Source organism: Pseudoalteromonas distincta, from assembly GCF_000814675.1.
GTDB lineage: Bacteria > Pseudomonadota > Gammaproteobacteria > Enterobacterales > Alteromonadaceae > Pseudoalteromonas > Pseudoalteromonas distincta.
Genome location: NZ_JWIG01000013.1, coordinates 1 through 84,805 on the forward strand (window position 1 = coordinate 1; position 84,805 = coordinate 84,805).

Below are 84,805 nucleotides of genomic sequence, written 5' to 3' on the forward strand. Positions count from 1 at the left end.
TTAGGATGCTTTTTCATCCAATGTTTACTAAACGTAGTTTTTGTATAACTACGCTTAGGCTTAACCAATAAATGTTCATTTTTCAGGTAACTAAAGAAAGCGTCTCGACCTAAACTTATGCCTTGCTCTATGAATTTGGGTTTAAGTAGAAAGTATAATTTTCTTCCGCCTAAACGCGGCATAAAACGCCGTATTTCCAATACCATCGCTTTAACTGGTGCGAGTTCAATCGCACGCAATTTAGCTCTGCTCTCTCGTTGATATATCGCTTGTCTCGTTATACCAAGCAGCTTGCAAGCACGTTCTAAGCTAACTATTTTTTGCTTTTGAAGGCTTCTTGCTCCTTGGCAATATACTTTTTTCGAAGGCTTGTCCCATGCTCAGCGTCAAGAATATTAACCACTTCATTGAGTAACAGGTTACTTAAATGCTCATCTTCAAGCTCTCGTTCGAGGCGTTTTATTTTTTGAGCGGGACTTTCTTTGGCTTTAGGTGATGTAGGCATAGTTATCTTAGGTGATTGAGTCCAATCCATCTTACCGTGTTTTCTTAACCAAGTAAGCACGGTAGAACGACCTTGTATGCCATAAATTTTTTGGGCTTGTTTATAAGTCATATCGCCTTTTTCTACAGCGTCGACAACTTGTAATTTAAAGCCTAATGAATAATCTCGTTGTGTTCGTTTGATCGGTGTATTATTTGACTTGGTCATAATAAATCCTAAATGTGTAAACACATTTCAGGACGAGACATAAGCTAAAAATAAAAAGCTCGGCATAATATGCCGAGCTTTTTTGGTTGGGATATTACTTAATTTAGCTATTTGTAGGCGCTGGTTGGGCATCTACTAGTGGTGGCTTGCCACGCATTTTACGAACTAATCGTTTAGCATCTTCTAGTGCAACATACTGGCACGGTATAAGTATCAGTGTAATTACTGTGGCAAATAACACACCAAAAGCAAGTGATACAGCCATTGGGATAACAATTTTAGCTTGTAAACTCGTTTCAAAAATAATTGGCATTACACCAATAAAGGTAGTGATTGAGGTGAGTAGTATTGCTCTAAAGCGACGAGCACCGGCTTGTACTACAGCATCTTTAATTGCAACACCTTCGGCGCGGGCTTTGTTTACAAAATCAACCATAACGAGGGAGTCATTTACGACCACACCCGCTACAGCAATAATGCCAAACATAGATAAGCTGCTCATAGTCATACCTAAAATCATATGGCCAAACATCGCGCCAACTACACCAAACGGAATAACCGACATTATAATAAGTGGCTGCGTGTAAGAGCGAAGCGGAATGGCTAACAAGGCAAATATAATCATCATTGATATACCAAAATCACGAAGCTGCTCTGAAGCGCTATCCATTTCTTCTTGAATGCGCCCAGCTACATCACTTGTAACGCCAGGGTAGCTTTTAAGTAATGTTGGTAAGTATTCATCACGAATTTCCTCAGCAATCGCAAATGGTTCGGCTTTGTCGGTATTTACCGCAGCCCATACGTTTACAGTACGTTTAGAGTTTTCGCGGCGAATACGGTTTACACCGTCAACCAGCTTAACTTCGGCTATTTCGCTAAGTGGTACTTCAGCGCCTGTAGGCGTAATAATACGCACACTTGCTATGTCACTTATTGAATTACGTTCGTCTTCTGGATAGCGGATCATGACTTTAATTTCTTCGCCTTCACGCAATATTCGCTGCGCTTCTAAGCCGTAGTAACTAAAGCTAACTTGCGACGCTACATCAGCAAGCGTTAAACCCATGCTGTAAGCGAGTGGTTTTAAATCAAGTTGCACTTCGTCGGTAGCGCTTTGCATTGAATCGTTTACGTCGCCAACGCCTTCCATTGTTTGTAATTTGGCTTTTAATTTACCTGCTACTTCTTTTAGCTCGTCAGCATTTTTGCCTTCAAGTTTAAAACTAACGTCGCCATCATCTCGACCGCCATTCATTATACTGTCTTGAATGGTCATGGTTTTAATGCCTGGTAGGGCGGGCATTTGCTCACGCCATAACGCACTTAGGGCAAAGGTATCGATAGGGCGTAAATCAGGCTCTACCAAAATGGCCATAATATTTGCTTGCGTTCGTCCGCGCAGACTTACCGATAAATCGCGGATCATCGGTTTACCGTATTGCTCTTGTAGTTGCTGATCGACCTTTAACAACACGCTTTCTATTTTTCGTGCGGTTTCAAGCGTTGCTTGCTCAGATGAAGCAAGGTTCATTTCTATATCAATACGCGGAAAGTCGTGCGGTATTTTAGGGTTTGGTACAAACTTAACTAAACCACCTGCAAACATACCTGCGCTTACAATAAGCAAACACATAAAGCCGACAATCACTGTATAGCGATAATGAATACAGCGGCTAACAAAAGGAAGGTAGTAGTTATTCACAAAGCCTTTTAAGCTGCTATCAATCACCATTCGTAAGCGATGTAATAGGTTTTTAGGATTTGGTTTACGCGGGTTCATTGCTGCAATATGCGCAGGTAAAATTAGTTTTGATTCAATGAGTGAAAAAATCAAACATAAAATAATAACGCCACCAATTGCCTTAGAAAAAGCAGCGCCAGGGCCGGTAGCGAGTGTTTGTGGTAAAAATGCCGCAATGGTAGTTAATACACCAAAGGTTGCTGGCATCGCAACGCGTTTAACACCGCGTACTACGTTATCAAGTGTGTGGCCGTATTTTTCTATTTCGGCACTGGCTGACTCGCCCACAACTATGGCGTCATCAACAACAATTCCGAGCACAAGTATAAAGGCAAAAAGAGAGGCTAGGTTAATTGTTACATCTAAAAAGCCAATGGGCATAAACAAAAAGGCACCTAGAAAAGACACCGGTAAGCCCATCATTACCCAAAATGCCAAGCGCAGCGGTAAAAATAGTGCCAGCACTATCATTACTAACAAGCCACCCCAAATCATGTTATCGACCATCATATCGAGTCGACCTTCAAGGTAGTAAGTTAAATCAACAATAGGAGATAGCTTAACGCCTGCAGGTAAAAGTGGCTCTTTAGCCGCCATGTAGCTTTTAAGAACTTTTGCTACATCGGTAATATCTTGATCTTTTGATGCGTTTACTTCAAACGAGAGTGAATTTTTACCATTGTATTTTGAATATTGTAGACCTTCTTCAAAGCCGTCGTTAATGGTTGCTACATCGCCTAAATAAATTTGTGCGCCATCAGCAAGGGTAATAAGGGGGAGTTTTTCAAACTCAAAGCCACGGTAGGCTTGTTTTTCAACACGCATCGAAATATAACCATTTTCAGAGCGTATTTGCCCCGCCGACATATTTGCCGAAAAGTTTTGCACCGCGCCTGCAATATCTCTAAATGTTAATCCGTACTCGCGTAATTTATCAGGGCTGACTTCTATACCAATTTCGTATTCTAAGCCGCCGTTAAAATTAACAAGGTTAACGTGAGGCAGTGCTTGTAACTCGTCTTTTATATCGTTGCCAAGCTCTTTTAACTGGTAATTACTCATGTCGCCGTAAAGCGCGAGTATCATTACCTCTTGCTCAAACTTATCGCGGCGCACAACAGGGCGCTCCATCCCCGCAGGAAAGGTGTTTATTGAATCAACTTGTACTTTAATTTCATCAAGTACTTCTTGTGGATTGTATTGCTCTTCTATTTCAATCCACGCTTGTGAAAAACCACGGTTAGAGTACGTAATTAGGCGTTTAATGCCTTCAATACCTTCGAGGTTTTCTTCAACTTTTATGGTTATGCCTTCTTCAACCTCTTGCGGGGCTGCACCTGGGTAAACTGCTTGTACGCTTATCCAGTTGCTTTCAAACTGTGGGAACATTTGTTTGCGAATGGTCATCGCCATTAAAATACCGCCCACTAATATAAATATCATTAGTAGGTTGGCTGCAACGGGATTTCGGGCAAACCATGCTATTAACCCTGTTTCACGAGTGTTCATGATTATTCCTCTTTCAGCGCAAGTTGAGTTACATCAGTTTTATCAGGCGCAATATCTTCAATTTTTACTGCCATACCTTCAGTTGGGTATTCAAGCGCTGAGGTAACAATTTGCTCGCCATTGTTTAACCCTTGGCTGGCTATAATCATGCCGTTTTGTTCGCGTATAATATTGAGGGTTTTAAACGACAATGTTAAGTCGTCATTTAAAATTACAATTTTATTATCTTTAACTAAGTGGTGCGCAACAATAATTGCGTTATCAAGCGGGCGACCTTCAATGGTAGCGTTAATGTACGAACCAAAACGAAGAGGACGTGTTTTATCGCCATAAGGTGTTGCAAGTTGTGCTACCAAATAGCTCATGCGGCTTGTTTGATCAACCACACCTTCGGTGCGAATTATTTTGGCTTGCCACATTGTTTGTTTACCTGCGTATTCTGCGTTAAATGTAACATTTGAACCTACGCCGCCATTTTTTAAATATTGCAGTTCTTGATCGGCAACCGGTAAACGTACCTCTGCAACTGAGGTTGCGCTTAGTGCGCCAAAACTATTACCTGGGTTTACTACTGAACCCAAGCTAATTGTGCGCTCATTAATAATGGCATCATAAGGGGCTTTAATATAAGTACGCTCAAGATTGCGGCTAGCACGTTTAACACTTGCTTGAGCAGAGCGGTAACGCGCTAATTTTTCGGCCAGCTGTGGTTTTCGTAAATAAAGTTCTGATGCAATAGCGTCGCTTGAGTCTGACTTAATGCGCTCCCACTCAGCTTGAGCGACATGTGCTTGCGCGCGTTCTATTTCAAGTGCTGAGCTTGCTTGTGCTAAACCCGCTTGCGCTTCAATAAAGTCTGCTTCGTAATCATTTGCATCAATTCGTGCTAAAATATCGCCTTGCTTTACAAACGCGCCTTCTACAAACTGATCTGATACCGAAATAACTTGCCCGCTAACTTGTGCTATTAGCTCGGTACGATACTTTGGTTTAACAATGCCGTACGATTTAACATCGAGCGTTATAGAATCTAAAAGTACGCTTTGTGTTGCTACTAAAGGACGTAAATCTTGCTCTGGCTTTTCTTCGGGTGGTTTTTTCATTGCCATAAAGGCGAAAGCTAAAGCAATACCGCCTGCTAAAACAGCGATTGGGAGTATTATTTGTTTTGTAGTAGCCACAAGGCATTCCTTCATAATTGGTGGTGACAGAGCAATAATACGCAATAAAGTGTTTACAAGCTGTTTTAAGATGTAACAAAGCATTACATGTGTGTGTTACAACTCACTATGCGACTAATTAAGTGCCTAAAAAGAAATTAAAGTAAGTGTTTTTTATACCGAGGAAATTATGAAAACCGAATCGATGAATTGCAGGCTAGGCTGCGGCGCATGTTGTATTGCGCCAAGTATTAGTTCGCCTATTCCAGGTATGCCAAACGGTAAAAAAGCCGGAGAGCGTTGTATTCAGCTAGACGAACGTAATTTATGTAAGTTATTTGGTGATGAAAGTCGCCCAAAAGTATGTAGCGATTTTAGCGCCACGCTTGATGTGTGCGGATCAACAAATGCACAAGCTCTAGCGCTTATTACAGAGCTCGAAGAGCTCACTTAGTGAGCTATTAAAATACACATCTATTTACACTTATCTATTAGTGAGTATTTATTTTAAGTAATTAAAAGCTGCGCTTTTCACGCGAGCAAGCTCTGCGTCTACCGCCAAAGTGTAGGTTTGTGTCTGTTTTTGCAGACGTGAAGCTTGCTTACGTTACTAGTTACCAGCTATACGTTGCGCTTAACGTATATTGCTCACCGCGTCCTGGTGTACCTGGTATTTCTTCAAACGACTCATCCCATAAGTTATCTGCTGCTAAGGTGATAAATAAATTACTCAACTGTGGCGGCGTTATTTTAAGGGTTAGCTGGGTAAATAACGCGTTGTCATTGCCGTTTCTAAGTGCATTTTTGTGTTGTGTACGCCACTCGTTATCTATTCTAAATTCTAAAATATCAGTTGGGTTGTACACGGCGCCAAGTGTTAAACGGTGATCAGGAAAGTTTAACGCGTAAAAGCTGGCATCAATATCGGCTGCGCCGTAGTTTTCTGATTTATGTAAATAAGTGTAGCTTGCTATAAGTTTTGTTGTATCAAAGTGCTTAGTCGCTAAAAATTCAACCCCTGCAGTATCAATATCAACTGGGTTTGCAAAGCGCGCAGAGCTTGAATCAAAATTAAACGTCCAATCGGTTAAGTTGTCATCTTTGCGATAAAAAATAGCCGAATTAAGTTGCCAAGTTTGCTCGTCAACTAATAAACCCAGCTCTAGGCTTTTAGTCGTTTCGCGCTCAAGGGTGTAATTACTTCTAAATAACCCGCCTGAATCACTTCCGCCAATGGCGGTATAGCCTGCCACTTGGCTCGCCTCTGCGTACGATAAATAAAACGTGCGCTCAAAACCTTTGCTGTTTTGTGTATTAAGCGTTATATCACCAATAAGTGACAGTTCAGAGTCGTCTCTGTTTGTATCGTCAAACGCAGCACCTAAACGAAATGTAAGTTGTTTATTATCCTCAAGCGCCATTTTGTATTCAGGCAATACGCTTAATTTATAATACTTACGAGAGGTAAAGTTGTTTTCAAGTGTGGTTGATTCAATCGAGTCATCGATAAATTGTGCAGAGTAATTTACAGCAAATACATCGCTTTGAGCATGATGCCCCGATAGCGCTAACGACTTAACTTCACTTTTATGAAAAGCTTCAAATGCACTAGGATTTTCGCGAGAGTAAATATAGTGATCGTCGTGTGTGCGGTAATAAGCCGACACTTCAAAGTTACTATCCTGCGCATAATTTTGCTTATGGTTTAGCATTAATAAGCGGGTTTCTAGCTCTTCTGTTTCGTTAACGCCAAATGGTGTGTACAAATTTGGCCAGCCAAAAAACTTATCTTGTGAGCCAAAAAACAAATCGGTTTGAGAATCAGCGCCAGCTAATTGAACGCGACCCGATGCACGCGTAAAGTCGTGATCGCCGTTATCAATAGTGCCATCGCTTTGTGAGTGAGAAATCTCGCCTTCAAAACCAAGCTTCCAATCCTTTGCGCCTTCTAGGGGCATACTTACACCCGCATGTAAGCTTTGTAAGTTAAAATCATTTGTGCCAGTACCTACCGATACACTGCCGCCCGTGCTAATTGGTTTCCAGCCAAACGATACAGTGCCTACAGAGCTATTAGCACCATTAAGTGCATTGTCTGCGCCTGTTAAAATATAAGGGCCGGTTAGCATTTGCGGTGCAATGGGTATTTCAGCAAAATAATGCCCAGATTGCGGGTCAAGCAGGGTAACGCTTCCTACTCTAAAACCGGTGTTTTCAAAAATACCACCGCGTATAGTTACATCGGCCTGCGCCTCAGCCATATTACGCGATTGAAGGTCAACACGAGGGTCATATTCTAAATTAGAAATAGGCGAGTCGAATGTACCGACTGGCAACTTATTTGCAGTGGGTGAGGCCTCAACCGTTATTTTCTCGATTGCCGACTCATCAGATAGCGTATTAGCATTAGCAAATGCAGTAACGCTGCATAATATTGCAGGTATTATAATGTGTGGTGTGCGATTCATGTGTTTCTCATCATTTTTTATTTGTAGCTGCGGTTACAATTAATTTCAAAGCTTATATTTGAGCATGATAAAATAACTAAATGTAACAGCAGTCATTTTGTGCGCGATTGTACATCAATTTGTTAATAACTGCATTTGATAACCATTTACGTAATACCGGCTTTATTAAAAGCATGGTCATTCTATCGTATTAAATAGCGCACTCACTGCGTTAAAAATTATTTATATAGAACAACTATATGTCATAATTTTCGCCTTGTTATTGCGCTATTTTCTTGGCGCTATAATAGAACACTATTTTAATGCAATCGGTATAATTACTTATTAGGTAACATTTATAATGGATACTAAAGAATATAATACTATTTACTTTGCTGGTGGCTGCCTGTGGGGCGTACAAGAGTTTTTAAAGCACTTACCTGGTGTAATAAGTACTGAAGCAGGTCGCGCTAATGGTACAAGCAAAACCACTGAAGGCGAATACGATGGTTATGCCGAATGCGTAAAAGTCATTTTTGATTTAAAAGTCGTTAGCCTAAATAAGCTGTATGACTACTTTTTTGAAATTATTGACCCATACAGTATTAATAAACAAGGGGATGACGTAGGCCCTAAATACCGCACTGCCATTTATAGCAAAAACCAAAGCCATTTAGACGCAGCAAGCAATTATATAAACAAGCGCAGTGATGCCGATAAAATTGTGGTAGGGGTAGAGCTGTTAACTAACTACGTGCCAAGCGATCCTGAGCATCAAGACCGACTAACTAATCACCCTGATGATTACTGCCATATACCGCTTGAGTTACTGCATAAGTATAAATCGTAAATTTAACGCGGTGTTTTTTTGTAGACGTGCAGCTTGCTGACGTGATGAGCGCAGCTCGTGATTTAAGGTTGAATATAGCGCTATAAAAAGTAAGTAATTAGAAGCTATCGCTTCTCGCGCAAGCAAGCTTAGCGCCAACAGGTAAGTTTAATATAGTGTTTTTGTAGACGTGCAGTTTGCTGCCGTGACGAGCGCAGCTCGTAATTTAGGGTGGAATATAGCGCTATAAAGTAATTAGAAGCTATTGCTTCTCGCGCAAGCAAGCTTAGCGCCTACGGGTAAGTTTAATATAGTGTTTTTGTAGACGTGCAGTTTGCTGACGTGACGAGCGCTTCTCGCGCAAGCAAGCTTAGCTCCTACGGGTAAAGTTAGACGCGGTGTTTTTTGTAGACGTGCAGCTTGCTGACGTGATGAGCGAAGCTCATAATTACTTTATTTCAAAAGTTCCAAAAATACACACCCACAAAAAAGCTCACGTACTGTGAGCTTTTTTAAAACTTACTTATAGCTAATTTTAACTTACTGCTGTTTTTGTGGCGGGAAGTTACTTAAAATTTCGCTCACTGTTTTATTAATTGATGCTTCACGTTGTTCTGGCGATTGATTTTTCTTTAATCGACCTTCTTTCGCGCCGCGCCATACTAGCTGGTTAGATTCACGATCCACAATATCAATAATCAGTGTGCCCACTTCGTATTCACGCGCGGTTGTATCACGTTGAAAACCAGTACCCCAATAACCCCAATGCGGGCGGTAGTTTACATTAAATGTATCTACTTCAAGCTCTTTGTCTACCGATGCATGATAGTTAACAAGTACATCAGCATTTGCTGCATCAACTAAGCTCATACCTAGTGTTTGGCTCAGTTCTGCGTTAACGGCAGTGCGAACACGTTTTTCCATTAGGCCATTAATTTGGTAGTTATTTGTGTCTTTAGTTAGGCTGGCGTTTTCTACCCAAGCAAATGTTTTAAAATTACTAAAGTTGGCTGATTTATCGTAATCCCAATCAGGGGTTTGTGTACAGGCTGTAAGTAGTGCTAGCGCTGCAACAATAAGTATATTTTTCATTACGTTTGCTCCAATAAAATGCATTAATTTAAAATAACACACATAGTTTAAATGTGTATTATTTAAACGTCCTATATTTTAGTTTAGTTGGTTTGCCTTAACGGCCAATTAATTGTGTTCAACTTCAATCCAATCTTTTTCATCTACCCAGTTTTGTGCACCGTCTTTTACCGAGCGAATCGGCACAATGTAGTCACAACTTATTTGTGGCTTAACTGAGGCAAATATAGGCACAAAACCAAAGCTTAGTGCGGTTTCTATAATCGCTTTTTGATTTTGTGGGTCAATGTCGGCCGCTTCATCTATATAAATTGGTATACGGTATAGGTTTTGTTCCTGATCGCTTAATAGGTAACGAATAAACAACATGCCACACAATAACTTAATCGTAATACGTGTGCCGTTTGAACCCGCCGAATCTATTTTTTCAAAGTGCTCTGTTTCACCTGCGCGGTTAACCACTTCAAATCGAATATCAAATAAATCGGTAAGTGTTAAACCCGCTTTATCTGAGGCGAGTTTAATTAAATGATCTTTCGCTTCGTTTACCGCACTTTCGCTGTACGGTTCTTGGCTAAGTAAATCAAGTGTGTCACCTTGCTCAAACTGATGCGACGTGCTGATAATGGTATCTATACTATCAACCAGCATTTTGCGCGGTATGACGTTAATTTTAAACGCTTGCAGATTTGAAATACGGTGCTGGCTTATGCCTTTATTAAAGCTGTTCATTTCGCGGCGAAGTCGGTCTAAATCTTCTCGCAAGCCTTTAATGGTCGCAGCCACTTCGGTAAGCGCAACACGCGCTTGGCGCTCAACAGCATCGCGTTCGTTATCAATATTATGAAAGGCGCTTATTAGCTTTTGGTATTTAGTGTATTCGTCGTTTTCGTTGTCGAATTTAGTAATACCCGCGTTATATACATGCAAATAGGTGTTGCGCACGTTTATATCAAAATTACGCAGCTCTTGGCAGTCTTTATTAAAATGATGAACCAGGTCGCTTAAGTTATCAAAGTCGACCGTAATATCAATCATGTACGGGGTTACTTTACCGCTGTATAAATCAAGCGTGTGGTCAATTCGCTCGCTTTTAACTTGGCGTAAGCGCTCAGTTTGGCGATTAATTTGCTCTTGTTTCGATTTAATTAACGAGCGACGATCGGCAATTGAGCCACTATTTTTTTGAATATCTTGCAGGTAGTCGTCAACTTGTTCGCGCTCAGCTAATAACTGCTCTTTTAACATAGCTTGCGCTTCAACCGATTGCTGCATTACATCAAACTGCTCTAAGCGTTTTAGGGCGCTCTCAGCGCTCATAAGCTCATCGTATAACGCGTCTTTTTCTTTTTGCTTGTCGGCAACGTTTGCTGCAACATCGCGCTGTTGCTTAAACTCTTTAAGTGAATGCTCAAGTGCATTTAACTGAGCGGTTAATTGCTCTTTGTTTTCGCCGCTTTGCATTTGCACAGGCGAGAGCTTTTTAAGCTTAATGCTCGCACCTGGTAGCGTTAATACGCCGCCTTTAACGTTTTCGCTAAGTAGCGATAAAAATTCACCAAATGCATCTTCATCATCAATGGTTATATCGCCATTAGTGGTGGTTGCAAACGAGAGAATATCTGGGTTTAAAATCCGCGATATTTCTTCTACTTCTTTTAACGAGAGGTCTTCGCGCATGCGGGTAAACAAATTAAATTCAAGATTTTTAAGTTGCAGCTTTAGGCTCTTAATTTGTTTTTGTGTTTCGCTGATGCGGTAGTCAAGCGTGTGTAGGCTTTGCCCTTGTGCGCTGGTTATAGAGTGCGAAAGCGACTCGTAATCTTGCTTTAACTGAGTCAGGCTGGTTTTGAGCGTGGCTTTATTTACTAGTTCAAACTCGCTTTTAAGCGCATCGTAATCTAAGAACCACTGCTCAATTTGAGTTTGTCTGCGCTCTATATCACGCGATTGCTGTACGTATAGGCTTTGTTTTTGCTCAAACTCGTGTTTTTCGTGCTCTATATCTTCAAGGGCAATGCCCAACTCATTAAGTTGCGATTCTTGATAGGTATCAAAATCAATCAGTGCTTGGTCAATTTTAGGCGCATACGCCGCTAATTTACCTTTAAGCACGGTTTGGTTTTCAAGCATTGATTCAAGCGCGGCTATTGGCTCTTGCATTGACTCAAGGGCTTTTAATTCGCGTTTTGAGCGATTTACTTTATCAAACGAGCGACGCCATACTTCATAAAAGTCGACCTTAGAGTTCGACATATGGCGTTCAAACACGCGTAACATAAAGCGTTTTACGTCGCTTGCGCCTAATTTGTGTAAGTTAAGAATACGTCTAAATATTTCTTTATAAATAGAGGAGTCTTGGACATTATTAAGCGGGATCATTTTTAGGTTAATGTCGCCGTCAAAAGGCGTTGCGCCGCCAGTAAGTAGCGCGTTTAACTCTTGTGCTTTAAGCTCAATAGGGTTGTAGTTAAGCGATTTTAAATGGTTGAACAGCTTGGTAAATTTAATAATAGTTTTACCTTGCGTGTACTGTTCTAAATCAAGCTTACCTTGATAACAAAAGTACTGATGCGCGTAACCGGCAATTTTACCAAGTCCTGCAACTCCAATTACTACCGAGCCATGAGGCAAGTTAGCTTCTAGTAAAATGTACGACTGATCGGATGAAAAATAAAACTTACGGGTTTCATCTAAATCGTGTCCGTCCCATTCTGTTAAGCGTAAATCGTTAATAAGCGGGAACTGCAGGGCGTTAATAACCGAGCTTTTACCTGTGTTATTAGGCGCGCAAATAGAGCTGCTTTTATCAAGCGGGATCACACATTTTGCATAGCCTGCGGTGTTAAGTAGGGCGAGTTTGCTTAGTCCGTATAGATTTTTCATTCCTCGTCCTCTGTTAAATAGGTTTCTTCGTTTACTTCCATGAGTGCATCTATGTAGCGGTGAATTGGCGCTTGTAGCATAAAGCCGCCTTCTACTTCACGGGCTAAACCTAAGCGCACCATGCGCAGGTAAACGTCTTTACGTAGGTCCGATCCCGAAAATATCTCAAGCTGATCAAACAAATGTTTGTTAATTTGCACCAGCGTTTGCATAAGCTCTAAATCGTTTATGTCGTCAAACAATGCGCGCATTGGGTCTTTACCCGTATTGGCGTAGTGCTCAATTAAAATGTAAATGGTGAGTGCGATAGCGCGAGATATTTTGCCCATATTTGGCGTGCTTTCATCGCTACCAAAATAATAAAAGCCACGGCTGTCGTGTTTTAAATCGTTACCTAGGGCGGTAAATAGGGCGGTGTAGTCTTCTATGTGTTGGTCAAGCTCTTGCCACATTACGTTGTCTTGCTCGCAAATGTGATAACCCGCTACTAATTTTTTATTAATGGCTTGTAGATGGGTTAGCTCGTCTAAGTTTATGTGTGTCATGGTTTATTTACCTGCCTTTAAATCTGGCTGAGGCTCTGAATTAAATGGATATAAAGAAAAGTGCTGACCGGCAATTTTTACGCGGGCTTTTTCATCGCTTTGAATTATTTTAATATCGCTGTCGCTGACCAATTTTTGATACAAAAATAGCATTTCGTCGGCATCGAGATCTGGATAGCTTTCGTCTAAAAATTGCAGCAAGGGCTGCGGCTTTTTGCGTTTTTTATTAAAGCGCTTAGCAAAGCTGGTTTTAACATCGTTGTAGTCAGGAATATTAGGTGTAACAAATGCAGGCACGTCTTGCTGGTCAGGCAATTGGTATTCTTCGTGTTCAAATTCAACCAAGCTTGCCATGTAAGCCACAATATGGCGTTGCTGACCAAGCGAATATCGCTGTGCGTCGCTCACAAAGTGTGGCTGTACAGCACTTAGCATATTGTCTACGCCATTTTTACGTACAAGCCCAAGTACTTTGGCTGCTTGGCGAGTAATTAAGTTATTACGGCGTAGCTCCTCGCGCAGTGGCATAAGCATATCGGCACTTTTACGTAAGCTTTCTCGGCCCATTAAATGCATTTCGAGTATACGGGTACGTAATTGCTCCAGCATACGTTTATCGTTATACGCTTTACCTGAGCGCTCAATGTGCAGTATTTGCTTACTTATTTGCTCTTCAATGAGGGTAAAACATGCATGAAACTCACCACGAATATCAACCATTTCAAGCATTGGCTCTATGTATTCATCAAAGGCTTCTATTACCGCTTTATAACGCTTTTGCAGCGATTGCACTGCATTATTTGATTTGGCTTGTTCAACAATATTTAAAATAGCGTTTTCGTTGTGCGTATAGAGCTTCATTATTTTACGCACCCGATCATCCATAATGCGGCTGTAGCGGCGTAAATCGTCAAAGTCTTCTATTTCGCCAGCGTTATCTAGGCGGTTACCTAAACGAGCTAGGTCCTCTACTAATACGCTAATTTCTTGCGCTAAACCTAAATGCTCTTCTTGCAGTAAAAAAGTAGCAAAATCAGCAATAGCACGATTTATTTCAAGCTGAGAGGATTTAGCCAGCGGAATTAAAATATCTTGGTTTAACAAACGATTTGTTTCTTTATAAATGCGTTCGTTTGACCACGTAGGCTGCTTTTGCTTAATCGCGTTTTGTACGTCTTTTAGGCTAAAGTCAGCCATTTTAAAACGTTTAAATAATAGCTCTAATACACCCCAATGTTCGGTTATGGTGTTTAGCAGCTTTTTAGCTGGGATCATAAGGGGTTACAACATCCTAGTATTTTATTATTGAGTTCTTTTAGAAGACTCATTATTACGTATTTTTAATTAACCTTGTCTGTATATAGTATTCGTTTTTAAGACCATTTAATAATAGTTTTTGCATAGAGGCAGTGCTAAAATTCGCGCCGAAAATAGGCACATGAAATGGAATGTTATTTGTGTGTTCTTTAAAACTATATCAAAGGTTGTTTAACTACCATGGTTTCCTCGATTATTCTAACCCTGATAGCGATTGCATTTTTACTGATCGTTATAGAAGATATAATCCACGTAAATAAAGCTAAAACCACGCTGTTTTTTGGTACACTTTGCTGGATTCTTCTTTTTATATACCCCCTACACGGGCAAAGCCCCGATACTATTCAACATCTTTTAAATGAAAATATTTTAGAAATTGCCTCATTATGGCTATTTTTAATGGCTGCAATGACCTTTGTAGCGTATTTAAATTCAAAGGGGTTTATAGAAAATATTGTGCACCGTGTTATGCCAAAAAGTATTAGCGAAAAAAAGCTCATGTTTTTGGTGGGTGGTTTTGCATTTTTGTTTTCGTCGATTTCAGATAACGTAACAGCTACGCTTATATCGCTTGCGGTTGTTATGTCGTTAAAACTTGAACCTAAAAAGCTCATTAAATACGCCACGCTTATTGTGTTTGGGGTTAACTCAGGTGGGGTATCGCTAATAACAGGTGACGTAACCACACTGATGATATTTTTAGATGGCAAAGTAACCATAGCTCATTTATTACTACTTATAGCGCCAGCACTTGCAAGCGTTATGCTGCTTGCCGCGTTACTGTCTATCGGTATGAAAGGGCGTGTTGAGTTTGCTAGTGCAGGTAAAACCCGCATTGAAAAAACCGACATAACCATTGCTGTTATATTTTTATCTACCGTAGTGAGCACACTTACGCTGAGTGTAATTTACAGCGTACCGCCTCTATTAACCTTTTTGTTTGGCTTATCAGTGATGTTTTTAGTGGCGCAATTTTTAATGCGCAAAAAAGACATAAACAAAGACATAATCGATTTTGTTCGCGATATAGAATACGACACATTATTGTTTTTTGTAGGCGTACTTTTACTTGTAGGCGCACTTAAAGAAATTGGTATGCTAAGTAAATTTACCGACCTATACACGGTAATGGCACCTGAGTACGCAAACTACTTAATGGGCATATTATCAGCAGGGGTCGATAACGTACCGCTTACCGCTGCATTATTAAAAGCCGATATAGTAATGAGCCAACAACACTGGTTGTCGTTTACGTATGCAACGGGGGTGGGCGGTTCAATGCTTATTATTGGTTCGGCTGCGGGCATTATTGCCATGAGTAAAGTTAAAGCGCTTACCTTTATGAGCTACTTGCGTTTATCGCTACATTTATTAATTTGTTACACGGTTGGATATGCGGGCTCGTATTACATGGGCAGTTTTATTTAACCCATAAATTATTAAATGCTTGACAGCTAGACGTCTAAACGATAACTTTCAAAGCCCCGCTACTTAGTGGGGTTTTGTTTTATTAGCCACTGGTTAATAAAGCATTCAGAAGAGGTGCGATACTTAGGTACTTAATGTTAGGCGACGAAAGCCGATGATCATTAAGGAGGGAAGTACTCGCCGAGGAAAATAATGATACGTCGTCATTGTTTTTCGGTTTATGGGGCTGAATCCTCAAAACTGTCACCAATATAGGTGGAGAGCTTCTGGCAGCGGACTTATCTTCAAGCATTCCTTTGCCAAGTTCTTCTTGTTTTATTGCGGTTTGGATACCGCGAAAGGAGACTAAATGACTACCCAATCAGTGCCACAAACTGTATCAGGCGCAAAATCAGATTACATCGTTGCCAAATTTGGCGGAACCAGTGTTGCAAATTTTGAAGCGATGAGTCGCTGTAGCGAAATTATTGTTGCAGATAAAAGCGTACGTATTGTTGCCGTGAGCGCCAGTGCCGGCGTAACTAATCACTTAGTTGCACTGTGTAAATCAAGCATTACCTCAAGTGAGCGCCAAGAACACATAAACGGCGTTCTTGCTATTCAACAAACTATTTTAGATGAATTATCGCTAGATGCCGATTTAGCGGTTGGCTTTAACGAAACCTTAAAAGCGTTTCAAACATTGGCTCAAGAGCCACTAACAACCGATCAGCAACACGACGAGCTACTTAGCTTTGGTGAGCGTTTATCGTCGTTTTTATTTGCTCAGGTGCTGCGTTTACAAGGTTTAAATGCCGATCGCTTTGATGTGCGCAAGGTGCTTAAAACCGACAGCCAATTTGGTAAAGCAACGCCCAATGTTGCAGCCACAGCGCAAGCCGCTAAAGAACATTTAATTCCGTTATTAGACGCTCAAGTAATTGTGACTCAGGGATTTATTGGTAGTGACGAATACGGTCACACCACAACGCTAGGACGTGGTGGTTCAGACTACAGCGCTGCATTACTAGCTGAAGCAATTAACGCTAAAAGCGTGCATATTTGGACCGACGTAGTGGGCATTTTTAGCACCGACCCGCGTTTGTGCGCAAAAGCGACGCCTATTGCACGCTTAAGTTTTGACGAAGCCGCTGAAATGGCAACCTTTGGCGCAAAAGTATTGCACCCCGCGACTATTTTACCAGCAAGCCGTAGCCACATTAACGTGTTTGTAGGTTCTAGCCGAGAGCCTGAGCGTGGCGGTACGTGGATTGAGCGCGAAAAATCGCAGCAACCAGGTATACGCGCAGTAACGCAACGTAAAAACCAAATATTGCTTACCCTTAAAAGCCCAGAAATGCTACTAGCAAGCGGCTTTTTAGCACGCGTATTTACATTATTAAGTGAATACAATATATCGGTAGATTTGGTAACTACATCAGAAATCAGCGTAGCCATAACCCTTGATAACGCGCAAAACGCCTCGCGCCCAGAGCTTGATCAAGAATGCCTAGATAAGCTTGCAGAGTTTTGCCATGTTTCGGTAGAAAACAACCTAACATTGGTGGCACTTATTGGCTCTGAGATTCAATTACGCCAACACGAAATGAACTTAATGAGTGTACTAAAAGACTTTAACATTCGATTAATTTGCCACGGTGCTAGTAAGCACAACCTGTGCTTTTTAGTAGAGCAAACTGAGTCAGATAACGTAGTGCAGTCTATTCATAGCCGTTTATTAGAAAACGATTTTGCTGCGTAAATAACTGTTATTCAGGAAAGCGATTTATTAAAGTTAACTAGTAAAATCACTTAACAAAATTGATTAATAAAGTCAGTTAATAAAAAGCATCGCCAGTCGGTGCTTTTTTTATGCACCACACTCACATCAAAACAAGCATTACTGTCACTGCTATCAACTACAGTAACGCGATTACTGCAAGCACTCAGCTTTGCACTATTTAATTCGTCAAACACATTAGGGCTAAGTAATTTTGCAATAGGGCGGCTGGTGGCTTTAGCAAGTGACTCTTTTAATGTCCAAATTCTAAAAAACGTATCTGCTTGGGCTTGGGTATTAGTAGGCTCGGTAATAAGTGTAATTTCATCATTATGATAAAAATGCTTAGCGAGCTTTTCAAACGGGCGCTTTAGGCTTACTTTTTCAATATCAAACCCAAACTCACTTTTATCAAAATTTAGCGCGACCCCAACTAAACCATGCGAGTGCGAAATACAGGTATTAATAACATCACCATTTACGTGTATTTGCAGCTTTGAGCTTGCCTCGTCAAATTCGGTACTTATTTTATTAAGGGCTACACGCGCATGTTGCGGCTGCGCTACTTTAATAAGGTGTTTTAACAATAACCGCGTCGCTAAATACTCTTGCTTAGCTTGTGGGCTTTTACGGCGGTTTATAATGTTTAACTCAAATGGGCTTAAGCAATCGGGCAAATTAAAGTCACTAAGCTCAAGTGTTTTAGCATTAAATAATAAAATACTGTTACTCGCTAAAGACAAATTTGCCAATTGAGTTGAAGTAATACTCAAGGCGTTTTTAAAATAGTGTTCAGTCATAAAAGCCCTAAAGCAAAAGAAGTCGCTGATATTGTGAGCGGTTAGTGCCACTAATAAAGGCTGGGTACAATTTTATTACTCAGCTGGCATGAAATATGGTTTAATTCACAATAATCAAAATAATAACAGATTTGTAGATGTATGGCACAAGTGCGTGATGGGTTTCAAAGCCGACTTGGTTTTGTTTTAGCCGCTGCTGGCGCAGCAGTGGGTTTGGGTAATATTTGGGGTTTTCCTACGCAAGCGGCCAACCATGGCGGCGGTGCTTTTTTACTGGTTTATTTTATTGTTATATTTTTACTTGCGCTTCCTGCGCTATATACCGAACTTTATTTAGGTCACAAAGCACAAGCTAACCCGGTAAAAGCATTGGGCGACGCATGGCAAAACACTAGCCGTAAAGTAGGTGCAGCAGCCGGTTACATAGGCCTTGCAGGCGCAGTTGTTATGCTAAGTTTTTATTCAATAGTGGCAGGGTGGATGCTTTCGTACGCTATTGAACCTATAACAACCTTTTTAGGTTTCACAGGCGCAAGCGAATTTTTACATAGCGACTCAGTGCTGCGTAATTTTGTATTTACGCCGCTTATGCTTATTTTAACTGCCAGTATTATTTTAAAAGGGGTTAAATCAGGAATCGAAACTTGGTCGCGCCGTTTGATGCCACTTCTGCTTGTGCTGCTTGTTGGTTTAATTGCCTACATTGCAACACTTGATGGCGCAAGCGAAGGCTTTGCCGCGTATTTAATCCCTGATTTTAGCCAAATACTCGACCCTAATTTAATTATTGCCGCAATGGGGCAAGCGTTCTTTTCGCTCTCATTAGGTGTGGGCTGTATGATGATTTACGGCTCGTATTTACAGCCAGATGCTAATTTACCAAAGCTTACCGCAGGTGTTGCACTACTTGATACTGGCGTTGCTTTTTTAGCGGGGTTACTTATTATTCCTGCTATTTATGTGGCGCAGCACAACGGTGTTGAAGTATTTAGTGGTGGTAAACTGATTGGCGAAGGGCAGCTAATTTTTGCTATTTTACCTGAGCTATTTAGCACCATGGGCGAAATTGGCTTATTAGTTGGTTTATTATTTTTTGTATTAATGTCTATCGCATCGGTTACGTCAACAATATCGACGACTGAAATTCCGGTAGCGTTTTTAGTCGAAAACCATAACGTTAGTCGCAGCAAAGCAACGTGGGCAGTAAGCGCCGTTGTTCTTGTGTGTGCAAGCGCCATTATATTAAATTTTGATTGGTTATTTGGTTTGGTAATTATGCTATTTACTCAATACCAATTACCGCTTATGGGTTTATTTTACTTTATTACGGTAGGTTGGATGTGGCAGCGTGGTAATAAATTACATCAAGCAACAACAGGCGTACATTACTGGTTTGCTCAGTATATTCGTTTTGTTTGCCCAATATTAATGACCTTAGTATTTGCAAACGTTGCCTTTGGATAATTTTATCTAAACCCTAAAAATAGATTAATAAAGCGAAGTGAGTTTAAAACGCACTTCGCTTTTTTATACCTGTAATTTAGGTATAGCTTATGTCTTTATAAAACCTCATTAGTTAAAGGTTTACCTTCACTTACTTCAAGCGCGTTAAGTAGGGTTGTGTTTGCTATTTCGGTTAGTGCTTCTTGGGTAAAAAAGCCCTGATGCCCCGTTACCAATACATTTTTAAAGCTCACTAAACGCGAAAATATATCGTCTTGGTTTATTTCGTCACTGTGGTTTTTAAAAAATAGCTCCGACTCTTGCTCGTAAACGTCGAGCCCTAAATACCCTAATTTTTTAGTTTTAAGCGCATTTATGCATGCTTTGCTATCAAGCAGTGCACCTCGTGAGGTGTTAATAAGCATAACGCCGGTTTTCATTTTACTAAACGCCTCATCATTTATTAAATGATGAGTTTGCTCCGTTAAAGGGCAATGCAAAGAAATCACATCGCTTTGGCTAAGTAAGGTGTCTATATCGGTAATTGTATAATTGCCAAGTTGTGCGTATGGGTCGCACACTAATACATTAGCGCCAAAGCCATTTAAAATATTGCACAGCGCAAGGCCAATTTTACCGCAACCTACAATACCCACTGTTTTATTGTGCAAGTTAAAGCCTAGTAATCCGTTTAAATCAAAATTGTCTTCGCGTACGCGGTTATACGCTTTATGGGTTTTACGGCTAAGCGTTAGCATAAGTGCTATACAATGCTCGGCTACGGCCTCAGGGCTGTAAGCCGGGACGCGCAATACCTTTAAGTTATGTGCTTTTGCTGCAGGTAAATCAACGTTATTAAATCCTGCACAACGCAGCAAAATAGTATTTATGCCTTGGCTTGCCAGTTGTTCAATAACAGTGGCGTTTACGGTGTCGTTTACAAATACGCATATGGCATCAAACCCGTTTGCTAAAATAGCCGTTTGTTCGCTCAGGGATTGCTCAAAATACGTTATTTTTATATCACGGTGATCGCGTGTACTTTGTTCAAAAAAAGGCAGTTCGTACTTTTGAGTACTAAAAAAAGCAATATTCATGGTAATAGCCTCAACGCTTAATAAGTATCAATACAATAAACTACTTTATAAACCTGTGCTTTAGTAACGCGCATTTTATTGATTTAAATTAAGCCCTAATTTATGCCTTAGCCGACGTAAACAAAGGTATTTTTGATGCTACCTTTTTACCACCTCTTGCAGCGCTTAACTTTGCGGCTTGCAGTAAGTTATTTTCTATTACTTGTATAAGTGTTTCGGGCTTAGTACGTGGTGCATAGCGTGCAACAAGTTGCCCTTGTGAATTAATTAAAAACTTAGTGAAATTCCACTTAATTGCACGGTTTTGCGAAATACCCCGCGTATGCGACTTTAAATAATTAAACAACGGATGTGTTTCTGGTCCGTTTACCATTACCTTACCAAATACCTCAAACGAGATATTAAATTGATCTTGGTAAAAGTCTTTTATGGCTAAATTATCAAGCGGCTCATTTTGGCCAAACTGGTTACAAGGAAACGCAAGCACAGTAAAACCATTGCTTTTGTATTGCTGGTAGATCTTTTCGAGTGCGTTTAATTGCACCGAAAAATTACACTTACTCGCTGTATTAACAATAAGGACGGTTTTGCCCTGTAACTGGCTAAGAGGAAAATTTTCGCTGTTATAAAGTGGTGCATTAAATTGATAAATACTGTCCATAGGTTACCTACTTACCTTTCCCGTTAAGGAAATTTTATAAAGACTTTCATTCGCTTTTTTATCGACCGGTTGACATAATCGAGGTCTAGTTTCTAAGTTATCAGTTAAATAGGTCATTTTTATGTCAATGAAAGTCGCATTTATAGGTTTAGGCGTAATGGGTTACCCAATGGCGGGGCATTTAGCAAAAGCAGGGCACAGCGTATGCGTTTATAACCGTACTCAAGCTAAAGCACAAACGTGGACTGCAGAACATTCAGGAAGCCTTGCATCAACCCCGCGCGAAGCTGCCAGTAATGCCGACATTGTATTTATGTGTGTTGGTAACGATGACGATTTACGCTCAGTAGTGTATGGCGACGACGGCGTGTTAGCGAGCATGTTACCGCACACTGTTTTGGTTGATCACACCACAACCTCAGCTGAAGTAGCACGTGAAGTGGCTGCAAAAGCGGCTCTGCAAAATATCGACTTTATAGATGCGCCTGTATCGGGCGGACAAGCTGGCGCCGAAAACGGCGTATTAACGGTTATGGCGGGTGGCAATGAAGCCGTATTTGCTAAAGTGCAGCCAGTAATGGCGGCGTTTAGTCGTTTTAGCCAACTGTTAGGCGGCGTTGGCTCGGGACAACTTTGTAAAATGGTTAATCAAATTTGTATTGCTGGTGTAGTGCAAGGTTTAGCCGAAGGCTTACATTTTGCCAAGCAAGCTGGGCTTGATGGTGAAAAAGTAATAGAAACAATATCTAAAGGTGCAGCCGGTTCGTGGCAAATGGAAAACCGCTACAAAACAATGTGGGCGGGTGAATATGAATTTGGTTTTGCCGTAGATTGGATGCGTAAAGATTTAGGCATTGCACTCGATGAAGCTAAAAATAACGGCGCTACTTTACCAATGACCGCAACGGTCGATCAATACTACGCCGATGTACAAGCACTCGGCGGCGGCAGATACGATACCTCAAGCTTACTAGCACGCATTGAAGCGCTACATAAAAAGTAACGCTGTAGACGCGAAGCTTGCTTGCGTGACGGGAAAGCCCGTAAAGTGACTTATTCACAAAGAGGTTATGAGGCGCTGCGCTTTTAGAGGAAGTAATAGATCTAAAAAGTTATTGTTTTTATGTCTTCTCATTTACTCCTCATGCGCTTCTTTTGTGAATAGTGTTTTATTTAAGTAATCAAAAGCGGTGCTTTTCACGTGAGCAAGCTCAACGTCTACCGCCAAAGTTTAACTGTGGGTTTAATTTGTAGACGCGAAGCTTGCTTGCGTGACGGGCAAAGCCCGTAAAGTGATTTATTCACAAAGAGGTTATGAGGCGCTGCGCTTTTAGAGGAAGTAATAGATCTAAAAAATTATTGTTTTTATGTCTTCTCATTTACTCCTCATTCGCTTCTCTTTGTGAATAGTGCCCTATTTAAGTAATTAAAAGCTACGCTTTTCACGTGAGCAAGCTCGACTCTTACCGCCAAAGTGTAACTGTGGGTTTAATTTGTAGACGCGAAGCTTGCTTGCGTGACGGGCAAAGCCCGTAAAGTAATTTATTCACAAAGAGGTTATGAGGCGCTGCGCTTTTAGAGGCAGTGATAGATAAAAAAATTATTGTTTTTATGTCTTCTCATTTACTCCTCATTCGCTTCTCTTTGTGAATAGAGTTTTATTTAAGTAATTAAAAGCAGTGCTTTTCACGTGAGCAAGCTCGACTCTTACCGGCAAAGTATAGCGGTGTGTTTAACTTGTAAACGCGAAGCTTGCTTGCGTGACGGGCAAAGCCCGTAAAGTAATTTATTCACAAAGAGGTTATGAGGCGCTGCGCTTTTAGAGGCAGTAATAAGTCTAAAACGGTTGTTGTTTTTATGTCTTCTCATTTACTCCTCATTCGCTTCTCTTTGTGAATAGAGTTTTATTTAAGTAATTAAAAGCTGTGCTTTTCACGTGAGCAAGCTCACCATCTACCGTCAAAGTGTTGATATGAGTTTTACTTGTAGACGCGAAGCTTGCTTGCGTGACGGGCAAAGCCCGTAAAGTGATTTATTCACAAAGAGGTTTAGAGGCGCTGCGCTTTTAGAGGCAGTGATAGATAAAAAAGATTGTTGTTTTATGTTTTCTCATTTACTCCTCATTCGCTTCTCTTTGTGAAATAGATTTTGCTTTGTTTGAAGTGGTACAGATATTTATAAACAAAAACGCGACGCTTTATTGCTAAAGCGTCGCGTTTTTAATGCGTTATACAAACAAAATTACATGCTTTGTGCGTAGTTATACAGCGCCTTTAAAATTGTAAGATTTTTTTCGCTGTCGTCATGTTCATGCGCTAGGTTTTCAAGGGTGATCATAAAATCTTGCGCATTAATCGATGGTTGATCTTCCCCGTGCATTAACTTGTTTTGGCAGTACTGGCGCCATTGGTCAAGCTCTTGTTGGTTTAGTGTTTCTGGCCAGTTACGAGCGCGGTATCTAAACAACAACGTATTGAATTTTTTATCTTCAAAGTCTAAATTCAAACCGGCTAATTCATCTGGTTTAGCATCACGAATAATCGCAAACTTAGCTTTATCGGCATGGCTTGTAAAACCATCGTAAAGTAAGTAGTCAACGTTAGTGGTTGCGCTGTAATCGCCTTGCTCGTTAAACACTTCGGTTACTTTATCGCGAAGCTCGGTATTGGCTTTTAAAATAGCTAAGTTAGCTAAGCACTGCTCGCGGTTAATCCCTAGGCGGGCGGCGTTTTCAGGCAATAACGTTTTAGCTGGGGCTAAAATAGGGCACTTGTTTAAATGCACTAGTTTTAAGCCAACAGGTAATTCACCCTCGGCTAAATCTACACGTTTAGTGTATAAACGTTTGCGTAACTCTTCTACGTTTAAATCAATGAGTACTTGCGGGTTTTGAGTTAAATCAAAACAAATAACCGCGTTTTTATTTACCGGATGAAAGCTCATTGGTGCAACCCAGCTTGTACAGCCTTGTGTTGCAGGTATGCGCGACGTGGTATGCACCAGCGGCGTCATGTTAAATACATCAACCAATTCAGCAAGGGCTTTTTTATTACGCAGCCCAAAAAAGAAGTTATATAGCTTTGGCTGTTTTTCTTTTATTAGTTTAGCCAGTGCAATAGTGGCGGTTACATCGCTTAGTGCATCGTGCGCTGCGGCGTGTTCAATACCATTGGCTACCGTTAAATGCTCTAACTTAAAGCTTGGGCTGCCGTCTTCTTTTAACGGCCATTCAATGCCTTCAGGGCGCAGCGCATAACAAGCACGTACTAAATCAATAATATCCCATCGGCTATTGTTATTTTTGTATTCACGCTCGTATGGGTCGTAAAAGTTACGGTAAAAGCTATAACGGCTTACTTCGTCATCAAACCGAATACTGTTATAACCGGCAACACAGGTGTTTGGCACGCTAAATTCGGCATGAATTTTTGCTATAAACTCAGCTTCAACTAAGCCTTTTTTCATCGCCACTTGTGGCGTAATACCCGTAATTAAACACGCCTCAGGGTGAGGTAAGTAATCCGCTTGCGGCTTACAATATTCAATAAGCGGCTCGCCAATTATATTTAAATCAAGATCGGTACGAATACCCGCAAATTGGCTCGGCTTATCCTTTTGAGGGCTCGCCCCCCAAGTCTCGTAGTCGTGCCAATAGATTGTTGCTTGATTTTGCTCTTGATATGCCATGCTGAAAACCCTGAGTAGTTAACTTAAAAGCGCCTAAATACGCGCCAAGTTACTAAAATAATGAATTATTTAGATTATGGCATATGGGCGAGGGAGTTTATAGGTTTGGGTGATAAATGATGTGTTAGTAGAATTTGCTTTAGCGAGTGAAATTAAGGCTTGAGCGAATATTAAGATAAATCAGAATTATTAATTAAAATACAAGTTAAATATAAATGGATTAAAACGCCAGTAAGAACTACTGAAGGGTTAAAAGCTATTCCTAGTAAAAGTGGCATACCCATATATTTGATAAAACTTGTAAGAGAACAAATAAAAGAAAGCCTGCGGAAGCGGGCTTTCTTTGACTGAATTTATTTACTCTTAAGCGAACTAAGTAATTTACCTATTTGGTCCATACCATCAAAGGTACTAGGTAGGTTTTCTGCATCGCTGATAATACCACTGAATATAAGGTTCTCGAATTTTTCAAGGGGGTTCGATTCTTTATCGCCTTTAACGTCTTTTGAATAATCAGTATAACTTTCAATAAACTGGCAAAGCGTTCGTCTTAACTCAATTTGTAATATTTGAGCTTTGACTGATTTATAATTTTGTAAAATCACTCTAAAAAAATAAATAAGTATGACTTCTAATGAAATAAACGGGACGAGTTTGAGCATATGATTCAGTGCGTTTTTTTCTTGTAATATTGTTTCTGGGAGCAAACTAAAAATTGTGCATATGAGTGGAGCTATCATCACTAATCCCATGACAATCAAACCTACAAAAAGTGAGTATGCCTCTTTTTCTTTCTGCTTTAAAAGATTGTGGAAGCCTTCTGAAAGACCTGCAAAATTTAGGTGCGATTGTTGGTTTTTTAGGGTGTCCTCTAATCTTTCAACTTTTGTTTGTCTAATTTCTAATTTTTTATCTAATTTGGATATCTGTTCATTTAAGTTATCAGAGTATTCTTTAATTTCCTCTAAAGTTTGACTTGCGGCTTTCTTTTTTTCATCAAATTCAGAGAATAACTTTATCTCTTCGGAGTTGTATAGATCCTTTAAAATATCATAAGGTACAGAAAATATTATTTTATTTAGCTTCTTTCTAAAATTAGAGCTATAAGATTCATTCTTTGAATTATTAGCAATATTGGTTTTTATTTGATCTAATAAATGTTCATTGAAAAGGGTACTATGTGCAGGTTCATCATTTATTCTAAAATCGACTTCATAAAATAATCTTAAAGAATATAAATACATTGTTTCTATTGGGTTCTGTAACCCTCTTTCAGTACTACCTTCTAGATCATTAAAATATTTGCACATACCCAAGAGCTCTGTCGAGTTCTGCGCTTGTAATAAAGATAATGAATCCCATGTTTTAGGATGGTTATAAATTTCTCTAATTATCGATAATGAATCAATAAAGAGAATAAAATTATCGTCGCTAATTCCAAAGTCAATTTTAAATTTACACCTTTCATCAGCACCCCAATATTTATTTAAAATACCTTCTAGCACCTTGAGGTTATTTTCTGCTTCAAAAAACATAATTAATCCTTTAATTTTATTGTTGTTAGTCTTACATCTCATTACCCGCAAAATGATCTCACAACAAGCGAATAAGTTACTACTTTTGTATTAATTCAACTGAGCAGTTAGAATTCACTGCTTTTAGGTATTTTTTGCCTTTTCGATAATGAGCTGTTCATGCATTGGTTTTTGGAACTCATGCTCGAACTCATAATATAGATGCTAGAACACTGCAACTTCCTGTAATAAATATAGCTTTTTAGGTCTATAAGTTGAATTACAATCGTACCTAGTATTTCTAGAAACTATACATAAAAGTGCTTAATATTGTAAGATAATTCCAATAATGAGATTCTTTTATAATAATGAAATCATTAATAAAAGTTACTTTAACGCACTAAATAAGGTGTTGGTTTGTTTGCTGATTGTATAAATACCAATTACCGCAAATTAGTAATTTGGCATTAGACTAAAGTCTATAGGTTAGATTTATTCACTTATTAGGTTTGTTTTAATCGTTTGTCGGTTTTGTGTTAATTCTCTAAAGTTTAGTTGTCGGCAACAAGTACGACTTAACTAACAGGATTACGACCATGAAACTTACTCTTATCAAAACTATCGCTCTTAGCTCACTACTTACATGTTCAGCTGCTGCAATGGCTGAGCAAAGTGATTACAAATTAATGGTTATTGAAGCTGCAACAGCACCACAGCCACTTGAGCAATCATTTAATAGCTGTGCACTGAATGTTAAGTCAAAAAATTATGCTCAAGCCGAAGCAATTTGTACTAAAGCAATCGCGCTTTTAAAAGACGCAGATGGCCCTAAATTTAAAGTACGCCAACTTACATCGTTTGCATTAAGCAACCGTGGTGTTGCACGTTTAAAAGCGAACAACGACACTGCTGGCCTTGCTGATTTATACGAAGCAAACCAAATGTCTACAAGTACAATGGTATCGCACAACTTAACTCGCGCTAAAGAAGAGCTTTCTTTATAAACACTTTATAAACGCTTTTATAAAGTGCTTACCAAAAGCATATTATAAAATAGCGAGAGTAAAAAAGCCCATGTTAGGTTAATTCCTAACATGGGCTTTTTTGTTTTATTTAACGCGTGAGTTAATACTTTAAATACGTTAATTGAGTAGGGTGTGTATTTATAATTAATATTTTGGGTATGCTTGTTTAGGCTACGCGAATATAATGCGAGATAACCGTATAAAAAATAATAACCCTTCTGCTTTGCTTATTTTGAGCAAGGCATCATTAAATAAATATTGAGATTTAAACCATGGCACCAGGAACCAGCCTAAGCGTACTTGAAATAAGTGCGATATTTTTATCAATTACCGCGTTACTCACCTATGTAAACCATCGCTTTATTGGCTTGCCAACAACCATTGGCGTTATGGTTATTTCGATGCTTTTATCTATCGGCGCTATATTTTTGGGCTTTTTAGGGTTTGATGATCTTATAGATTACGAAGTGAGCTTGCTCGATCAGTTAGATTTTACTGAAGTTTTGCTCGATGGCATGCTCTCTATGCTGCTGTTTGCTGGGGCGCTGCATGTAAATGTTAGCGATTTAAGGCGCTATAAATTGCCAATAGGTATTTTGGCCTGTGTTGGTACGTTGTTATCTACGGTTATTATTGCTGCTGCGCTTTATTTAGTACTTCCTTTGCTTGGTTTTGATTTAGCGTTTATTTGGTGTTTATTGTTTGGCGCATTAATTTCGCCAACTGATCCTATTGCGGTAATGGGAATTTTACAATCTGCGGGGGCGCCTAAAAGTATTGAAACCGTGATTGCGGGTGAATCGTTGTTTAACGATGGTATTGGCGTGGTTATTTTTGTGCTTTTATTGGGTGTTTTATCAAGTGGTGATATTCCTACAACCTATTATGTAGCGCACACGCTGGCGGTAGAAGCCGGTGGCGGTATTGTTTTTGGTTTGGTATTAGGTGGTATTTTATATTACTTACTTAAAAGTATTGATAGTTACCAAGAAGAAGTACTCCTTACTTTAGCGGGCGTTATTGGTGGTTATGCACTGGCTAGCCATTGGCATTTGTCGGGCCCTCTTGCAATGGTAATGATGGGGTTAATGGTGGGCAATCATGGTCGTAGTATGGCTATGAGCGACAAAACACGGCATTACGTTGATTTATTTTGGGAGCTGATTGACGAAATTTTAAATGCCATTTTATTTGTACTCATAGGGCTTGAGGTCGTCATGATTGCATTTTCGAGTAATTTGTTTATTGCTGGTGGTTTAACAATTTTAATAGCGTTACTCGCACGTTTAATTGTTGTGGGTATAACAACCACTACATTTAATAAGCAATTAGAGTTGCCATCTGGTGCGTGGAAAGTTTTAACCTGGGGTGGCTTGCGTGGTGGTATTTCGGTTGCATTGGTATTGCAACTACCTGATGGGAACGAGCGCGATATTTTATTGGCTCTCACTTATGCGGTTGTGGTGTTTTCTATTTTAATTCAGGGTTTGAGTATTGGTAAAGTAGCCAAAACTATCCGTTAAATATAATTTATTATAAAGCGTGTGAAATAGCTGTATCTCACACGCTTTTTATTTTTCTTATAAAAAATGGGTAATTAAAACGTAAAACTGAGCTGCACACCGCTGTAAATATGTTCTTGTGCTTCCCAGTAGTCGCCATCTATTTGGCGTGCTCGGGTAAATACTTCTATTTTAAATGGCTTAAAGTGATAACCCGCACCTATACCTGCGTAGCCGTCTATGTCGTTGTTCGATTTTTCTATTTGGTAGGTGTTGTCGCCCCTATCGTTTTTAAAGGCGAGTTCGAATAGATCTAAGCCAAGCTCGGCGTATATAAAAAAGTCATTAAAATAACCAAGCTTCATGCCATTGTCCCACGTTATAAATTCTTCTTGCTCGCCTTGTTTATTATCGATTACTGCCGCGCCAATTGCGCTTGTAAAAACAACACCAAAGTTACTGTAATTTTGCTTAACCATCATTTCTACACCTGCAGATGTAATGCTGCTATCGCCATTAAATTCTGATTTTATAAACATACCGGTGTTAGGCATGTCATTACCGAGCAAAAGCCTTGCGTTAGCATTTTGGCTAAATGATAAAAGCGTGCTTAATAAAACAAAAAGAGGAAGTATGTGTTTCAAAAAAGTTAACCCATTAATGATGAAAAGTTACCAGAGCTGTAATTATAAATACATGACTTAGTATTGCATGTAATTAAATGTATAAATTTGTTTGATTGTTATTCAGCTACGCCAAAGTAAGGTGTTTAAAATAAAACCAACTAAAAAAAGCATAAATAATTATATACATTTTAAAACGTAAAGTAGCGATTTTAGGCACGATTGTTGGTTCGTAAGTTATTTAAATATATAGAAAAAGTTTAAACGTATTAGACTAAGGTCTATAGGTTAATTTTCTTCACTTATTAGGTTTGTTTTAATCGTTTGTCGGGGTTGTGTTAATTCTCTAAAGTTCAGTTGTCGGCAACAAGTACGACTTAACTTACAGGAAATTAATCATGAAATTTACACTTATCAAAACTATCGCTCTTAGCTCACTATTAACATGTTCAGCTGCTGCAATGGCTGATCAAAGTGATTACAAATTAATGGTTATTGAAACTGCAACAGCGCCACAGCCACTTGAGCAATCATTTAATAGCTGCGCACTAAATGTTAAGTCAAAAAATTACGCTGAGGCTGAAGCAATTTGTACTAAAGCAATCGCACTTTTAAAAGACGCAGATGGCCCTAAATTTAAAGTACGCCAACTTACGTCATTCGCATTAAGCAACCGTGGTGTTGCACGTTTAAAAGCGCATAACGATACAGCTGCACTTGCTGATTTATACGAAGCATCAAAATTGTCTAACAGCTCAATGGTATCGCACAACTTAACTCGCGCTAAAGAAGAGTTATCGTTATAAAAAACCTTTATAACGCGTTTTATAAAGTACTTACTAAAGCATGATATAAAATAGCGAGAGTAAAAAAGCCGATGTTGGGTTAAACCCCAACATCGGCTTTTTCGTGTTTATAGCATTGATAAAATGCATTACATACATCATCACAATATAAAAGTAACACTCCTCATATAACGCCCAGCATCCCTTGTGTTTTAAATCTGTGCACTTATAGCCTCGCTTAGAATTAATTGATGATTAATTCTCATGGTGACCTATCAAAAAAGTAGTTTGTTTGTTGCTGAAATGTTAAGCAGAATTTGAGAGCTAATTTTAATAAATAATAAATGTGGTTAATAATTATTAGCCATATTTAATATACCGAAAAACATCTGTTTTTATTAGCATTATTGCTTTTACGCGGTTGGTTTTAACGTGTGATTAGGCTTACTTTTTAATGGAATTATTGTTTTTTTTGTAATTGTATTATTGCCTGTTTACGTGAATACAAAGCTAAAAGTAATAAAAAAACGAGTAATGCTACACATAATAAAACATCAACACGGCACACAAGGACACACAATGAGAGCTTTTAAACTATCGGCTTTAGCCGTTGCTATGGGGGTTGTTACCTGTAGTGCTAATGCAAGCGATGATCTAGACACAGTTAAACAGCAATTAAGCGAATTACAGCAACAGGTTGAAAATTTACAGCTTAAGCTTGCAAACGCCAATAAAAATGAAATAAATGCCATAAAACGCAATACTGAAAAACTATCAAATAGTGGCGAAGCGCAAGATGTTGTAGCTGAGCAAAAAGCAGGAGGAATAAAAGTAGGTGGGGCTGTTCGTACTAACTACAGTTATACGTCGTACGAGGATGGCAGTAAAAACAGAGGTGGGGATTTTGATTTTGATATTTTTAGGATAAATTTTACAGGCGATGTAGGTGGTGTAAAACTAAATGCCGAGATCCGTTTTTTTGATTATATGACCGCAGTTAAATATGCTTATGCAGCATATGATTTTGCTGACATTTGGCAAGTACAAGCCGGTATTACAAAGGTACCATTTGGTAATTGGCCTTATAATTCGCACAGCTATTTTTTTAGTACTAATTACTACATTGGGCTCGAGGATGACCACGATTTAGGGGTGATATTTAAACGTAAAATAGCAGATAATTGGCAGCTTGATTTAGGCTTTTTTAAAAATGATGAGCTAGGTGGCATAGATGGCTATGTTGATAACCGTAGTGATCGTTATTCATATGATGTTGTGGGTTTTAGGGGCGCACAGGAGGGGACATACGCAGAGCTTGATAATCCACTTGCTGAATATAATACATTTTCCGCGCGTTATGGCTATCATATTGAACACGATAAAGGGAAGACTGAGGTTGGCTTTTCTGCTTTAAGTGGTGGATTACATGATGGTGTAGACAGAGCGGGTGATTATTATGCGTGGGCAGTGCATGTGAATAGTAATTTAGGGCCGTGGAATTTACAGTTTCAACATGGCGAATACAATTACGATATAGAAAACGCAAACACCATGGCTGTAGGTGCGTACTCGTTTTATGACAGTATTGCTGCTGAGGCCACTACAACCAATGCAAATATTGCTTACAACTTACCTGTAAAATGGGGGCCTGTAACCGCTTTGCAGTTTTATAATGATTACGGAGTAATTTACGATAAATCTGATAGCAGTGCAGATACTTGGATGAACGTAACAGGGTTTTCAGTTGCTGCCGGTGGATTGTTCACCTATTTTGACTTAGTACACGCTAAAAACCAGCCGTTTGTTGGTGGCTCAATTGCTGGTGACAGCGATGAAACTGAGCGCCGTTTTAATATTAATATTGGTTATTATTTTTAAAAAAGAAGAGCATAAGCTTTGCTTGAAATAAGTTTATGCTCTTATATTACTTTTTATAATCGGTTACAGTGAATTAGTCTATTTGAGATGATAGGTTGCTGGCAATCGACTTGGTAGAAAAACTCAAGCGAACAATGAGTTGACCACAACAATTACCTGCAAATTACTCACCTTAATTTATACCTTATAAACGTGTATGTATTCTCAAATTGGTTGGTCAGTCTTTTCTATTGAGTAGAGACAAAGTAGGAAGCTATATGAAAATTAATCCGTTACCGCCGTTAAATAGTTTAGTGGCATTTGAAGCGTCTGCACGACATTCAAGCTTCACTATTGCTGCAAAAGAGTTAAATGTGACGCAAGGGGCAATTAGCCGTCAAATTCGACAATTAGAAGAGTACTTAGGTAAGGCTATTTTTATTAGAGCAAGCCGAAGTATTCATTTAACACCAACGGGGCTTCAATATTATCAGGCAATCAGCCGCTCTTTAGTTGATATTTCAGATATAACTGGGCAAGTTAAAAAATGGCAAGGTGATAAAAAAATAACTGTAGCAACAACAAATGCCATGGCTTCGTTATGGTTGTTACCTAAAGTCGCCGAGTTTCAAAATTTACACGATGATATTGATTTGCGTATTTTAGCCTCCGATAACGAGGTCGATTTAAACCGCTTGGAGTGTGATCTCGCTTTATTTTACTGCAGAACCCAACCTGCCAATATGAATATAACAACGTTGTTTTGCGAAGAAGTTTTTCCGGTGTGTAGCCCTTCTTATTTAGAAAAAATAGGCAGTCCAACTAAACCGGAAGATATTTTTACTAAAACAATTTTACACCTAGATGAAACACAAATGGGCTGGGTTAACTGGGAAGAGTGGTTTGCGGGTGTTGGACTTGAGCAACTTGAGCCAAGAAACCGTATAAACATTAATAACTACCCAATGCTTTTACAAGCTTCAATTAACGGTCAAGGCATTGCATTAGCGTGGGGGTCACTAGTTGATGAATACTTACAAAGTGGAGTATTGATCCGGCCAACAGAACATGTACTTACTACAGGTTCTAAGTTTTCTATGATAGAACCTAATAATCGTGGTCGTATGCCAACAAGCGTTAAGCACTTTAGAGAATGGTTGTTACAGCAAATTCCAGATGAGGTAGGTGAACGAGGACTCGTTTAATTACCCTCGGTTTTGAGGTTAGAATTTGGCGTGTAGATTCTGATATTTAATAGTATGAATGCGCTGCCTAAGGAGCAAACCTAAGAGCAGCGCGTATTTAGTGCTTATTTAGTAGCTTAGTTGATTGTATTAGTATGCTTTATTGGTTCGTCGAGTTGATCTTTACCTGGGCGAACATGTTGTGGAAGCATTGCCCAAGGTTTTGGCTCGCGTCGAATACTATAAAATAGCGTTACACCCATCATTAAAATAAAAATCGAGATAGGAAAACCAATAATAATGGAGGCAAATTTAATTGCTTGTAATCCGCCTGCATAAATTAATACCCATGAAATCACCGCAATTGCAACTCCCCATAAGACACGTATAGATTTAGGTGGTTCAGTATCGCCTGCGGCATCAAGTATGCACAGGACTAACGTTCCTGAATCTGCAGAGGTGATAAAGTAAGTTGCGAGCAATATACACGCTAGAATACTGAGTATCGTCCCTAATAAACCTTCATCTAAGTTATTAAATAATGTAAACAGTGCGCGCGTGCTGTCTTCTTTTGTGGCCTCAAGGACTGTTCCACCTATAAATGCATCTTGCTTAATTACTTGCTCTGAATTGCTTACTTGAGCTGCAACGTTATTTTTTTCAAAGGCGTTTCGCTCGTCTTGCTCTATTTTTAATGCACTGCCACCAAACACAGATAACCAAATAAATGCAATGGCTGTCGGTGCTATCAGTGCACCGCCTATAAGTTCACGAATTGTGCGACCTTTAGATATACGGGCAATAAACATGCCTACAAAAGGCGCCCAGGTCATCCACCATGGCCAGTAAAAGCTAGTCCACGAACTTTGCCAATTGGTGTCTTTTTGTGTGTCGGTCCATAATCCCATTTGCACAATATTTTGAAGGTAGTTACCAGTGCTTTCGAAAAAAATATTAAAGATGTATCGAGTAGGTCCAATTGCTAAAACAATTAATACTAATAATAGAGAAAGCAGCATATTCCATTGAGATAATAAACGAATACCTCGGCCAACCCCTGAAAGCACTGATCCAACAGCGATGGTACATAAAGTAACAATTAAAATAGTTTGTGTTGTTAGGCTTATATCAATACCAAAAGTTTGTTGTAATCCGGAGTTTATTTGTATAACACCGAGGCTTAAAGTTTGGGCTATACCAAAGGCAGTTACAGCAACGGTAATGATATCGGCAATATGACCAATTGGGCCGTAAATACGTTCCCCTACGATAGGATATAAAATAGATCTAAAAGTGAATGGTAGGCCTTTACGATAAGAAAAATAAGAGAGGGCTAGTGCGACAATAACAAAAAGTGACCATGGATGAAGACCCCAGTGATAAAAAGTTAGCTGCATCGACATTGAGGCTGATTCGTCGGTCAACCCTTCGGTAAATGGATTATCTGCGTAATGCCACATAGGCTCTGCTACTGACCAAAAAACTAAACCTATTCCCATCCCGCCTGAAAACAACATTGAAATCCAAGCCCAAAAGCTAAATTCGGGCTTGTCGTTGTCGTTTTCGCTTAATCTAATATGGCCATAACGGCTAACCATAAGATAAATCAAAAAGGCGACCACGAGCGAAACTAAGCCAATAGAAAACCACTTCATATTATAAAGTAAGAAAGTAGCGAGAGTTTCAAAGTAGTGACCTGCTTTATTAGCGAGTATCACAATAAATAAAATAAAGGCGATTAAAATTACTTTGGAAGCAATGGTAACCGTGGGGTTGAGTCCTTTAAAAATTCCGGACTTAGCTCTTATTGTGGAGTGTGTCATGTGTTGTCCTGTGTGTGTGTATTTTTTATTGCTTTTTGTTAAACAGTGTTTCAAAACTAGAAAAATTACTTCCTCATTACAAATTATAAATTCTCATCAATCCATGAGCTTTAGTTATGCCTGTAATTTAGTGCTATTACTCTAAAGCTTTGTCGAAAGTTAAGTTTAATAATTATGCATGATAAAAACTCATCGATAGGTGGCGCAAAAATCGTTTGTTTAGTGCACTGTTGTTAATCAAAATCAAGTCAGTTGATAACAAAATGTAGTTATGGCCTGAGAGTTTAATTTAAATAAAAACGCTTAATTTGTTTTTCTTAAATTAAAAGTTAGGACTTATCTTTCATCACACACACCGTTTGGAGAAATAGCATGAGCAATGTAAAACAAAAAATAATCCCTATTCAGCAGATTGATCGTGTACTTAATCCTATTCATGAGGCTACAGGGATGCCTAATGAGGCTTATACCAATCCAGAGTATTTTAAATTTGAACGCGATCAGGTTTTTGGCAGCACATGGGTCTGTGTTGGCTTCGCTTCTGATTTGACAAAAAATGGTTACGTAAAGCCAATTAACTTTATGGATTTACCACTTTTACTAATGAAAAACCGTCAAGGCGATGTGCAGGTTTTTCATAATGTATGTAGTCACCGAGGCATGAAGCTGATTCATGAAGAGGGAGAAGTACAAGGCATGATCCGCTGCCCTTACCATTCTTGGACATACGATCTGGACGGTAACTTAAAGGGGACTCCTCATATTGGTGGTATTGCAAAGCATAAAGACGAGCGCTTTAAGTGTGAAAATCATGGGTTAAAAGCACTGCGCTCAGCCATTTGGATGGATATGGTTTTTGTTAACTTGTCGGGCGATGCTGCAAGTTTCGAAGAGCATATTGCACCGCTTGAAAAACGTTGGGAACAATTTATTGGTAATGACGGTTTAGATTTATTACGTCGCGTAAATATGAGCGGACACATTGAAATAGAAGTAAATAGTAACTGGAAACTAACAATAGAAAACTTTTGTGAAGCCTACCACTTACCTTGGATACACCCCGCTTTAAATAGTTACTCTAAGTTAGAAGATCATTATAACATTATGTTTAATGAACATTTCTCCGGTCAAGGTAGCTTAGCGTATAACCTTTCTGATACCGCCGGTACACACTTACCTAAATTCCCTAACTGGCCTGAGGACAAGTTACGTCAAGCCGAATATATTGCGCTATTTCCTAATGTTTTAATTGGCATTCAAGCCGACCATGCATTTGCGATGATGATTGACCCGGTAAATACCGATAAAACAGTTGAGCGATTACGCATTTTTTATGTGGGTGACGAGGCAATGAAAGATGAATATGCGGCATGTAGAACGTCGACCGTTGAGTCTTGGCGCGTGGTATTTAGCGAAGACATTATTGCGGTTGAAGGCATGCAGCAAGGACGTTACTCTCCTGGATTTGGTGGTGGTGCTTTTTCTCCGGAAATGGACAAGCCAACTCACTTTTTTCAAACATGGTTAGCAAAACAAGTTAAATCGGCGACGGAGCAAGAGTGATGGCACATTACCTTAATTATATAGGCGGTCAATGGCTTAATGCTGATACCCATATAGATGTAATTAATCCTGCATCTGGGCAGTTATACGCAACAATTGCCAGTGCGACGATTAACGATGCCGATAAAGCGATGGCAGCGGCTAGACAATGCGTTAATAGCGGCGAGTTAAACGATATACGCCCTGCGATGCGCGCACACTGGATGCTCAATGCGGCGCAAGCAATACGAGATATTGCTGATGAAGGGGCGCTCGAGCTATGTCGCGAAAATGGTAAATCTTTGCAAGATGCTAAAGACGAATTTTTAGAATCGGCTCGCTATTTTGAATACTACGCAGGTATGGCGGATAAACTCGAAGGTACCTCTATTCCGCTTGGTAAAGACTACATTGATTTTACTCAATATGTGCCTATGGGTGTATCGGTTCAAATAGTGCCTTGGAATTTTCCAGTGTCTATTTGTGCACGCTCTTTAGCCCCGGCGCTTGCTGCAGGTAATGCCGTAGTTATTAAATCCCCTGAAATATCACCTGTAGGCATGGTGTATTTAATTAGGGCACTTGAAAACTGTGGTTTTCCTAAGGGATCAATAAACTTACTTTGCGGAAAAGGCTCAGTTATAGGTAACCATTTAGTTGAACACGCTGAAGTAAATCAAATTGTTTTTACGGGTTCAGTGCCTACAGGGCAGCATATTCTTAAAGCGTCTGCTGCGAGAGCAACACCTTCAGTAATGGAATTAGGCGGTAAATCTGCCGCTATTGTTTTACATGATGCTGACTTACAAAACGTTGTATGCAGTGTACGCAGCGGGATATTTTTTAATGCTGGACAAGTTTGCTCTGCTATGTCGCGTTTATTAGTACATAAAAGCCGTTATACAGAAGTGAAAGACGCAGTGGTAAAAATGGCTGAAAGCTTATTGATTGGCTCTGGCGAAGAGCAAGCTGATTTAACGCCTGTTGTCTCAAAAGCGCAGCAAATCAGTGTTATGGCAATGATCGAGCAAGCTAAAAAAGAAGGCGCAAAAATCATCACCGGTGGCTATATACCTGATATGCCTGGCTACTTTGTAGCACCAACCATAATTGAAGCAACGCCAGAAATGACAATAGCGCAAGAAGAAGTATTTGGCCCTGTACTTGTTGTTATGCCGTTTGATACAGACACTGAAGCTGTTGCTATTGCTAATGGAACCGACTTTGGTTTAGTTGCGGGTGTGTTTGGTGAGGGCTTAAACCATGTATTTAATGTTGCTCAGCAACTTAGAGGTGGCCAAGTGTTTGTTAATGAATGGTTTGCCGGTGGTATTGAAACCCCTTTTGGTGGTGTGGGCTTGTCTGGCTTTGGGCGAGAAAAAGGCCAAGAAGCAATTTATAGCTATGTTCAAACCCGCAATATTGCGATTCGTTTGCATCATTAAAACAATATTTCGGCTTGTTACTCGCATTCACTTCTTATTTTTTTATTCAATAAAGTGAATGCAACAGGTGTTTTAAATAAAGTCAGTAGGATGAGAGATATGAAAAAATGGCTCTGTATTATTTGTGGTCTTATTTACGATGAGGCTCAAGGCTGGCCAGCTGATGGCATTTTACCAGGCACTCGTTGGGAAGATGTACCAGAAGATTGGGTCTGCCCAGATTGTTTAGTAGGTAAAGCTGATTTTGAAATGATGGAGATCACACAAGACGACGTTCAAGTAGCGAGTCATGTGGAGCTAATCGAGCAGGCTCAACCTATTGCAGCACAAGACCTAAAATCAGATATTACTTTAAAACCGATTGTTATTATTGGCAGTGGGCATAGTGGTTATCAAGTAGCGGCAGCACTTCGTAAGCAATCTTCAACGGTCCCTATTACTGTTATTACTGCTGATAACGGCGCGCTTTATAGTAAACCGGCACTATCTAATTCATTTGCATTAGGTAAAAGTTGTGACGATTTACAAAATGAAAGTGCGTTAGAGTGGGAGCAAAGGCTTAATATTCGTGTCTACCCTCATACTCGAGTAGAAAAGATTGATAGGAATAAGCAGACCCTAAATACTAATATTGGCAGCTATGAATATAGCAAGTTAGTACTAGCCACTGGTGCTTCTGCTATTAAAATCCCGATTGCTGGCGATTGTAGTAATGTATTAAGTATTAATGATTTAACAGACTATCGCTGTTTTAAAAATGAGCTTACAGGAAAAAAACGCATCGCTATTCTAGGTGATGGTTTAATTGGCTGTGAATTTGCCAACGATTTGAGTGCAAGTGGTTATGACGTGAGTGTAATTGGTTTAGGTAAATGGCCAATTGAGCGCTTAATTCCACAAATATTAGGAGAGCGTTTAAAGAAATCATTGACCGATATTGGGGTTTCTTGGTTTTTAGAAGACAGTATTTCTCATATTGACGCTGAGCCTGATGGAAGTTCTCAATTACATTTACAAAGTGGAAAAGTAATTGAAGCTGATTTAGTTATATCGGCCGTTGGCTTAAAAGCAAATACAGCATTAGCAGAGCAAGCTGGCCTTGAAGTTGGCCGAGGTATAAAGGTTAACGACTATGGTCAAACAAGTGATGAAACTATTTTTTCATTGGGTGATTGCGCCGAAACAAGTCAAGGCTGGCAGCCATTTATAGCGCCAATTAATCAGCTTGTGCCTTCATTGGTTTCTTGTTTATTAGGCGACTTGACCAAAGCTATTTTTACATGTTCACCAGTGATAGTGAAAACTCCAATCATGCCTTTATCTATTTATCCTGCGGCAGTAGGGGCACTTGGTGAGTGGCAAATAGAGCAGATTGAAGATGGTTTAACTGCTCGGTTTTATTCTGTTGATGGTTTATTACTAGGTTTTGCCCTTTTGGGTAAACAAGCTCAGATAAATAGAAGCCACTTACTTGAGCAGCTTAATACAAAACAGCTTACTGTAGCGGAGTAATAAATGATTCATTTACCAAACGATGATGCTACATGTGGTTGGTATCATGCAATAACTAAAACACCAGAAAAACCTAGACTAACAGGTGAACAAACTGCCGATTACGTTGTACTAGGTGGCGGGTTCGCTGGACTTGCAATGGCTAGGCGACTAGCTTTGCATGCGCCTAATGCACGTATTATATTGATTGATGCGCAGCGTATTGGGCAAGGAGCATCGGGTCGAAACTCAGGCTTTGTAATTGATCTACCGCATAAATTTTCATTAGAGCATCCAGATCCTGCGCATAAGCAAAAGCTACTTAAGCTTAATCGCTCAGCGATTGATCAGCTTTCGAGTTTAGTGTCGAAATATAAGATTGATTGCCAATGGTCTGCAGCTGGTAAATATCAAGGTGCAGTCGGTGAGCGTGGTGAAGCTTACTTAGATCATTTTGAACACTTAATGAAAGATTTAGGTGAGCCTTACCAACATATAAATGGAGATGATCTTTCTAAAGTATTGGGTACAAACTATTACAGTCGCGCTATTTATACACCTGGTGGTTATTTAGTTCAGCCTGCGGCTTTAGCATGCGGGTTAGGAGATAACCTTCCTGATAATGTTGAGGTATTAGAAAACTCGCCAATAAATAACTTATCTAAAGAGCATGGGAAGTGGCTACTGCACTCTAAGCATGGTGTAGTTAAAACACCTAAGTTACTGCTTGGTACTAGTATATTTACGCGAGAGTTTGGCTTTTTAAAAAATCGATTATTACCTGTCATGACTTTTGCTAGTTGGACCAGGCCTTTAAACGATGATGAAATGAAAGCGTATACAGGGTTGTTAGATTGGGGCTTAACACCCGCAGATCATGCTGGCACAACGATAAGAATGACAGCAGATCGCCGCATATTAATTCGTAATACTTACAAGCATGTCGATAAATACGGTGCTAGTTCCACTGTAAATGAAAATGTGCGTAAACAGATTCAGGATGATCACCGTAAAGTGTTTTTAGCACGTTATCCTCAGTTAATTGACGTTCCTTTTACCCATTCGTGGGGAGGTACTTATGCAATTTCTCGTAATTTTACCAACTTTTTTGGCGAATTAGATGATGGCGTATATGCCAGTGCATGTGATAACGGTGTAGGCATTGCGTGGGGGACAGTATCAGGAACATTATTAGCAGATTTAGTGATGGGCGAACAATCAGAATCCCTCGACGATATTCAACACGTTACAGGTATGCCCAGCCTTAATCCTCCAGAGCCGTTTTTAGGTATTGGTGTTAAAAGCCGAATTAGTTTAGCTAAATGGTTAAGCCGGAGCGAAATATGAAACAAGTTAAATTAGTAGACAGCAAAAATCTAGATTTTAATGTTAGAGGGGAGACCCTTGGTATGGCTTATGTTGCACGTGCTTTAAGCACAGAAATATCACCTCACATTGGAGTGGGTTTTGCTAAGTGGGAAGGGGCGAAAGTTGCTTGGACCGTTTTATACGATGAAGTTATTTTTGTAATTGAAGGGTGCTTTGAGCTAACTGCAAATGGAGAAACGCATTTGGTTCATCCGGGTCAAATGTTATGGATACCTGAGAATACAGAATTGGTATACGGCGGGCATGCGTTATTTGGCTATGTGGTACACCCAGGTAATTGGAAAGAAATACATGGAATAGTTTAATTTTTAAATCTACACATAGTTCCTGAGCCCTTAGTGCAACCAAACTAAGGGCTTTTTTAGTATATTAGAAGAACTCAATTTTTGTAATTTAGGTAAATTTAAAACCAAATATTAGACTAAAGTCTATAGGTTAGATTTATTCACTTATTAGGTTTGTTTTTATCGTTTGTCGGTTTTGTGTTAATTCTCTAAAGTTTAGTCGTCGGCAACAAGTACGACTTAACTAATTAGGAATATAATCATGAAATTTACACTTTTAAAAACCATCGCTCTTGGCTCATTATTAACTTGCTCAGCTGCTGCAATGGCTAATCAAGGTGATTATAAATTAATGGTTATTGAAGACTCTGTAACTGCAGCACCCGCATTTGAAAAATCATTTAATAGCTGTGCTATAAATGTTGAAGCAAGAAACTACGAAGAAGCAGAAGCTATTTGTACACAAGCTATTGCATTGCTTAAGCAAAGCCATGGTCCGCGTTTAAAAGTACGTGAACTTACATCGTTTGCATTAAGTAACCGTGGTGTAGCACGTATTAAGGCTCAAAAAGACACTGCTGGTATTTCTGATTTATATGAAGCAGTTCAAATTTCTAAAAACTCACTTGTAACGCATAACTTAACTCGCGCTAAAAAAGAGTTATCTCTTTGAGATTAACTTTATAGCTTGAATTAGCTGTAAAATTTGCGAGTAGCAAAACCCCACGTTAGGTAAAGTTTAACGTGGGGTTTTTGTATTTGTATTAAAAACACATTTGCTTACAAAAAACTCTCTACCACCAACCCCCTTTAAACTTGGTACATATAGCTTATATTAGTGAATAAAAGTGAATAGTATGTTTATTTAATTAACAAATGTAAGAGCTAAATATAACATGCTGTGTCACTATATAGGTACAGGGCATGTTAACTTGTTGCCATCCCCCCATAAAAATTCAATAAATTTCTGTTGTTTAAATTTATACCAACCTACATAAATCTTTGAGTAATTTAACAAATTAAATTGCACTATAACGTCGTTAAAATTTTATTTAAAACAACTAGATACAAAAATTTTTGCCTCGTTCTAGCATAATTTCTTAACGTTAACTAGAACCCATAGATAAGCAGATTGGCATTACTTATTTTGTATTAAAGTAACTTATTTAATTTATAACAATATGATTTTTAATAATAATTAAAGTGCAAAAAAGAAGTCTTTGTATGTTTTTTAAAAAAAGTCAGTTAGCTATTTCATTAGCGTTTACGCTAGGCCTTGTTGGATGTGGTGGCGGTGATAAAGCGGCCGTTGTAGAGCCAGTTGTAGCTAAGCCAGATCCCGTAAAAGTAGATCCCGTAGAAGTTAACACTATCTCTCTTACTGGAAAGGTCATAGATGGTTATGTATCTGGTGCAATAGTATGGCTGGATATTGATGGCGATGGTATTTTTGATGAGCAATCAGAACCTTCTGTAGTCTCTGAAGAATCGGGTAATTATAGTTTTAATTTTACAGAAGAGCAGGCGCTGTGTGTGCCGTATTCAACTATGTACGTTGATGTACCGGTTGGCGCAATTGACGAGGACTTAGGAGAGGTAACACAAGCGTATCAAATGTCATTTCCACCCTCAATTGAGGCTTTGACTGATGAAGATATTCGAAATATATCACCTTTAACAACCGTTATTTGGGAGCAGTTGAGCCTTCAATTACAAAAAAGTGGTAACAATAATTTAAGTTGTGATGCACTTAAAGAAAATACTGAACTACTTGCAAACCTTCAAAGCGAAATAACAAATGTTATGCAAAACTTGGTTGCGCATTATAATTTGTCGACAGAGCAAATTTACTCAGATTTTATCGCTACTAACGACAGCGACGCTTACGACAGAGCACAAGCAATTGTTAAGGGACTAAAAGCGGCCTATAAATTCAAGCAAGAGCTAGATGCTCAGTATCCTGATGCAGAAGAAGTAAGAGCAGTGATTTACCAAGACACAGCAAAAGATGCAGAGTATGGATTTGAAAATGCATGGTACCGCGATAAAGTTATTTTTGCAGGCGCTGAACTTATTTATGAGCAAGTAAAGCTTCAAAATACAGACGAACTCGACAAAATTGACGTTATTTTATCTCGATTGGATTCAACAGATACACCTTGGGGCGAAGAATCGTTAAATGGAAAATTAACAGTTAGAGACAATGTTTACATTAACGCCGATCGTACTTACCGATGCTCTAGCATTGAGAACGTTAGTTTTGAGCAAAGCAATGTGCTTTATGGCGTTTATAATACAAGCCCATCGGTTAACTTTTCTACAGCTGATGAATGCGTTAGTGCTAATTTAGATACACCGTTCGAGCGAGGTTTTAGCATTAGCTATACTGAGTCAGGATCGTTTTACCAAACTGACTTTGCCTTTAGAGATGAAAATGCCGACTTTCAAACATTATTTAATTGGGTAAATGTTAAAGACAAAGCTGCTGATTTAGAAACTCAAGATTTAGTGACCGTACTCGCTGTTATGCCCTATAAGTTTGATGACGAAACATCTATTGATGCTAGCTTTTGGCGTAAATACAAAACCACAGACAACGTACGTATTATTAAAACAATTGAAGGGAAATGGTTTAGAGATACCCGCCGAGAAGATGGAACAATGCTGCATGAGTGCGGTGAAAATGGTGTTGACTGGGTGCAATGCGAATAATTTAAAAAGCACTTTAATAAATATTAGCTTAGTGCCAGTCAGTTAATAACTGACTGGCATTTTTTTGTTTGAAAAAGCTTACTTTTATGTGCGGTTATAACTGTATACCTGATGAACTTTATTTTTAATCTGTTTTTTACTCGGGTTTACTGTAAAATTACTGGGTTAACATTTGTTAAGCGATACTTACAATTGTTATTGCTCATTAAGTATTTAAACTAATTTAAGTAGAGCTTATGATTTTTTATATTATAGGGTTAAGTTTACTTGTTATTATTTTATGCGTTGCACTTTATGTAATTTACAGCAACGTACATAAAAGTCGGGTAAGAAAATCCAAGGAATACAACGTACTGTTTGATAAAGACACGATAGTTGATGAACTAATCACTCAACTAACAGAAAAAAATCAAACACAAGAAAACCAAGATAAAACAGCTAAAGGTAAAGAAGAAATCCTTGCAACATTTGTTGAGTTACATCGCTCTGGTAGCTTTTGCGCACATTTGAGTGAACAGGAAATTATTTACTTTGTTAAAAAGAAATTAAACATGGAGAGTAATAAAAATGGATAGCGAAAAAGCAGTCCCAGCAGTAAAAAGTGACTCATTTATGAGTCGATTTGGTCGTCGTAATGTAATTATAGTGTCATCAATTGTTGTTGTATTGGTCGTGATAGCAACCCTTACATCGCAAGTTGTTTCGTGGAATGAAGCAGATGAGCGTTTAGTACATCAATCGGCTTTTACAGGTAACTTAACCGTAATAAATCAAGCAGGCCCTTACTTAAAAGCATTTGGTAGTACATCCGCTTATAAAAAAGTAATTTCGATTAACTTTACGGGCGATGCTGGTGCAACAGCAAGCGCAATTGTGCCGTTAATTCCGATTCGATTTTTAGATACCACAACAGGTGGCGCACGAGGTGTTTCTCGTTTTAGATTGCCAGGCAATGTACCTGCAGCAGAGTCGGGTGCTCTACGTGGTTTACTTAAAATACACGAAGAGTTTGGTTCACAAGAAACATTAATATCTAATTTATTAATGCGTGCAACCACCGAAAATGTAAAAGCGTCGGCGCGAATGATGTCGGTAGAGCAACATTACTCTGGTGGTAATGGTCAATTAAGCCAAGATTTTGCTGATCAATTAACCAACGGTATTTTTGTTACTGAACAAATTATTAGTACGGGTGAGCGCGATAAATCTGACGACTTAGGTAATTTAAGTAAACAGCAACGTGTCACTATTAATATTAAAATGGATGATGAGGGTAATACACTGCGTAACGCACCTATTTTAGGCGCTTACGGTATTACAGTAGTTGATGCCAGCATTATTGATATTGACTACGAAAGCAAAGTAAATGCTCGCCTTGAAGCTCAAAAGCAGGCTGCTGCTGATGAAGCGCTAGCGCGTCAAAACCTTAAAAAAGCAGAGCAACAAGCGCGTACCGAAGTGGCTTTAGGTGAACAAGCAATTGCTAAGCAACGTGCTGAATCTGAAAAGCTAAAAATAAAAGAGCAAATTGATGCTGAACGAATTAAGGCAAATGCCATTATTTCTGCACAGCAACGAGTGGCTGTAAAAGCGGAGCTTGCAAAAGAACAAGAAGAGATTTTAAAGCAACAACGTTTAGAAGCATTAGGTATGGACGTTTTAGCTGAGGCTCGTTTAAGAGCTAAGTCTGCTGCACTTGATCCAAAGTATGTATTTGATGAAACGCTAAAAGCAGAAGTTAAAATTCAAACCGCTTTATTTACAAGCCTAGGTAATAGCCGTTTAGTGCCTGAAATTGTAATAGGCGCAGGCCAAGGCGATCAAAGTAATGGCTCTGAATTTATGCGTTTATTAGCCGCCGATGCTGCATTAAGCCTTAAAAAGCGTTTAGAAAAAGAGAAAAAATAAACGATTAGTTAAGTATTGCACAAACAATAAAAACGTTGGCTGATTCGCATTGGCCAGCGTTTTTTATTGCGTAAATTTTGTTATTGTATGGTGCGGCTTAGCTTGTGAAAACAAGCTTTTTAAATTATGAAATAAAAGAGTGAGCAGTACTTATGGACCCCAGTAATCAGTTTATTTTAGATTTAGGACAAGAGCATATTACCATTCAGCGGCGATATGAAGCGCTGGGAGCGTTTAACGATTTTTTGATTGCTGTTTGGTTTTTAATTGGCAGTTTTTTCTTTTTAAATGACTCACTAATAGAAAGTGGCACATGGCTGTTTATAGCGGGCAGTGCTCAATTGCTTATAAGACCTGTTTTGAAATTGATCAGCTTAGTACATGTTAGTCGGGTATTTCATTCAAATAAAACTTCATAAATAAAACCATAAATACGACTCATGATGAGTTCAGTTATTATGGCTAATAATTTACCAGTATAAGTTATTTAAATATCAAGGATAGAAAAAGTGAAAGTACTTAAGTGGATTGCAATTGTAATAGCTACTTTACTAATTATAGGCTTACTAATTCCCGAAAAAATAATGATTCCGGTACAAGGTGCCACAAGTAAAGATTGGAACCATAACACGTTTTGGTACGAGCCTTGGGGTAGGTCGGGTGTGCACAAAGGAATTGATATTTTTGGCATAAAGAACACTCCTGTAGTTGCCTCAACAAGCGGTATTGTTATATTTGCAGGTGAGTTAACCCGTGGTGGTAAGGTGGTTGCGGTGCTTGGGCCTAAATGGCGCGTGCATTATTTTGCACATTTAAATGACTACTCGGTAAGTACAGGTGATGTAGTAAGTATAAACAGTCAAATTGGCTTACTGGGCGATACCGGAAATGCCGCAGGAAAACAGCCTCATGTGCATTATTCTATTTTATCGTTAGTGCCTATGCCGTGGCTTTTTACAACGCAAAACCAAGGGTGGAAAAAGATGTTTTTTTTGAGCCCACATAAAAAACTCACTGCTAAATAATAGTTTTAGCTGTTAAATCAAGATGTTTAACAGCTAAAATCCGTTAATGAACAAGTGTGTATTTAAGCTAAAAATTAGCCTGCAACTGGGGTTTTACCCGCGCGTATATTTTTAATGCTTTTAATAAACATATAAATACAGGTAGTGATTAAACAGCCTGCTAAATAAAACACAATACCGTTGGGTGCATCAGATAAATTTGCAGCAAGCATAGGGCCAAATACCGAACCAATACTGTAACTCAAAAGCATTACCTCAGTTGCAGATACTATTTTTGCCATTGGCAGGGAGTCGCACGCAAGTGTTATAGCAATCGGGTAAAGTGCAAAGCTGCATGCGCCTAGTATTAAGTAGCTTACTATTAATCCTGCTAAAGTGTTTGCTTGTAGTATACCCACAGCACCGGCTGCGCCTACTAAACAAAACATACCCATCAATAAGCTTTTTTCAAGCCGAGTAGATAAGTAACTCACAAGCGGCTGCACGACCATGCCGCCTAAAATAATAACCGCCATAAGTATTCCTGTGTACTGAGCTTGATCAGCTTGTGCTGAAATATACACCGGCATTAAGCCGTAAATAGGGCCCAGTAATAAGCCCGATGCTAAGCATCCGAGCATAGCTGGGTGGCTTAATGTTTTTATTTCTTTTAGTGGTAGTTTTTCAAGGTGCTGTTTTTCGGGCTGACCTTTAGTTATTAATAAAGGGGCCAAAATAGCTAAAAATAATAACGAGGCTACAAATAAATAAGGCGTTGAACCTTCGGTGCCAAGCGGCCCTATAGCAAGTTGACCAACCGCGCTGCCCCCATAAAGTGAGGTCATGTATAAACCCAAACGTTTAGCACGCGACTTTGCTGTGTTGGTCATTAACAACCAAGACTCAACAACGACAAACACACCGGCAACAGCAACACCTGCTACAAATCGTGCAATTAACCAGTTAACGGTATTTGGTAGCGCAAGTTGTGCAAGCACGCTTACTATTAATAAGCTTAAAAATAATATAAAGGCGAAGCGATGACCCATTTTTACCACAATGCGCTCTATTGTGGTGGCGCCAATAAGTAAGCCAAAGTAAAAAATGCTCGCAAGCCAAGGCGCTAGGTTTTCATCAAGTTTAAATGCAGGTAACGACAGCGGAATAAGGCTCATTAAAAAGCCTGATGCAATAGCAAAAAATGACAGCCCGATAACGGGTGCTAAAGGGTTGTTAGAGGTGCTTGTGGCGGCTGATTCGGCCATGTGTGTTTATCGACTCATCAAGGTAAATAACCACTGTTTTAGAGTTTTAGAGGTTACTTTAATAATAAAATTTGCGCGAATTTAGAGCCAAATTAAAAATAAGTAAAGTGATTTTTTATTAAACAATATAAATAAACTTTAAAACGATCACTTTGGTAAATTATCGGATCTATTATGCTTTTTATTGTAGTTTTTTCATGTAGATATTGTTTTATATTTGTGAGCATTTATGTCTGAATAGAGTTTTTTGTAATGCAAGCAGATAGGCGCATCTCGCATGCTGCACGTCACTTTTTAAAGTTTTCGCAGCAGCACGTAGAGCAATATTTAAATACGCAGTGGGTGCGTAATGAATTACATAACTTAGATTTAAACTAGATTTAAATTCGGTTTAAAGTTAATTAATATCCGGTGTTGAGTCTCTTAAAATAAGCTTTGGCTGAAACACGTGCTTTACTGTTATGCCGCTTTTTTTATAAATGTCTTTAAGTACTAAGTTAGCCGCAGCTCGGCCCATTTCGGGAACTGGGTTATCTATAGTAGTCAGTGTTGGGTAGAGGTAATTGGTAAAAATTACGTTATCGAACCCAATAATGGCTAAATCTTTTGGTAGGTTAAAACCGTGTTCGCGGGCGTATTTCATAGCACCCGATGCCATTTCGTCATTGGCACATACAAGGGCGGTTATTTGCGCTTTATTTTGAATAAAATGCCTTAAGCCGTCGCTGCCGCCGGTTTCTTTAAAGTCGCCTATGTAAAATAAGTTTTCGTCAAAGGTTAGGTTGTACTCTGCTAGGGCTTGTTTGTGACCTTTTAAACGATTTGACGCGTCTTCTTTAAACTGCGGGCCTGCTATGTAAGCAATGTTTTTATGACCTTTGTTGATCATGGCTTTAGTGGCTAAGTAGCCGCCCATTACGTTATCGAGGCTAATGCAGTTTTCTTCAATTTCTTTAACGTAGCGGCTCATTAAGTAAATAGGGGTTTTGCCTTTACTTAACTCAATTAGGTACTCGTTTGATACCGCTTCTACGTGGGCAATAATAGCGTCGCAATTACGGCCTATTAAAAATTCAAAGCCGCTTTTTTCTTTTTTCTCGTCACTGTGCCCAGGGGTAATAATAACGTGTTTACCCGCAATACGAAGGTGCTCTTCAATGGCTGACATCATTTGACCAAAAAACGGACCATCCAACTCAGAAACTAAAATACCGACGCTGTTTGTAGTGCTTGACGCCAAAGAGCGAGCAATAGAACTTGGCTGATAGCCTAGCTCTTTCATTGCTTCTAATACCTTTTTTTTAGTTTTTTTGCTTACGTAGTCGTTGTCGTTAAGTACCCTTGAAACAGTTGATAAAGACACACCTGCCATTTCTGATACTTGATAAATTGTCGCCATTGATGTCCTAGCTTATATGTATTTTTACTCGCACTTTATAAAAAATATAAAGTGCGAAGGGTCATTAAAAGTTAATTTACACATTACTGCGTCTAATTGCTAAGTCTTCTGTTATTTTTTGCGTCATCGCTGAGGTAAGCGGATAAATAAGCATCAATGCGGCGCCTAAAAAAGCAAATGCGGCAGGTATCCAGCTCATAAGTAGCTGCATACCAGGTAAGGCTTGTGTAATTGTTAGCTCATCCATACCGTTATAGCCGTAGCCTGCAAGTACCACTAATACTAATGCACCTGCAAAACCACCACCGGTTTTTTGTACAAATGTACCCGCAGAATAAATAAGGCCTGTAGCGCGACGTTTGTTTTTCCACTCTGAATAATCGGCTGAATCACCAAGCATACTAAAAAATAATGTTGGCATCATCGCGGCAAAAAATTCAGCAGCGCAACCAAAGGTAAATACAGCAACCAGGTTATCACTAGGTACCCAGTAAAATGCAGTAGTGAGTATGCCGCTTAGCATTAATGATGCAATAAATAGGTTTCGTTTACCCATAATTTCGGCCAGTTTACCTGTGGCAAGTGCGCCTAATATAGATACAACCAATAAAGCAATAAAGTATTGCCCAGCCATGAGTTCATTGGCTACGTGGTACTTAAAGTAGTACGCAATTACACCGTATTTTATGCCATTAAACATCATGGTTAAAAAACCAATGCCGAGTAATACTAACCAAGGTTTGTTGGTCAGAAGATCAACCATGTCGCGCTGTGATCCCGTTAAGCTTTGTTTATCTTTATTGAGCAATTTTTTAATAACGAATGTCATTGCAGTCATAACAAGGGCAAAAAATACGCCGCTGTATAAATCGCGGTAATAAAAAAACAGGGTGGTAGCAAGCAAAGGTAGGATTATAAATGGCAGGCTTTTGGTTAAATCAAACAACTCTGATTTTAAATTGCCTTCATTTGAGGCGTGCGGTGTTACACGCTCTTTGGTGGTCGCAAACGTTATAATCATTAAAATAATAAGTAAGCTGGCAAATAGGTACATAGTAAGCTGATAGCCTTTGGCATCGTCGCCGCCACCAAAAAAAGCTACTAGCTCAGGTAAAAAACCCATAACCAATAAGCCACCCGTAAACGCACCTGCAAACCTAAAACCAGAGAGCTTTGTGCGCTCTGTATCGTCTGGTGTCATTACGCCCATAAGTGCCGAGTAGGGCACGTTACTTACGGTGTAAGCAAGCGTTAAACCTATATAAGTTACGTAGGCATAAATAAGTTTGTTGGTGGTGCTAAAGTCGGGTGTAGTAAAACACAACACCATAAACAAGCCCAAAAATGGTGCCGAGTAGAGTATCCATGGGCGAAATTTACCAAAGCGCGACTGCGTTCTATCGGCAATCATACCCATAATAATATCGGTTACGCCATCAGATAGCCTTACCACCAAAAACAACATGGCAGCGGCGGCTGCCGATATGCCAAATGTATCGGTGTAAAACACCGCTAAATAAGCAAGCGCGCCGCGCCATACTAAGTTAGCGCCGGCATCGCCCATGGCGTAACCGACTTTTTCGTATAAAGGGAGTTTGTTCACAGTGTGTGTTCTTATTGTTATAAGCCGATAAATTATCGGCTAGTTATTAGGTTACTGTACGCTTTACCGCTGGCTTTAACAGTTCGTTTTTGTGTGTTGTAGTCTACGTGTACTATTCCAAAGCGCTTTAAATATCCCTCTGCCCATTCAAAGTTATCCATTAGGCTCCACGCAAAGTAACCATGTACTTTTACGCCTTGCTCAGTTGCGTTATGTAGGGCATTTAAATGCTCGTGGTAATATTCAATACGGTCGTTATCTTTGATTTCACCGTCTTTAAATTCGTCAGCCATGGCTGCGCCGTTTTCGGTAATATAAATAGGCGGTAGGGTGTATTTTTCGTTTAACGATACAAGTAATTCTGTCAGCGCTTTAGGGTAAATTTCCCAGCCAATATCGGTCATTGGCGCTTTATGTGGCAGCTCATGGTAAAAGTCGGTTTCGCTTGCTTGATAATGCATGCGGGTATAAAAGTTAACCCCTAGGTAATCTAGCGGTTGAGCAATTATTTCCATGTCGCCATCTAAAATATCTGGGCGGTGGGCTTTAGGTAATTGCTTAATAATATCAGGGTATTTACCTTGCATTACAGGTTGCATGTACCATTGGTTTATATAGTCATCAGCAAATGCAGTGGCTTTTAAATCGTCTTCACTTTGGGTAACGGAGTAACAAGGCGTAAAGTTAAGTACAATACCGTTTAGCGTATTTGGGCTATTTTTAGCAAGTACTTGCATAGCTAAACCGTGACCTAGTAATAAGTGGTGCGCGGCTTTACGACCAAACTCGCGACCTACTATGCCAGGCGCATGTACGCCTATTTCGTAACCTAAGTAAGAGCTGCAAAACGGCTCGTTTAAGGTAGCGTAAGAGTGCACACGCTCCCCAAATGCTTTGGTAATTAAATCTGTGTAATGTGCAAATTCGTAAGCGGTGTTACGGTTTAGCCAACCGCCTTCGTCTTCAATATGTTGTGGTAAATCCCAGTGGTACAGCGTTACAAAAGCTTTAATGTTACGACGTTTTAATTCATCTAAAATGTCGGTATAAAACTTAACGCCTGTCGGGTTTAAGTGACCGCTTTTAGTCATTACGCGCGGCCACGAAATCGAAAGTCTGTAAGCGTCTACACCTAATGATTCAATTAAGTTTATATCGTCTTTCCAGCGAGTGTAGTGCTCGCAGGCTACATCGCCATTTGAATTATCGACTATTTTGCCTTCTTTACTGCAAAAGGTATCCCAAATACATGGCAGGCGATCAGCTGCGCCACCTTCAATTTGAAATGAGGCCGTAGCTACACCATAAGTAAAATTTTTGGCTAAAAGTGGTGAGCCACTAGGTAAAGATAATTGTTTCATTAAGAGAAAACCTCTGCTTCTTTTTTGGTAAAGTTTGCTTTGTATAGAGCGTATATTAAATTCATTATTGGAAGCGCTTCCATATTTAATTTGATTAATCACTAAGTATGGTATTTAATAACTTTAAGGAAGCGCTTCCATATTTAGGTTAGTGGCTATTGTTAAACAGGTCAATAGTTAAATTTAAATAACAAATGGGCGCTCACAAAATCACACTGACACAACACAGGGCTATAAAAATGAAAAAAAGCTTAAACACTAACAGGTTACACATGATCCCCATTTTAATTGGAGGATTGTGCGTTTTAAGTGGGTGTAATAAACAAGAGATTAACGCAAATAATAGCCAAAGCGCCGTAGTCAAAAAGACTGAGCATGAGCAAGGTGATTTATCACTTTGGCCAACCCTTAAAAGTAAGGTAGTTAAAACCCCTGAAATTGAAAATACAATTGCACAGTATTTAAAAACAATGACACTTGAGCAAAAAGTAGCGCAGATGATCCAACCTGAAATTCGCGATATTAGTGTTGAAGATATGCGCAAATACGGTTTTGGTTCGTATTTAAATGGCGGTGGCTCGTTCCCGAATGCTAATAAGCATGCAACGCCTGCAGATTGGATAACACTTGCTGAGAGCATGTACCAAGCCTCGGTTGATGACTCAATTGATGGCAGTAAAATTCCGACCATGTGGGGCACCGATGCCGTACATGGCCATAATAATGTGATTGGGGCGACGTTATTTCCGCACAATATTGGTTTAGGTGCTGCTAATAACCCCGCATTAATTGAGCGCATTGCAGCAGCTACTGCAATAGAGGTAATGGCAACAGGCATAGACTGGGTGTTTGCACCGACTGTTGCGGTTGTGCGCGATGACCGATGGGGCCGAACGTACGAAGGCTACTCAGAAGACCCTGCAATTGTACGTGAGTATTCAGCCGCAATTGTAAACGGATTGCAAGGCAGAGCCGATGAAGACTTTTTAAGTGACAAACGCGTAATTAGTACTGTTAAGCACTTTTTAGGCGATGGCGGCACCGTAGATGGTGACGATCAAGGCGATAACATTGATAGCGAAGAGACGTTATATAACATTCATGCGCAAGGTTATATAGGTGGCTTAACCGCAGGTAGTCAGTCGGTTATGGCATCGTTTAATAGCTGGAATGGTAAAAAAAATCACGGCAATAAATACTTACTTACCGATGTATTAAAAACAAAAATGGGTTTTGATGGCTTTGTTGTAGGAGATTGGAACGGACACGGACAAGTTGCAGGCTGTACAAATGAAAGTTGCCCGCAGGCTGTTAATGCGGGGCTTGATATTTTTATGGTGCCAACGGGTGCTTGGAAACCACTTTATGAAAATACAATTAAACAAGTAAAAGCGGGCACAATAAAAATGGCGCGAATAGATGACGCCGTGGCACGTATTTTACGCGTTAAATTACGTGCAGGTTTATTTGATAAACCAAGCCCTGCAAATCGAAAATATTCAGGTAAATTAAAACTAATAGGTGCGCCAGCACATCGCGATATTGCCCGCCAAGCGGTACAAGAGTCGTTAGTACTGCTTAAAAACAACAACCATTTATTACCGCTTAACCCATCAAGCAACATACTCATAGCAGGCGATGCGGCCGATAACATAGGCAAGCAATCGGGTGGTTGGAGTATTACGTGGCAGGGAACTAATAATCAAAATGCTGATTTTCCTGGGGCAACCTCTATTTATGCGGGGCTAAAAATGCAAATAGAGGCTGCTGGCGGTAACGCTATTTTAAGCCCAACGGGTGAATTTAATACCAAACCCGATGTAGCCATTGTTGTATTTGGTGAAGAACCGTACGCAGAGGGGCATGGCGATAAAGACAACCTTGAGTTTGAACGTAACAATAAACGCTCTCTTAAAATATTAATAACATTAAAGCAGCAAAATATACCGGTTGTTTCTGTGTTTATAACGGGCAGACCAATGTGGGTTAACAGCGAGCTTAACGCGTCAGATGCATTTGTAGCAGCATGGCTTCCTGGCACTGAAGGGCAAGGCATTGCAGATGTTTTACTAGCGGATGAAAATGGGAAGGTACAATACGACTTTAAAGGTAAGTTGTCTTTCTCGTGGCCTAAATCGCCACTTCAAACCGCAGTAAATAAGGGCGATGCTGATTACTCGCCATTATTACCCTATGGCTTTGGCTTAACGTATAAAGATGAAAGTACGCTTGGCAATAATCTAAATGAAGACTCAGGTGTTGATATTAGTAACCTTGCGCCGTTATCTATATTTAATGGCAGTTTTAAAACACCGTGGCGTTTGTTTTTAAATTCAAACAGCGAGCAGCACCAAGTAGCAAGTAACAGTGTAAAGCTCGGCGGCATTACTTATCGCACTGAAGACAAAGCGATTCAAGAAGATGCGATGCAATTTAATTTTGATGGCACTGCAGCCAGCTATATCGAAATTAATAGTAACTTTACCGAAGACAAAGTGGCCTACATTGAAGCAAATTCAGCCCTTAGATTTAGCTATAAAGTAAACCAAATACCTAGCTCACAGACATACCTTGCAATGAAATGCGAACAAGGCTGTGGTGGCGAGCTTGATATTACCAATGAGCTTAAAAATGCTGATTTAAATAAATGGCAAACCATGAGTATAGATTTAACGTGTTTTGCTAAAAAGGGTGTTGATTTTGCCGGAGTAACCAGCCCTTTTATTATTAAAACGGCAGGAGAGCTTAGCGTTTCAGTTGCAGGTATTAGCTTTGAACCACAAGGCGCTGAAACAGCAAAAATAAAGTGTGAGTAGTAGAGTGCTTATAAGTTAAGTTTATTGTGTGTTGTCTCAAAGCCCTAAGGGCGTGTTGATCTTTGTGGATTGAAATTTGTTCAATCTAGGGGCAATTTAATCGCGGCGCGAGGTTTGTAACCTAGTGGGCTAAGTAAAAACCGAGCAACAAAGAGTAAATTGCCCCTAGGCAGAACCCTACGGGCAGCGCATGTTTGACATTTATGCTACGTTATCGCCTATTTATGGGGAATAACCACACTACATAGGCTCTGCCTTGCCTAAAAACCAAACATACTGCTGCAAATTCAACCACCAAAGAACAACACGCCCTAATAAGGGCTTTTTTTATGCTGGGCAATACTGCTTTAAAAACTCATGATGAGATGGTAATTGGCTGACGCGTTGCTCTATTTGTTGCTTAATACCGTGTAAAAAACGGGTGAGTTCTTCATCACTCATCATGCTGGCTATTAAGTGATGTTGATTAGGCTCAATACCCTGACCAAGCATAACTTGCACCCACGAATCGACTCTAAAAATGTCGCCATCGTCTAAAAATACACGGCCGGTTTGCTTAAAAAGATCAATTTTATGCTGAAGCGTTTTTGGCACTTCCATGGCGCTACAATGTTGCCAAAACTCACTGTCATCGCGATTAGTTACTTTGTAGTGCAGCACAATAAAGTCGCGAATATTTTCAATTTCGCTTTTAAGTTGTTTGTTGTATTCGTCAATGGCGTGATTGGTAATGCCATTAAACGGAAATAAACGCATAAAGCGGATAATACCCGACATAATTAAGTGAATGCTGGTGGACTCAAGTGGCTCTACAAAACCGCTAGCAAGGCCAAGCGCTAGGCAGTTTTTGTTCCAGCCTTTTAAGCGCCGCCCTGTTTTAAATTTAATAATACGGGGCTCTGTAAGCGGCTCGCCCTCAATGTTATTTAATAGTAGCGCTTTGGCTTGTTCGTCATCCATATATTGGCTGCAATAAACTAATCCGTTGCCTACACGGTTTTGCAGCGGTATACGCCATTGCCAGCCGCTTTTGTGGGCAATAGAGCGGGTAAGTGGCAATACGGTCTCGCTGGTTGATTTTGTTTGCACCGCAATGGCGCTGTTACACGGTAGTAAATGCGACCAGTCTTCGTAGCCAGTATGCAATGCTTGCTCTATTAATAAGCCTCTAAAGCCGGTGCAATCAATAAAAAAGTCGCCGTTAATGTGCTCGCCATTATTTAAAATCAATGATTCTATATGGCCCGTTGTAGTGTTTTTTACTACTTTTTGTATTTTACCTTCAATGCGTTTTACACCTAATGGCTCTGAAAATTCACGTAAAAACTGCGCGTAACGCGTGGCATCCATATGGTAGGCATAGTTAATAGGGTTTTGCTGATTAAACGCAAATTTACCGGCTTTAGCTGCTTGCAGCTCGTAGCAGTAATCGCCAAATGGGTTGTTTATTCCTAAAGCTTTGCCTTGTAGCCAAAAGTGATGAAATTCACCCGCCCAACATTCTTTGCCCGTTGCGCCAAATGAGTGAATATAATGCGTGTTTTCATCGCCCCAGTTTTCAAAGCTAATACCTAATTTAAAACTGGCTTGAGTGGCTTTCATAAATGCTTGCTCGTTTATACCCAGCAATTTATGAAATGTACGAATAGGCGGAATTGTTGCTTCGCCAACACCCACAGTGCCAATATCGTCAGATTCAACAAGGGTTATGTTTATATTGTTACCAACTAGTTTAGCAAGTGCCGCTGCGGCCATCCAACCTGCAGTGCCGCCTCCAGCAATTACTACGTTTTTAACAGCGTTTGTTTTAGTCATTATGTGGCTGCCCATTATTTGATAAAAGATGATTTAAAAGCGCGCGATTACTTGGCAGTCCATTTAAACACTGCGCTATTTTTTCGCGATTTTGCTGATAATAGTAATCCCCAGCACGTGGGTCGTTAAATGTATTTTGTGCAGAGATTGTTTGTGTATCAAAGCCCATGCCATATAAAACGTATTGGTAACTGCTTGATGAAAACACTTCTTCGTTTTCGATAAAATCAAAGCGGCTAGGGGGCTGAAATTGCCAAAGTTTAAGTAAGTTTTGCAGGCGCTCGGGCGCGGTATTTAAATTACTAATATCTTGCCAATACGGAGTGTCGTCGCGCTCGCTTAGCACATAATGAAGTTTTAAAAACTCAATAACGCGCTGCCAACGAGTGCTAAAACGCTCATTAAAACGCGTTTCAAGCTGGCTCATGTGGGCGCGGTTTTGCGGGAGTTGCTCGCTTATCATGCTAATTGAAAGCTCAACCATTGCAAGTGCTGACGCTTCAAGAGGCTCTAAAAAGCCAGCAGACATACCCACGGCAACACAGTTTTTAATCCAAAATTTTTGCCTGTAACCAGGGCTGAATTTTAATACGCGGTAGTTAAGTTGCTCAGCTTGTTGCTCACTGGTAGTTTTAGCTATGTAGCTTTTTAGAGTATTTGTTGCGCTTTCATCACTTTGATATTTACTGCTAAATACATAACCTGTACCACGGCGCGTTGGTAGGGCTATATCCCAAATCCAGCCGTTACTTTGCGCTGTAGATAGCGTAGCAGAGGCAATTGGCTGATCGATGTGTGCATTAGGTATTTGCGCCGCAACAGCGCTGTTATTAAATAAAATATGATCTTGCGCTATGAACTCACTATTAAAATGCTCACCAATTAAACGAGCACAAGAGCCTGAGCAATCTATAAATAAATCACCTGTTATATCGCCATTATTATTTGTTTTTAATGAAGCAATATAGCCATGTACGTCGTTAATAACCTCGGTTACATCGTCAATAATATGTGTAACGTTTAGGTTTTTAACGCAGTGATTTTTTAAAAACTCAGCAAATTTACCCGCATCTAAATGATAGCCATAGTTGGTGACCGCTGCATATTCGGGTGTTTGTAATTGCTTTGGTGCTAGTGCTGCTTGGCATACAAAGCTTTGCATATTAACAACGTCGGCAAATTTTTGATCAGGTGCAATACGTTGCCAGCTGGCGTGTAAATTAGTGTGCTCGTAGCCTTGTGGATTCATAAAAGGGTGGTAGTAGTTTTCTCCCTCGCTGAGGTTGCGCCAATTTATAAATTTAGAACCTTGCTTAAATGATGCGTCGCACTGGGTTATAAAATCACTTTCTTTAATGCCAATGCGCTGTAGCGTGTTGCGCATTGACGGCCATGTGCCTTCGCCCACACCCAATATAGGCACGTTTGCCGACTCCACTAACGTTACATTAAGGTGCGGGTGTTCGGCAGCTAATAAGCCTGCGCTTAGCCAGCCGGCAGTACCACCACCTAAAACGACTATTTTTGTTATTGGTTTGGTCATGAGTTAACACCCTAAAGTTGATAACAATTAAACTAGCATTAATACTGTTTTAAATACAAAAAAGCCGCTAGTAAAAACTAACGGCTTTACTTTGTATTACCTTTAGAAGTTGTAACGCATACCAATATTGTAACGTGCACCTAGCTGTTGTAGGTTCCACAATTGAACTGACGTACGGCCATGTTCGCGGCTGTTTTGCTCAGTAATATTAAGGCCTTCAACAAAAAACGATAGTTGTTCGCTGTAGTTGTACGCAACATTAAAGTCGATTTGATAATATTCTTCAGTAAAGCCTGGCTCGTTTACGTATCGAGCTGCGCTATTTAAAAACTTATCACGCCAGTTGTAAGCAATACGTGCTTGAAAATCATCGTTTTCGTACATTGCAATAAAGTTAGCTGTATCGCTTAAACCCACTAGTGCAAATTGTGTAGTAGTAGGGTCAGCGTTTACATCAAAGTCTATGTCGCCATTAACTGTGGTGTAGTTTGCTTGCACACCAAAACCGCTTTCACCAAAAAAGTGCTGAAAGGCAATTTCAAAACCATCAATAGTGGCATTTTTATTGTTGGTAGGTACTTGCGCTGTAAATTCTAGTAATGGGTCGTCGCTGTTAGCAATTACATCGTAAGCGGCTTCAAACTCTTCGTAGGTCATAGAGTCAAAATCAACATTGTTTTCTGTTGCGGCAACCATTTGAAATAAGTTTGAATCGGTTAGGGCAAGTCCGCGAGATTCTAGCTCAGCAATGGCAGCTTGAGCGCGAGGGCCCGCTGTTGCATCACGTAATCCGTAGTAGTTTTGCGTCATGGGTGTTAAACCAATAAAGTTTTCGATGTCTTTAGTGTAATAACCTACCGACACATAACTTGTTTCTGCAAAGTACCACTCAGCAGATACATCAATATTATCTGATTCAAGCGGCACTAAACCAGGATTACCCGTTGACGCTGTAGCTGGTGAAGAACCCGCTAAAAGAGTCGGGGCACCTGGTACACCAACAGTCGCTGCTGAACTTAAGTTATCGTAAGTTGGGCGAGCAATTGTAGTGCTATAAGAAAAACGCGCTTTTACGTTTTCAATTACTTCTATGTCAAAGTCGAAGCTTGGTAAAAAGTGATCGTAGCTAGATTTAAGCGTGAAATCTTCTTTAGCCGAGCCAAAACGAACGTTAAAGTCGTTATTACCTTCCCACGCTACTGCGTTAGGTAAATCGATATTAGCCGTTGAGGTAATGTCAGTAGACTCTTGGCGCGCGCCAATAACAATATTGTATGGCATATCGCCAATGTAGCCATTGTAAGTAAATTGCACAAACGCTGCGGTTATGTCTTCTTCAATGGTGCGGTTAGTTGCAAATGCGCCATCGGCTGCAAAGTTAAAGCCGTATTCTTCACCTGCCCAGTAACCAATTTGCGATGCGCTGCCGGTGTAACCTTGGTTGAACGAGCCTGATGTATCGTAGTCGTCAAACTCAGCTAAAAAGTTTGTTGGGTTTAAGTAGCCATCAGGTAGTTCGCCTGGGTTTTCTATACCCCAGTTACCCATTGTATTACGTGTAAGTGATTGCAGTGAATGGCTTTCCATAGAGCGAGACTCTATACCAAAGTCAATTGCGCCGTTTTCAATTTCGTATTTACCATGGATTCTAAATTCTGTTATTTCAGATTCTTGGCGAGCAAAGTTAGAATCTAAAATAGACGTACCCACATCAGAGGCATCTAACGTGTTATTACAATTTAGGTTATCTCGGCGGCAATCATCAAAATCGATACTCATTGATGGAAGCTCGCGGCTAAAATCAACTTCTTGTGCGTTAACTACGTTTGCGCCTAAGCCTGCGTTTACCCAGCTGCCGTAAGGTGCATCTGGTTTGCTAGTGGCTTTTGAATTGTGCGCATCAAACATAAAGCTCAATTCTGAGTTGAAATAGTACTCAACGTTTAAACCAATAGAGTCGTTTTGGTTAACTTGGTTTAACTCTTGAAACGCTAAACCTAAATCGCGTGTTTGCTGATCGCGACGTTCTTCTCGGTAATAAATAGGAGTTTTTACCGTGTTGTCGTCAAATGTTAGCGCGCTTTTGTAGTTATCCATCCAAATTGATTGCTCAGCACGGGCTTCGAATAAATCTTGCTTAGAATATGTGTAATCAAGCGTGGCTGTTAAATCATCAATTGGGCTGTATTGCAGCGTTAATTGCGCGTTTGTACGAGTACGTTCTCTGTCGGCAATGGTGTAGCGCAAATCTGATGGCATTGAATAAAGCTGGCCAACGGCGGGTGCATTAGTTAAAACAATATCGTCTGCAGCTTGTGGGATTGTGCCGTCAAAAGCTGATGTATTCCATTGATTTACAAACGCACCTGTTGATGAGCTATCGCGCTGTTGCATGCTTGCAGTTAACGAGGCACCAAATTTAGCTTCACTGTCGGTCCAGCTAATTAAACCCGAAAGCTCAGGTGTTATGTCATCACCAACGCGGTTTGTTGAGTCGTGTAATGCTTTTACGCCAATGCTTGAAACAAAGCCTGGATTGTCGAGCGGGCGAGCCGTATTAATATTAATTGTTGCGCCAATACCACCTGATGCAATGCTTGCTTTACCCGTTTTATATACTTCAACCGATTTAACGCTATCAGACGCTAAGTTTGCAAAATCAAATGCACGAGAGCTAGGTGTACCACCGCCTGCAGGCAAAGATGCCGCCGGCATTGTACGCCCGTTTAGGGTTACCATATTGTAGTCGGGGCCAAAACCACGAACCGTTACTTTAGAGCCTTCACCATTTGAGCGATCAATCGACACACCCGTAATACGCTGTAGCGACTCGGCTAAGTTGGTATCTGGGAATTTACCAATATCTTCAGCTGATATTGCATCTACAACACCGGCGGCGTCGCGTTTTAAACGAGTCGACTCTTTAATACTGCTTTTAAAACCAGTAACTTGGATTACTTCAACATCTGTATTTGCTTCTTGTGCATATACAGGCAAAGAGATTGATGCACCTAAAATCAGAGATAGGCTGGTCGCTATCTTTGTTTTTCTTACAATATGGTTGGACATTCGGTTTCCCTCGCGCTTTTATCATTATTATTAACAGCTTGTATGGGGCTGTTATTGTGTAGTTATAAACATTGTCAAATGTGTGGAAGCGCTTCCAGAAAGATCTGATTAACTAGAATTTGTGGAAGCGCTTCCAGAAATGCTAGTTTATATTTTGAATAGGGTCAACTGTTGTTTTAATAAAATGAGACTAAATTGTTTTTAAAATGTATGTTTTTTGGATTTAATTTTATTTAAATTATAAATTACAATTGGTTATAAAAAACCGTTTGAAATAGTGCGGTAACAACATTTTATTATAAGAAAACCAATTATTGATTAATTTAGTTATTTACACACTTTTATAAGGTGTTTAAATCAGCTTTTAATACTAGCTAAAATTAATAAATCGGCCGTTGGTCACTCAACAAAAAATAGGTACATTTGCTAACTTAGCGAAAATGCCGATGTAGTGATTATGTACAACGCAATTGAAGCAATCGCATCAAGCGGCGGTTCTAACTCAGTTTATGAATCGGTCATTAAAAACCAGTGGTTGTTTAAAAAATCGTTAATTAAATCACTAAAAAGTAACGTAGTTTTTGCAGAAGATGGTTTAAAAATAAACTTATAAAGTATTGCGCATAAGGTGTTGCGAGTCGCTAGTTTTATCGCTATTTTAAAGGCTCTCTCATAGATGGATTTTATTATGCGCATTAAATTTTTAGCGAGCTTTTATTCTTTCTTCTTGTTTGCTCTGTTTGGTTGTGACGATCAAAGTATGGCAATTCAAGGTAGTCCTCAGCTAAATAATAATGTAAGTAACTCACCCTCTAATCTCAAAGTAAACACGCCTTCAGCAGCTCAAACACACGAACCCGCTTTAGTGGTCGGTATGCTAGCAACACATTGTAAAAGTAATGAAGCAGCCTACATTAACGCAAAAATGCATAAAGTTGTGCGTAACCCAGATGAAAATACAGCCTACAAGTTAGAGCCTACCGATAAAGTGCTTTCTATTTGCGTTGCAAAAGATGACTCATCGCTTAGTTATCGATTTGGTAGAGTTAATGACATAGGGCTTGAAAAAGAAGCTACACCAGATGCACCATTTGGTAGTTACTACAGGCAAGTAGGGCGTATTGGCGAGAGTATTTTATTTTTTAGTAACGGCGAATATCATTATTATATTATTAACTCAGGCGGTATGGGCAGTGGTGTAACCGTTAATGTTTATAAAAATGACACGCTTATAACTGAGCTGTTTTCGGGTAATGATCCTTACGATGATTTTGTTATAGCAACCGATTTAAATTTCCCTAAAAAATTGGTTAGCGAAAAACAGCCATTTAATAAGCAAATGCAGTAAATAATGACTCCACAGCAGCAAAACGTTATAGAGCAAGGGCATTGGTTTAAAAACCGTAGCGCTTACTTAAAAAGCTTTTTATTAACGCAGGGCAAAACGCTCTCGCTAAAAGCTCAGCAATCGTTATTTTTGCGAGGTGATAAGCACGATGGAATTTATGCAGTGCTTAGCGGCGTGGTGCGTATTAGTGGCGTAAGTAACGAAGGCAAAGAAGCCGTATTGAGTTTTATTGATTCATCACTGTGGTTTGGCGAAGTTACCTTGTTTGATGGTGGCCTGCGCACTCATGATGTATATGCACAAACTGATGTTGTGCTTTTTTACGTGCCTCAACGCGAGCTTGAACAGCTATTAAACAAGCAGCCACAATATTGGCAGGAGTTTGGTTTATTGTTGGCACAAAAGTTACGCCTAATGTTTAGCTCAATGGAAGATCACGCATTACTAAGCGCTGAGCAAAAAGTATGCAATCGACTTTTAATGCTCAGCGAGCATACAGAGCACTTAACACCGCTTGTTTTATCTCAGCAGCAACTTGCTGATATGACCTACCTAACGCGCCAAACTATTAATCAAATACTGCAACAGCTTGTTAGCTTACAAGCCATTAGTTTGGGGTATCAACGCATAACTGTTTTAGATAAACAAAAGTTACAGGCGCTTGCTACACAAGCTTAAATAGAGACCGCTTTATTTAGTTGGAACCAAAATTGCTACAGATAATGTAACGCAACAATGGATTTGAGCTAATGACTACAATAACCTTTAAAAATCAATATAGTAACTATAACTCATCGAGTATAAATAAAGCGGCAGGTCCAAGCGAAGTTGCGGCAACTAATACCCTTCCTAATGAAAAAACAAATGATGTTAAAGGCATTAGTTCAGCCCCTAAAGAACCAACGTTTTTAGAAAGTGCTCAAGAAGCACTGGTTTATCAGCGCTTAGGCGTAAACAAAAACAAGATAGACGAGCTAAAAGCGACAATAGAAGAGCTCACTAAAGAGCTACAAGGTCAGGGCGCAGACCCTAGCACAATTGCTGATAAAATAGAGGAACTTCAAAAAATGCTTGAGCAAGAGTATCAAAAAGGGCGCGAGCGAACGGATATGCAAGGTGAGCATGAGCCGGGTAAAATAATTTCTGCATTTGTTTAATTTACAAAGTGTCGGATACCTGACATTGTTGCTGTGCTTACTTTTGTTAAAGTAAGTTTTATAGATAAAAATAAAGGCAAAACAATGAAAACACTTCAACAGCAACTTGGTAAATATGGTTTGTATCATCGTTCTAAGCGTAATGTACTAACGCACTTTATTGGTATTCCGCTCATTGTATTTGCGGCGTTGTGTTTACTAGCGCGCATTCAAATACCCCTTGGTAGTGTAGTAATTGATGGTGCACAACTTTTTGTATTAGCGTCGGTTGTTTATTATTTTATGCTGAGCTTTTCGCTTGGCTTTATTATGGCCGTGATATTCACTTTACTCCTTGTTGGTGCTCAGCCTATTGCGGCAATGGCGTTTTGGCCTTGGTTGAGTATTGGCGTAGGTGTGTTTGTATTTGGCTGGGTACTGCAGTTTATTGGGCACTATTACGAAGGTAAAAAACCAGCGTTTGTAGATGACCTAATTGGCTTAATTATTGGCCCTTTATACGTAACTGTTGAGCTACTATTTTTAATGGGTTTTTACAAAACATTAGAAGATGAAGTAAACGCGATAGCTGGTCCTACAAAGGCGTAAAATACTTTACTAAGTACCTTAATAAAACTTAATAAATAACAATAAAAGGGCAAATAACGCATGCAATATAATAATAAAACAGTGTGGATCACCGGTGCATCGTCAGGTATTGGTAAAGAGCTTGCTATACAATTTGCCGAGCTTGGCGCGCGCGTTATTTTATCGGCGCGCAATGTAGATAAACTAAACGATTTAAAATCAACGCTTAAAGGCGAAGGGCACTTAGTTGTGCCTCTGGACTTAGCCCAGCCAGAGCATGTACTGAGTACAGTAACAGCAAAAATGAACGAGCTTCCTGCAGTTGATATTTTAATTAATAACGGCGGCGTATCGCAGCGTAGCTTATTTTTAGAAAACGACTTTAACGTGTATCGCCAATTAATGGAGGTTAATTACTTTGGCTTAATTGCACTTACTAAAGCTGTATTACCTACTATGGTGGCAAAGCGCAGTGGTTCAATTGTGTCCATTAGTAGTGTGGCGGGTAAAGTAGGTTCAAAATTTAGAACAGGTTATTCGGGTTCTAAATATGCGGTTGTTGGTTTTATGGATTGCCTACGTGCAGAAGTAGCACAACATAATATTCATTGTTTAACAATTTGCCCAGGCTCTATTAAAACAGCAATTGCGCATAACTCACTAAACGAGCAAGGCATAGCGCAAAATAAACCAGAAGAGTCGATAGAAAATGGGATGGATGTAAGCGTAGCTGCTTCAAAAATGATTCGTGCCATTAGTAATAAAAAAGACGAAGTGATTATTGGCAAAGGTTTAAGTGGTTGGGCGCCTACAATTAAGCGCTTTTTTCCTACTTTGTTTAATCGCATTACCGCAAAAACAAACTATAGGTAGCGTCGTTTATTTCAAAGGCGTAAAATGCCGTAAATTTGATCAATTTAGAAAAGGATTCTAAATGAAGTATTTATGGCTGAGCCTGTTTTTTATTGTATTAATTTGGTCTGGTATTAACCCAAAAGATCAATTTACATGGCTGCTTGAAGTTATCCCCGCAATTATTGGTTTAGTGCTGCTAGCAAGTACCTATAGCCACTTTAAACTTACTCCTATTTTATATACATTTATTTTAGCGCATTGCATTGTGCTGATGATTGGCGGGCATTACACCTACGCCGAAGTCCCTTTTTTCGATAATCTATTTGGTAGCGAGCGTAATAACTACGACAAAGTAGGGCACTTTTTTCAAGGGTTTGTACCTGCACTACTAGCACGCGAAATTTTACTGCGCAAAAAAGTAGTAAATGGTCGAGGTTGGTTAATCACCTTTGTTATTTCGGTATGTTTGGCATTTAGCGCGTTTTACGAATTAATAGAGTGGTGGGTTGCAGTGTTAAGCGGCGAAAACGCAGAAGCATTTTTAGGCACGCAAGGTTACGTGTGGGATACCCAATCAGATATGGGACTGGCGTTATTTGGGGCTATTTGCTCATTGTTAGTACTTTCAAAAGTACACGATAAACAGCTAAAAAACGTTAAAGATTATTTATAGGCTATAGGAACGTTCTATAGAAATGTTTATAAAAACGTTGGTAAAAAAGACTATTAACTTATGAGCGCAAACATTAGTAACTACTCAATAAGCACAGACAAAAGCAAACTTAACTTTAACGTTATTTATAACTTTATTGCTAATAGCTATTGGGCCAAAGGCATTCCTAAAAGCGTGATGCAATCAGCTATTGATAACTCAATGTGCTTTGGTGTTTACAGCGCTCATAACGAGCAAGTTGGCTTTGCCAGGGTAGTTACCGATAAAGCAACCTTTGCCTATTTAGCCGATGTATTTATTACCCCAGATTTGCAAGGTAATGGGCTGAGTAAGTTACTTATTAAAACGATAGTGGAGCACCCTGAGCTGCAAGGGCTCAGGCGCTTTTTATTAGCAACTTCTGATGCACATGGCCTTTATGCACAATACGGGTTTAAACCAATAGATAACCCCGCACTACTAATGCAAATAAGTCCTGAGAATGTGTATGGTGATAGTAAGTAGAGAATACATTCTAAAGTGGGGATTATTATTGATGATTCATTATACAGCTAATTAGTAAGCGATTTTTTAAGTTATCAACTTTCTGACAGCAGGTATTAATACTCCTTTAAATACGATATTTTTTCTTCATTGATAGAGAAAAAGAAAGTACAAATAGAGCCAACCACCAAGCAGCAAATACCCACAATCCAGGCTTAAGTTCACACCATTCTGTAATGTTAATAACACCATATATGAACAGACTTAGAGAGATGAATGGTAAAATAAATAGGGAGTAAAACAGATATATAATAAAGTTTGATAGAAGTTTTTGATACAGTTTATGCTCATTATCAGAGCGAAACTCGATCATTAAAAAAATACATTGTGAAGATATAAGCAAGATAATTACTTGTAATAAACACCAGCCTAAAGCCGCTAGAATCGCTATCCATTGCATTGTCATTTTTCGTTTTCCTTGCGCTTTTACTTGAAGAGACCGTTATGAAGCTATTGGTACGTTTTACCTTTGTGCTTTAACCAACCATCAACGTTATGTCCATTTGGATCTTTATGAGTCCAGTGCACTACGCCCCCTTTTTTATTCCACTCATACTCACCGTAAAATTGAACAGTATCACCCTTTGAAATCAAATTAATTCTTGGGGCAAGGTCAATATTATGTGCAATTAAAATAGTAATACCTGTACTTAATTTAAGAATAAATTTTTGATGTCGTGAGCCTTGATTATCATCGTTTAATATACGAATAACGATTCCAGAATCTTGTACTTGAACGTTACTTTGGTGATTTTTGTATGCTTCATTCAGGGATGTAGCATTTACAAAATTTGACCACTGTAGAAAAGTAAACCCTTTTAAATCAGACAGCCACTCCAAATAAATAAAGTCAATCTACGCCAGATTCAAGGTAATTAGGATGGGTATCATCCTAATTTGTTAATTGTGCAAAGATGGCCGTAGGCCATGCACAAAAAGGAGCGAAGACCAAAACGTCGGCTGGACAAACTCGTTAGTGCTATGGGTATTAATCATCTGGATACTCAGACAAATATAGTTTGATGCCTAGTTTTGACATAATTCTCATGGCCTCAACTGAAAGTATGGCACCACCACCGCAAGCATTCTTACGCATAGAAAATCCTATATCAGCGGTATATGCCCCTGGACTAATTACACTTTCATTTTCAGTTAGCCATTTTTCCAATTCGACAATTTGGGATGATAACTCCCAGTCTTCTTTGGCCAAGTGGGCCAATCGCTCATTGCCAGATTCATTTTTCACATAGATAGACAATCAATTCTCCTTTGAGCACTAACGCCCATAATAATAGGCTAGAAATTGTGGGCTAAAATGAGTGAGGCACGAGCGATAGCCCACTGTTTTTAGTCCTTGTTAATTTGACTTGTTATACGCTCTTTCTCATATTACTAAACTTTAAGTCGATTTTAACATCCCAAGTATCAGATATACTTGCAATATCTCTAATATCACCAATATCTAAAACAAGGGCATCATCGCCAACAACTTGCGTATCTACAGCAAAACGATATTCTTTTTGATGCTTATAATTGTCCTGCTTATAATTGTCCTGCTTATTAAATGCGGGCCTGTTGTAGAACTCTCCGCTAAAACTGTTAGGATCATAATAGTTAACCAAACCTGTACTGCCCAGAAAGTTACGTGTCTTTATTGCTTTAACCATACGCTTTATAAAAGCTGGTGTATTATGAATAAGAACATAATAATCACCTAATTCAGCGCATTCTTTAGATACGCTTAAGTCATTTTTTATTTCTGATAATTTAGATTGATCAGATAAATTACTTGCGTTTGTTGCGCCTGCAAATAAACAAAAAACATGGAGGTTATCGCTGTGATTAAGTCGCATCTCTATCGGTGCTGCAAAATCTGTTAACGTATGTCCATTAACTTTAAATACACCTGATTCAGGTTGCCAAAAAGCACACAAGCCTTCTTTTTCATCAGCTCTATTACTCTCGGAGCTTTCTTCTATTTTTCTGAAATAAGATAAGCGATTCATATAGATTTTTCCATTAAGAAAATCATTCATATAATCTTCGTTATCGAAAATTCTAAGAAAAAATACAATTTTCTTCATAGCTACCCTTGAGCATATAATAGCTTTATCGAGAACACTTTCCTCTTTTTATGAGTAACGCATGTCCTCTTAATTATTTTTAATATTAATAACAAATCCTGTAACACATTGCGAGTATTAAACTTTAAGTCGGGCTGTTCTTTTAATAATATGCAAAAAAGAGGAAAACGTCCTCATCTTTTGACTTAGGAGGAAAAGCTCCAGCGCGGTATATAAATGCAGCAATTAAGTATTTAAAATGAAAACCAAATCCGATTTTAAATCATTTAATAGTCACTAAAAAACGCCAGCGATAACGTAAGTAACCGCTTTAAGCACACTTGTTTGTGTAAACATATTATAGAAGGGGGTTTAGGGATGGTGGAAGCTGTAAAGCGAGGTCATGAATTATTTACTAAACGCGTCTTCCTTCTTTTAAAACAGGGTAGACGCGTTTAAATATACTTATACCAGTCGACTTAAATATTTAGCCTTTCTAGCGTGCTAAATAAAGCGTTAACGGCGTTATAAACTTCTCATGTAGAACAACTACATGTCGAAATTTATGCCTTGTTATCACTTTATTTATCCGTCGCTATAAATGTCTAATAACTTAACACGATTGGTATTATTTGGCTTTTTTAGCCTCTAGAGTTTCTATTTCACTCCAGATTTTTTCGGCTTCTGCGCTCAACATGGCAAAGCTTTTAATGTCGCCTTTTCTTTGTGCCTGCATGCCTTGCTCTAGTTTTACATCGTATTCTTTACGCAGTTTTTTTACGGGATCAGGCTTTAAAAATGAAAACATTAGTATTCTCTTAATTTATTAAATTATATGTAGTTAGTGTACGCATTAATGGGCTTAATAGTTCTTTGTTTGGTGAAAATGTTTACTTTGCGCTTTAAAAGCGCAAAGTAAACACGGTGTAATTTTGCGTACTGTGTGCTAGTTCTAGTGCTTACGTTTCTGGCTCTAGGCGTTTAATACCTTGGCCATCAATACCTAAATAAATAAAACCATCACTGCCTTGGGCTAGGCTGCGTACTCTGCCAATGCCATCGAGTATTTTATATTGCTTAACAACCTTACCTTTTGAGAGCTCTAGTGCGCTAATGAATGCAAATTTCATTGATGCTAATAATAGCTTACCTTTAAGCTTTGGGTATTTATCACTCGTTACATACAACATATCGGAAGGGGCAATTGAAGGGGTCCAATGTAATACGGGCGATTGCATGCCGTCTTTTTCTTTAAGGTCGGTAAACTTGGTACCGCTGTAGTTAACGCCATAGCTGACTAAAGGCCATCCGTAGTTAGCGCCTTTTTTTATAATATTAAGCTCATCGCCGCCGCGTGGTCCGTGCTCGTGGGACCATAAAATATTATTTTGATAATCAAACCACATGCCCTGTGGATTACGGTGCCCATAAGACCATGCCGCATGTTTTGCATCTTTTTGTTTAACAAACGGATTGTCGCTTGGGATACGGCCATCATCGTGTAAGCGATAAATTTTACCGCCATCACGAGTGAGATCTTGCGGGTTTATGTCGCGCGAGCCGCGATCGCCAATTGAAAAATAAACATAACCTTCATCATCAAACACAATACGGCTGCCGTAGTGTTGGCCTTTGGTAGTATTATGCTCGCCTTTGTATAGCAATTGCTGATCAGACAACTGCGTATGGTCGCTATTTAGCTTGGCGCGCATTAAGGCGGTGTTACTTCCGCTTCCTTTGCCCTCACTACTTGAGTAACTAAAGTACAGCCATTGGTTTTGCTTGCTATCGGTGTGTAGTGATAAATCAAGCAATCCACCTTGGCCATTAGCGTCAATGTTGGGCAGCCCTGAGACTTTAGTTAACGTAGTGGTATTTTTAGGTAATAAAAATAACGCTCCACTGCGCTCAGATATTAGTAAATCACCATTAGCTAAAGGCTCAATAGCCCAAGGTATAACCACACCTTCTGCCGCTGTTACTGCGTTAACGCTAAGCGATAAAGTATCGAGCTGCTTATAGTTTTTTACGTAATCGCTTTTTGCATGCGCGGGTGCGTTAGTAGCAAATATAGCAACGGCTAAGCCTGCACTTATTAGTTTAGGGTGAGTGTTATGTGACCTTAAATTTATCATTATGGCTTCCAAAATTAATCCAATCTTACATAACCTTATCATGGCATAAATAAATTTGTTAAGTGTTGAGTTGAATGAAAAATGCACACTTATATATTTTAAAATTACTTCTTCACAGGAAATTGTTTTAGCAAATTGCGCTAATAAAAATTGAATAATTACTCTATTGGGGTTGAAAACTAAAAATTTGAGCGTACACTTGTGCGCTGAAGTTTGGGCGTACACGTGTAAGTTCAAAGTAATTAAGATTTGATAGAGATTTAACCATGATGACTCAAGTATTAAACCAATTTTCAAAATGGTTTTTACACCATCAAAGTTTTGCAGGCTACATAGAGCCCGTAATGCAGGTGTTTAAACCTGCGTGGCGTGCAGGGCAGTTTAGAGCGCAAGTAGTTAGTACAGCTGTACTTGATGGCGGTTTTTTAAGTGTACAACTTAAGCCAAGCAAACAATGGCAGGCACATACGTCAGGGCAGCATATAAGTTTAACGGTTGAAATTAATGGGCGATTACTAACACGCGTTTTTACCGTGGCCTCAAGCGCTCAGCAATTTAAAAATACAGGTTTGGTGCGCTTACTAATCAAAACAAATGCGCAAGGGCGCTTTACAGGCTTACTCAGCAGTGCATTAAAAGCGGGGTTGTGGTGCAATATTTCTGCGCCAAGCGGCGACTTTGTGTTTAAAAACACACACACGCCAGCCACTTTTATTGCAGGCGGCTCGGGTATAACACCTATGCTGGCTATGCTTGATGATTACTTAAGCCAAACTACGCAAAAAGTGTCGTTGGTGTATTACGCAAAAGCCACTGAGCATCAATGTGTTGATGAGCTAAGTGAGTTGGCAGCGCAATTTGAGCATTTTTCGTTTTTATTATTAACGCGTGAGCAATCAAGCGATATAACCAGCAATATTAAGCCGTGGGAAAACCCAGACATTTACTGCTGTGGCCCTGCAGCATTTATGCAAACGGTGGGCGATTTTGCTAAAACGCATAAGCTAAATTATTACCAAGAAGCATTTGGTTTAGCGCTGCCTACCTTAAACGACGACAGCCAATTTAATGTAAAAATTAACGCCAGTGCCCATGTTGTATCGGGCAACGATGTTTTACTGACTCAGTTTGAAGAAAAAAAGCTCCCCGTTAAACGCGGTTGCGGTATTGGTATTTGCCATCAATGCCAATGTATTAAAAAGTCAGGCGTGGTACGTAATTTAAAAACAGGTGAATTGAGTGACAACGGTGAGCAATTAATACAACTTTGCGTAAGCCAACCTGTTAGTGATTTGGAGTTACAATTATGAAAAACATTAACTATGACATGCTCGCAAGCGAGCTAGATGCCATTAAAATGGACACCCTTGGCAAAGTTGGCCAACAAGATGCTGACTATATTCGCTCTGTTGTGCGCAAACAGCGAGTGTGTGAATGGAGCGGGCGAATTTTGCTAATGCTTGGTTTTATTCAGCCATTATTGTGGGTTGCAGGTGTGTTGCTATTAGCGCTTGCTAAAATTTTAGACAATATGGAAATTGGCCACAATGTAATGCATGGTCAATACGATTGGATGAACGACAAGCAACTTAACTCACAGCATTATGAGTGGGACATAGCGTGCGACGGGCAAAGTTGGCACCGCGTACATAATTTTGAGCACCATACTTATACTAATATTATTGGCAAAGACAGAGACTTTGGTTATGGCTTGTTGCGTTTAAGCGATGATTTTAAGTGGCGTTTTAAAAATGTATGGCAGTTTTTTACGTATATTAATTTAAGTGTGTTATTTCAGTGGGGCGTGTCGTATCACGAATTGGCTGCAGAGCGTGTTTTTATTGGTAAAAAGAAAGAAAACCGCGAAGGGCTTGTATCACATTCTACATTAAAGCAACGCTTTTTTAGTAAAGGCGCTCGCCAACTAATTAAAGATTATGCGATATTTCCGTTACTTGCAGGGCCTTTATTTTTATGGGTATTGGCGGGTAATTTAGTAGCAAACTTAATCCGTAATTTATGGACATCAACCATAATATTTTGTGGTCACTTTACAGAAGAAACACAAACTTTTAAACAAGAAGACTGCGTAAACGAAACGCAAGGGCAGTGGTATTATCGCCAAGTACTGGGCTCGTCAAATATTAAAGGGTCGCATTGGTTTCATGTTTTAACGGGGCATTTGAGCTGCCAAATAGAGCATCACTTATTTCCTGATATGCCGTCTTCGCGCTATCAAGAAGTTGCACCTCAAGTACAAGCCGTTTTGAAAAAACACGGTATTGATTACCATACAGGTAGCTTTTTTAAACAGTATACCTCGGTGCTAAAACGTATTATTAGATATTCGTTTAAGTAAATTATTTACCTTTAAGAATCGGCTAATGCAACTGCATTAGCCGATTTTTTTGTTTATAGCACCCAATGCGGTTGATTAGTAAACAGCACTTGCAAAAATTTCTCATAGTTAATTAAAAAAGCCTTACTTTAGCTATGGTTAAATAGCGTGTGATTGTCATACAATGGAGGAAAATAGACCACACAAGAGAGATTAAAATGGCCGCATTTGGTACCGTGTTTATGCCGCAGATGATTCAAGCTCGTTTTTCTGATAATAAATGGAGCGAAAGCTCAATTGTCCCTTCCGATAAACTTGAACTTCATGCTGGTGCGCACGTTCTTCATTATTCAAGTACATGTTTTGAAGGCTTAAAAGCCTTTCGCCATGAAGATGGTTCTGTTTATCTTTTTAGAATGGATGCAAACATTGCACGCATGCAACAAAGCTCAGCGCTATTAAGCTTACCGAGTTTTGACAGCGATATGCTAAAAACGATGATTATCGATATTATGCGCGAATACGCAGATGAAACGCCATTACCGCCGGGCTCTATGTATATTCGCCCAACGCACATTGGAACTGAGGCTGCAATTGGTAAAGCGGCAGCGCCATCAATGAGCTCGCTTTTGTACACGTTACTATCGCCAGTAGGAGATTACTTTGCCGGTGGTGCAACTGCACTGCGCGTACTGCTTGAAGAAGATGGCATGCGCTGCGCTCCGCACATGGGTATGGTAAAAAGTGGTGGTAACTACGCCAGTGCTCTAGCACCTATTAGTGCTGCACGAACTAAGTATCAAGCAGATCAAATTTTATTTTGCCCAGGTGGCGACGTACAAGAAACCGGTGCTGCTAACTTTATACTTATTGATGGCAACGAAATTATTACTAAAGCGCTTGATAGCACGTTTTTACATGGTGTAACGCGTAATAGTATTTTAACCATTGCAAAAGATTTAGGTATGACGGTAAGCGAACGTAACTTTAGCGTTACTGAGCTATTAGAGCGTGCTGCTAAACCAGGTACTGAAGCGGCGCTTTCGGGCACTGCAGCTGTGCTAACTGCTGTGGGTACTTTTATTCATAACGATAAAGAATACAAAGTAGGTACTGGCGAGCCAGGCCCAACTACTGCGCGCCTTCGCCAAGCATTGAACGATATTCAATGGGGTAAAAGTGAAGACAAGCACGGCTGGTTAACTAAAATCTAATTATAGATTTAATAGCAACTCGCATTAAAAAGCCACCTAATCGGTGGCTTTTGTGTGTTTGGTTACTTTAAGCTGTGCTTATTAAAACTTCATTTCTATTTTACCGTACACGTAGCGTCCGTTAAATCCATACGGCGAGAAGCTAGAGTAAGCAAATAAACGTGAGAAGGTGGTTACATCGTCAACATTTTCACGGGTTGCATCTGGGTAAACATCAAAAATGTTATTAGCCCCTAAGCTCAGCGATAAGTTTTCATTAAGCGAATAGGCTACATCTAAGTCGGTTATCCATTCAGGCTTTAGCACTTCGTTACGTTCTGGGATATCTGAAGGGTCTTGAGTTTCGCCGTAACGTGTTGTTCTAAGCGTGGTACGTATGTCGTCGTTAGTCCATGTTGCGCTTAAGTTGTACTTATTACGCGGTGTGCTTACTTCAAAACGACGCAGCTCAGTGCCTGAGAACAAGTTGTCTTGATCAAACCCTGCACCTTGAAGCTCTGCTGGTGGGTCGATAATATTTGTTACTTCATTTTTACCGTAATTGTAACCTAGGTTAAAGGCTAAATCGCCATAACCATCAGTTGCTACATTATATGAGGCAACCACATCCACACCACGGGTTTTACTGTCAATTGCATTTAAGAAGAAACGACCTTGGTTAGCGCCTGTGCCTTGAAGTAAATCGGCAATAGCATCGCCCGATAAGTTGTTTGATAACACAATGCGGTCATCAATTAATATTTGGTAGTAATCAACCGATAAGCTGAAATTAAAGTCGGTAGACCATGTAAAACCAACGCCGTAGTTAGTAGCTTCTTCTGCATCAAGACCCGGTGAGCCCAGTGCTTTTGCTACATCGCTGCTTGGTGCGAACGTACCTGTTTCGGTTGGTTCACCATCAACAAATACAGTGGCCACTGAGGTAAAGTATTGTTGCTGCAAAGAAGGTGCTCTAAAGCCAGTTGATACAGAGGCGCGCAGCGCTAAGTCTTCAGTTAATGAATAACGAGTCGCAACTTTACCGTTAAGTGTATCGCCAAAGTCTGAGTAATCTTCATAACGGGCGGCAACCGCTAAATTCCAATCGTCGGTTAGGTAGGTTTCAAGGTCTATATACAAGCTCACGTTATGGCGGCTATTATCGCCCTCTGATTCGGGTGTAAACCCTGGGAATACTTGTGCGCCCGCTGCGCCAAATGGGCCATCAACTGGGTCGGTTACTGCGCCTCCTGGGCCAAATGACCCTTGTGCATATGATGCTTCTTCGCCTGCATCTATTTGGTATCCTTCGCGGCGATACTCAGCACCTACAGCTACACTTACCGAGCTTTCTAAAAAGCTGACGTCTACTTCGCGGCTAAAATCAACGTTTAAGGTAAGTTGATCGTAGGTAAGTGTTCCTGCATCAAAGCTTGTTTGGCTAGTAGGGCCGTATGAGGTATTTAAGCTATTTATAACACCAAACTCAAATGCATCTTGACCATATACGGCCGATACATCGTAATTCCATTCACTTACAAAACCTTTAGCGCCAAGTGCCAGTGAAAAGTCATCTATGTCTGAGGTGATAACAGGTAAAAAGCCATCAGGATAAACTTCTTCTATATTACGGCTATCGCTTGCACGGCGATAAAAACCGCCGCCTTCGCCTTCGCGTTTGCTGTAAGAGCCAAACGAATATAAATCTACTTCGTTTGTTAATTGATACCCCGCGTTATAAAACACTGAAAAGTCTTCTACATCGCCATTACCAAAGTTATGGTTATATCGATTTACGGTAAGTTCACGTGGGTCGAGAGAGCCATCATCTAATCGTGCGTAGTTTTCACGGTTATCGTAGTCAGAGCGGTTTGTTGAATGGCGGTCGCGGTATTCTGTTGAAATGTTTAAAAAGCCATTATCGCCAAGTTCAAAACCCATATTACCTTGCAGCGTTAGTGTTTGGCCGTCGGTTAAAGAACGATCGCCCCCTTCGGTAAAGGCTAAATTACCATCACTGCCTTCAGATACAGACTCAAGCTGTGGTACACCGTCCATTTCGGTTACGTTAGCACCATATATAGCCGCCACTGAACCACCGCTGCTGGCACTTTTAAGCACAATATTAATAACACCGGCTATAGCATCAGAGCCATATTGGGCTGCTGCGCCATCACGTAATACTTCAATGCGGTCGATAGCATTTGCAGGTATCGCATTTAAATCAACAGATGATGAACCACGACCCGTTGAGCCATTTAAGTTAAGTAATGCGTTGCTATGGCGGCGCTTACCATTAACAAGCACTAAAGTGTGATCGGGGGCTAAGCCACGAAGTTGAGCAGGGCGTACATGGTCACTACCATCAGTAAGTGATGCTTGCGGGAAGTTAAAGCTGGGTAATAAATTGCTAAGTAGGGCATTCGTTTCAGTAAAGCCTGAATTTTTAAGTGCATCTGCGCCAATTATATCGATGGGTACTGCGCTGTCTTCTACTGTACGGCCTAATCGGCGAGAGCCAATTACGCTTATTTGTTCGATGTTTTCTTCTGCTTTGGTGTCTTGCTCTGCAGCATTTACTGAGAGCGAACCAACTAGTGCAGCAGACGCGCTCATGGCGAGTAATATTTGTGGTACCGACTGCTGTAATTTAAATAACGGTTTTCTATTCATGCTGTATTTCCCCATACCCATTGAATTATTTTAGTTTTGTACAAAAAGATTAATACCAACCCGCAATAATACTTAATCATTTTTAGGGGCTAAACGTGCCGTTACCTGCGTTAAAAAATTCTCATTTAGAGCAACTAAATAGCGAATTTTTTGCCTAGCTATCAACACGTTTTTCCATCCTCAAAATAGATCACTTAATTAAGCGGATTGGTATAAACTTTTTTGTTACCTTGAACATATACTTAATTAACAAAGCCAGTCAATTGAATAACATTCAATTAATTTAAGGGTTTTTATAATTACATTTGGCTGTTTTTTATAATGACCATTGTTTTAGTTATATAGCGAAGGTAATTGCTAAGTAATTGATGAATAGTGAATTATATTTAAAAATTAAATTTAACGTTTAGTTAACTGGTAAGATGAGGTTGGTAGGTTTAACTAATCATGAGTAGGAAGCCGTTTTTATTGGGCTGGCAATAAACAACTGTTGAGCTATAAATATTTTTGAAAATATAAAATAAAAACACACCCATTAAATGTTAACTGAATTAACATTTAATGGGTGTGTTATAAATTATGTACTACTTATTAGAACCTATACTTTAAAGCATGAAGCAATTTTGTTTTTATAAGTAATTGGTATAAAAAAGAATGCTAAAAATAGTGTTAAAATTTAATTTTTCCAACAAGCATATCTTTAAACATTACCCAATCTCCCCACAAACTGTAAAAAGGGTGTTTAAAAGTAGCAGGGCGGTTTTTTTCAAAAAAGAAATGTCCGACCCACGCAAACCCATATCCAATAACAGGTAATAGCCACAATAAACTGTAGTGTTGTTTTAATAATGCTATTGCGATTACAGCAAGAACGAGGGTGCTTCCTATAAAATGTAAGCGGCGGCAAGTCACGTTGCTGTGCTCTTTTAAATAATAAGGATAGAAAGCTTTAAAGCTTTTAAACGTGGGGTTTGTACTTTGCATAGTGTGCTCTTTTATTGTTTTTTATTTTAATGAGGGTCGTGCTATTAAAGCGTAAGTTTACATTTGTTTACAGCGATAAATGGCGCTTAACGCATCTAAATAGACAAAAGGGCTAAAAGTTAATAACTTAGGCGCACTATTAATAAATAAGAATGGAACTCAGGATGTTTAAACATACTCTAGCGTGTGCTGTAATTGTAGCGCTTAGCGGCTGTTCAGAGCCAACTAATACGGTAACTCAAGAAGAAGTAAAAGCACCTATGAAGCAAGTTAACGCAGTTATATACCCAGAAACAAAAAAAGGCGATGTGGTTGACACTTACTTTGAAGAAACCGTTAGTGACCCATATCGTTGGCTTGAAGATGATATGAGCAGAGAAAGTGCCGATTGGGTTAAAACGCAAAACAATTTAACGTTTTCTTATTTAGAACAAATACCTTATCGCGATAAGTTAAAGCAGCGCCTTGAAAAACTAATGAATTACGAAAAAATAGGCGCTCCTTTTACTGAAGGCGATTACACCTATTTTTATAAAAACGATGGCCTGCAAAATCAATATGTTTTGTACCGCAGTAAAGATGGCGGCGACGTTGAAGTATTTTTAGATCCAAACAAGTTTAGTGAAGATGGTACGACGTCTATGTCGGGTTTATCGTTTTCAAAAGATGGCTCATTGCTCGCGTATCAAATATCTGAAGGTGGTAGCGACTGGCGTAAAATTATAGTTATTGATGCACATACTAAAGAACAAGTTGAAGAAGCGCTTGTTGACGTTAAATTTAGTGGCATAGAGTGGCTTGGCAACGAAGGTTTTTATTATTCAAGTTACGACAAACCTAAAGGCAGTGAGCTTTCGGCTAAAACAGATCAGCATAAAGCGTATTACCATAAGTTAGGTACTGCACAATCTGCTGATAGTGTTGTATTTGGTGAAACTGATGAGCAAAAACATCGCTATGTAGGCGCTGATGTAACTCATGACGGCCGTTACTTGCTTATTTCGGCAAGTACGTCTACTTCAGGGAATAAGCTGTTTATAAAAGACTTAACAAAGCAAAACAGTGAGTTTGTAACGGTTGTAGGAAATACTGATTCAGATACATCAGTTATTGATAACGAAGGCAGCAAGCTGTTTTTAGTTACTAACCTTAATGCACCAAACAAAAAAGTAGTGACGGTTGATGCAAGCAACCCAAGCCCTGAAAATTGGGTTGATTTAATTCCTGAAACCAAAAACGTACTAAACCTTACAAAAGGCGGCGATACCTTTTTTGCCAACTATATGGTTGATGCGATTTCGCAGGTAAAACAGTACAACAAAAAAGGCGAGCTAATTCGCGAAATTACATTACCAGGCGTGGGTACAGCACGCGGTTTTGGCGGTAAAAAAGATCAAACAACGCTTTATTATTCGTTCACTAACTACAAAACACCAGGTACTACTTATACGTTTGACGTAACTACGGGTGAATCGGGTGTTTATCGTAAGTCGGCTATTGATTTTAATAGTGATGATTACACGTCTGAGCAGGTGTTTTACACATCTAAAGACGGTACTAAAATACCGATGGTAATTACCTATAAAACAGGCATTAAGCTTGATGGTTCAAACCCTACAATTTTATACGGTTACGGTGGTTTTAATATTAGTTTAACGCCAAGCTTTAGCCCCGTTAATGCAGTATGGCTTGAGCAAGGTGGTGTATACGCCGTTGCTAATATTCGCGGTGGTGGTGAGTACGGTAAAGACTGGCACAATGCCGGCACTAAATTGCAAAAGCAAAATGTGTTTGACGACTTTATTGCCGCAGCTGAGTATTTAAAAGATAAAAAGTACACATCTAAAAAGCGCTTAGCACTTCGCGGTGGATCTAATGGTGGTTTGTTAGTTGGCGCAGTGATGACGCAGCGCCCAGACTTATTTCAAGTGGCTCTACCTGCTGTAGGCGTACTTGATATGCTGCGCTACCATACATTTACTGCGGGCGCTGGTTGGGCATACGACTACGGTACCAGTGAGCAAAGCAAAGAAATGTTTGAATACATTAAAGGTTATTCACCACTTCATAATGTAAAAGCAGGTGTTGAGTATCCAGCCACTATGATTACAACTGGCGATCATGATGACCGCGTTGTCCCTTCGCATTCGTTTAAGTTTGCCGCTGAGCTTCAAGCAAAGCAAACGGGTAATAATCCAACACTTATTCGCATAGAAACCAATGCGGGGCATGGCGCAGGTACACCAACGAGTAAAACAATTGAGCAGTACGCTGATATATTTGGTTTTACGCTATATAACATGGGCGTAGAGTCGTTATAAAAGCGCTTTAACAAAATAGCTAACTTTAATAGCTGAGCAAAAAGGCCGAGTAAATTTAATTTACTCGGCCTTTTTAATGTTAGCAGTTAGCAGTTAGCTACTGCATAGGTGAAAACAATCGTTGGTATGTTTTATAAGCGTACTCGTCGGTCATTCCGCTCAAATAATCGCAAATTATACGCATACCTTGGTTTTGTTTTTGTGCTTCTATGTATTGTGCTTGTGTTGTTTCGGGCAATAAGCGCAGCGGATCGCTAGCAAACGCGGTAAATAACTCTATGAGTAAGTTTTGACCTTTGAACTCTATTTGTTGCATTTCGGGGTCGCGTATTAAACGTTGAAACACAAAATGCTTAAGTATTTGCAATACACTGTCGTATTGGGCATCTAATTTAGCGGTGTACTTTAAAATAGGGCATTCAAAGTTATCGTTTTGAATATCCAAATGTATATGAATAATAAAGGTATTAACCAGCTCACCTATGGCATCTTTTCGCTCATAATCATTTTTTGAAAACAAGCGCTGGGTCAGCGATTCAAGCATGGCGTTTAGCCAGTCAAAGTTTAGTGCTTTTAAATGGGGCAGAGCATGGGTTTGCCAATCGTCTAATGTGAGTACGTGGGTTGCAATGGCATCTTCTAAGTCGTGTACCGCATATGCTATATCGTCGGCATGCTCCATTATGGCGCTATCGAGCGATTTATACATTGTTTTAGCGCGGTACTTATCAATAGCGGCATGGTTCCCTAACAATGTTTTATCGTTTTGACTCAGTGGTTCTACTATCCAATTGAATATGGCTGCATCGTCGTTGTATAACCCTTTGGCAGGTCGCCAATCATCTGCTTTTATAAATGCACGACCGGTTGTGGCATCGGGAATGGTATGCCAAAGCGTATTAATAAACGCGGGGTATTTTATAAAACCTAATAAAGTACGACGAGTTAGGTTCATACCGTGCCCATTACTATAGGGCTCAAGTTTTGCAACTATGCGCAGTGTTTGTGCGTTACCTTCAAAACCACCGTGATCGCGCATCATGTAATTTAGCGCTATTTCACCACCATGACCAAAAGGCGGATGGCCAATATCGTGCGCTAAACACAATGTTTCGAGCAGTCCAGTTGATGGAAAGTGCGTAAAGTCGCTATGTTGCGCTTTTAAATGGCGCAATATGCCGGTACCAATTTGCGATACTTCTAAAGAGTGGGTAAGGCGAGTGCGGTAAAAGTCGTTTAGGCCAATGCCCATAATTTGGGTTTTAGCTTGCAAACGCCTAAATGCAGCGGCATGAATAATGCGCGAACGATCGACCTGCCACGGCGAGCGGTTATCGTTAGGGCGATGTTTATATTGCTCTATTATTCGGCTTTGCCATTGTTTATCCATACTGCTTACTCACACATAGTTAATATTATTAAACTTTGCTCAGTATACCCATGGACTTATAAATTGCGAATGAACAAATGCACTACATAGGCTCTGTTTTATCTAAAACCCAAATACATTGCTGAAAATTCAACCGTAAAAGGTCATCAAACCCCAGTTATTCGCGTTTATAAAGTGGCTTAGGTATAATGCGCCTTCGTATGCTTGTGTATTAACCATGCATAGTTGTTGTTTCAAAGAGAGAATACATGTTAAAAACGATTTTTAAGCTTTTACTAACCGTGTTTTTTGTATGGGCGCTTGCTTACCCGTTTATACAAAGTGACGATGTTGAACTAGATGAACAAACGTCAGAACAACCAAAAAAAGTGAAGAAAAAAGAAAAACCATTACATAATGTAAAACTGCCAAAGTTTTCAGAATTTAGTGATGTTAAAGAAAAAAAACATGCATTTTTTAGCTTTATTCGTCCGCACGTTGAAGCCGAAAACAAAAAAATATTACAGCAACGCGCTAAGCTTGAAATAGCACGCATGATGCTACAAAACGAATTACCTTTAGAAAAAAAGCAAAGCAAAGATATTGCAGCAATATTAAAGTCGTACGGCTTACCAACCACCATTGATACGCTAATACTTACGCAAGCACTACGCCGTGTTGATATAATTCCTAAAGAATTAGCGCTTATGCAAGCTGCGAATGAATCTGCGTGGGGCACATCGCGTTTTGCACGTATTGGCCTTAACTTTTTTGGTCAGTGGTGTTACACAAAAGGTTGTGGCATGGTACCAAAACGCCGTAATACTGGAGCTGCACACGAAGTTGCTGCGTTTAAATCGGTAAGAGCTGCTATAAACTCTTACTTTAAAAACATAAATACGCATCCTGCTTATAAAGATTTGCGCGCAATACGTGAAAACTTACGTCTTGAGCAAAAACCAATTTTAGCGACTGAACTTACACATGGTTTAATGTCTTACTCTGAGCGCGGTGAAGCGTATATAGAAGAGCTAAACACGATGATTAGCCAAAATAGAGCCTACTTTGATGAATAAATACATTTTTAATTGCACCAACGCCATTGCGTTAGTGCTGCTGGGCATGAGTGCATTTAATGTTAATGCAAGAGAATTTGTGATGTCGTATGACGGTTTTTATGACCGATTAAAAGTTGTTAACAAAGGCGACTTTCAATATGCGCGAGTTAATTTTTATATAAGTGATATAGCAACTAACGAAGCGTGTGCCATTAAAAGCGGCACTATTTTAACTGAAAGAAACGAGTACCCACTTAACTTTACCGATAAAGCACAGCTACTATTACCGTTCGATAAACAACTTGATACGGATAAAGCTGTTATTGTGGTGCAGCCACAAAATCCAGATCATGATTGCCAATTAAAACTTCAAATAGAAGCAAACGAACTTGAAGATTTAACGTTTTCAAAGCAGTCGTTATATACCATTAACGAAGAACTTGATGAGCTGTTAACTGATTTATCGGGCTTTTTTGTAAGTAAATTAATGTGGTTTTTATTACCAGAGCAAAAGGGCGTAGCGGTTACATTTAAAAGCCCAATGCAATTTGATGATAAGAGCATAACGTGCGAAAAGTCTGTGTGTTATTTTGCAGTTGAAGATAACTGGGAAGATGATACCGCAGTGCTTGGCGATATATCGAACGTTATTAAAGTAACGCCTTGGATTGTTAAGTAGCTCACATATAAAAAGCGGCATTTAGCCTAATGCCGATCAGTTAAGAAAATGACCGGTTGACCGATCCAAACGATCATGCAAAATCCGTAGTTAGGAAACTAACTACGGATTTTTTTGTGAATATAGAACAAGCACTGCAAGCAACACTTGAAGAAAGCAGCCGATACCATACCTTTGAAAAATTATCAGAAATTCTTGACCCTGAAATCATTGAACAAGGTTTTCAACAAGCAGGGATTGCAACCGTTCGTAAGCGAAGATTACCGCTTGAAGCCGTTTTGTGGTCAGTTATTGGCATGGCATTGTTTCGAAAAGAATCAGTTTGGAATATCGCTAATAAGCTAGATATCATGTTACCTGGCAAGAACCAACTCGTTGCTCCAAGTGCGATGGTACAGGCGAGACAAAGGTTAGGTAATGATTCCGTTAAACACGTTTTCAATAAATCTGCTCAATCAATGTATAAGCAACAGTCATTCGAAACATGGAATGGTTTGAACCTATTAGCTGTTGACGGTGTTGTGTGGCGAACAGCCGACACGCCTGATAATCGTAAAGCCTTCTCTTCAGGTAGCAACCAATACGGTGATACAGCCTTTCCTCAAATACGCATGGTCTGTCATATGGAATTGACCAGCCATCAACTTCTCAGTAGCGAGTTTGATAACTATAAAACCAACGAGATGAAATTAGCTGAGCGTTTAATTGAACGTACACCAGATAATTCACTGACTATGTTTGATAAAGGATATTATTCTTTAGGCCTGTTAAACC

Annotated in this window: 68 protein-coding genes, 2 pseudogenes and 1 riboswitch; of the genes and pseudogenes, 39 read left to right on the forward strand and 31 right to left on the reverse strand. The window is 39.5% G+C overall.

The annotated features are described in order from the left end of the window. From QT16_RS20580 to QT16_RS09135, 3 genes and pseudogenes are all read right to left on the reverse strand, one after another. Positions 1-712, reverse strand: a pseudogene (locus tag QT16_RS20580) (helix-turn-helix domain-containing protein); the annotation flags it as partial. Positions 713-815: 103 nt separating this feature from the next. Then, positions 816-3,965, reverse strand: coding sequence for an efflux RND transporter permease subunit (locus tag QT16_RS09130; RefSeq protein ID WP_039488133.1), 3,150 nt, complete (start codon positions 3,963-3,965; stop codon positions 816-818). A 2-nt stretch (positions 3,966-3,967) separates the two neighbouring features. Beyond that, complete coding sequence (locus tag QT16_RS09135; protein ID WP_039488134.1) at positions 3,968-5,146, reverse strand: efflux RND transporter periplasmic adaptor subunit; 1,179 nt, start codon at positions 5,144-5,146, stop codon at positions 3,968-3,970. A 169-nt stretch (positions 5,147-5,315) separates the two neighbouring features. Between QT16_RS09135 and QT16_RS09140 the strand changes: the two genes are divergently transcribed. Continuing rightward, complete coding sequence (locus QT16_RS09140; protein ID WP_007375812.1) at positions 5,316-5,579, forward strand: YkgJ family cysteine cluster protein; 264 nt, start codon at positions 5,316-5,318, stop codon at positions 5,577-5,579. 160 nt (positions 5,580-5,739) lie between these two features. Here the strand turns inward: QT16_RS09140 and QT16_RS09145 are convergent, their stop codons facing one another. Beyond that, positions 5,740-7,593 carry a TonB-dependent receptor plug domain-containing protein gene (locus tag QT16_RS09145; protein WP_039488136.1) on the reverse strand — a complete coding sequence of 618 codons (1,854 nt, stop codon included), beginning with the start codon at positions 7,591-7,593 and terminating at the stop codon, positions 5,740-5,742. Positions 7,594-7,933: 340 nt separating this feature from the next. Here QT16_RS09145 and QT16_RS09150 point away from each other — a divergent pair, with 340 nt between their 5' ends. Further along, complete coding sequence (locus QT16_RS09150) at positions 7,934-8,422, forward strand: peptide-methionine (S)-S-oxide reductase (protein ID WP_039488138.1); 489 nt, start codon at positions 7,934-7,936, stop codon at positions 8,420-8,422. Between the two features lie 519 nt (positions 8,423-8,941). Here QT16_RS09150 and QT16_RS09155 read toward each other — a convergent pair. The 4 genes from QT16_RS09155 to QT16_RS09170 form a co-directional block, all read right to left on the reverse strand. Beyond that, positions 8,942-9,493, reverse strand: coding sequence for a DUF4136 domain-containing protein (locus QT16_RS09155; protein ID WP_024595193.1), 552 nt, complete (start codon positions 9,491-9,493; stop codon positions 8,942-8,944). Between the two features lie 108 nt (positions 9,494-9,601). Continuing rightward, on the reverse strand, positions 9,602-12,379 hold the full coding sequence (locus tag QT16_RS09160; protein ID WP_039488139.1) for an Mks condensin complex protein MksF: 2,778 nt from the start codon (positions 12,377-12,379) through the stop codon (positions 9,602-9,604). Continuing rightward, positions 12,376-12,924 carry a condensin complex protein MksE gene (locus QT16_RS09165; RefSeq protein ID WP_039488140.1) on the reverse strand — a complete coding sequence of 183 codons (549 nt, stop codon included), beginning with the start codon at positions 12,922-12,924 and terminating at the stop codon, positions 12,376-12,378. The genes QT16_RS09160 and QT16_RS09165 overlap by 4 nt, the downstream gene beginning before the upstream one ends. A gap of 3 nt (positions 12,925-12,927) precedes the next feature. Further along, positions 12,928-14,199, reverse strand: coding sequence for an MksB family condensin complex protein (locus QT16_RS09170; RefSeq protein WP_039488142.1), 1,272 nt, complete (start codon positions 14,197-14,199; stop codon positions 12,928-12,930). 222 nt (positions 14,200-14,421) lie between these two features. On the opposite strand from QT16_RS09170, the gene nhaD reads away from it, so the two are divergent. Both nhaD and lysC read left to right on the forward strand, forming a co-directional pair. Beyond that, the gene (gene nhaD / locus QT16_RS09175; protein ID WP_033028739.1) at positions 14,422-15,669 is read left to right on the forward strand and encodes a sodium:proton antiporter NhaD; all 1,248 of its coding nucleotides are present in this window, start codon (positions 14,422-14,424) and stop codon (positions 15,667-15,669) included. Positions 15,670-15,770: 101 nt separating this feature from the next. Continuing rightward, positions 15,771-15,943, forward strand: a riboswitch (Lysine riboswitch). 75 nt (positions 15,944-16,018) lie between these two features. Further along, positions 16,019-17,410, forward strand: coding sequence for a lysine-sensitive aspartokinase 3 (lysC, locus tag QT16_RS09180; RefSeq protein WP_039488143.1), 1,392 nt, complete (start codon positions 16,019-16,021; stop codon positions 17,408-17,410). Positions 17,411-17,460: 50 nt separating this feature from the next. On the opposite strand, the gene QT16_RS09185 is transcribed toward lysC, so the two are convergent. Further along, a complete protein-coding gene (locus tag QT16_RS09185) occupies positions 17,461-18,228 on the reverse strand; it encodes a 4'-phosphopantetheinyl transferase family protein (protein WP_039488145.1) in 768 nt (255 codons plus the stop codon). 141 nt (positions 18,229-18,369) lie between these two features. On the opposite strand from QT16_RS09185, the gene QT16_RS09190 reads away from it, so the two are divergent. Continuing rightward, the gene (locus tag QT16_RS09190; RefSeq protein WP_039488146.1) at positions 18,370-19,692 is read left to right on the forward strand and encodes a sodium-dependent transporter; all 1,323 of its coding nucleotides are present in this window, start codon (positions 18,370-18,372) and stop codon (positions 19,690-19,692) included. 95 nt (positions 19,693-19,787) lie between these two features. Here QT16_RS09190 and QT16_RS09195 read toward each other — a convergent pair whose 3' ends face one another. Next, positions 19,788-20,768 carry a 2-hydroxyacid dehydrogenase gene (locus QT16_RS09195; RefSeq protein ID WP_039488147.1) on the reverse strand — a complete coding sequence of 327 codons (981 nt, stop codon included), beginning with the start codon at positions 20,766-20,768 and terminating at the stop codon, positions 19,788-19,790. A 100-nt stretch (positions 20,769-20,868) separates the two neighbouring features. Beyond that, positions 20,869-21,429, reverse strand: coding sequence for a glutathione peroxidase (locus QT16_RS09200; protein WP_039488149.1), 561 nt, complete (start codon positions 21,427-21,429; stop codon positions 20,869-20,871). A 121-nt stretch (positions 21,430-21,550) separates the two neighbouring features. Between QT16_RS09200 and QT16_RS09205 the strand changes: the two genes are divergently transcribed. After that, the gene (locus QT16_RS09205; RefSeq protein WP_039488150.1) at positions 21,551-22,432 is read left to right on the forward strand and encodes an NAD(P)-dependent oxidoreductase; all 882 of its coding nucleotides are present in this window, start codon (positions 21,551-21,553) and stop codon (positions 22,430-22,432) included. A gap of 1,238 nt (positions 22,433-23,670) precedes the next feature. On the opposite strand, the gene sbcB is transcribed toward QT16_RS09205, so the two are convergent. Together sbcB and QT16_RS20430 are read right to left on the reverse strand one after the other, a co-directional pair. After that, positions 23,671-25,116, reverse strand: a complete 1,446-nt coding sequence (sbcB, locus tag QT16_RS09210; RefSeq protein WP_039488152.1) for an exodeoxyribonuclease I — start codon at positions 25,114-25,116, stop codon at positions 23,671-23,673. A gap of 353 nt (positions 25,117-25,469) precedes the next feature. Further along, positions 25,470-26,651, reverse strand: coding sequence for a hypothetical protein (locus tag QT16_RS20430; RefSeq protein ID WP_052201205.1), 1,182 nt, complete (start codon positions 26,649-26,651; stop codon positions 25,470-25,472). Between the two features lie 575 nt (positions 26,652-27,226). On the opposite strand from QT16_RS20430, the gene QT16_RS09220 reads away from it, so the two are divergent. Together QT16_RS09220 and QT16_RS09225 are read left to right on the forward strand one after the other, a co-directional pair. Then, positions 27,227-27,634, forward strand: coding sequence for a hypothetical protein (locus tag QT16_RS09220; protein ID WP_039488153.1), 408 nt, complete (start codon positions 27,227-27,229; stop codon positions 27,632-27,634). Between the two features lie 293 nt (positions 27,635-27,927). After that, positions 27,928-29,178, forward strand: a complete 1,251-nt coding sequence (locus QT16_RS09225) for a cation:proton antiporter (RefSeq protein WP_039488155.1) — start codon at positions 27,928-27,930, stop codon at positions 29,176-29,178. A 74-nt stretch (positions 29,179-29,252) separates the two neighbouring features. Here QT16_RS09225 and QT16_RS09230 read toward each other — a convergent pair whose 3' ends face one another. Further along, positions 29,253-29,801: a hypothetical protein gene (locus tag QT16_RS09230; RefSeq protein ID WP_039488156.1), complete on the reverse strand. Its 549-nt coding sequence runs from the start codon at positions 29,799-29,801 to the stop codon at positions 29,253-29,255. A 377-nt stretch (positions 29,802-30,178) separates the two neighbouring features. Here QT16_RS09230 and QT16_RS09235 point away from each other — a divergent pair, with 377 nt between their 5' ends. The 3 genes from QT16_RS09235 (at position 30,179) to QT16_RS09245 (ending at position 33,627) form a co-directional block, all read left to right on the forward strand. Then, complete coding sequence (locus QT16_RS09235) at positions 30,179-30,586, forward strand: hypothetical protein (RefSeq protein WP_002963253.1); 408 nt, start codon at positions 30,179-30,181, stop codon at positions 30,584-30,586. Positions 30,587-31,144: 558 nt separating this feature from the next. Then, on the forward strand, positions 31,145-32,443 hold the full coding sequence (locus tag QT16_RS09240; protein WP_010553489.1) for a porin family protein: 1,299 nt from the start codon (positions 31,145-31,147) through the stop codon (positions 32,441-32,443). A 257-nt stretch (positions 32,444-32,700) separates the two neighbouring features. Then, entirely contained in the window at positions 32,701-33,627 is a 927-nt protein-coding gene (locus QT16_RS09245; RefSeq protein WP_039488158.1) for a LysR substrate-binding domain-containing protein, read from the forward strand. 116 nt (positions 33,628-33,743) lie between these two features. Here the strand turns inward: QT16_RS09245 and QT16_RS09250 are convergent, their stop codons facing one another. After that, positions 33,744-35,429, reverse strand: coding sequence for a BCCT family transporter (locus QT16_RS09250; RefSeq protein ID WP_200886966.1), 1,686 nt, complete (start codon positions 35,427-35,429; stop codon positions 33,744-33,746). Between the two features lie 372 nt (positions 35,430-35,801). Between QT16_RS09250 and QT16_RS09255 the strand changes: the two genes are divergently transcribed. From QT16_RS09255 to QT16_RS09305, 11 genes are all read left to right on the forward strand, one after another. Continuing rightward, positions 35,802-36,992, forward strand: a complete 1,191-nt coding sequence (locus QT16_RS09255; RefSeq protein ID WP_010553492.1) for an aromatic ring-hydroxylating oxygenase subunit alpha — start codon at positions 35,802-35,804, stop codon at positions 36,990-36,992. Next, positions 36,992-38,416: an aldehyde dehydrogenase family protein gene (locus QT16_RS09260; protein WP_039488159.1), complete on the forward strand. Its 1,425-nt coding sequence runs from the start codon at positions 36,992-36,994 to the stop codon at positions 38,414-38,416. The genes QT16_RS09255 and QT16_RS09260 overlap by 1 nt, the downstream gene beginning before the upstream one ends. A gap of 99 nt (positions 38,417-38,515) precedes the next feature. Then, the gene (locus QT16_RS09265; RefSeq protein ID WP_039488161.1) at positions 38,516-39,928 is read left to right on the forward strand and encodes an FAD-dependent oxidoreductase; all 1,413 of its coding nucleotides are present in this window, start codon (positions 38,516-38,518) and stop codon (positions 39,926-39,928) included. Between the two features lie 3 nt (positions 39,929-39,931). Then, positions 39,932-41,254, forward strand: a complete 1,323-nt coding sequence (locus QT16_RS09270; protein WP_039488163.1) for an NAD(P)/FAD-dependent oxidoreductase — start codon at positions 39,932-39,934, stop codon at positions 41,252-41,254. After that, entirely contained in the window at positions 41,251-41,601 is a 351-nt protein-coding gene (locus QT16_RS09275; RefSeq protein ID WP_010553496.1) for a EutQ-related cupin domain-containing protein, read from the forward strand. Before QT16_RS09270 ends, QT16_RS09275 begins: the two co-directional genes overlap by 4 nt. A gap of 241 nt (positions 41,602-41,842) precedes the next feature. Then, positions 41,843-42,253 (forward strand): hypothetical protein, encoded by a 411-nt coding sequence (locus tag QT16_RS09280; RefSeq protein ID WP_039488165.1) that lies wholly within the window; start codon positions 41,843-41,845, stop codon positions 42,251-42,253. A 551-nt stretch (positions 42,254-42,804) separates the two neighbouring features. Continuing rightward, on the forward strand, positions 42,805-44,292 hold the full coding sequence (locus QT16_RS09285; RefSeq protein WP_039488166.1) for a hypothetical protein: 1,488 nt from the start codon (positions 42,805-42,807) through the stop codon (positions 44,290-44,292). Between the two features lie 236 nt (positions 44,293-44,528). Beyond that, complete coding sequence (locus tag QT16_RS09290) at positions 44,529-44,867, forward strand: hypothetical protein (RefSeq protein ID WP_024595217.1); 339 nt, start codon at positions 44,529-44,531, stop codon at positions 44,865-44,867. Next, a complete protein-coding gene (locus tag QT16_RS09295) occupies positions 44,860-46,200 on the forward strand; it encodes an SPFH domain-containing protein (RefSeq protein ID WP_039488168.1) in 1,341 nt (446 codons plus the stop codon). The genes QT16_RS09290 and QT16_RS09295 overlap by 8 nt, the downstream gene beginning before the upstream one ends. A gap of 152 nt (positions 46,201-46,352) precedes the next feature. Beyond that, a complete protein-coding gene (locus QT16_RS09300) occupies positions 46,353-46,619 on the forward strand; it encodes a YrhK family protein (protein WP_039488169.1) in 267 nt (88 codons plus the stop codon). A 90-nt stretch (positions 46,620-46,709) separates the two neighbouring features. Continuing rightward, the gene (locus QT16_RS09305; protein WP_039488171.1) at positions 46,710-47,225 is read left to right on the forward strand and encodes a M23 family metallopeptidase; all 516 of its coding nucleotides are present in this window, start codon (positions 46,710-46,712) and stop codon (positions 47,223-47,225) included. 74 nt (positions 47,226-47,299) lie between these two features. On the opposite strand, the gene QT16_RS09310 is transcribed toward QT16_RS09305, so the two are convergent. Beyond that, a complete protein-coding gene (locus tag QT16_RS09310) occupies positions 47,300-48,469 on the reverse strand; it encodes an MFS transporter (RefSeq protein WP_039488172.1) in 1,170 nt (389 codons plus the stop codon). Positions 48,470-48,712: 243 nt separating this feature from the next. Between QT16_RS09310 and QT16_RS20770 the strand changes: the two are divergent. After that, positions 48,713-48,847: pseudogene (locus tag QT16_RS20770) on the forward strand (LysR family transcriptional regulator); the annotation flags it as partial. Positions 48,848-48,866: 19 nt separating this feature from the next. Here the strand turns inward: QT16_RS20770 and QT16_RS09315 are convergent. From QT16_RS09315 to QT16_RS09325, 3 genes are all read right to left on the reverse strand, one after another. Then, positions 48,867-49,868 (reverse strand): LacI family DNA-binding transcriptional regulator, encoded by a 1,002-nt coding sequence (locus QT16_RS09315; RefSeq protein ID WP_007583313.1) that lies wholly within the window; start codon positions 49,866-49,868, stop codon positions 48,867-48,869. Positions 49,869-49,944: 76 nt separating this feature from the next. Beyond that, positions 49,945-51,471 carry an MFS transporter gene (locus QT16_RS09320; protein ID WP_039488174.1) on the reverse strand — a complete coding sequence of 509 codons (1,527 nt, stop codon included), beginning with the start codon at positions 51,469-51,471 and terminating at the stop codon, positions 49,945-49,947. Positions 51,472-51,503: 32 nt separating this feature from the next. Further along, positions 51,504-52,832 (reverse strand): GH1 family beta-glucosidase, encoded by a 1,329-nt coding sequence (locus tag QT16_RS09325; protein ID WP_039488175.1) that lies wholly within the window; start codon positions 52,830-52,832, stop codon positions 51,504-51,506. Positions 52,833-53,071: 239 nt separating this feature from the next. Here QT16_RS09325 and QT16_RS09330 point away from each other — a divergent pair, with 239 nt between their 5' ends. Beyond that, positions 53,072-55,648, forward strand: a complete 2,577-nt coding sequence (locus QT16_RS09330; RefSeq protein WP_039488177.1) for a glycoside hydrolase family 3 protein — start codon at positions 53,072-53,074, stop codon at positions 55,646-55,648. Between the two features lie 327 nt (positions 55,649-55,975). Here the strand turns inward: QT16_RS09330 and QT16_RS09335 are convergent, their stop codons facing one another. The 3 genes from QT16_RS09335 to QT16_RS09345 form a co-directional block, all read right to left on the reverse strand. Further along, positions 55,976-57,463 (reverse strand): tryptophan halogenase family protein, encoded by a 1,488-nt coding sequence (locus QT16_RS09335; protein WP_039488178.1) that lies wholly within the window; start codon positions 57,461-57,463, stop codon positions 55,976-55,978. Next, positions 57,456-59,006, reverse strand: a complete 1,551-nt coding sequence (locus QT16_RS09340; RefSeq protein ID WP_039488180.1) for a tryptophan halogenase family protein — start codon at positions 59,004-59,006, stop codon at positions 57,456-57,458. The genes QT16_RS09335 and QT16_RS09340 overlap by 8 nt, the downstream gene beginning before the upstream one ends. Before the next feature lie 102 nt (positions 59,007-59,108). Then, positions 59,109-62,075 (reverse strand): TonB-dependent receptor, encoded by a 2,967-nt coding sequence (locus QT16_RS09345; protein ID WP_024606426.1) that lies wholly within the window; start codon positions 62,073-62,075, stop codon positions 59,109-59,111. Positions 62,076-62,532: 457 nt separating this feature from the next. Here QT16_RS09345 and QT16_RS20835 point away from each other — a divergent pair, with 457 nt between their 5' ends. The 8 genes from QT16_RS20835 (at position 62,533) to QT16_RS09380 (ending at position 67,179) form a co-directional block, all read left to right on the forward strand. Then, positions 62,533-62,688 (forward strand): hypothetical protein, encoded by a 156-nt coding sequence (locus QT16_RS20835; RefSeq protein WP_161792775.1) that lies wholly within the window; start codon positions 62,533-62,535, stop codon positions 62,686-62,688. Positions 62,689-62,751: 63 nt separating this feature from the next. Further along, the gene (locus QT16_RS09350; RefSeq protein WP_039488182.1) at positions 62,752-63,423 is read left to right on the forward strand and encodes a hypothetical protein; all 672 of its coding nucleotides are present in this window, start codon (positions 62,752-62,754) and stop codon (positions 63,421-63,423) included. Between the two features lie 3 nt (positions 63,424-63,426). After that, positions 63,427-64,101 (forward strand): Crp/Fnr family transcriptional regulator, encoded by a 675-nt coding sequence (locus QT16_RS09355; protein ID WP_039488184.1) that lies wholly within the window; start codon positions 63,427-63,429, stop codon positions 64,099-64,101. A 71-nt stretch (positions 64,102-64,172) separates the two neighbouring features. Continuing rightward, the gene (locus tag QT16_RS09360) at positions 64,173-64,580 is read left to right on the forward strand and encodes a hypothetical protein (RefSeq protein WP_039488185.1); all 408 of its coding nucleotides are present in this window, start codon (positions 64,173-64,175) and stop codon (positions 64,578-64,580) included. Between the two features lie 84 nt (positions 64,581-64,664). After that, positions 64,665-65,168 (forward strand): Mpo1 family 2-hydroxy fatty acid dioxygenase, encoded by a 504-nt coding sequence (locus tag QT16_RS09365; RefSeq protein WP_010553511.1) that lies wholly within the window; start codon positions 64,665-64,667, stop codon positions 65,166-65,168. Between the two features lie 60 nt (positions 65,169-65,228). Beyond that, positions 65,229-66,020: an SDR family oxidoreductase gene (locus QT16_RS09370; RefSeq protein WP_039488187.1), complete on the forward strand. Its 792-nt coding sequence runs from the start codon at positions 65,229-65,231 to the stop codon at positions 66,018-66,020. Between the two features lie 61 nt (positions 66,021-66,081). Next, entirely contained in the window at positions 66,082-66,675 is a 594-nt protein-coding gene (locus tag QT16_RS09375; protein WP_007583339.1) for a DUF2238 domain-containing protein, read from the forward strand. 60 nt (positions 66,676-66,735) lie between these two features. Next, the gene (locus tag QT16_RS09380; protein WP_039488189.1) at positions 66,736-67,179 is read left to right on the forward strand and encodes a GNAT family N-acetyltransferase; all 444 of its coding nucleotides are present in this window, start codon (positions 66,736-66,738) and stop codon (positions 67,177-67,179) included. Positions 67,180-67,285: 106 nt separating this feature from the next. On the opposite strand, the gene QT16_RS09385 is transcribed toward QT16_RS09380, so the two are convergent. The 6 genes from QT16_RS09385 to QT16_RS09410 all read right to left on the reverse strand — a co-directional run bounded on the left by QT16_RS09385 (position 67,286) and on the right by QT16_RS09410 (position 71,416). Next, positions 67,286-67,624 carry a hypothetical protein gene (locus QT16_RS09385; RefSeq protein WP_033021693.1) on the reverse strand — a complete coding sequence of 113 codons (339 nt, stop codon included), beginning with the start codon at positions 67,622-67,624 and terminating at the stop codon, positions 67,286-67,288. Positions 67,625-67,668: 44 nt separating this feature from the next. Then, positions 67,669-68,049, reverse strand: coding sequence for a DUF3465 domain-containing protein (locus tag QT16_RS09390; protein WP_045899355.1), 381 nt, complete (start codon positions 68,047-68,049; stop codon positions 67,669-67,671). 157 nt (positions 68,050-68,206) lie between these two features. Next, entirely contained in the window at positions 68,207-68,476 is a 270-nt protein-coding gene (locus QT16_RS09395; RefSeq protein ID WP_033021695.1) for a hypothetical protein, read from the reverse strand. Positions 68,477-68,588: 112 nt separating this feature from the next. Continuing rightward, the gene (locus tag QT16_RS09400) at positions 68,589-69,302 is read right to left on the reverse strand and encodes a hypothetical protein (RefSeq protein WP_152609339.1); all 714 of its coding nucleotides are present in this window, start codon (positions 69,300-69,302) and stop codon (positions 68,589-68,591) included. Between the two features lie 607 nt (positions 69,303-69,909). Then, the gene (locus QT16_RS09405) at positions 69,910-70,089 is read right to left on the reverse strand and encodes a DUF6435 family protein (protein ID WP_007375469.1); all 180 of its coding nucleotides are present in this window, start codon (positions 70,087-70,089) and stop codon (positions 69,910-69,912) included. Between the two features lie 151 nt (positions 70,090-70,240). Beyond that, positions 70,241-71,416, reverse strand: coding sequence for a PQQ-dependent sugar dehydrogenase (locus tag QT16_RS09410; RefSeq protein ID WP_039488193.1), 1,176 nt, complete (start codon positions 71,414-71,416; stop codon positions 70,241-70,243). 266 nt (positions 71,417-71,682) lie between these two features. Between QT16_RS09410 and QT16_RS09415 the strand changes: the two genes are divergently transcribed. From QT16_RS09415 to QT16_RS09425, 3 genes are all read left to right on the forward strand, one after another. Continuing rightward, a complete protein-coding gene (locus QT16_RS09415) occupies positions 71,683-72,726 on the forward strand; it encodes a flavin reductase family protein (RefSeq protein WP_039488195.1) in 1,044 nt (347 codons plus the stop codon). Beyond that, the gene (locus QT16_RS09420; RefSeq protein WP_024595642.1) at positions 72,723-73,775 is read left to right on the forward strand and encodes a fatty acid desaturase family protein; all 1,053 of its coding nucleotides are present in this window, start codon (positions 72,723-72,725) and stop codon (positions 73,773-73,775) included. The genes QT16_RS09415 and QT16_RS09420 overlap by 4 nt, the downstream gene beginning before the upstream one ends. Before the next feature lie 191 nt (positions 73,776-73,966). Then, positions 73,967-74,968 (forward strand): branched-chain amino acid aminotransferase, encoded by a 1,002-nt coding sequence (locus tag QT16_RS09425; protein ID WP_257983256.1) that lies wholly within the window; start codon positions 73,967-73,969, stop codon positions 74,966-74,968. Between the two features lie 81 nt (positions 74,969-75,049). Here QT16_RS09425 and QT16_RS09430 read toward each other — a convergent pair whose 3' ends face one another. Beyond that, positions 75,050-77,620, reverse strand: coding sequence for a TonB-dependent receptor plug domain-containing protein (locus QT16_RS09430; protein WP_039488197.1), 2,571 nt, complete (start codon positions 77,618-77,620; stop codon positions 75,050-75,052). Positions 77,621-78,289: 669 nt separating this feature from the next. After that, positions 78,290-78,604, reverse strand: a complete 315-nt coding sequence (locus QT16_RS09435; protein ID WP_039488198.1) for an Mpo1-like protein — start codon at positions 78,602-78,604, stop codon at positions 78,290-78,292. Positions 78,605-78,768: 164 nt separating this feature from the next. Here QT16_RS09435 and QT16_RS09440 point away from each other — a divergent pair, with 164 nt between their 5' ends. After that, positions 78,769-80,925 carry a prolyl oligopeptidase family serine peptidase gene (locus QT16_RS09440; protein WP_039488200.1) on the forward strand — a complete coding sequence of 719 codons (2,157 nt, stop codon included), beginning with the start codon at positions 78,769-78,771 and terminating at the stop codon, positions 80,923-80,925. Between the two features lie 97 nt (positions 80,926-81,022). Here the strand turns inward: QT16_RS09440 and QT16_RS09445 are convergent, their stop codons facing one another. Next, the gene (locus tag QT16_RS09445) at positions 81,023-82,315 is read right to left on the reverse strand and encodes an anti-phage deoxyguanosine triphosphatase (RefSeq protein WP_039488201.1); all 1,293 of its coding nucleotides are present in this window, start codon (positions 82,313-82,315) and stop codon (positions 81,023-81,025) included. 248 nt (positions 82,316-82,563) lie between these two features. Here QT16_RS09445 and QT16_RS09450 point away from each other — a divergent pair, with 248 nt between their 5' ends. The 3 genes from QT16_RS09450 to QT16_RS09460 form a co-directional block, all read left to right on the forward strand. Continuing rightward, positions 82,564-83,370 (forward strand): glucosaminidase domain-containing protein, encoded by an 807-nt coding sequence (locus QT16_RS09450; protein ID WP_039488203.1) that lies wholly within the window; start codon positions 82,564-82,566, stop codon positions 83,368-83,370. Next, positions 83,363-84,031 (forward strand): DUF2987 domain-containing protein, encoded by a 669-nt coding sequence (locus QT16_RS09455; protein ID WP_039488204.1) that lies wholly within the window; start codon positions 83,363-83,365, stop codon positions 84,029-84,031. Before QT16_RS09450 ends, QT16_RS09455 begins: the two co-directional genes overlap by 8 nt. Before the next feature lie 122 nt (positions 84,032-84,153). Continuing rightward, positions 84,154-84,805, forward strand: a 652-nt coding sequence (locus QT16_RS09460) for an IS4 family transposase (RefSeq protein WP_338109678.1), incomplete at its 3' end; no start/stop codon positions are given.

Coding starts and splice junctions, on each gene's coding strand:
- QT16_RS09240 (WP_010553489.1), top strand. CDS start 31,145: ATGAGAGCTTTTAAACTATCGGCTTTAGCCGTTGCTATGGGGGTTGTT.
- QT16_RS09170 (WP_039488142.1), bottom strand. CDS start 14,199: ATGATCCCAGCTAAAAAGCTGCTAAACACCATAACCGAACATTGGGGT.
- QT16_RS09245 (WP_039488158.1), top strand. CDS start 32,701: ATGAAAATTAATCCGTTACCGCCGTTAAATAGTTTAGTGGCATTTGAA.
- QT16_RS09280 (WP_039488165.1), top strand. CDS start 41,843: ATGAAATTTACACTTTTAAAAACCATCGCTCTTGGCTCATTATTAACT.
- QT16_RS09335 (WP_039488178.1), bottom strand. CDS start 57,463: ATGACTAAAACAAACGCTGTTAAAAACGTAGTAATTGCTGGAGGCGGC.
- QT16_RS09455 (WP_039488204.1), top strand. CDS start 83,363: ATGAATAAATACATTTTTAATTGCACCAACGCCATTGCGTTAGTGCTG.
- QT16_RS09315 (WP_007583313.1), bottom strand. CDS start 49,868: ATGGCGACAATTTATCAAGTATCAGAAATGGCAGGTGTGTCTTTATCA.
- QT16_RS09380 (WP_039488189.1), top strand. CDS start 66,736: ATGAGCGCAAACATTAGTAACTACTCAATAAGCACAGACAAAAGCAAA.
- QT16_RS09285 (WP_039488166.1), top strand. CDS start 42,805: ATGTTTTTTAAAAAAAGTCAGTTAGCTATTTCATTAGCGTTTACGCTA.
- QT16_RS09130 (WP_039488133.1), bottom strand. CDS start 3,965: ATGAACACTCGTGAAACAGGGTTAATAGCATGGTTTGCCCGAAATCCC.
- QT16_RS09420 (WP_024595642.1), top strand. CDS start 72,723: ATGAAAAACATTAACTATGACATGCTCGCAAGCGAGCTAGATGCCATT.
- QT16_RS09450 (WP_039488203.1), top strand. CDS start 82,564: ATGTTAAAAACGATTTTTAAGCTTTTACTAACCGTGTTTTTTGTATGG.
- QT16_RS09375 (WP_007583339.1), top strand. CDS start 66,082: ATGAAGTATTTATGGCTGAGCCTGTTTTTTATTGTATTAATTTGGTCT.
- QT16_RS09385 (WP_033021693.1), bottom strand. CDS start 67,624: ATGACAATGCAATGGATAGCGATTCTAGCGGCTTTAGGCTGGTGTTTA.
- QT16_RS09435 (WP_039488198.1), bottom strand. CDS start 78,604: ATGCAAAGTACAAACCCCACGTTTAAAAGCTTTAAAGCTTTCTATCCT.
- QT16_RS09265 (WP_039488161.1), top strand. CDS start 38,516: ATGAAAAAATGGCTCTGTATTATTTGTGGTCTTATTTACGATGAGGCT.
- QT16_RS09400 (WP_152609339.1), bottom strand. CDS start 69,302: ATGAAGAAAATTGTATTTTTTCTTAGAATTTTCGATAACGAAGATTAT.
- QT16_RS09260 (WP_039488159.1), top strand. CDS start 36,992: ATGGCACATTACCTTAATTATATAGGCGGTCAATGGCTTAATGCTGAT.
- QT16_RS09225 (WP_039488155.1), top strand. CDS start 27,928: ATGGCACCAGGAACCAGCCTAAGCGTACTTGAAATAAGTGCGATATTT.
- QT16_RS09140 (WP_007375812.1), top strand. CDS start 5,316: ATGAAAACCGAATCGATGAATTGCAGGCTAGGCTGCGGCGCATGTTGT.
- QT16_RS09160 (WP_039488139.1), bottom strand. CDS start 12,379: ATGAAAAATCTATACGGACTAAGCAAACTCGCCCTACTTAACACCGCA.
- QT16_RS09150 (WP_039488138.1), top strand. CDS start 7,934: ATGGATACTAAAGAATATAATACTATTTACTTTGCTGGTGGCTGCCTG.
- QT16_RS09220 (WP_039488153.1), top strand. CDS start 27,227: ATGAAACTTACTCTTATCAAAACTATCGCTCTTAGCTCACTACTTACA.
- QT16_RS09310 (WP_039488172.1), bottom strand. CDS start 48,469: ATGGCCGAATCAGCCGCCACAAGCACCTCTAACAACCCTTTAGCACCC.
- QT16_RS09255 (WP_010553492.1), top strand. CDS start 35,802: ATGAGCAATGTAAAACAAAAAATAATCCCTATTCAGCAGATTGATCGT.
- QT16_RS09300 (WP_039488169.1), top strand. CDS start 46,353: ATGGACCCCAGTAATCAGTTTATTTTAGATTTAGGACAAGAGCATATT.
- QT16_RS20835 (WP_161792775.1), top strand. CDS start 62,533: ATGTACAACGCAATTGAAGCAATCGCATCAAGCGGCGGTTCTAACTCA.
- QT16_RS09370 (WP_039488187.1), top strand. CDS start 65,229: ATGCAATATAATAATAAAACAGTGTGGATCACCGGTGCATCGTCAGGT.
- QT16_RS09355 (WP_039488184.1), top strand. CDS start 63,427: ATGACTCCACAGCAGCAAAACGTTATAGAGCAAGGGCATTGGTTTAAA.
- QT16_RS09195 (WP_039488147.1), bottom strand. CDS start 20,768: ATGAATATTGCTTTTTTTAGTACTCAAAAGTACGAACTGCCTTTTTTT.
- QT16_RS09330 (WP_039488177.1), top strand. CDS start 53,072: ATGAAAAAAAGCTTAAACACTAACAGGTTACACATGATCCCCATTTTA.
- QT16_RS09440 (WP_039488200.1), top strand. CDS start 78,769: ATGTTTAAACATACTCTAGCGTGTGCTGTAATTGTAGCGCTTAGCGGC.
- QT16_RS09270 (WP_039488163.1), top strand. CDS start 39,932: ATGATTCATTTACCAAACGATGATGCTACATGTGGTTGGTATCATGCA.
- QT16_RS09155 (WP_024595193.1), bottom strand. CDS start 9,493: ATGAAAAATATACTTATTGTTGCAGCGCTAGCACTACTTACAGCCTGT.
- QT16_RS09410 (WP_039488193.1), bottom strand. CDS start 71,416: ATGATAAATTTAAGGTCACATAACACTCACCCTAAACTAATAAGTGCA.
- QT16_RS09145 (WP_039488136.1), bottom strand. CDS start 7,593: ATGAATCGCACACCACACATTATAATACCTGCAATATTATGCAGCGTT.
- QT16_RS09345 (WP_024606426.1), bottom strand. CDS start 62,075: ATGTCCAACCATATTGTAAGAAAAACAAAGATAGCGACCAGCCTATCT.
- QT16_RS09185 (WP_039488145.1), bottom strand. CDS start 18,228: ATGACTGAACACTATTTTAAAAACGCCTTGAGTATTACTTCAACTCAA.
- QT16_RS09415 (WP_039488195.1), top strand. CDS start 71,683: ATGATGACTCAAGTATTAAACCAATTTTCAAAATGGTTTTTACACCAT.
- QT16_RS09430 (WP_039488197.1), bottom strand. CDS start 77,620: ATGAATAGAAAACCGTTATTTAAATTACAGCAGTCGGTACCACAAATA.
- QT16_RS09445 (WP_039488201.1), bottom strand. CDS start 82,315: ATGGATAAACAATGGCAAAGCCGAATAATAGAGCAATATAAACATCGC.
- QT16_RS09200 (WP_039488149.1), bottom strand. CDS start 21,429: ATGGACAGTATTTATCAATTTAATGCACCACTTTATAACAGCGAAAAT.
- QT16_RS09250 (WP_200886966.1), bottom strand. CDS start 35,429: ATGACACACTCCACAATAAGAGCTAAGTCCGGAATTTTTAAAGGACTC.
- QT16_RS09365 (WP_010553511.1), top strand. CDS start 64,665: ATGAAAACACTTCAACAGCAACTTGGTAAATATGGTTTGTATCATCGT.
- QT16_RS09165 (WP_039488140.1), bottom strand. CDS start 12,924: ATGACACACATAAACTTAGACGAGCTAACCCATCTACAAGCCATTAAT.
- nhaD (WP_033028739.1), top strand. CDS start 14,422: ATGGTTTCCTCGATTATTCTAACCCTGATAGCGATTGCATTTTTACTG.
- QT16_RS09360 (WP_039488185.1), top strand. CDS start 64,173: ATGACTACAATAACCTTTAAAAATCAATATAGTAACTATAACTCATCG.
- QT16_RS09340 (WP_039488180.1), bottom strand. CDS start 59,006: ATGACCAAACCAATAACAAAAATAGTCGTTTTAGGTGGTGGTACTGCC.
- lysC (WP_039488143.1), top strand. CDS start 16,019: ATGACTACCCAATCAGTGCCACAAACTGTATCAGGCGCAAAATCAGAT.
- QT16_RS09405 (WP_007375469.1), bottom strand. CDS start 70,089: ATGTTTTCATTTTTAAAGCCTGATCCCGTAAAAAAACTGCGTAAAGAA.
- QT16_RS09275 (WP_010553496.1), top strand. CDS start 41,251: ATGAAACAAGTTAAATTAGTAGACAGCAAAAATCTAGATTTTAATGTT.
- QT16_RS09235 (WP_002963253.1), top strand. CDS start 30,179: ATGAAATTTACACTTATCAAAACTATCGCTCTTAGCTCACTATTAACA.
- QT16_RS09325 (WP_039488175.1), bottom strand. CDS start 52,832: ATGAAACAATTATCTTTACCTAGTGGCTCACCACTTTTAGCCAAAAAT.
- QT16_RS09290 (WP_024595217.1), top strand. CDS start 44,529: ATGATTTTTTATATTATAGGGTTAAGTTTACTTGTTATTATTTTATGC.
- QT16_RS09350 (WP_039488182.1), top strand. CDS start 62,752: ATGGATTTTATTATGCGCATTAAATTTTTAGCGAGCTTTTATTCTTTC.
- QT16_RS09205 (WP_039488150.1), top strand. CDS start 21,551: ATGTCAATGAAAGTCGCATTTATAGGTTTAGGCGTAATGGGTTACCCA.
- QT16_RS09295 (WP_039488168.1), top strand. CDS start 44,860: ATGGATAGCGAAAAAGCAGTCCCAGCAGTAAAAAGTGACTCATTTATG.
- QT16_RS20430 (WP_052201205.1), bottom strand. CDS start 26,651: ATGTTTTTTGAAGCAGAAAATAACCTCAAGGTGCTAGAAGGTATTTTA.
- QT16_RS09190 (WP_039488146.1), top strand. CDS start 18,370: ATGGCACAAGTGCGTGATGGGTTTCAAAGCCGACTTGGTTTTGTTTTA.
- sbcB (WP_039488152.1), bottom strand. CDS start 25,116: ATGGCATATCAAGAGCAAAATCAAGCAACAATCTATTGGCACGACTAC.